This is a genomic window from Castellaniella ginsengisoli (assembly GCF_040955415.1).
Taxonomy (GTDB): Bacteria; Pseudomonadota; Gammaproteobacteria; order Burkholderiales; family Burkholderiaceae_B; genus Castellaniella; species Castellaniella ginsengisoli.
This window is the reverse complement of sequence record NZ_CP158257.1, coordinates 1,065,828-1,177,120: the sequence shown is the minus strand read 5'-3', so window position 1 is coordinate 1,177,120 and position 111,293 is coordinate 1,065,828. Positions and strand designations below refer to the sequence as shown.

General features: G+C 65.6%; 106 protein-coding genes, 4 tRNA genes and 1 pseudogene (2 of these 111 cut by a window edge). 39 read left to right on the top strand and 72 right to left on the bottom strand.

Going from position 1 to position 111,293, the window contains the following annotated elements:
* The 12 genes from rpsC to rpsL form a co-directional block, all read right to left on the bottom strand.
* Positions 1 to 161 carry the 5' portion of a 30S ribosomal protein S3 gene (gene rpsC / locus ABRZ00_RS05505; RefSeq protein WP_343834863.1) on the bottom strand. The gene continues 631 nt to the left of window position 1, outside the view, so the window shows 161 of its 792 coding nt (coding positions 1-161); its start codon is at positions 159 to 161; the stop codon falls past the left edge of the window.
* 9 nt (positions 162 to 170) lie between these two features.
* Complete coding sequence (rplV, locus tag ABRZ00_RS05500; protein WP_043678994.1) at positions 171 to 500, bottom strand: 50S ribosomal protein L22; 330 nt, start codon at positions 498 to 500, stop codon at positions 171 to 173.
* A gap of 3 nt (positions 501 to 503) precedes the next feature.
* Positions 504 to 779, bottom strand: coding sequence for a 30S ribosomal protein S19 (rpsS, locus tag ABRZ00_RS05495; RefSeq protein WP_043678997.1), 276 nt, complete (start codon positions 777 to 779; stop codon positions 504 to 506).
* 12 nt (positions 780 to 791) lie between these two features.
* Positions 792 to 1,619, bottom strand: a complete 828-nt coding sequence (gene rplB / locus ABRZ00_RS05490; RefSeq protein ID WP_343834862.1) for a 50S ribosomal protein L2 — start codon at positions 1,617 to 1,619, stop codon at positions 792 to 794.
* Entirely contained in the window at positions 1,620 to 1,916 is a 297-nt protein-coding gene (gene rplW, locus ABRZ00_RS05485) for a 50S ribosomal protein L23 (protein ID WP_343834861.1), read from the bottom strand.
* Positions 1,913 to 2,536, bottom strand: a complete 624-nt coding sequence (gene rplD / locus ABRZ00_RS05480) for a 50S ribosomal protein L4 (RefSeq protein ID WP_343834860.1) — start codon at positions 2,534 to 2,536, stop codon at positions 1,913 to 1,915. Before rplD ends, rplW begins: the two co-directional genes overlap by 4 nt.
* A gap of 2 nt (positions 2,537 to 2,538) precedes the next feature.
* Positions 2,539 to 3,228: a 50S ribosomal protein L3 gene (gene rplC, locus ABRZ00_RS05475; protein WP_343834859.1), complete on the bottom strand. Its 690-nt coding sequence runs from the start codon at positions 3,226 to 3,228 to the stop codon at positions 2,539 to 2,541.
* A gap of 264 nt (positions 3,229 to 3,492) precedes the next feature.
* Positions 3,493 to 3,804, bottom strand: coding sequence for a 30S ribosomal protein S10 (gene rpsJ / locus ABRZ00_RS05470; RefSeq protein ID WP_043679008.1), 312 nt, complete (start codon positions 3,802 to 3,804; stop codon positions 3,493 to 3,495).
* Between the two features lie 56 nt (positions 3,805 to 3,860).
* On the bottom strand, positions 3,861 to 5,051 hold the full coding sequence (tuf, locus tag ABRZ00_RS05465) for an elongation factor Tu (protein WP_368639903.1): 1,191 nt from the start codon (positions 5,049 to 5,051) through the stop codon (positions 3,861 to 3,863).
* A 63-nt stretch (positions 5,052 to 5,114) separates the two neighbouring features.
* Positions 5,115 to 7,217, bottom strand: a complete 2,103-nt coding sequence (fusA, locus tag ABRZ00_RS05460) for an elongation factor G (protein ID WP_343835956.1) — start codon at positions 7,215 to 7,217, stop codon at positions 5,115 to 5,117.
* A gap of 30 nt (positions 7,218 to 7,247) precedes the next feature.
* On the bottom strand, positions 7,248 to 7,718 hold the full coding sequence (gene rpsG / locus ABRZ00_RS05455) for a 30S ribosomal protein S7 (protein WP_269356106.1): 471 nt from the start codon (positions 7,716 to 7,718) through the stop codon (positions 7,248 to 7,250).
* A 145-nt stretch (positions 7,719 to 7,863) separates the two neighbouring features.
* Positions 7,864 to 8,238: a 30S ribosomal protein S12 gene (gene rpsL / locus ABRZ00_RS05450; protein WP_320348442.1), complete on the bottom strand. Its 375-nt coding sequence runs from the start codon at positions 8,236 to 8,238 to the stop codon at positions 7,864 to 7,866.
* A gap of 437 nt (positions 8,239 to 8,675) precedes the next feature.
* On the opposite strand from rpsL, the gene ABRZ00_RS05445 reads away from it, so the two are divergent.
* The 8 genes from ABRZ00_RS05445 (at position 8,676) to ABRZ00_RS05410 (ending at position 15,553) form a co-directional block, all read left to right on the top strand.
* Positions 8,676 to 9,563, top strand: a complete 888-nt coding sequence (locus ABRZ00_RS05445) for a 4-hydroxyphenylpyruvate dioxygenase (RefSeq protein ID WP_368642688.1) — start codon at positions 8,676 to 8,678, stop codon at positions 9,561 to 9,563.
* 149 nt (positions 9,564 to 9,712) lie between these two features.
* A complete protein-coding gene (locus tag ABRZ00_RS05440) occupies positions 9,713 to 10,606 on the top strand; it encodes a shikimate dehydrogenase (protein ID WP_368642689.1) in 894 nt (297 codons plus the stop codon).
* Between the two features lie 27 nt (positions 10,607 to 10,633).
* The gene (locus tag ABRZ00_RS05435; RefSeq protein ID WP_368642690.1) at positions 10,634 to 11,143 is read left to right on the top strand and encodes a TRAP transporter small permease; all 510 of its coding nucleotides are present in this window, start codon (positions 10,634 to 10,636) and stop codon (positions 11,141 to 11,143) included.
* Positions 11,140 to 12,417, top strand: a complete 1,278-nt coding sequence (locus tag ABRZ00_RS05430; protein WP_368642691.1) for a TRAP transporter large permease subunit — start codon at positions 11,140 to 11,142, stop codon at positions 12,415 to 12,417. Before ABRZ00_RS05435 ends, ABRZ00_RS05430 begins: the two co-directional genes overlap by 4 nt.
* A 24-nt stretch (positions 12,418 to 12,441) precedes the next feature.
* On the top strand, positions 12,442 to 13,461 hold the full coding sequence (locus ABRZ00_RS05425) for a TRAP transporter substrate-binding protein (RefSeq protein ID WP_368642692.1): 1,020 nt from the start codon (positions 12,442 to 12,444) through the stop codon (positions 13,459 to 13,461).
* Positions 13,462 to 13,530: 69 nt separating this feature from the next.
* A complete protein-coding gene (gene aroQ, locus ABRZ00_RS05420) occupies positions 13,531 to 13,980 on the top strand; it encodes a type II 3-dehydroquinate dehydratase (RefSeq protein ID WP_368642693.1) in 450 nt (149 codons plus the stop codon).
* A 47-nt stretch (positions 13,981 to 14,027) separates the two neighbouring features.
* Positions 14,028 to 14,669: a TetR family transcriptional regulator gene (locus ABRZ00_RS05415; RefSeq protein ID WP_368642694.1), complete on the top strand. Its 642-nt coding sequence runs from the start codon at positions 14,028 to 14,030 to the stop codon at positions 14,667 to 14,669.
* Between the two features lie 41 nt (positions 14,670 to 14,710).
* Positions 14,711 to 15,553, top strand: a complete 843-nt coding sequence (locus ABRZ00_RS05410; protein ID WP_368642695.1) for a sugar phosphate isomerase/epimerase family protein — start codon at positions 14,711 to 14,713, stop codon at positions 15,551 to 15,553.
* Here the strand turns inward: ABRZ00_RS05410 and ABRZ00_RS05405 are convergent.
* The 20 genes from ABRZ00_RS05405 to ABRZ00_RS05310 all read right to left on the bottom strand — a co-directional run bounded on the left by ABRZ00_RS05405 (position 15,509) and on the right by ABRZ00_RS05310 (position 36,362).
* On the bottom strand, positions 15,509 to 16,399 hold the full coding sequence (locus ABRZ00_RS05405) for a DMT family transporter (RefSeq protein ID WP_368642696.1): 891 nt from the start codon (positions 16,397 to 16,399) through the stop codon (positions 15,509 to 15,511). The genes ABRZ00_RS05410 and ABRZ00_RS05405 overlap by 45 nt on opposite strands.
* A gap of 6 nt (positions 16,400 to 16,405) precedes the next feature.
* Positions 16,406 to 17,218: a shikimate dehydrogenase gene (gene aroE, locus ABRZ00_RS05400; RefSeq protein ID WP_368642697.1), complete on the bottom strand. Its 813-nt coding sequence runs from the start codon at positions 17,216 to 17,218 to the stop codon at positions 16,406 to 16,408.
* A 127-nt stretch (positions 17,219 to 17,345) separates the two neighbouring features.
* Positions 17,346 to 21,608: a DNA-directed RNA polymerase subunit beta' gene (gene rpoC / locus ABRZ00_RS05395; RefSeq protein WP_368642698.1), complete on the bottom strand. Its 4,263-nt coding sequence runs from the start codon at positions 21,606 to 21,608 to the stop codon at positions 17,346 to 17,348.
* Positions 21,608 to 25,720, bottom strand: a complete 4,113-nt coding sequence (gene rpoB / locus ABRZ00_RS05390; RefSeq protein WP_343835962.1) for a DNA-directed RNA polymerase subunit beta — start codon at positions 25,718 to 25,720, stop codon at positions 21,608 to 21,610. Before rpoB ends, rpoC begins: the two co-directional genes overlap by 1 nt.
* A gap of 205 nt (positions 25,721 to 25,925) precedes the next feature.
* A complete protein-coding gene (gene rplL, locus ABRZ00_RS05385) occupies positions 25,926 to 26,306 on the bottom strand; it encodes a 50S ribosomal protein L7/L12 (RefSeq protein WP_343835963.1) in 381 nt (126 codons plus the stop codon).
* A gap of 75 nt (positions 26,307 to 26,381) precedes the next feature.
* Positions 26,382 to 26,906, bottom strand: coding sequence for a 50S ribosomal protein L10 (gene rplJ / locus ABRZ00_RS05380; RefSeq protein WP_343835964.1), 525 nt, complete (start codon positions 26,904 to 26,906; stop codon positions 26,382 to 26,384).
* Between the two features lie 223 nt (positions 26,907 to 27,129).
* Positions 27,130 to 27,825, bottom strand: a complete 696-nt coding sequence (gene rplA / locus ABRZ00_RS05375; protein ID WP_343835965.1) for a 50S ribosomal protein L1 — start codon at positions 27,823 to 27,825, stop codon at positions 27,130 to 27,132.
* 2 nt (positions 27,826 to 27,827) lie between these two features.
* Positions 27,828 to 28,262 carry a 50S ribosomal protein L11 gene (gene rplK / locus ABRZ00_RS05370; RefSeq protein WP_343835966.1) on the bottom strand — a complete coding sequence of 145 codons (435 nt, stop codon included), beginning with the start codon at positions 28,260 to 28,262 and terminating at the stop codon, positions 27,828 to 27,830.
* Between the two features lie 214 nt (positions 28,263 to 28,476).
* The gene (gene nusG / locus ABRZ00_RS05365; protein ID WP_343835968.1) at positions 28,477 to 29,010 is read right to left on the bottom strand and encodes a transcription termination/antitermination protein NusG; all 534 of its coding nucleotides are present in this window, start codon (positions 29,008 to 29,010) and stop codon (positions 28,477 to 28,479) included.
* A gap of 14 nt (positions 29,011 to 29,024) precedes the next feature.
* Entirely contained in the window at positions 29,025 to 29,405 is a 381-nt protein-coding gene (gene secE / locus ABRZ00_RS05360; RefSeq protein ID WP_343835969.1) for a preprotein translocase subunit SecE, read from the bottom strand.
* Between the two features lie 40 nt (positions 29,406 to 29,445).
* Positions 29,446 to 29,521: transfer RNA gene (locus ABRZ00_RS05355), tRNA-Trp, on the bottom strand.
* Between the two features lie 89 nt (positions 29,522 to 29,610).
* Complete coding sequence (tuf, locus tag ABRZ00_RS05350; protein WP_368639903.1) at positions 29,611 to 30,801, bottom strand: elongation factor Tu; 1,191 nt, start codon at positions 30,799 to 30,801, stop codon at positions 29,611 to 29,613.
* A 36-nt stretch (positions 30,802 to 30,837) separates the two neighbouring features.
* Positions 30,838 to 30,912 (bottom strand) — tRNA-Thr (locus ABRZ00_RS05345).
* A 35-nt stretch (positions 30,913 to 30,947) separates the two neighbouring features.
* Positions 30,948 to 31,021: transfer RNA gene (locus ABRZ00_RS05340), tRNA-Gly, on the bottom strand.
* Positions 31,022 to 31,070: 49 nt separating this feature from the next.
* Positions 31,071 to 31,157: transfer RNA gene (locus tag ABRZ00_RS05335), tRNA-Tyr, on the bottom strand.
* A 39-nt stretch (positions 31,158 to 31,196) separates the two neighbouring features.
* The gene (locus ABRZ00_RS05330; RefSeq protein WP_368642699.1) at positions 31,197 to 32,135 is read right to left on the bottom strand and encodes a ParB/RepB/Spo0J family partition protein; all 939 of its coding nucleotides are present in this window, start codon (positions 32,133 to 32,135) and stop codon (positions 31,197 to 31,199) included.
* Positions 32,136 to 32,172: 37 nt separating this feature from the next.
* A complete protein-coding gene (locus tag ABRZ00_RS05325; RefSeq protein ID WP_343835945.1) occupies positions 32,173 to 32,982 on the bottom strand; it encodes an AAA family ATPase in 810 nt (269 codons plus the stop codon).
* On the bottom strand, positions 32,979 to 33,656 hold the full coding sequence (gene rsmG / locus ABRZ00_RS05320; protein ID WP_368642700.1) for a 16S rRNA (guanine(527)-N(7))-methyltransferase RsmG: 678 nt from the start codon (positions 33,654 to 33,656) through the stop codon (positions 32,979 to 32,981). The genes ABRZ00_RS05325 and rsmG overlap by 4 nt, the downstream gene beginning before the upstream one ends.
* Positions 33,653 to 35,569: a tRNA uridine-5-carboxymethylaminomethyl(34) synthesis enzyme MnmG gene (gene mnmG / locus ABRZ00_RS05315; RefSeq protein WP_368644572.1), complete on the bottom strand. Its 1,917-nt coding sequence runs from the start codon at positions 35,567 to 35,569 to the stop codon at positions 33,653 to 33,655. Before mnmG ends, rsmG begins: the two co-directional genes overlap by 4 nt.
* A gap of 586 nt (positions 35,570 to 36,155) precedes the next feature.
* Complete coding sequence (locus ABRZ00_RS05310; RefSeq protein ID WP_043679103.1) at positions 36,156 to 36,362, bottom strand: cold-shock protein; 207 nt, start codon at positions 36,360 to 36,362, stop codon at positions 36,156 to 36,158.
* A gap of 262 nt (positions 36,363 to 36,624) precedes the next feature.
* On the opposite strand from ABRZ00_RS05310, the gene ABRZ00_RS05305 reads away from it, so the two are divergent.
* Positions 36,625 to 37,818, top strand: a complete 1,194-nt coding sequence (locus ABRZ00_RS05305; protein WP_368642702.1) for a methionine aminotransferase — start codon at positions 36,625 to 36,627, stop codon at positions 37,816 to 37,818.
* Between the two features lie 260 nt (positions 37,819 to 38,078).
* Here the strand turns inward: ABRZ00_RS05305 and ABRZ00_RS05300 are convergent, their stop codons facing one another.
* Positions 38,079 to 39,146 carry a metallophosphoesterase gene (locus ABRZ00_RS05300; RefSeq protein WP_368642703.1) on the bottom strand — a complete coding sequence of 356 codons (1,068 nt, stop codon included), beginning with the start codon at positions 39,144 to 39,146 and terminating at the stop codon, positions 38,079 to 38,081.
* 164 nt (positions 39,147 to 39,310) lie between these two features.
* Here ABRZ00_RS05300 and ABRZ00_RS05295 point away from each other — a divergent pair, with 164 nt between their 5' ends.
* Positions 39,311 to 39,760: a universal stress protein gene (locus tag ABRZ00_RS05295; protein WP_368642704.1), complete on the top strand. Its 450-nt coding sequence runs from the start codon at positions 39,311 to 39,313 to the stop codon at positions 39,758 to 39,760.
* An 8-nt stretch (positions 39,761 to 39,768) separates the two neighbouring features.
* On the opposite strand, the gene ABRZ00_RS05290 is transcribed toward ABRZ00_RS05295, so the two are convergent.
* The 4 genes from ABRZ00_RS05290 to dnaA form a co-directional block, all read right to left on the bottom strand.
* The gene (locus tag ABRZ00_RS05290) at positions 39,769 to 40,377 is read right to left on the bottom strand and encodes a PIN domain-containing protein (protein WP_368647858.1); all 609 of its coding nucleotides are present in this window, start codon (positions 40,375 to 40,377) and stop codon (positions 39,769 to 39,771) included.
* A gap of 125 nt (positions 40,378 to 40,502) precedes the next feature.
* Positions 40,503 to 42,956: a DNA topoisomerase (ATP-hydrolyzing) subunit B gene (gene gyrB / locus ABRZ00_RS05285; protein ID WP_368642706.1), complete on the bottom strand. Its 2,454-nt coding sequence runs from the start codon at positions 42,954 to 42,956 to the stop codon at positions 40,503 to 40,505.
* 49 nt (positions 42,957 to 43,005) lie between these two features.
* Positions 43,006 to 44,118 carry a DNA polymerase III subunit beta gene (gene dnaN / locus ABRZ00_RS05280; protein ID WP_343835954.1) on the bottom strand — a complete coding sequence of 371 codons (1,113 nt, stop codon included), beginning with the start codon at positions 44,116 to 44,118 and terminating at the stop codon, positions 43,006 to 43,008.
* Between the two features lie 4 nt (positions 44,119 to 44,122).
* Positions 44,123 to 45,538, bottom strand: a complete 1,416-nt coding sequence (gene dnaA, locus ABRZ00_RS05275) for a chromosomal replication initiator protein DnaA (RefSeq protein ID WP_368642707.1) — start codon at positions 45,536 to 45,538, stop codon at positions 44,123 to 44,125.
* Positions 45,539 to 45,796: 258 nt separating this feature from the next.
* Here dnaA and rpmH point away from each other — a divergent pair, with 258 nt between their 5' ends.
* From rpmH to rhuM, 9 genes are all read left to right on the top strand, one after another.
* Positions 45,797 to 45,931: a 50S ribosomal protein L34 gene (gene rpmH, locus ABRZ00_RS05270; RefSeq protein WP_043679136.1), complete on the top strand. Its 135-nt coding sequence runs from the start codon at positions 45,797 to 45,799 to the stop codon at positions 45,929 to 45,931.
* A gap of 50 nt (positions 45,932 to 45,981) precedes the next feature.
* Positions 45,982 to 46,338, top strand: coding sequence for a ribonuclease P protein component (locus ABRZ00_RS05265; RefSeq protein WP_368642708.1), 357 nt, complete (start codon positions 45,982 to 45,984; stop codon positions 46,336 to 46,338).
* The gene (yidD, locus tag ABRZ00_RS05260) at positions 46,335 to 46,571 is read left to right on the top strand and encodes a membrane protein insertion efficiency factor YidD (RefSeq protein ID WP_343837395.1); all 237 of its coding nucleotides are present in this window, start codon (positions 46,335 to 46,337) and stop codon (positions 46,569 to 46,571) included. Before ABRZ00_RS05265 ends, yidD begins: the two co-directional genes overlap by 4 nt.
* 91 nt (positions 46,572 to 46,662) lie before the next feature.
* The gene (gene yidC, locus ABRZ00_RS05255) at positions 46,663 to 48,333 is read left to right on the top strand and encodes a membrane protein insertase YidC (protein ID WP_368647857.1); all 1,671 of its coding nucleotides are present in this window, start codon (positions 46,663 to 46,665) and stop codon (positions 48,331 to 48,333) included.
* An 83-nt stretch (positions 48,334 to 48,416) separates the two neighbouring features.
* Positions 48,417 to 49,844, top strand: a complete 1,428-nt coding sequence (gene mnmE / locus ABRZ00_RS05250; RefSeq protein ID WP_368642710.1) for a tRNA uridine-5-carboxymethylaminomethyl(34) synthesis GTPase MnmE — start codon at positions 48,417 to 48,419, stop codon at positions 49,842 to 49,844.
* Positions 49,845 to 50,026: 182 nt separating this feature from the next.
* On the top strand, positions 50,027 to 50,359 hold the full coding sequence (locus ABRZ00_RS05245; RefSeq protein ID WP_368642711.1) for an Arm DNA-binding domain-containing protein: 333 nt from the start codon (positions 50,027 to 50,029) through the stop codon (positions 50,357 to 50,359).
* Positions 50,352 to 50,855, top strand: a complete 504-nt coding sequence (locus tag ABRZ00_RS05240) for a virulence RhuM family protein (protein WP_368642712.1) — start codon at positions 50,352 to 50,354, stop codon at positions 50,853 to 50,855. Before ABRZ00_RS05245 ends, ABRZ00_RS05240 begins: the two co-directional genes overlap by 8 nt.
* A 20-nt stretch (positions 50,856 to 50,875) precedes the next feature.
* Positions 50,876 to 52,126, top strand: coding sequence for an IS256 family transposase (locus ABRZ00_RS05235; RefSeq protein ID WP_368641258.1), 1,251 nt, complete (start codon positions 50,876 to 50,878; stop codon positions 52,124 to 52,126).
* On the top strand, positions 52,095 to 52,736 hold the full coding sequence (gene rhuM / locus ABRZ00_RS05230; RefSeq protein WP_368647856.1) for a RhuM family protein: 642 nt from the start codon (positions 52,095 to 52,097) through the stop codon (positions 52,734 to 52,736). Before ABRZ00_RS05235 ends, rhuM begins: the two co-directional genes overlap by 32 nt.
* A gap of 57 nt (positions 52,737 to 52,793) precedes the next feature.
* Here rhuM and ABRZ00_RS05225 read toward each other — a convergent pair.
* The 4 genes and pseudogenes from ABRZ00_RS05225 to ABRZ00_RS05210 all read right to left on the bottom strand — a co-directional run.
* Positions 52,794 to 52,997, bottom strand: a pseudogene (locus tag ABRZ00_RS05225) (IS3 family transposase); the annotation flags it as partial.
* A 291-nt stretch (positions 52,998 to 53,288) separates the two neighbouring features.
* Positions 53,289 to 53,585 carry an antibiotic biosynthesis monooxygenase gene (locus ABRZ00_RS05220; protein WP_368639930.1) on the bottom strand — a complete coding sequence of 99 codons (297 nt, stop codon included), beginning with the start codon at positions 53,583 to 53,585 and terminating at the stop codon, positions 53,289 to 53,291.
* 58 nt (positions 53,586 to 53,643) lie between these two features.
* A complete protein-coding gene (locus ABRZ00_RS05215; RefSeq protein ID WP_368642713.1) occupies positions 53,644 to 54,753 on the bottom strand; it encodes an NAD(P)/FAD-dependent oxidoreductase in 1,110 nt (369 codons plus the stop codon).
* A gap of 59 nt (positions 54,754 to 54,812) precedes the next feature.
* Positions 54,813 to 55,688, bottom strand: a complete 876-nt coding sequence (locus ABRZ00_RS05210; protein WP_368642714.1) for a LysR family transcriptional regulator — start codon at positions 55,686 to 55,688, stop codon at positions 54,813 to 54,815.
* Positions 55,689 to 55,820: 132 nt separating this feature from the next.
* Here ABRZ00_RS05210 and ABRZ00_RS05205 point away from each other — a divergent pair, with 132 nt between their 5' ends.
* The 3 genes from ABRZ00_RS05205 (at position 55,821) to ABRZ00_RS05195 (ending at position 58,001) form a co-directional block, all read left to right on the top strand.
* Positions 55,821 to 56,885, top strand: a complete 1,065-nt coding sequence (locus ABRZ00_RS05205) for an alkene reductase (RefSeq protein WP_368642715.1) — start codon at positions 55,821 to 55,823, stop codon at positions 56,883 to 56,885.
* A gap of 118 nt (positions 56,886 to 57,003) precedes the next feature.
* Entirely contained in the window at positions 57,004 to 57,501 is a 498-nt protein-coding gene (locus tag ABRZ00_RS05200; protein WP_368642716.1) for a MarR family winged helix-turn-helix transcriptional regulator, read from the top strand.
* Between the two features lie 74 nt (positions 57,502 to 57,575).
* A complete protein-coding gene (locus ABRZ00_RS05195) occupies positions 57,576 to 58,001 on the top strand; it encodes an organic hydroperoxide resistance protein (RefSeq protein ID WP_368642717.1) in 426 nt (141 codons plus the stop codon).
* Positions 58,002 to 58,081: 80 nt separating this feature from the next.
* On the opposite strand, the gene ABRZ00_RS05190 is transcribed toward ABRZ00_RS05195, so the two are convergent.
* Genes ABRZ00_RS05190 through ABRZ00_RS05150 form a run of 9 tightly spaced genes read right to left on the bottom strand, consistent with a single transcriptional unit; the run spans position 58,082 to position 67,343 of the window.
* Positions 58,082 to 59,251, bottom strand: coding sequence for an acetyl-CoA C-acyltransferase (locus ABRZ00_RS05190; RefSeq protein WP_368642718.1), 1,170 nt, complete (start codon positions 59,249 to 59,251; stop codon positions 58,082 to 58,084).
* 35 nt (positions 59,252 to 59,286) lie between these two features.
* The gene (locus ABRZ00_RS05185; RefSeq protein WP_368642719.1) at positions 59,287 to 60,066 is read right to left on the bottom strand and encodes an enoyl-CoA hydratase-related protein; all 780 of its coding nucleotides are present in this window, start codon (positions 60,064 to 60,066) and stop codon (positions 59,287 to 59,289) included.
* Between the two features lie 12 nt (positions 60,067 to 60,078).
* The gene (locus ABRZ00_RS05180; protein ID WP_368642720.1) at positions 60,079 to 60,684 is read right to left on the bottom strand and encodes a TetR/AcrR family transcriptional regulator; all 606 of its coding nucleotides are present in this window, start codon (positions 60,682 to 60,684) and stop codon (positions 60,079 to 60,081) included.
* Positions 60,681 to 62,498, bottom strand: coding sequence for a long-chain fatty acid--CoA ligase (locus ABRZ00_RS05175; RefSeq protein ID WP_368642721.1), 1,818 nt, complete (start codon positions 62,496 to 62,498; stop codon positions 60,681 to 60,683). Before ABRZ00_RS05175 ends, ABRZ00_RS05180 begins: the two co-directional genes overlap by 4 nt.
* Before the next feature lie 10 nt (positions 62,499 to 62,508).
* Positions 62,509 to 63,342: an ABC transporter ATP-binding protein gene (locus ABRZ00_RS05170; protein ID WP_368642722.1), complete on the bottom strand. Its 834-nt coding sequence runs from the start codon at positions 63,340 to 63,342 to the stop codon at positions 62,509 to 62,511.
* Between the two features lie 6 nt (positions 63,343 to 63,348).
* Entirely contained in the window at positions 63,349 to 64,539 is a 1,191-nt protein-coding gene (locus tag ABRZ00_RS05165) for an ABC transporter substrate-binding protein (RefSeq protein WP_368642723.1), read from the bottom strand.
* A 37-nt stretch (positions 64,540 to 64,576) separates the two neighbouring features.
* Entirely contained in the window at positions 64,577 to 65,614 is a 1,038-nt protein-coding gene (locus tag ABRZ00_RS05160) for a branched-chain amino acid ABC transporter permease (protein ID WP_368642724.1), read from the bottom strand.
* A 3-nt stretch (positions 65,615 to 65,617) separates the two neighbouring features.
* Complete coding sequence (locus tag ABRZ00_RS05155) at positions 65,618 to 66,496, bottom strand: branched-chain amino acid ABC transporter permease (RefSeq protein ID WP_343837429.1); 879 nt, start codon at positions 66,494 to 66,496, stop codon at positions 65,618 to 65,620.
* Position 66,497: 1 nt separating this feature from the next.
* Entirely contained in the window at positions 66,498 to 67,343 is an 846-nt protein-coding gene (locus tag ABRZ00_RS05150) for an ABC transporter ATP-binding protein (protein ID WP_368642725.1), read from the bottom strand.
* Between the two features lie 249 nt (positions 67,344 to 67,592).
* Between ABRZ00_RS05150 and ABRZ00_RS05145 the strand changes: the two genes are divergently transcribed.
* Positions 67,593 to 68,864 carry a nitrate/nitrite transporter gene (locus ABRZ00_RS05145; protein ID WP_368642726.1) on the top strand — a complete coding sequence of 424 codons (1,272 nt, stop codon included), beginning with the start codon at positions 67,593 to 67,595 and terminating at the stop codon, positions 68,862 to 68,864.
* A 207-nt stretch (positions 68,865 to 69,071) separates the two neighbouring features.
* On the opposite strand, the gene ABRZ00_RS05140 is transcribed toward ABRZ00_RS05145, so the two are convergent.
* Positions 69,072 to 69,356, bottom strand: coding sequence for a heavy-metal-associated domain-containing protein (locus ABRZ00_RS05140; protein WP_343837435.1), 285 nt, complete (start codon positions 69,354 to 69,356; stop codon positions 69,072 to 69,074).
* 108 nt (positions 69,357 to 69,464) lie between these two features.
* Here ABRZ00_RS05140 and dinB point away from each other — a divergent pair, with 108 nt between their 5' ends.
* Complete coding sequence (gene dinB / locus ABRZ00_RS05135) at positions 69,465 to 70,598, top strand: DNA polymerase IV (RefSeq protein ID WP_368642727.1); 1,134 nt, start codon at positions 69,465 to 69,467, stop codon at positions 70,596 to 70,598.
* Between the two features lie 37 nt (positions 70,599 to 70,635).
* On the opposite strand, the gene ABRZ00_RS05130 is transcribed toward dinB, so the two are convergent.
* Complete coding sequence (locus ABRZ00_RS05130; protein ID WP_368642728.1) at positions 70,636 to 71,508, bottom strand: MOSC domain-containing protein; 873 nt, start codon at positions 71,506 to 71,508, stop codon at positions 70,636 to 70,638.
* Between the two features lie 178 nt (positions 71,509 to 71,686).
* On the opposite strand from ABRZ00_RS05130, the gene ABRZ00_RS05125 reads away from it, so the two are divergent.
* Positions 71,687 to 72,571, top strand: coding sequence for an EamA family transporter (locus tag ABRZ00_RS05125; RefSeq protein WP_368642729.1), 885 nt, complete (start codon positions 71,687 to 71,689; stop codon positions 72,569 to 72,571).
* 58 nt (positions 72,572 to 72,629) lie between these two features.
* Positions 72,630 to 73,820 carry an acetylornithine transaminase gene (locus tag ABRZ00_RS05120; protein WP_368642730.1) on the top strand — a complete coding sequence of 397 codons (1,191 nt, stop codon included), beginning with the start codon at positions 72,630 to 72,632 and terminating at the stop codon, positions 73,818 to 73,820.
* A 1-nt stretch (position 73,821) separates the two neighbouring features.
* On the opposite strand, the gene ABRZ00_RS05115 is transcribed toward ABRZ00_RS05120, so the two are convergent.
* The 8 genes from ABRZ00_RS05115 to gcl form a co-directional block, all read right to left on the bottom strand.
* Entirely contained in the window at positions 73,822 to 74,214 is a 393-nt protein-coding gene (locus ABRZ00_RS05115; protein ID WP_368644543.1) for a hypothetical protein, read from the bottom strand.
* A gap of 162 nt (positions 74,215 to 74,376) precedes the next feature.
* Positions 74,377 to 76,551, bottom strand: coding sequence for a malate synthase G (locus tag ABRZ00_RS05110; RefSeq protein WP_368642732.1), 2,175 nt, complete (start codon positions 76,549 to 76,551; stop codon positions 74,377 to 74,379).
* Between the two features lie 183 nt (positions 76,552 to 76,734).
* Positions 76,735 to 78,153 carry a pyruvate kinase gene (gene pyk, locus ABRZ00_RS05105; protein WP_368642733.1) on the bottom strand — a complete coding sequence of 473 codons (1,419 nt, stop codon included), beginning with the start codon at positions 78,151 to 78,153 and terminating at the stop codon, positions 76,735 to 76,737.
* 2 nt (positions 78,154 to 78,155) lie between these two features.
* Positions 78,156 to 78,581: a heme-binding protein gene (locus ABRZ00_RS05100; protein WP_343837454.1), complete on the bottom strand. Its 426-nt coding sequence runs from the start codon at positions 78,579 to 78,581 to the stop codon at positions 78,156 to 78,158.
* A 29-nt stretch (positions 78,582 to 78,610) separates the two neighbouring features.
* Positions 78,611 to 79,873 (bottom strand): glycerate kinase, encoded by a 1,263-nt coding sequence (locus ABRZ00_RS05095; protein WP_368642734.1) that lies wholly within the window; start codon positions 79,871 to 79,873, stop codon positions 78,611 to 78,613.
* Between the two features lie 154 nt (positions 79,874 to 80,027).
* Positions 80,028 to 80,912 (bottom strand): 2-hydroxy-3-oxopropionate reductase, encoded by an 885-nt coding sequence (gene glxR, locus ABRZ00_RS05090; protein ID WP_368642735.1) that lies wholly within the window; start codon positions 80,910 to 80,912, stop codon positions 80,028 to 80,030.
* Positions 80,913 to 80,947: 35 nt separating this feature from the next.
* The gene (hyi, locus tag ABRZ00_RS05085) at positions 80,948 to 81,724 is read right to left on the bottom strand and encodes a hydroxypyruvate isomerase (RefSeq protein WP_368642736.1); all 777 of its coding nucleotides are present in this window, start codon (positions 81,722 to 81,724) and stop codon (positions 80,948 to 80,950) included.
* 13 nt (positions 81,725 to 81,737) lie between these two features.
* Positions 81,738 to 83,519, bottom strand: coding sequence for a glyoxylate carboligase (gene gcl / locus ABRZ00_RS05080; protein ID WP_368642737.1), 1,782 nt, complete (start codon positions 83,517 to 83,519; stop codon positions 81,738 to 81,740).
* A gap of 222 nt (positions 83,520 to 83,741) precedes the next feature.
* Between gcl and ABRZ00_RS05075 the strand changes: the two genes are divergently transcribed.
* On the top strand, positions 83,742 to 84,659 hold the full coding sequence (locus ABRZ00_RS05075; protein WP_320348041.1) for a LysR family transcriptional regulator: 918 nt from the start codon (positions 83,742 to 83,744) through the stop codon (positions 84,657 to 84,659).
* Positions 84,656 to 85,570, top strand: a complete 915-nt coding sequence (locus ABRZ00_RS05070) for a DMT family transporter (RefSeq protein WP_368642738.1) — start codon at positions 84,656 to 84,658, stop codon at positions 85,568 to 85,570. Before ABRZ00_RS05075 ends, ABRZ00_RS05070 begins: the two co-directional genes overlap by 4 nt.
* 53 nt (positions 85,571 to 85,623) lie before the next feature.
* On the opposite strand, the gene ABRZ00_RS05065 is transcribed toward ABRZ00_RS05070, so the two are convergent.
* Positions 85,624 to 86,133: an ureidoglycolate lyase gene (locus ABRZ00_RS05065; RefSeq protein WP_368642739.1), complete on the bottom strand. Its 510-nt coding sequence runs from the start codon at positions 86,131 to 86,133 to the stop codon at positions 85,624 to 85,626.
* A gap of 85 nt (positions 86,134 to 86,218) precedes the next feature.
* The gene (gene uraD, locus ABRZ00_RS05060) at positions 86,219 to 86,746 is read right to left on the bottom strand and encodes a 2-oxo-4-hydroxy-4-carboxy-5-ureidoimidazoline decarboxylase (RefSeq protein ID WP_368642780.1); all 528 of its coding nucleotides are present in this window, start codon (positions 86,744 to 86,746) and stop codon (positions 86,219 to 86,221) included.
* A gap of 137 nt (positions 86,747 to 86,883) precedes the next feature.
* Here uraD and ABRZ00_RS05055 point away from each other — a divergent pair, with 137 nt between their 5' ends.
* A complete protein-coding gene (locus ABRZ00_RS05055) occupies positions 86,884 to 87,816 on the top strand; it encodes a LysR substrate-binding domain-containing protein (protein WP_368647855.1) in 933 nt (310 codons plus the stop codon).
* Positions 87,817 to 87,886: 70 nt separating this feature from the next.
* Here the strand turns inward: ABRZ00_RS05055 and ABRZ00_RS05050 are convergent, their stop codons facing one another.
* Entirely contained in the window at positions 87,887 to 89,269 is a 1,383-nt protein-coding gene (locus ABRZ00_RS05050; RefSeq protein ID WP_368647854.1) for an NCS2 family permease, read from the bottom strand.
* A gap of 199 nt (positions 89,270 to 89,468) precedes the next feature.
* Positions 89,469 to 90,443 carry a LysR family transcriptional regulator gene (locus tag ABRZ00_RS05045; RefSeq protein ID WP_368639949.1) on the bottom strand — a complete coding sequence of 325 codons (975 nt, stop codon included), beginning with the start codon at positions 90,441 to 90,443 and terminating at the stop codon, positions 89,469 to 89,471.
* A 138-nt stretch (positions 90,444 to 90,581) separates the two neighbouring features.
* Here ABRZ00_RS05045 and xdhA point away from each other — a divergent pair, with 138 nt between their 5' ends.
* The 6 genes from xdhA (at position 90,582) to ABRZ00_RS05015 (ending at position 99,175) form a co-directional block, all read left to right on the top strand.
* The gene (gene xdhA, locus ABRZ00_RS05040; RefSeq protein WP_343837478.1) at positions 90,582 to 92,066 is read left to right on the top strand and encodes a xanthine dehydrogenase small subunit; all 1,485 of its coding nucleotides are present in this window, start codon (positions 90,582 to 90,584) and stop codon (positions 92,064 to 92,066) included.
* 10 nt (positions 92,067 to 92,076) lie between these two features.
* Entirely contained in the window at positions 92,077 to 94,452 is a 2,376-nt protein-coding gene (gene xdhB, locus ABRZ00_RS05035) for a xanthine dehydrogenase molybdopterin binding subunit (RefSeq protein ID WP_368642740.1), read from the top strand.
* A 37-nt stretch (positions 94,453 to 94,489) separates the two neighbouring features.
* A complete protein-coding gene (gene xdhC / locus ABRZ00_RS05030; RefSeq protein WP_368639952.1) occupies positions 94,490 to 95,527 on the top strand; it encodes a xanthine dehydrogenase accessory protein XdhC in 1,038 nt (345 codons plus the stop codon).
* A 96-nt stretch (positions 95,528 to 95,623) separates the two neighbouring features.
* On the top strand, positions 95,624 to 96,967 hold the full coding sequence (gene guaD, locus ABRZ00_RS05025; RefSeq protein ID WP_368639953.1) for a guanine deaminase: 1,344 nt from the start codon (positions 95,624 to 95,626) through the stop codon (positions 96,965 to 96,967).
* 153 nt (positions 96,968 to 97,120) lie between these two features.
* Positions 97,121 to 98,617, top strand: coding sequence for an AMP nucleosidase (locus ABRZ00_RS05020; RefSeq protein WP_343837486.1), 1,497 nt, complete (start codon positions 97,121 to 97,123; stop codon positions 98,615 to 98,617).
* A 9-nt stretch (positions 98,618 to 98,626) separates the two neighbouring features.
* Complete coding sequence (locus ABRZ00_RS05015; RefSeq protein WP_368642741.1) at positions 98,627 to 99,175, top strand: YaeQ family protein; 549 nt, start codon at positions 98,627 to 98,629, stop codon at positions 99,173 to 99,175.
* Position 99,176: 1 nt separating this feature from the next.
* Here the strand turns inward: ABRZ00_RS05015 and ABRZ00_RS05010 are convergent, their stop codons facing one another.
* The 5 genes from ABRZ00_RS05010 to ABRZ00_RS04990 all read right to left on the bottom strand — a co-directional run bounded on the left by ABRZ00_RS05010 (position 99,177) and on the right by ABRZ00_RS04990 (position 103,559).
* A complete protein-coding gene (locus ABRZ00_RS05010) occupies positions 99,177 to 99,926 on the bottom strand; it encodes a TSUP family transporter (protein ID WP_343837491.1) in 750 nt (249 codons plus the stop codon).
* A 125-nt stretch (positions 99,927 to 100,051) separates the two neighbouring features.
* Positions 100,052 to 101,077: a DctP family TRAP transporter solute-binding subunit gene (locus tag ABRZ00_RS05005; protein WP_368642742.1), complete on the bottom strand. Its 1,026-nt coding sequence runs from the start codon at positions 101,075 to 101,077 to the stop codon at positions 100,052 to 100,054.
* A gap of 97 nt (positions 101,078 to 101,174) precedes the next feature.
* The gene (locus tag ABRZ00_RS05000; protein WP_368642743.1) at positions 101,175 to 102,473 is read right to left on the bottom strand and encodes a TRAP transporter large permease; all 1,299 of its coding nucleotides are present in this window, start codon (positions 102,471 to 102,473) and stop codon (positions 101,175 to 101,177) included.
* Complete coding sequence (locus ABRZ00_RS04995; protein WP_368642744.1) at positions 102,470 to 103,000, bottom strand: TRAP transporter small permease; 531 nt, start codon at positions 102,998 to 103,000, stop codon at positions 102,470 to 102,472. Before ABRZ00_RS04995 ends, ABRZ00_RS05000 begins: the two co-directional genes overlap by 4 nt.
* Positions 103,001 to 103,088: 88 nt before the next feature.
* Complete coding sequence (locus ABRZ00_RS04990) at positions 103,089 to 103,559, bottom strand: SET domain-containing protein-lysine N-methyltransferase (protein ID WP_343837500.1); 471 nt, start codon at positions 103,557 to 103,559, stop codon at positions 103,089 to 103,091.
* Positions 103,560 to 103,661: 102 nt separating this feature from the next.
* On the opposite strand from ABRZ00_RS04990, the gene ilvB reads away from it, so the two are divergent.
* A complete protein-coding gene (ilvB, locus tag ABRZ00_RS04985) occupies positions 103,662 to 105,431 on the top strand; it encodes a biosynthetic-type acetolactate synthase large subunit (protein ID WP_368642745.1) in 1,770 nt (589 codons plus the stop codon).
* Here the strand turns inward: ilvB and ABRZ00_RS04980 are convergent, their stop codons facing one another.
* From ABRZ00_RS04980 to ABRZ00_RS04970, 3 genes are read right to left on the bottom strand one after another with little or no spacing between them, the layout of a single operon-like run.
* Complete coding sequence (locus ABRZ00_RS04980) at positions 105,432 to 106,190, bottom strand: SDR family oxidoreductase (protein WP_343837504.1); 759 nt, start codon at positions 106,188 to 106,190, stop codon at positions 105,432 to 105,434. It lies immediately after the preceding gene.
* Positions 106,191 to 106,204: 14 nt separating this feature from the next.
* On the bottom strand, positions 106,205 to 107,662 hold the full coding sequence (locus tag ABRZ00_RS04975) for an aldehyde dehydrogenase family protein (protein WP_368647853.1): 1,458 nt from the start codon (positions 107,660 to 107,662) through the stop codon (positions 106,205 to 106,207).
* Positions 107,663 to 107,700: 38 nt separating this feature from the next.
* Entirely contained in the window at positions 107,701 to 108,783 is a 1,083-nt protein-coding gene (locus ABRZ00_RS04970; protein ID WP_343837508.1) for a tartrate dehydrogenase, read from the bottom strand.
* Between the two features lie 265 nt (positions 108,784 to 109,048).
* Between ABRZ00_RS04970 and ABRZ00_RS04965 the strand changes: the two genes are divergently transcribed.
* The 3 genes from ABRZ00_RS04965 to ABRZ00_RS04955 form a co-directional block, all read left to right on the top strand.
* Positions 109,049 to 110,029, top strand: coding sequence for a TRAP transporter substrate-binding protein (locus ABRZ00_RS04965; protein WP_343837510.1), 981 nt, complete (start codon positions 109,049 to 109,051; stop codon positions 110,027 to 110,029).
* A 75-nt stretch (positions 110,030 to 110,104) separates the two neighbouring features.
* Entirely contained in the window at positions 110,105 to 110,593 is a 489-nt protein-coding gene (locus tag ABRZ00_RS04960; protein ID WP_343837514.1) for a TRAP transporter small permease, read from the top strand.
* Between the two features lie 10 nt (positions 110,594 to 110,603).
* Positions 110,604 to 111,293, top strand: the 5' portion of a protein-coding gene (locus ABRZ00_RS04955; protein ID WP_343837517.1) for a TRAP transporter large permease. The gene runs 588 nt beyond the window's last position; 690 of the gene's 1,278 nt are visible here — the first part of the coding sequence; it begins with the start codon at positions 110,604 to 110,606; its stop codon lies off the right edge, out of view.

Sequence of the window (111,293 nt, the reverse complement as noted above, 5' to 3'; positions counted from 1 at the left end):
CGGCCCACGGAAGCGGATTTGAGTTTCTTCTTCAGGTATTCACGCACGCGGATGTCTTCGGCGAGCATGCTGCCGTAGACCTTGTCGTTCGCGTACCAGCGAGAAGTCCAGTTGTGGTTGACCGCGAGGCGGAACCCAATCGGGTGAATTTTCTGTCCCATTGCGACTCCTTACGCCCCGACCTTGACCACGATGTGGCAGGTCTGCTTTTCGATGCGGTTGCCGCGGCCTTTGGCGCGCGCGGAAAACCGCTTCATCGATTGGGCCTTGTCGACGTAGATCGTGGTGACCTTCAGTTCGTCGATGTCGGCGCCATCATTGTGTTCGGCATTGGCGATGGCCGATTCCAGCGCCTTTTTCAGGATGCCGGCGGCCTTCTTGGGGCTGAACGTGAGGATGTTGAGGGCGTGCGCCACGGACTTCCCACGGATCAGATCCGCCACCAGGCGGGTCTTCTGCGCGGAAATATGGACGCCGCGGATGACTGCGGTAGTTTCCATGGCTTACCTCTTGGCCTTCTTGTCCGCCGCGTGCCCCTTGAAGGTGCGCGTCAGGGCGAATTCGCCGAGCTTGTGGCCGACCATGTTCTCGTTGATATACACGGGAACGTGCTGGTGGCCGTTGTGCACGGCAATCGTCAGCCCGATGAATTCGGGCAGGATGGTGGAACGGCGCGACCAGGTCTTGATCGGCTTCTTTTCTTTGCCCCCGACGGCGGCATCGACCTTCTTGATCAGATGCGCATCGACGAACGGGCCTTTCTTGATCGAACGTGACATAGTGTTCGCCCCTTATTTGCGCTTGCGGCGAGAGACAATCATATTGTCCGTCCGCTTGTTACGACGGGTCCGGTAGCCCTTGGCGGGAGTACCCCACGGGCTGACGGGTTCGCGGCCTTCGCCGGTGCGGCCTTCACCGCCGCCGTGCGGGTGATCCACCGGGTTCATGGCGACGCCACGGACCGTCGGACGCACGCCGCGCCAGCGCATTGCGCCGGCCTTGCCGATCTGGCGCAGGCTGTGATCGCCGTTGCCGACTTCGCCGATGGTGGCGCGGCAATCGATGTGAACGCGGCGGACTTCGCCGGAACGCAGGCGGACCTGAGCGTAGACACCTTCGCGGGCCAGCAGCACGGCCGACGAGCCGGCCGAGCGGGCGATCTGGGCGCCCTTGCCCGGCTGCATCTCGATGCAGTGGATGGTGGCGCCGACCGGGATGGCGCGGATGGGCAGCGTATTGCCGGCACGGATCGGCGCGTCGGCGCCGGACATGACGGTGGAGCCGACTTCCAGGCCGCGCGGAGCGATGATGTAGCGGCGCTCGCCATCGGCGTAGCACAGCAGCGCAATGTGCGCCGTCCGGTTCGGATCGTATTCCAGGCGCTCGACGCGGGCGGCGATACCGTCCTTGTTGCGGCGGAAATCGACGACGCGGTAGTGCTGCTTATGGCCGCCGCCACGATGGCGGACGGTGATGTGGCCGTTGTTGTTACGGCCGGAATGGCGCGATTGCGGTTCCAGCAGGGGGGCGTAGCCCGGGCCCTTGTGCAGCTCGGGGTGCACGACCTTGATCATGCCCCGGCGACCGGCGGACGTGGGTTTGACTTTGACCAGCGGCATTTAGTTCACCTCCGTAAAGTCGATTTCCTGCCCGGCCTTGAGCGAGACGTAGGCCTTGCGTTCGTTGCGGCGACGGCCCATGAAACGGCCGAAGCGCTTTTCCTTGCCCTTGCGATTGGCAACCTGCACGGACTCGACCTCGACCTTGAACAGCAGTTCGATGGCGGCCTTGATCTCCGGCTTGGTGGCGTCGGCGACGACGCGGAAAGCGACCTGGTTGTTCTTTTCGGCGATCATCGTGGACTTTTCGGTCACGACGGGCGCCAGGATGACTTTCATCAGACGTTCGGCATTCATCCCAGCAACTCCTCGAGTTGGGCGATCGCCGGCTTGGTGATCAGCACTTTCTTGTAGTGGACCAGGGACAGCGGATCGGCGTAGCGCGTTTCGATGACCGCCACGTGGGGCAGGTTGCGCGTCGCGAGATAGACGTTTTCGTCCAGGGCATCGGTGATGATCAGGACGGGTTCGGCAATGCCCAGATCCTTGAGCTTGGCGGCGGCCAGCTTGGTCTTCGGGGCTTCGAGGGTGAAGCTCTCAACCACGGCCAGGCGATCTTCGCGGACCAGTTGCGAGAAGATGGCGCGCAAGCCGGCGCGGTACATCTTCTTGTTGACCTTGTGGCTGAAGTTCTCGTCCGGCGAGTTCGGGAACGCGCGGCCACCCCCACGCCAGATCGGCGAGGAAGTCATCCCGGAACGGGCGCGGCCGGTGCCCTTCTGGCGCCAGGGCTTCTTGGTGGAGTGCTTGACCGTTTCGCGGTTTTTCTGGGCGCGGTTGCCCATGCGGGCATTCGCCTGGTAGGCCACGACGATCTGGTGAACCAGGGCTTCGTTGAAGTCGCGGCCGAAGATCTCATCGGCGGCGGCCACGGTGGCCGAGGATTGACCCTGATCATTCAGGAGCTTGAGTTCCATGATTAGGCTCCTTTCTTGGGCGTCGCCTTGACGGCGGGGCGCACGACGATATCGGCGTTCTTGTGGCCGGGGACGGCGCCCTTCACCAGCAGCAGGCCGCGCTCGGCGTCCACGCGCACGACATCCAGGTTCTGGACGGTGCGGGTGACATCACCCAGGTGACCGGACATTTTCTTGCCGGGGAAGATGCGGCCCGGATCCTGGGCCTGGCCGATGGAGCCCGGCACGCGGTGCGAACGCGAGTTGCCGTGCGAAGCGCGCTGGGAACCGAAGTGGTGGCGCTTGATCGTGCCCGCGAAGCCCTTGCCGATGGTGGTGCCGGTGACGTCGACCTGCTGGCCGACTTCGAACACGGACTCCACGGCGACCACGGCGCCCGCCGTGAATTCGGCGGCGCGGGCGGGATCCAGACGGAATTCCTTGAGGATGGAACCGGCTTCGACGCCGGCCTTGGCGTAATGGCCGGCTTGGGCCTTGGTGACGCGAGAGGCGCGGCGCTCGCCGTAGGCGACCTGGACCGCTGCATAGCCGTCGATTTCAGGCGTCTTGACCTGGGTGACGCGGTTGTTGGACACATCCAGCACCGTGACCGGGATGGACTCGCCTTCCTCGGTAAAGATGCGGGTCATGCCAACCTTGCGCCCCACGAGCCCGAGCCGCCAGGCGGCGGGCGTAGGTGTCGAATTCGACATTGTTTTCTCCGGGGGGTGTTTCCCCACAGTTTTAAATCCCGACTGCGATTGGCCGGGGCTGTAAATCCCGCCGTCCATGCATCTGCTACACCAAAATGGACGACGAAGCCCTTGATTCTAGCATAAAAACATCCCCAAAACCACCCCCCGGCATGCCGGCCCCGGGGGGAGCGATGCCGGGGCGAGCCGGGAATGAAAAAACCGCCCTGCCTGGAGGGCGGGGCGGTCCGGTCCGGGCGGGCCGCGCAAACGGCCCGGACGGAATTACTGCAGGGCGATCTCGACGTCCACGCCGGCCGGCAGATCCAGGCGCATCAGAGCGTCCACGGTCTTGTCGGTGGGATCGACGATGTCCATCAGGCGCTGGTGCGTGCGCATCTCGAACTGGTCGCGCGAAGTCTTGTTGACGTGCGGCGAGCGCAGCACGTCGTAGCGGCGGATGCGCGTGGGCAGCGGCACGGGACCGCGCACCACGGCGCCGGTGCGCTTGGCCGTATCGACGATCTCGGCGGCGGACTGGTCGATCAGCTTGTAGTCGAACGCCTTCAGGCGGATACGGATTTTCTGGCTTTTCATGGGAAACCCCTAAAGAACGAAAGGGGCGGGAGGCTGGCCCCCCGCCGATCCATCAATTACTTGATGATTTTGGCGACGACGCCGGCGCCCACGGTGCGCCCGCCTTCGCGGATGGCAAAGCGCAGGCCTTCTTCCATGGCGATCGGCGCAATCAGGTTCACCGTCATCGACACGTTGTCGCCCGGCAGCACCATTTCCTTGTCGGCCGGCAGCTCGATCGTGCCCGTCACGTCCGTCGTGCGGAAGTAGAACTGGGGACGATAGCCCTTGAAGAACGGCGTGTGGCGACCGCCCTCTTCCTTGGACAGAATGTACACCTCGGCCGTGAAGTTCGTGTGCGGGTGGATCGAACCGGGCTTGGCCAGCACCTGGCCGCGCTCGACTTCCTCGCGCTTGGTGCCGCGCAGCAGAATCCCCACGTTATCGCCCGCCTGGCCCTGGTCCAGCAGCTTGCGGAACATCTCCACGCCCGTGCACGTCGTCTTGACCGTGTCGTGGATGCCCACAATCTCGATTTCCTCGCCCACCTTGATGATGCCGCGCTCCACGCGGCCCGTCACCACCGTGCCCCGACCCGAGATCGAGAACACGTCTTCCACAGGCATCAGGAACGCGCCATCGACCGCGCGCTCGGGCGTCGGGATGTAGCTGTCCAGCGCCTCGGCCAGTTGCATGATCGCCTGCGCACCCAGCGGACCTTCGTCGCCGTCGAGCGCCAGCTTGGCCGAACCCTTGATGATCGGCGTGTCGTCGCCCGGAAAGTCGTACTTGGACAGCAGCTCACGCACTTCCATCTCGACCAGTTCCAGCAGTTCCTCGTCGTCGACCATGTCGCACTTGTTCAGGAACACGATGATGTAGGGCACGCCCACCTGGCGGGCCAGCAGAATGTGCTCGCGCGTCTGCGGCATCGGGCCGTCAGCGGCCGAGCACACCAGAATCGCGCCGTCCATCTGCGCCGCACCCGTGATCATGTTCTTCACATAGTCCGCGTGACCCGGGCAGTCCACGTGCGCGTAGTGACGGTTGGCCGTCTCGTATTCCACGTGCGAGGTGTTGATCGTGATCCCGCGCGCCTTCTCTTCGGGCGCATTGTCGATCTGGTCGTAGCCCTTGGCTTCGCCGCCCATCGCCTTGGCCAGCACCGTCGTGATCGCCGCCGTCAGCGTCGTCTTGCCGTGGTCAACGTGGCCGATCGTACCCACGTTCACGTGCGGTTTGGTCCGTTCAAACTTGCCTTTTGCCATGATATTTCTCGTATTTCCCAGGAAATGAAAGGTGAGCGCCCGGCCTGCCGGCCGGGCCGTGTATTACTTGCCGCGAGCGGCGATGACTTCGTCGGCGACGTTGCGCGGCGCCTCGGCGTACTGCTTGAATTCCATCGTGTAGGTGGCGCGACCCTGGGTCTGCGAACGCAGGCTGGTCGAATAACCGAACATCTCGGCCAGGGGAACCTCGGCCTTGATGATCTTGCCACCGCCCGGGATGTCGTCCATGCCCTGGACCATGCCGCGGCGGGACGACAAGTCGCCCATCACCGTGCCGGCGTAGTCTTCCGGGGTTTCGACTTCGACGTGCATCATGGGCTCGAGCAGGACCGGGTTGGCCTTGCGCATGCCGTCCTTGAACGCCATCGAAGCCGCCATGCGGAACGCGTTTTCGTTCGAGTCCACATCGTGGTACGAACCGAAGAACAGCGTGACCTTGACGTCCACGACCGGATAACCGGCCACCACGCCCGCAGGCAGGGTTTCCTGGATGCCCTTGTCCACCGCCGGGATGAACTCGCGCGGCACCACGCCGCCCTTGATGGCGTCCACGAATTCGTAGCCGCCGCCCGCCTCGAGGGGTTCGAGCTTGAGCACGACGTGACCGTATTGGCCGCGCCCGCCGGACTGCTTGACGAACTTGCCTTCGATTTCCTCGCAGGTCTTGCGGATGGTTTCGCGGTAGGCCACCTGCGGCTTGCCGACGTTGGCCTCGACACCGAATTCACGGCGCATGCGGTCGACCAGCACTTCGAGGTGCAGTTCGCCCATGCCGGAAATGATGGTCTGGCCGGACTCTTCGTCGCTGCGCACGCGGAAGGACGGATCCTCGGCGGCCAGGCGCTGCAGGGCGATGCCCATTTTTTCCTGGTCGGCCTTGGACTTGGGTTCCACGGCCTGGGAGATCACGGGCTCGGGGAATTCCATGCGCTCCAGCAGGACGTGATCGCCCACGTCGCACAGGGTTTCACCCGTGGTGACTTCCTTGAGGCCCACGACAGCGGCGATGTCGCCCGCCACCACTTCCTTGATTTCGGCGCGGTTGTTGGCGTGCATCTGCAGAATGCGGCCGATGCGTTCCTTCTTGCCCTTGATCGGGTTGTAGACGGTGTCGCCGGAAGCCAGCACGCCCGAATACACGCGGATGAAGGTCAGTTGGCCCACGAAAGGATCGGTCATCAGCTTGAACGCCAGGGCGGACAGCTTTTCCTTGTCATTGGCCTGGCGGACGATTTCATTGCCTTCGTCGTCGGTGCCCTTGACCGGGGGGATGTCCACCGGGGACGGCAGGTAGTCGATGACCGCGTCCAGCATGCGCTGCACGCCCTTGTTCTTGAAGGCGGTGCCGCACAGCATCGGCTGGATTTCGCCGGCGATCGTGCGGATGCGGATGCCGCGATCGATTTCCTGCTCGGTCAGCGAACCGGTCTCGAGGTACTTGTTCATCAGTTCCTCGTTGGCCTCGGCAGCCGATTCCATCAGCTTTTCATGCCACTCGTTGGCCTGATCGACCATATCGGCAGGGATGTCGATGTAGTCGAACTTCGTGCCCTGGGAGGCTTCGTCCCAGATGATGCCGCGCATCTTGGTCAGGTCGATGACGCCCTTGAAGTCCTCTTCGGCGCCGATCGGGATGACGATGGGCACGGGGTTGGCCTTCAGGCGCAGCCGGAGCTGGTCGTAGACCTTGAAGAAGTTCGCGCCGGTGCGGTCCATCTTGTTGACGAAGGCCAGACGGGGCACGCCGTACTTGTTGGCCTGGCGCCACACGGTTTCGGACTGCGGCTGCACGCCGCCCACGGCGCAATACACCATGCAGGCGCCGTCGAGCACGCGCATCGAGCGTTCGACTTCGATGGTGAAGTCGACGTGGCCCGGGGTGTCGATGATGTTGACGCGGTGTTCTTCGTACTGGTGCTCCATCCCGCGCCAGAAGGCCGTGGTGGCCGCCGACGTGATGGTGATGCCGCGTTCCTGTTCCTGCTCCATCCAGTCCATGGTGGCCGAGCCTTCATGGGTTTCGCCAATCTTGTGATTGACGCCGGTGTAGAACAGGATGCGCTCGGTGGTGGTGGTCTTCCCGGCGTCGATGTGCGCCGAGATGCCGATGTTGCGATAGCGCTCGATGGGAGTTTTGCGGGCCATGATGTATTTCCTGGTGATTGACCGGCTGGATTACCAGCGGAAGTGGCTGAAGGCCTTGTTGGCCTCGGCCATCTTGTGGGTGTCTTCGCGCTTCTTCATGGCGCCGCCGCGGCCTTCGGCGGCATCCATCAGCTCACCCGCAAGGCGCAGGTCCATCGATTTCTCGCCGCGCTTCTTGGCGGCTTCGCGCAGCCAGCGCATGGCCAGGGCCAGGCGGCGCACGGGGCGCACTTCAACCGGCACCTGATAGTTGGCGCCACCGACGCGGCGGGACTTGACTTCGACCACCGGCTTGATGTTGTTGATGGCGGTGTTGAAGACTTCGATGGGTTCCTTGCCCGTTTTGGCCTGGATCTGGTCCAAGGCGCCGTACACGATGCGTTCCGCCACGGCTTTCTTGCCGGACAGCATGACGACGTTCATGAACTTGGCCAGCTCGACACTGCCAAATTTGGGATCGGGGAGGATTTCACGTTTCGGTACTTCGCGACGACGAGGCATTTCGATTTCCTTGTGACGATTCAGTTGAGCCGCCTGGCGGCCACGGCTTCCATCAGGGAGAGCCACTTACGTGCCGCAACGTTCATGGCTGCGGCTGCACGGCCCGATCCAGAGCGATCGGGGTATTGCGATGAAGCGGGGAGAATTACTTCTTGGGACGCTTGGCGCCGTACTTGGAACGGGCCTGCTTGCGATCCTTGACGCCCTGCAGATCCAGGGAACCGCGGACGATGTGGTAGCGCACACCGGGAAGATCCTTCACACGGCCGCCACGCACCAGAACCACCGAGTGTTCCTGGAGGTTGTGGCCTTCGCCGCCGATGTAGGAGATGACCTCGTAGCCATTGGTCAGGCGCACTTTGGCGACCTTACGCAGGGCGGAGTTCGGCTTCTTGGGGGTGGTGGTGTAAACACGGGTGCAGACGCCGCGACGCTGGGGGCAGTTTTCCAGCGCCGGGCTCTTGCTGCTCTCGCGACTGACTTGGCGCGGCTTGCGCAGCAGTTGAGCAATGGTAGGCATGACCTTTACGCATCCTTTGTACTTGCGTACGTTTTACGTCGATATTCAGAGTGCCTGGATCTGCTTGGCCGCGCGGGGCGCGGCGGGGCATTTTCAGGCGATGTGCGCAAAATCCGCCTGAAACGAATGACGTAAAGAGCGGGTCTTGCACAAGGGCTGCTTGCCGGGGGCCGCAGGCCCCCGGATCGCTGGGGCGAAAATCAGGCACAAGACCGGCGGCGCATACCGCGACCAGATGCCATTAACCCAGCAAGCCAGGAAGTTTAGCATGATTTGTTTTGGCAGGGCAAAGAGTTATTCACTTCCGTCCCGCGCCTCGCCCGCATCCGCCCGCACCGCGTTTCATGTACACATCGAACTTGATTAACTAAACTGTTAATTCATCCTGCGTTTGTGCTATCTTCGGCTCGAGCAGGCCCATCACAGTGGAGCGAGACATGTCCGACTCAGACGAAGACACGAACCCGGCCGGGGTTCTGGGCATCGAGTTCGTCGAATACCTGTCCCGACAACCCGACACCCTGGGCGGCGCCCTTGAACAGTTGGGCTTTCGCCTCATTGCGCGGCACCGCTCGCGCGCGGTGCGACTGTATCGCCAAGGGACGATGAATATCATCGTCAATGCCGATGCCGCCACGCTGGCCGAACACCCGGCGGTCGAAAGCGACCGCATCCAGGCGGTCGCCCTGCACGTAGCCGACGCCGCCCAGGCCTACAACCACTGCCTGCGGCAAGGCGCACACCCGGTTCCCACACGCGCCGCCGCCATGGAACTGAACATTCCCGGCATCAGCGGCGTCGGCGATTCCGTTCTCTACCTGGTCGAGCGGCGGCCCGGCTTCTCGATCTACGATGTGGATTTCGACTACCTCACGCCCGACCACGACGCACCCGCCCTCGTTCCGGGACTGCACTTTTTCGGCCTGGTGCACTACATCGATCCCGGCCGGACGCCGTACTGGACCGATTTCTACGCCCGGCTGCTGGGATGCCGCGCCCTGCCGCCAGACACGCGCTTCGGCATCCTGCCCCGCGGGACCATCCTGCGCGGTCCCGGCGGCCGATTCCATCTGCAACTGGTCGAGCCCTCGGGCGATGCATTGTTCGACGTGAAATGGGACGAACAGTTCGCGCGCCTTGCTTTCGGCGTGCCGGACGTTCCATACGCCGTGCGAACGCTGGCCGCGCGCGCCGTGCCCTTCGACGATAACGAGTTCTCCCACCCCGACGCCTGTGGCGCCGTGGCGCTGGGCCTGTCCTACGACGTGAACTTCGAACTGGTCCGCAACGGCTCCGCCGCACCGGAGCCGGACCGGAGCCGCTGAGCGGCACGCCGCCGCGCGCACCCCTCTTCCCCCGGACGGGACTCCGTCCAGCCCCGGGAAAATCCCTAGAAAGATATGTTTGACGCCTCTAAGGTCGATCACTATAGTGAATTGCATGTACCAGTTAGTACATGCAACCCAGGATGGATATGCGACTGCACACTGAAACACCCGCCCTGCTGCTCGGCCTGATCGGCGAGGGCATCGGCCAATCCCTCAGCCCCGCCCTCTATGAAGGAGAGGCTGCCCAGCACGGCATTCTGTGCCTGTACCAGCGCATCGATCTGGATGAGTTGCGATTGACTTCGTCGGCCCTGCCTGAATTGTTGACGGCCGCGGAACGCTTCGGCTTCAAGGGCCTGAACATCACCCATCCTTGCAAGCAGGCCATCATCCCGCACCTGCATGCCCTGTCCGACGAGGCGCGCGCCATCGGCGCCGTCAATACGGTGGTGCTGCATGCAGGCCGACGCATCGGCCACAACACCGACCACTATGGTTTTGCCCAAAACATCCGGCAGCACATGAGCGGCGAATCCATCGGCCGCGTCGTACAACTGGGCGCCGGAGGCGCGGGCGCCGCCGTGGCCGACGCCATTTTGCGCCTGGGGGCCGGGCATCTGGCCCTGTTCGATCAGGCCCCGATGCGGGCGCAGGCCCTGGCCCGGACATTGCAGGCCCGATTTCCGCACGTTCCGGTCACGGCGGGCGGCGACTTGGCCCATGCGATGCAGGCGGCCGACGGCTTGATCAACGCCACGCCGGTCGGCATGCACAAGCACCCGGGCACCCCATTGAATCCAGACCTGCTGGAGCCCCGGCATTGGTTTGCCGAGATCATCTATTTCCCGCTGGAGACCGAACTGCTGCGCATCGCCCGGCAAAAGGGCTGCCGCACGATCGACGGCATCGGCATGGTGGTGCACCAAGCCGCCCGCGCCTTCGAGCTCTACACCGACGGCATCCCCGCCGACGCCCAACGCATGACGGCCCACGTCATGCGGATTCTGGAACACCGCGCTGCCGCCGTCACCAGCGCCTGAGCCCCTTCCCGATTCAAGGAGAGCGACTTGAACAGCTTCCTCGATGCGTTCAGCCGGTGCCTGCAGGCCCTGATCGCCGCCATGCTGATGATCATGGTGATCCTGGTGTTCGGCAATGTGGTGCTGCGCTACGGCTTGAACTCCGGCATCATCGTGTCGGAAGAAGTGTCCCGCATGCTGTTCATCTGGGTGACGTTTCTGGGCAGTGTCATCGCCCTGCGCGAAAATGCCCATCTGGGATCGAACTTCGTCGTGCGTGCGCTCGGCCCGGCCGGCCGGCGCGCCAGTCTGATTGCCGGCCGGCTGATCATGCTGGGCATCTGTTGGCTGGTGTTCTCCGGCTCGCTCGACCAAACCCGCATCAATCTTCCGGTGGCCGCCCCCATCACAGGCGTGTCGATGGGCTGGTTCTACGCCAGCGGCATCGTCTTCAGCGTTGCCGGCGCCCTGATCCTGCTCTGCGATCTGCTCACGCTGGCTACTTCGCCCATGACGACCGTGGACCGGTTCCTGGACGAAACCGGGGAACAGGCATGATCCTCACGACCTTCCTCGTCTCGCTGCTGGGCGCCATGGCCATTGGCATCCCGATCGCGTTCGCCCTGCTCGTCTCGGCCGCCGCGCTGATGTGGCACCTGGACATGTTCGACGCCCAGATCCTGGCCCAGAACCTGATCAACGGCGCCAACAGCTTCCCGCTGCTGGCGGTGCCGTTTTTCATGCTGGCCGGAGAGATCATGACCGTGGGCGGCCTGTCGCGACGGATCGTCGATTTCGCCATGGTGCTGGTGGGACACGTCCGGGGCGGCCTGGGCTACGTCACCATCATCACCGCCTGCCTGATGGCGGCGCTTTCAGGATCCGCCGTGGCCGACGCCGCCGCCATGACCGCCCTGCTGCTGCCCATGATGACAGCGGCCGGCTACGACAAGAAGCGCTCTGCGGGGCTGATCGCCTCGGCCGGAATCATCGCACCGGTGCTCCCGCCCAGCATCGGTCTGATCATCTTCGGCGTTTCGGCCAACGTCTCGATCTCCAAGCTGTTTCTGGCCGGCATCGTGCCCGGACTGCTGATGGGCGCCGCATTGTGGATCACCTGGACCTGGCTGATCCGCCGCGAAAAGCTGACGACCGCGCCCCGGAAATCCCTGCGCGAAGTCCTGCACGCCGCGCGCGAGGGCATCTGGGCGCTGGGCATGCCCGTCATCATCGTCGTGGGCCTGCGCTTCGGGGTGTTCACCCCTACCGAGGCGGCCGTGGTCGCCGCAGTGTACGCCCTGTTCGTATCCACGGTGATTTACCGCGAGATGACCTGGAAAAGCTTCTACCAGGCGTTCTACCACTCGGCCAAGGTCAGCGCCGTCATCATGCTGCTGGTGGCCGCCGCGATGGTCAGCGCCTGGCTCATCACCGTCGCCGGCCTGCCCGACCGCATGGTGGACCTGCTCGAACCGCTGATCGACGAGCCGATGCTGCTCATGATCGCGGCCATGGTCCTGGTGGTGCTGGTGGGCACGGCCATGGACATGACGCCCACCATCCTGATTCTGACCCCGGTCATGATGCCGGCCATCAAGGCCGCCGGCATCGATCCCGTTTACTTCGGCGTGCTTTTCATCCTCAACAACGCCATCGGCCTGATCACGCCCCCCGTCGGCACGGTGCTCAACACGGTCGCCGGCGTGGGACGCCTCAGCATGGACGACACCACGCGCGGTGCGCTGCCGTTCATGCTGGCCCAGCTCGCAGTGTTGTTCCTGCTGGTGCTGTTCCCCGACCTCGTTCTCGTTCCCGCCCACTGGCTTTACTGATAACACTCATCCAGGAGACAAAACATGAAACGATTCGTCCTTTCCTCCCTCACCGCCCTGAGTCTGGGCCTGGCCGCGCTGGCGCCAAGCCATGCCGCCGACATCCACGAACACACGATCAAATTCGCCTCGCAGAACAACAAGGGCCACCCCCAGGTCATCGGCATGCAGAAGTTCGCCGATCTGGTCGCGCAGAAATCCGGCAACAAGATCCGCGTGCGTCTGTTTCCGGGCGGCGTGCTGGGCGGCGACCTGGAAACCGTCTCGGCACTGCAGGGCGGCACCATTGAGGCCACGGTCCTGAACTCGGGCATCCTGCAGGCCCAGGTCAAAGACTTCGCCGCCTACGACTTTCCATTCCTGTTCAACGGCGACAAGGAAGTCGACGCCCTGGTGGACGGCCCCTTCGGGCAAGCGCTGCACCAGAAGCTGCTGGACAAGGGCTTGGTGGGCCTGGCGTATTTCGACCTGGGCTTTCGCAACATCACCAACGGCAAGCATCCGATCAACAAGCCCGAGGACATCGCCGGCCTGAAACTGCGGGTGATCCAGTCTCCCATCTACGTGGACGTATTCAAGGCGTTGGGCGCCAATCCCACGCCGCTGGCCTGGCCCGAGGTCTACAACGCACTGGAACAAGGCGCAGTCGATGGCCAGGAAAATCCGTTCACGGTGATCCTGAACGCCAAGTTCGACGAGGTACAGAAATACCTGGCCGTCACGCGCCACATCTACAATCCGCAATCCGTCATCTTCAGCAAGAAGTTCTGGGACACACTGAGCGCCGACGAGCAGAAGCTGATCCGGGAGGCCGCTGTCGAAGCCGCCGTCTATCAGCGCCAGGTCTCGCGCGATGCGGCGTCCAAAGCCCTCGAAACCTTGAAGAAACACGGCATGCAGGTCACCGAAATGTCACCTGAAGACATGGATAAAATGCGCGCCCTGGTCAAGCCTGTCGTGGAGAAGTACGCTCAGGAGGTCGGCGAAGCCTCGATCCAATCGATGTACGCCGAACTTGACAAGATCCGCCAACAAAAGCAATAAACCCGGTGGGCGGGCTGGCGCCGCTCCGGCGCCAGCCCGCCTCCCTTCCCTTCATCGACAGGACCCCCCATGAAAATTCTCGTGCTGCACGGCATCAATCTCAATATGTTCGGCCAGCGCGACCCGAAGCAATACGGCACGACGACCCTGGCGCAGATCGATGCCCGGCTGGGTGAATTGGCCGGCGAGCTGGGCGCCGAGATCGAATGTTTCCAGAGCAACTGCGAAGGTGCCCTGTGCGAACGCATCCACCGCGCCCATTCCGACGGCACGCAGGCCGTGCTGATCAACGCCGGCGCCTGGACGCACTACAGCTATGGCATCCGCGACGCGCTGGCCATCCTGACGGTGCCGATCGTCGAGGTCCATATGTCCAACATCCACGCGCGCGAGCCGTTCCGCCACACCTCGGTCATTGCCGAGGTGTGCCGGGGCCAGATCGCGGGCTTCGGCGCGGACAGCTACCTGCTGGCCCTGCGGGCGGCGGTCGCCTTGGCGCAGACGCGCCTGGACGCCTGAACCTTCGCCATGTCTTCACTGCAAACATCCGGTTTCCGCCCCCTGCCATGACACAAGCCCCGCCCGCCAATCCACGCAACAACGACGCCGCGGCCACCCGACGCAACATTCTGGAAATCGCCATCCGCGAGTTCGCCCACAAGGGCCTGGCCGGCGCACGCATCGACGAAATCGCCGAACAGACCTGTGCCAGCAAGCGGATGATCTACTACTACTTCAAGAGCAAGCAGGCGCTGTACCTGGCCGCGCTGGAAGAGTCCTACCACCGCATCCGCGAAATTGAAGGCAGCCTGAACCTCGAGAACCTGGCGCCGGACGAAGCCATGCGGACCCTGGTGGGATTTACCTTCGACTACCAGTCTCACAACCCCGACTTCGTGCGCCTGGTCATGAACGAAAACATGCACTACGGCCGCTACCTGGCCCAATCGACGACCATCAAGGATCTGAACGTCCCGGTCATCCGCAGCATCCGCGACATCTATGCGCGCGGCTGCGAAGAGGGTCTGTTCAGGCCGGGCCTGGATCCGATCGACCTGCATGCCTCCATCAGCGCGCTGTGCTTCTTCAACGTCTCGAACCGGCACACGTTCTCGCTGATCTTCCGCCGCGACGTCATGGATCCCGAGGTCTACGCCCGGCGCCGCGCCAGCGTCATCGATACGATTCTGCGCTCCATGCTGGCTTAGGGCCGGCCGCAGCAAGCCATCGTCCACACCAGAGGTCATCCATGCAACGCCGCTACTCCCTGGCCCATTTGACCTTGCTGTCCCTGGACCCGCCGGCCATGATCCAGGCGGCCGCGCAAGCCGGTTACGACGCCTGCGGACTGCGCCTGCTGCCCTTCACGCCCGGCGGCATCGCCTACGACCTGATGGGGAATCCCGACCGGCTGCGCGAAACGCTGGCGCTCATGCACGATACCGGCGTGCGTGTCGAGGACATCGAAATCATTCGGCTCGGCGCCTCGTTCGAGGTCGATGCCTGCCTGCCCTTCCTTGAGACGGGGGCACGGCTGGGCGCCCGGAACGTCCTGGTGTCCGGCGAGGACGCCGACGCCGCGCGCCTGGCGGATTCCTTTGCGCGACTCTGCGAAGCCTGCCGCCCCCACGGGTTGAGCGCGGACCTGGAATTCATGCCCTGGCTGGCCACGAACAGCCTCACGGCCGCCCGGCGGGTGGTCGAAGCCGCCGATCAGCCCAACGGCGGCGTACTGATCGATCCGCTGCATTTCTCACGCTCGGCCAGCACGCTGGACGATCTGGCGGATCTGCCCCGGCCCATGATCCACTACGCGCAGATCTGCGATGCGCCCGCCGCGATTCCCGCCTCCCTCGACGAACTGATCCAGACTTCGCGGTCCGCCCGCCTGGCCCCTGGAGAAGGAGAGATCAATCTTCAAGGAATATTCGCACGCCTGCCGCAAGACATCCCGATCAGCGTCGAAATCCCCAATGATGCGCAATGCGCCCGCCTGGGCGCACAGGCGTGGATCCGGCACTGCCTGGAGGCGGCGAGACGGTTCTTTTCAGCCCCGCCGGGCCAGCACCCAGCGCCGCAGCAGCGGCCCTGAGGTCAGCATCAGGCCGCCCCCCGCGATGATCAGCATCCCCAGCCAGGTCATGGCATCCGGTACCGTCGAAAAAGCCAGCCAGCCCAACAACGTGGCCCAGAATATCTGGGTGTAGCCGTAGGGCCCCAGCGTGGCGGCCGGCGCGTGCAGCAGGGCGTGGGTCATGATCAGGTGCCCCAGCGCGGCCACGGCGCCCAGGCCGGCCACCAGCAAGAGGTCGGCCCAGGCCATGGGCGTCCAGGCCATGGCGCCCCAGGGCGTCAGGACCAGCGCGCCGATCAGGCCGGTATACAGATTGCTGGTGGCGGGATGCTCGGAACTGCGCGAGGAACGCGTGACGAGTTGGTAGCACGCGTTGCAAATGGCGGACCCCACGGGAAACAGCACCGCCCAGGTCAGCAGCCCGCCGCCGGGCCGGACGATGATGAGCACCCCCGCGAAGCCGCAGGCCACGGCGATCCAATCCAGCCGGCGGGCCTTCTCCTTCAGCAACAGGCCCGAGAGCACCGTGATGAGCACCGGCGCCATGAAGACGATGGCGGTCGTCTCGGCCAGGGGCAGCCGTGCCAGGCCGTTGATCACCATCACACTGCCGCAGCACAGGCACAGCCCGCGAAACAACTGGATGCCGTAACGATGGGCGTGGAACAGGCTGCGCCCCATGCCCGGCAGAAAGATCAGGCCGACGGCCAGGGCCTGGGCCATGTACCGCATCCAGACGATCTGGTTCACGGGGTAGCCGGCCGTCAGATATTTGGTGCCCGCATCCAGCACGGAAAAGAACAGGCTGGCCACGCACATGAGCAGGGGTCCCAGCCAGACCCGTGCGGGGCGATTCGCATCCATGGGGCATCAGGCCAGTTTCAACTGCTCCAGGACGGGGCGTACATCGGGCAGCACGCCGCGCCAGATGCGGTAGGATTCGGCGGCCTGGCCCACCAGCATGCCCAGGCCGTCGACCGTGCGCGCGGCACCGCGTTCGCGGGCCTGGCGCATGAAGGGGGTGTCCTCGCCATAGGCCAGATCGTAGGCCAGGCCACCGGCCGCCACGCGGTAGTCCACGGCGGGCGCCGCCCCGTCGTTCAGGCCGGCCGAGGTCGCATGAATGACCACGTCGTATTCGCGGCCGCCGGCGGCATCCAGCGGCCCGGCCAGGATGGGCCCCTGCGCCGCCAGTGCCTCGGCCAGGGCCTGGGCGCGGGCGACCGTGCGGTTGACCACCAGGACGCCGGAGGGCTGCGCCCGCAGCAGCGGCAGCAGAATGCCGCGCGTCGCACCGCCTGCACCGATCACCAGCACCCGGCGTCCGGCCAGGCGCACGCCCAGCCGGTCCTGGATGTCGCCGACCAGTCCGACGCCGTCCGTGTTGTCGCCCAGGATGCCCTCGGAATCGAATTTCAGCGTGTTGACGGCCCCGGCCGCACGCGCGCGTTCGGTCAGGGTATCCGCCAGTGCGGCGGCCTCCAGCTTGAACGGCGCGGTGACGTTCATGCCGCGACCCCCGGCGGCGATGAAGCTGAGGACGGTTTCACGAAAGGCATCCGGTGCGGCCAGAATGGCCTCGTAGCGCAGATCGTGGCCGAACTGGCGCGCAAAGGCCGTATGCAGCAGCGGCGATCTGGATTGGGCGATGGGGTTGCCGATGACGGCGTAGCGGTCGGTCATATGATGTCCAGGCAAGACACTCGACTATAGAACAGGCGGAGAAAAAAAACCCGCCCTGCCTTGCGGCAGAGCGGGAGCTGGAAACGCATGACGCGAGGCGGGCGGCGTGTACCCCCCGCCGCCGCGATCAGTCCTGCGCCGGCGCCTCGCCGTCGGCCGAAACGTCGGCGTCCGGATCGGCGGCTTCGGAACCCGCATGCGCCATCTCGTTCGGTTCCCCGAACGGGTTGGCCAGCTCGCGGGCGGCGGCGCGCTCGGCCGCCTCGAAGATTTCCTTGTCGTGGCGGGCGATGTGATAGGACATGCCCGTCCCGGCGGGAATCAAGCGGCCGACGATGACGTTTTCCTTCAGGCCGCGCAGTTCGTCGCGCTTGCCCATGATGGCGGCCTCGGTGAGCACGCGGGTGGTTTCCTGGAAGGACGCCGCCGAGATGAACGAATCGGTCGACAGGGACGCCTTGGTGATCCCCAGCAGCACGTTGTCGTACGTGGCCGGGATCTTGCCTTCGGCTTCCATGCGGTCGTTCTCGTTCAGCAGCTCGGAGCGTTCGACCTGCTCGCCGGTGATGAAGCTGGTATCGCCGGAATTGCTGATGTTCACGCGGCGCAGCATCTGGCGCACGATCACTTCGATGTGCTTGTCGTTGATCTTCACGCCCTGCAGGCGGTAGACGTCCTGGACTTCGTTGACGATGTAGGAGGCCAGCGGCTCGATGCCCTGCAGGCGCAGGATATCGTGCGGGTCGGCCGGACCGTCGACGATCAGTTCGCCCTTGTTGACCACCTGGCCGTCGTGCACCAGCACCTGCTTTTCCTTGGAGATCAGGAACTCGTGGCTGACGCCGTCCATGTCGGTGATGACCAGGCGCTGCTTGCCCTTGGTGTCCTTGCCGAAGGAGACCGTGCCGGTGACTTCGGCCAGCATGCCGGCGTCCTTGGGCGAACGGGCCTCGAACAGCTCGGCCACGCGCGGCAGACCGCCGGTGATGTCGCGGGTCTTCTGGGATTCTTGAGGAATCCGGGCAAGGAAGTCGCCCACGCCCACGGCCTGGCCGTCGCGCACGGTGATCAGCGCGCCCACGGGCAGCGAGATCGCCACGGCGTGGTCGGTGCCGGCCACCTTGATTTCCTGGCCCTGCTCGTCGAGCAGCAGGATCTGCGGACGCGCAGCCGCGCCCTTGGTGCCGCGCGTCTTGGGCGTGATCACGACCAGCGTGGACAGGCCGGTGATCTCGTCGACCTGGCGCGCCACCGTGACGCCTTCCTCGATGTTGGCGAAACGGATCGTGCCGGAGTATTCGGACACGATGGGGCGCGTCAGCGGATCCCAGGTCGCCAGCTTGGCGCCGGCCTTGACGGCGTCGCCGTCGCCCACGGCGATGGTCGCGCCGTAGGGCACCTTGTGGCGTTCGCGCTCGCGGCGGTTGTCGTCATAAATGACGATCTCGCCGGAGCGGGACACGGCGATGCGGTCGCCCTTGGCATTGGTCAGGTAGCGCAGGCCGATGGCAAAGCCCACCGTGCCGGCGGACTTGGTCTCGACCGAGCTGGCCATGGCCGAACGAGAGGCCGCACCGCCGATGTGGAACGTCCGCATCGTGAGCTGCGTACCGGGTTCGCCGATGGACTGGGCCGCGATGACGCCGACGGCCTCGCCCTTGCTGACCAGCGAGCCGCGGCCAAGATCGCGGCCGTAGCAGTGCGCGCACAGGCCGTGGCGGGTTTCGCAGGTGAGCGGGGTGCGGATCTTGACCTCATCGACGCCCACTTCATCGAGCAATTCAACCAGGTTCTCGTCCAGCAGGGTGCCGGCCGGGATCACGGTTTCCTGAGTGTCGGGGTTGACGACGTCGGCGGCCGCCACGCGGCCCAGCACGCGGTCGCGCAGCGGTTCGATGACTTCGCCGCCCTCGACCATGGCCTTCATGACATAGCCGTGGGAAGTGCCGCAATCGTCCTCGGTGATCACCAGATCCTGGGTCACGTCCACCAGACGGCGGGTCAGGTAGCCCGAGTTGGCGGTCTTCAGGGCGGTGTCGGCCAGACCCTTGCGCGCGCCGTGCGTCGAGATGAAGTACTGCAGCACGTTCAGGCCTTCACGGAAGTTCGCCGTGATGGGGGTCTCGATGATGGAGCCGTCCGGCTTGGCCATCAGGCCGCGCATCCCCGCCAACTGGCGGATCTGGGCGGCGGAGCCCCGGGCGCCGGAGTCGGCCATCATGTAGATGGAGTTGAACGATTCCTGGCGGACTTCCTTGCCGTGGCGGTCGAGGACCGGCTCGGTGGACAACTGCTCCATCATGGCCTTGCCGACGCGATCGCCGGCCTTGCCCCAGATATCCACCACGTTGTTGTAGCGTTCCTGGGAGGTGACCAGGCCGGAGGAGTACTGCTTGTCGATTTCCTTGACCTCCTTGGAGGCCTGGGCCAGGATTTCGTTCTTGACGTCGGGCACGATCATGTCGCCCATGGCGATCGAGACGCCGCCGCGCGTGGCCAGGCGGAAGCCCGACTGCATCAGCTTGTCGGCGAAGATCACCGTGGCGCGCAGGCCGCAGCGGCGGTACGACATATTGATCAGGCGCGAGATTTCCTTTTTCTTCAACGCCTTGTTCAACACCGAGAAAGGCAGGCCATGGGGCAGGATCTCGGACAGCAGCGCGCGGCCCACCGTGGTCTGGAAGCGGCTGGTGACCGCCTTCCATTCGCCGTTCTCGTCCTTGACGTATTCGGGCAGGCGGGTGGTGATGCGCGTCTGTAGCTCGACCTCGTGGTTGTCGTAGGCGCGCTGGACCTCGGCCAGGTCGGCCAGGAACATGCCCTCGCCCTTGCCGTTGATGCGCTCACGCGTGGCGTAGTACAGACCCAGCACGATATCCTGGGACGGCACGATGGCGGGTTCGCCGTTGGCCGGGAACAGGACGTTGTTGGAGGCCAGCATCAGGGTGCGGGCTTCCAACTGGGCCTCGAGCGACAGCGGCACGTGCACGGCCATCTGGTCGCCGTCGAAGTCGGCGTTGAAGGCCGCGCAGACCAGGGGGTGCAACTGGATGGCCTTGCCCTCGATCAATTGCGGCTCGAAGGCCTGGATGCCCAGGCGGTGCAGCGTGGGGGCGCGGTTGAGCATCACCGGGTGTTCGCGGATCACCTCTTCGAGGATGTCCCAGACCACCGGCTCCTGGCTCTCGACCAGCTTCTTGGCCGCCTTGATGGTGGTCGCCAGGCCCATCATTTCGAGACGGTTGAAGATGAAGGGCTTGAACAGTTCCAGCGCCATCAGCTTGGGCAGGCCGCATTGGTGCAGACGCAACTGCGGACCGACCACGATGACGGAGCGGCCCGAGTAGTCGACGCGCTTGCCCAGCAGGTTCTGGCGGAAGCGGCCGCTCTTGCCCTTGATCATGTCGGCCAGGGACTTGAGCTGGCGCTTGTTGGCGCCCGTCATGGCCTTGCCGCGGCGGCCGTTGTCCAGCAGCGAATCGACGGCTTCCTGGAGCATGCGCTTTTCGTTGCGCAGAATGATGTCCGGGGCCTTCAGTTCGAGCAGGCGCTTGAGGCGGTTGTTGCGGTTGATGACGCGGCGGTACAGGTCGTTCAGGTCGGACGTGGCGAAGCGCCCGCCGTCCAGCGGCACCAGCGGACGCAGATCCGGCGGCAGCACCGGCAGCACTTCCATGATCATCCAGTCGGGCTTGATGCCGGACTTCTGGAAGCCTTCCAGAACCTTCAGGCGCTTGGAGATCTTCTTGATCTTGGCGTCGGAGCCGGTGGCCTTCAGTTCGCCGCGCAGTTTTTCGACCTCGGCGTCGATGTCGATGTTGCGCAGCAACTCGCGCACGGCCTCCGCGCCCATCAGGGCGTGGAAATCGTCGCCGTATTCCTCGGTCTTGGCCAGGTAGTCGTCATCGGACATGATCTGGCCGCGCTTGAGCGGCGTCATGCCCGGTTCGATCACGCACCAGGCTTCGAAGTAGAGCACGCGCTCGATGTCGCGCAGCGTCATGTCGAGCACCATGCCCAGGCGCGAAGGCAGGGACTTCAGGAACCAGATGTGCGCCACCGGGCTGGCCAGCTCGATGTGGCCCATGCGCTCGCGGCGCACCTTGGCCACCGTGACTTCGACGCCGCATTTCTCGCAGATGACGCCGCGGTGCTTCAGGCGCTTGTACTTGCCGCACAAGCACTCGTAGTCCTTGATCGGGCCGAAGATCTTGGCGCAGAACAGGCCGTCGCGCTCGGGCTTGAACGTGCGGTAGTTGATCGTCTCGGGCTTGCGGACCTCGCCAAAGGACCACGAGCGGATCTTTTCGGGCGAGGCAATGCCGATGCGGATGGCGTCGAACTGCTCGTCCTGGGAGACTTGCTTGAAGAGATCGAGTAGCGCTTTCATTATTTACGCTCCAGATCCATGTCCAGGGACAGGGATCGAATTTCCTTGACCAGCACGTTGAAGGACTCGGGCATGCCCGCGTCGATCACGTGATCGCCCTTGACGATGTTCTCGTAGACCTTGGTCCGGCCGGCGATATCGTCGGACTTCACCGTCAGCATTTCCTGCAGGGTATAGGATGCGCCGTAGGCTTCCAGCGCCCAGACTTCCATTTCCCCGAAACGCTGGCCGCCGAACTGGGCCTTGCCGCCCAACGGCTGCTGGGTCACCAGGGAGTACGGGCCGGTGGAGCGCGCATGCATCTTGTCGTCCACCAAGTGGTGCAGTTTCAGGAAGTGCATGTAGCCCACGGTCACGGGACGCTCGAACTGCTCGCCAGTGCGGCCGTCGGTCAGCCAGGCCTGGGTGCGGCCGCTGGTGAGCTTCAGGCGCTCGGCGACTTCATCCGGGTAGGCGATTTCCAGCATGCGGGTAATGTCTTCCTCGGCCGCGCCGTCGAACACCGGCGTGGCCAGGGGCACCCCGCCGCGCAGGTTGTTGGCCAGCGTGAGCACTTCATCGTCGGTCAACTGGTCGAGTTTCACCGAGCCGCCGCACGCGTTGTAGATGGTCTCCAGCGTCTTGCGCACGGCCTTGACCTGCACGCCGCGCTCCTGGTCGAGCATGTCGGCGACACGCTGGCCCAGGCCCTTGGCGGCCCAGCCCAGGTGGACTTCCAGCACCTGCCCGATGTTCATCCGCGAAGGCACGCCCAGCGGGTTGAGCACGATGTCCACAGGGGTGCCGTCGGCCATGTGCGGCATGTCCTCGACCGGCGTGATCCGCGAGACCACGCCCTTGTTGCCGTGGCGGCCGGCCATCTTGTCGCCCGGCTGCAGGCGGCGTTTGACGGCCAGGTAGACCTTGATCATCTTGAGCACGCCCGGGGGCAGCTCGTCGCCCTGCGTGAGCTTCTTGCGCTTTTCCTCGAAGGCCAGGTCGAACTGGTGGCGTTTCTGCTCAAGCGCGTCCTTGACCTGCTCGAGCGTGACGGCGGCGTCCTCGTCGGCCAGGCGGATGTCGAACCACTGCCAGCGGTCCAGGTCGTCGAGGTATTCGGCCGTCAGGGCGGTGTTCTTGGCCAGCTTGCGCGGGCCGCCGTTGGCGGTCTTGCCGATCAGGGTCTTGCGCAGGCGGTCGAACGCGTCGTTCTCGACGATGCGCAACTGGTCGTTCAGATCCTGGCGATAGCGGCGCAGTTCATCGTCGATGATGGACTGGGCGCGCTTGTCGCGCTCGATGCCTTCGCGGGTGAAGACCTGCACGTCGATGACCGTGCCGACCATGCCGGAAGGCACGCGCAGCGAGGTGTCCTTCACATCGGAGGCCTTCTCGCCGAAGATGGCGCGCAGCAGCTTTTCTTCCGGGGTCAGTTGGGTCTCGCCCTTGGGCGTGACCTTGCCGACCAGCACGTCGTCGGCGCGCACTTCGGCGCCGATGTGCACGATCCCGGAGTCATCCAGGCGGTTGAGCTGGATTTCGGCCAGGTTGGAGATGTCGCGCGTGATTTCCTCGGGCCCGAGCTTGGTGTCGCGGGCCACGACGGTGAGTTCTTCGATGTGGATCGACGTATAGCGGTCGTCGGCGACGACGCGCTCGGAGATCAGCACCGAATCCTCGAAGTTGTAGCCGTTCCAGGGCATGAACGCGATGAGCATGTTCTGCCCCAGCGCGAGTTCGCCCAGGTCGCTGGAGGCGCCGTCGGCCAACACGTCGCCGCGCGCCACCAGATCGCCCCGCGACACGATGGGCCGCTGGTTGATGTTGGTGTTCTGGTTGGAACGGGTGTACTTCTTCAGGCTGTAGATGTCGACGCCGACCTCGCCGGCGACGTTCTCATCGTCGTTCACGCGGATCACGATACGCTCGGCATCGATGAAATCCACGATCCCGCCGCGCACGGCCTGCACGGTCGTGCCCGAGTCAACCGCGACGGTGCGCTCGATGCCGGTGCCGACCAGCGGCTTTTCGGGCCGCAGGCAGGGCACGGCCTGGCGCTGCATGTTGGCGCCCATCAACGCGCGGTTGGCGTCGTCGTGCTCCAGGAAGGGAATCAGCGAGGCGGCGACCGAGACGATCTGCGACGGCGCGACGTCCATATAGTGCACGTTGGCCGGAGCGGTCAACATGGTTTCGCCGGCTTCGCGGCAGGCGACCAGGTCGTCGGTGAAACGGCCTTCCTCGTCCAGCACCGCGTTGGCCTGGGCGATGACGTACTTGTTTTCCTCGATGGCCGACAGGTATTCGATCTGGTCGGACACCTTGCCGTCGATGATCTTGCGATAGGGCGTTTCCAGAAAGCCGTACTCGTTCAGGCGCGCATACAGGGCCAGCGAATTGATCAGGCCGATGTTCGGGCCTTCCGGCGTTTCGATCGGGCAGACGCGGCCGTAGTGGGTCGGGTGCACGTCGCGGACTTCGAAGCCCGCGCGTTCGCGCGTCAGGCCACCCGGCCCCAGGGCGGAAACGCGACGCTTGTGCGTGATCTCCGACAGCGGGTTGGTCTGGTCCATGAACTGGGACAACTGGCTGGAGCCGAAGAATTCCTTGATCGCGGCCGAGATCGGCTTGGAATTGATCAGGTCGTGCGGCATCAGGTTTTCGGTCTCGGCCTGGCCCAGGCGTTCCTTGACGGCGCGCTCGACGCGCACCAGGCCGGCGCGGAACTGGTTCTCGGCCAGTTCGCCCACGCAGCGCACGCGGCGATTGCCCAGGTGATCGATGTCGTCGATCTGGCCGCGGCCGTTGCGCAATTCGACCAGCAGCTTGATGGTGTCGAGGATGTCCTCGTCGGTCAGGGTCAGCGGGCCCGTATTGCCGGTATCACGGCCCAGGCGGCTGTTGACCTTCATCCGGCCCACGCGCGACAGGTCGTAGGTTTCCTCGGAATAGAACAGGCGCTGGAACAGGGCTTCGACGGCCTCTTCGGTGGGCGGCTCGCCGGGGCGCATCATGCGGTAGATGGCCACGCGCGCGGCCATCTGGTCGGCGGTGTCGTCGGTGCGCAGGGTCTGGGAAATATAGGCGCCTTCGTTCAGCTCATTGATGTAGAGCGTCTCGATGTCGCGGATCCCCGCCGCACGGAATTCGGCCAGCAGGGATTCGGTGATCTCGTCGTTGGCCTGCGCCAGGACTTCGCCGGTATCCGGATTGACGACGTTCTTGGCCAGGACGCGGCCCAGCAGGAAGTCCTCGGGCACCGAGATGTGATCGACCTTGGCGGCGGTCAGGTCGCGCAGATGCTTGGCATTGATGCGCTTGTCCTTCTCGACGATGACGTTGCCCTTCTTGTCGGCGATGTCGAAGCGGGCGACTTCGCCTTTCCAGCGGTCGGGCACGAATTCGAGCATGCCGCCTTCCTGGTGGAGGGCGATGTGATCGAAGCTGGAGAAATAGGCCAGGATGGCCTCGGGCGTCATGCCGATCGCCTTCAGCAGGATCGTCACCGGCATCTTGCGGCGGCGGTCGATGCGGAAGAACAGGATGTCCTTGGGATCGAACTCGAAGTCCAGCCACGAGCCGCGGTAGGGAATCACGCGCGCGGAGAACAGCAGCTTGCCCGAACTGTGGGTCTTGCCGCGGTCGTGTTCGAAGAACACGCCAGGCGAACGGTGCAACTGGGACACGATGACCCGCTCGGTGCCGTTGATGACGAAGGAACCGGTGTCGGTCATGAGCGGCATCTCGCCCATGTAGACTTCCTGTTCCTTGACTTCCTTGACGGTGGGCTTGCTGACCTCGCGGTCCATCAGCACCAGGCGCACCTTGGCGCGCAGCGGCGACGCATAGGTCAGGCCGCGCTGCTGGCATTCCTTGACGTCGAACACGGGGGTGCCCAGCACGTAGCTGACGAATTCCAGCCGCGCCATCTGATTATGGCTGACGATTGGAAATATCGAATTGAAGGCCGCCTGCAGTCCTTCCTCCTTGCGTTTGGACGGGGTGACGTCCGATTGCAGGAAGGTTCTGAACGATTGCAGTTGCGTCGCCAGCAGGTAAGGAACGTCCTGGACGTCCTCGCGCTTGGCGAAGCTTTTGCGTATGCGCTTCTTTTCGGTGTACGAATAAGGCATGAGCACTCCGACTCGAGGGTTGCTTAGGCCGTCAACCACGGCCATGGTTTACGACTCCGGAAAACCCGGCTCGGCGTGATGCGACATGGCATCGAACGCGGGTTTTCTGGAAACGCAAAAGCCCGGGAGGCTTTGGAAAGCGCAGAACAGGCCTGAAACAGGTGTCTGGCGCTTCCCCGGGCATCCCGGGCGCGGCGATAAGGTCTTACTTGAGTTCGACCTTGGCGCCGGCTTCTTCCAGCTTCTTCTTCGCGTCTTCGGCGGTCGCCTTGTCCGCGCCTTCCTTGACGGGCTTCGGAGCGCCGTCGACCAGGTCCTTGGCTTCCTTCAGGCCCAGACCGGTGATTTCACGCACGGCCTTGATGACGTTGACCTTGTTGGCGCCGACTTCGGCCAGGACGACCGTGAACTCGGACTGCTCTTCAGCGGCGGCGGCAGCGCCACCGGCGGCCGGGGCGGCGGCCACGGCGACAGCGGCCGCAGCGGCGGACACGCCGAACTTCTCTTCCATTTCTTTGATCAGCTCGGACAGTTCGAGCACGCTCATGGCGGCGATCGCGTCCAGGATTTCAGCTTTAGTTGCCATTTTTAGAACTCCAGATAATTGAATAAGCCAGGTTTGGTTGTCGCTTCCAGCAACGAAGGGATGCCGGCAGGCCGCTTACGCGGCTTGCTTCTGGTCGCGAACGGCCGCCAGGCCGCGCACGAACTTCGTGGGCACTTCGTTGAGCGTACGCACAAACTGAGCGATGGGCGCCTGCATGGTGCCCAGCAGCTTCGACAGCAATTCTTCGCGGGACGGCATGGTGGCCAAGGCCTTCACGCCATCCTGGCTCAGCAGGCTGTTGGGCAGGGCCCCGCCTGTGATGACCAGCTTGTCATTGCTTTTCGCGAAATCGGACAGGACCTTGGCGGCCGCCACCGGGTCGGCGCTGATCCCATAGATCAGCGGACCGGTGAGCTGGGCGGACAATCCCTCGAAAGGGGTGCCGGCCAGCGCGCGACGCACCAGCGTGTTTTTCAACACGCGCAGGTACACGCCCGATTCACGCGCAGTTTTGCGCAATACGGTTGCGGAGGCGACGTCCAGACCACGGTACTCAGCGATGATGACCGATTGGGCGCGGCTGATTTCAGCAGCGACTTCTTCGATGACCACAGCCTTTTCTTGACGATTGAGACTCATGGTTGAACACTCCATCTAACGACGCCGGGGAATCCCCCGGCATCAACCGAATGCGGCGCACCTGGTCGAGTTCATGAATGAATTCTTCCTGGGCGCCGTCTACGCTGGATCCGGCGGTACGGCCCGGTATTAAGCGTCACGCCGAGGCGATCGGCTCCAGCGGTCTTTGACAGCGGCGCCCGGCCTTGCGGCCGGGCACAGCCCAAAGTTCTGTTGGCTGGCCTTACGCGGCCAGCGAGGCCACTTCGACGCGCGCGCCACCACCCATGGTGGAGGACACGGCGACCTTGCGCAGATAAACACCCTTGGCCGCGGCGGGGCGGGCCTTGTTCAGGGCGTCGATCAACGCAGCCAGATTGGTTTGCAGTTTCTCGACATCGAAAGACGCGCGGCCGATCGTGGCATGGATGATCCCCGCCTTGTCGGTGCGATACTGCACCTGGCCGGCCTTCGCGTTCTTGACGGCGGTGGCGACATCGGGCGTCACGGTGCCGACCTTGGGGTTCGGCATCAGGCCGCGGGGCCCCAGGACCTGACCCAGGGCGCCGACGATACGCATCGTGTCGGGCGAGGCGATGACGACGTCGAAATCGATGTTGCCGGCCTTGATGCTGGCGGCCAGGTCATCCATGCCGACGATATCGGCGCCGGCGGCCTTGGCGGCCTCGGCCTTTTCGCCCTGGGCGAAAACAGCGACGCGCATGGTCTTGCCGGTGCCGGCGGGCAGCACCACGGAGCCGCGGACCAGTTGGTCGGACTTCTTGGGGTCGATGCCCAATTGCACGGCAACGTCGATGGACTCATCGAACTTGGCGGTGGCGGTTTCCTTGACCAGCGCAATGGCCTCGGCCACCGGATACAGCTTGGTGCGATCAATCTTGGCCGCGATGGCGGCGACGCGTTTGCTCAACTTGGCCATGATCAGACGACTCCTTCCACGTCGATGCCCATGCTGCGGGCGCTACCGGCGATCGTCCGCACGGCGGCGTCCAGGTCGGCGGCCGTCAGGTCGGGCTGCTTGGTCTTGGCGATTTCCTCGGCCTGGGCGCGCGTCAGCGTGCCGACCTTGGCCGAGTTGGGCGTTGCGGAACCCTTCTGGACGCCGGAAGCCTTCTTGATCAGGATCGTGGCCGGCGGAGTCTTCATGATGAACGTGAAGCTCTTGTCGGCGAAAGCGGTGATCACCACGGGGATCGGCAGACCGGGCTCCATGCCCTGGGTCTTGGCGTTGAACGCCTTGCAGAATTCCATGATGTTCAGACCGCGCTGACCCAGCGCCGGACCGATCGGGGGAGAGGGGTTGGCCTTACCAGCTGGCACTTGCAGCTTGATGAAGCCGACGATTTTCTTCGCCATGCGATGCTCCTGTCGGGTACATGCGCCCACCCTCGAAAGGGCCGGCTCCCCGGGTTAATAAACGCCCCCACGCCGCGTCTTCGGTTTGCGTCCACCTGGCAGCTTGCATGCTGCCCGGATTTGTCAGGCCCGGGACAGTCCGCAGGGACGATCCCGAGTCTGGTTCATTTCCCCGAGGGGACGCTTGACCGTAGCGCGACCTGGCGGTAAAAAATCAGACCTTTTCGACCTGACTGAAATCAAGCTCGACCGGGGTGGCGCGACCGAAGATCGTGACCGACACGCGGACTTTGCTTTTCTCGTAGTTGACTTCCTCGACGCTGCCGTTGAAGTCCGCGAACGGGCCTTCCTTGACGCGGATGGTTTCGCCAATTTCGAAGAGAACCTTGGGACGCGGTTTTTCCACGCCTTCTTCCATCTGGGAAAGAATCTTTTCGACTTCCTTTTCGGAGATCGGGGCCGGACGATTGCCGGAGCCGCCGAGGAAGCCCGTGACGCGATTGGTGCTCTTGACCAGGTGCCAGGTTTCGTCGGTGAGATCCATCTCGACCAGGACATAGCCCGGGAAAATGCGACGCTCGGAAATCGACTTGCGACCGTCCTTGATTTCGACGACTTCCTCGGAGGGCACGAGAATGCGGCTGAACGAATCCTGCAGCCCGGCACGCTCGATGCGTTCGACCAGGGCCTTATGGACGCTTTTTTCCATGCCCGAATAGACATGGACGACGTACCAGCGCTTGCTCATGCGGTTTTCGTTCCTTAGTTCCAGCCCAGCAGCAGGCCGTAAATGACCCAGCCCAGCAGCTTGTCGGCGAGCCAGAGCAAAGCGCCGATGGCCAGCACGAAGGCGAACACGATCGCCGTCATGCGCGTGGTTTCCTGGCGCGTGGGCCAGATGACGCGACGCGCCTCGTTGTACGATTCGCGGCCGAAGGCGAAAGTGCGCCGGCCGGTGTCGCTGAACCAGACGATGACCGCGGCCAGGATCAGGCCCGCGATGAAAGCGCCCACGCGCACATAGCCGGGCGAATCCACAAGGGCCGAATACGCCACGATACCCGCAACGATCACGAGCACGGCCAGACCGAGCTTGATACGTTCGGCGGCACGGCTGACGGTTTCTACGTTCTGGTGAGACATATACGGGTGTTCGACGCCGCTGCTGCGGCAATGAGATCGGTGGCAGGGGCAGAAGGAATCGAACCCTCAACCTTCGGTTTTGGAGACCGACGCTCTGCCAATTGAGCTATACCCCTAAACCTCGAAAAACGGCGGTGCTGCCGCACCCCGTTTTTTTGAAAAAAAGAGGTGGGCGGCTAGGCCAGCCCACCATTGTACTACAAAATTACTTGATGATTTTGGCGACGACGCCGGCGCCCACGGTGCGGCCGCCTTCGCGGATGGCAAAGCGCAGGCCCTCTTCCATGGCGATCGGCGCAATCAGGTTCACCGTCATCGACACGTTGTCGCCCGGCAGCACCATTTCCTTGTCGGCCGGCAGCTCGATCGTGCCCGTCACGTCCGTCGTGCGGAAGTAAAACTGGGGACGATAGCCCTTGAAGAACGGCGTGTGGCGGCCGCCCTCTTCCTTGGACAGAATGTACACCTCGGCCGTGAAGTTCGTGTGCGGGTGGATCGAACCGGGCTTGGCCAGCACCTGGCCGCGCTCGACTTCCTCGCGCTTGGTGCCGCGCAGCAGAATCCCCACGTTATCGCCCGCCTGGCCCTGGTCCAGCAGCTTGCGGAACATCTCCACGCCCGTGCACGTCGTCTTGACCGTGTCGTGGATGCCCACAATCTCGATTTCCTCGCCCACCTTGATGATGCCGCGCTCCACGCGGCCCGTCACCACCGTGCCCCGGCCCGAGATCGAGAACACGTCTTCCACAGGCATCAGGAACGCGCCATCGACCGCGCGCTCGGGCGTCGGGATGTAGCTATCCAGCGCCTCGGCCAGTTGCATGATCGCCTGCGCGCCCAGCGGACCTTCGTCGCCGTCGAGCGCCAGCTTGGCCGAACCCTTGATGATCGGCGTGTCGTCGCCCGGAAAGTCGTACTTGGACAGCAGCTCGCGCACTTCCATCTCGACCAGTTCCAGCAGCTCCTCGTCGTCGACCATGTCGCACTTGTTCAGGAACACGATGATGTAGGGCACGCCCACCTGGCGGGCCAGCAGAATGTGCTCGCGCGTCTGCGGCATCGGGCCGTCAGCGGCCGAGCACACCAGAATCGCGCCGTCCATCTGCGCCGCACCCGTGATCATGTTCTTCACATAGTCCGCGTGACCCGGGCAGTCCACATGCGCGTAGTGACGGTTGGCCGTCTCGTATTCCACGTGCGAGGTGTTGATCGTGATCCCGCGCGCCTTCTCTTCGGGCGCATTGTCGATCTGGTCGTAGCCCTTGGCTTCGCCGCCCATCGCCTTGGCCAGCACCGTCGTGATCGCCGCCGTCAGCGTCGTCTTGCCGTGGTCAACGTGGCCGATCGTACCCACGTTCACGTGCGGTTTGGTCCGTTCAAACTTGCCTTTTGCCATGGCTGACTCCTGACTATGGAATGATCCAAGATAGTGTGGTGCCCATGATGCGGATCGAACGCATGACCTCTCCCTTACCAAGGGAGTGCTCTACCACTGAGCCACATGGGCAATATTCATTTCGACATCCGTCGAACCGGACCCGCTGGAGCGGGTGAAGGGAATCGAACCCTCGTCGTAAGCTTGGAAGGCTTCTGCTCTACCATTGAGCTACACCCGCGATTCGGATCCCTGCGACGCCCCTCGATTGAGCATGAGGCGTCTCGCTATGGTGGTGGGGGTTGGATTCGAACCAACGTAGGCGCAAGGCCAACAGATTTACAGTCTGCCCCCTTTAACCACTCGGGCACCCCACCGAAGCGAATCCCGAATTATGAAGATATAGAAAACTCTTGTCAAGCGACGGCGTCGCGGTCCGCCAGAACGGAGCCCAGGCCCTGGCGCTCCAGCAGCGCATCCAGGTGATTCCAGTCGGAAAACTCGATGACCAGTTGCCCGCCCTTGCGCGCGCCGGTCCGGATCTTCACTTGGGTCGCCAGATGATCGGACAAGGCTTTTTCCAGCCGGTCCAGATCACCCGAACGGACGCCATCCGCCTTGCGGGCCGCGCGGCCGGCCGGCGTGGAGAGGGTTTCGTCAGCTTCGCGCAGGGCGCGCGAGACGCGCTTTTCGGTTTCACGCACGGACAGCCGCCGGGCCACGACTTCATGGGCCAGAAGAATCTGCCGCGCGGCATCGGTCGCCAGCAAGGCGCGGGCATGGCCCATGTCGATATCGCCGGCCAGCAGCATGGTCTGCACCGGTTCGGCCAGGTTCAGCAGACGCAGCAGATTGGTGGTGGCCGAGCGCGAGCGGCCGATGGCCGTGGCGGCCTGCTCATGAGTGAGACCGAACTCGTCCAGCAGGCGGCGCACGCCGTGGGCTTCCTCGAGCGGGTTGAGGTCTTCGCGCTGGATGTTCTCGATCAGCGCCATGGCGGCAGCGTTCTCGTCGGCCACCTGGCGCACCAGCACGGGAACCGTATCCAGGCCGGCGAGACGCGCAGCGCGAAAACGCCGCTCGCCGGCGATGATTTCGTACTGTCCGGCCTCGCCTTCCAGAGGCCGCACCAGGATGGGTTGCATGATGCCCTGGGCACGGATGGATTCGGCCAGATCGTTCAGCGCGCCTTCGTCCATGCGGGTGCGCGGCTGGTAGCGGCCCGCGCGCAAAACGTCGAGCGGCAACTGATTGGGCGCATCGTCCTTCTGGCGGCCTACCGCATCCAACGCACCGTTGTCGGCGCCCAGCAAAGCGTCCAGACCGCGTCCAAGTCCTTTTTTTCGAGTGGCCATCGTCTGTTTTTCCTATGGGTGATGCCAGCCGGGCCGCTCAGGCGGCGCGCCGGCGAATCTGGCCGCCGACACGGCGGATGAGTTCCTCGCCGAAGGCAAGGTAGGCGCGCGCGCCCCGGGACGACTTGTCGTAGACCACGCCGGGCTGGCCATGGCTGGGCGCCTCGGCCAGGCGCACGTTGCGCGGCACGACGGTCTTGAAGACTTTGTCTCCGAAATGCGATTCCAGTTGGGCGGAGACTTGCTGCTGGAGCGTCATGCGCGTATCGAACATGACACGCAGCAGGCCGATCAGCTCCAGATCCGGATTCAAGTTGCGGTAGACCCGTTTGATGGTGTTGACCAGATCGGACAGGCCTTCCAGCGCGAAGTATTCGCACTGCATGGGGATGATCACGCCATGGGCGCCCGCCAAACCATTGAGCGTCAGCAGAGACAAGGTCGGGGGACAGTCGATGAGGATGAAGTCGTAATCCCCGGAGACCTTGGACAGGGCCCGCTTGAGCTGCATTTCACGATCATCCATCTGCACCAGGTCGATCTCGGCGCCGGACAATTCCCGATTTGAAGGCAGCACGTCGTAGCCGCCGCTCTCGGAACGGATCCGGGCGCCGGCCACGTCGGCCTCGCCGATCAGTACCTGATACAAATTGATGGAGGCCGCATTCTTGTCGACGCCACTGCCCATGGTGGCATTGCCCTGCGGATCCAGGTCGACCAGCAGCACGCGCTGGCCGTGCAGGGCCAACGCGGCCGCCAGATTGATGGCCGTGGTGGTCTTGCCCACGCCGCCCTTCTGATTGGCGATACAGAATACGCGGGCGGATTTCGGACGATCAACAGTCATGAGGTTCCTTCGGGACCGGTTTCGAGTTCCAGCAGACAGCGGTGCGCGTCCATCTCGGGCACGCTCAGTTCAACGGCATGTTTCACGAACCAGCCAGTCTCTGTTTCCAGGGCGGCCCGTTCCGCCACGGGATCCTGACCCTTCATGGCCATCATCGCGCCGCCGGGCGCGCGATGATGCGCGGCGACGCGCACGAAATCTGTCAGCGAAGCGAACGCGCGCGAAATCACCAGATCGGCCTGCAGGCTGTCCATGGATTCGATGCGGCCATGTTCCGCGCGCACGTTCTTGAGCCCCAGAATGCCGGCCGCCTGCCGGATGAAAGCGGTTTTCTTGCCGACGGCATCCACGCAGACGACGAACCAACCTGGCTGGCAGATGGCCAGAATGATACCCGGTAAACCGGCGCCCGACCCCATGTCCGCGACCCGCAGATCACGGTCCGGCCAGCGGTCGCGCAGCACAGGCACGATGGCCAGGCTGTCGAACACATGCTGCACCAGCATTTTTTCGGGATCCCGGATGGCTGTCAGGTTGTAGGCCTTGTTCCAGCGTTGCAACTGCTGCAGATAGCCCAGCAGCGCGGGGATGCAGGCATGGTCCGATTGCATTCCCAAGGCATCCAGGGCCTTTTCCAGGCGCGTTTCGAAGTGCGGATGGTACAGGCCGGTCATGCCGCCCGCCGTCCGCGCGCATGCCGCTTCAGGTGGACCAGCAGCAGGGACACGGCTGCCGGCGTGATGCCGGAAATCCGCGCCGCCTGCCCGATGGTGAGGGGGCGCGAGGCTTCGAGTCGCTGCCGGACTTCATTCGACAGACCCGCTACGCCGGCGTAGTCAAAATCATCCGGAATTTCCTGATCCGCCTGGGCTTTCTGGCGTTCTATCTCGTCGCGCTGACGATCCACGTAGCCGGCGTATTTGACCTGGATGCCAACCTGTTCGGCTTGCACGGGATCACCCAGCCCCGGACCGGCCAGCAATACGCCTTGCGTATCTTGTAGAGCCATCAGGGCGTCGTATTCGACATCGGGGCGCCGCAGCAGATCCAGCAGGCTGGGATGGCGGTCAGGCCGCTGCAAGGCCAGGCGTTCGCGGGCATGGGCATCCAGCACGGCGGGATTGACACGGGTCTCGCTCAAGCGCTGGATTTCAGCCTCCACCGCATCGCGCTTGCGGCTGAAGGCGTCCCAACGCGCATCGTCCACCAGGCCCAATGTCCGCCCGATTTCCGTGAGCCGCAGATCAGCATTGTCTTCGCGCAGGCTGAGACGATATTCCGCGCGGGACGTAAACATTCTGTAAGGTTCGGTAACGCCTTTTGTTACAAGATCATCCACCAACACGCCCAAATACGCTTGGCTTCGATCCAGCGTCCAAGGCGCTCGTTCCATGGCGTGCAAGGCAGCATTCGCACCCGCCAGCAAGCCTTGGGCGGCTGCTTCTTCGTAGCCTGTCGTGCCATTGATCTGCCCTGCAAAAAACAATCCGCGGATTGACCGGGTTTCGAGCCAGGCATGCAGGTGCCGAGGATCAAAATAGTCATACTCGATCGCATAACCTGGCCGCATGATGCGGGCATTTTCCAGACCAGGCAGGCTGCGTACCAAAGCGAACTGAATATCGAACGGCAGACTGGTTGAAATCCCATTGGGATAGATTTCGCGGGAAGACGCCCCTTCTGGCTCCAGAAAGACTTGATGGCTGGTCTTGTCGGCAAATCGGTGAATCTTATCTTCGATCGAAGGACAATACCGGGGCCCGACTCCCTCGATCACACCTTGATCGCTATACATCGGCGAGCGATCCAGACCCGAGCGCACAATTTCGTGCGAACGCTCATTGGTATGGGTAATCCAACACGGCACTTGCTCCGGGTGCATATCGGCCCGGCCAAGGAATGAAAATACCGGCACTGGGTCTGTATCCCCAGCTTGGATCTCTGTCTTGGAAAAATCAATTGTGTTGGCGTCGAGACGTGGCGGCGTCCCTGTTTTCAAACGTCCTTGAGGCAGCTTCAATTCTTTGAGTCGCTGGCCCAGACTGGTCGCTGGTGGATCCCCCGCCCGCCCAGCCGCATAGTGCGACAAACCAACGTGCATGAGACCATTCAGAAACGTGCCCGCCGTCAGGACTACCGCTCGGGCCCGAAACTCAAGACCAATCTGAGTCCGCGCCCCGACGACCCGATCTCCTTCCAGAATCAGATCATCTACGGCTTGCTGAAAAATCATCAGATTTTTCTGTCCCTGCAAAATCATCCGCATGGCGCGCCGGTATAAAGACCGATCGGCTTGTGCACGCGTGGCCCGCACAGCGGGCCCCTTTGAACGATTCAGTATCCGGAATTGAATCCCCGCCTGATCCGTTGCCCAAGCCATGGCCCCGCCCAGAGCATCAACCTCTTTCACCAGATGCCCCTTACCAATCCCACCAATCGAGGGATTGCAGGACATCTGGCCCAAGGTGTCCATATTATGGGTCAACAACAGCGTGGACGCACCCATACGGGCAGATGCCAATGCGGCTTCCGCCCCGGCATGACCACCACCGATCACGAGGACATCGAATTCTTCTGAGTAATTCATAGGGATAAACAGGAAGGTTCCTGGAATTATACTTCGCGAACCCCTGAGAAAAATGTTCCACGTGAAACAGAGTCTATGTGTTTCACGTGGAACATAACCAGACCCCAACGAGTATCTGCCTCGGAAGTTTCATCCGCTTGGCTAAGGGAAACCATCCTATCAAAACGAAACCAACTCAACACATCGTCAGAGAGCGGAGCAAGCTAAAGCCTTTCCACAGCGGACACAACAAAATCAGTTAGTTCAAACCTTAGCCAAGCTGATCGGAAGGACCTCTCGTTGATTCATCAACCAATCGTTCGAGAGATTTTCAGAGATTATCTTCCGAATTGATAACCAGTCGATTGATCGAGACGTCAATTTCTACGGGCGAAACACACCTTCAATCAAATGATTCGTTTCATCGAATTCGTCCTGGATGTTCCACGTGAAACACATTAAGTTTATGAAAAACAATATGTGGATAAAACTGTGGACAAACCCTGAACAACAAGGGTACAAGTTTTCAAGTCTCAGAATTTTCAGATCAATACCCGGGCATAAAAAAGGCACTCCGAAGAGTGCCTTTCAGAAAACCAAACGCTGATTACAGCGGGCGGATTTCAGCAGCCTGGGGGCCCTTGGGGCCATCCTTGACTTCGTACTGCACGGCTTGGCCTTCGTTCAGGCTGCGGTAGCCGCGACCTTCAATGGCGGAGAAGTGCGCAAACACGTCGGTGCCACCGGCATCCGGCGTGATGAAGCCGAAGCCTTTCTCAGCGTTGAACCATTTGACTTTGCCCGTTTGAGCCATGATCTGAAACGTCCTAAATGAATGAAAGAAAACAATGAATCAAGAACGCTGAAACGAAACAGATCGTGCCGGAGTAGCTCAGAGCAACAGGGCATGCCGTGTGCGAGACGTGCGTACTGCTAGATTGCATTGCAACAGGGAGCATAACTACGCAATATGAAAAGTCAAATCATAGTTTTCCCTTAGGCGCGATTGTATCCGCAACTGAACGCGCCGTGCTCAAAAACGAATCCTAAAACCAACAGAAATCAAACAAACTCCTATGTCAAAACCTCTGCCTTCAAAACTGCCTCACGTTGGAACAACCATCTTTACTGAAATGAGTGCCTTAGCGCAGCAATGCCAAGCCATCAACCTGGGACAAGGATTTCCGGACTACCCGCCGCCCGATGCCTTGATCCAAGCAGTGAGCGATGCCATGAGGCAAGGGCACAACCAATACGCCCCTATGGCAGGAATGCCGGTGTTGCGGGAGGCCATCGCATCCAAGGTTCAGACGCAACACGGGCAGGTCTATGAAAGCCGTTCGGAAATCACTGTGACAGCGGGCGCCACGGAAGCTTTGATGAGCAGCTTCCTGGCTCTGGCTCATCCAGGGGATGAAATTCTGCTGATCGACCCTGCCTACGATCTGTACGCCCCATCGATCCGCTTGGCGGGGGCCAGCGCAGTGCGCATACCCATGCAGGCACCTGAAACAAACCGTCCCGCGTTCCGACTGGATTGGAATCGTGTCGAAAACGCCATTACGTCAAAGACACGGATGTTGGTTTTGAACTTCCCGCACAACCCGACCGGACTGACACTCAAGCCTGAGGATCTGGACGCTCTGGAAACGATACTTTCAAAACACCCCATTTTGCTGCTATCGGACGAAGCCTATGAGCACATTGTCTTCGACGGGCAGGCCCACTTGAGCCCCGTAACCCGTCCTTCATTGGCAGATCGCACGATTCTGATCTCTTCGTTCGGAAAAACATTTCATGCCACTGGATGGAAAGTGGGGTATTGCTGCGCGCCCGCGGACATTACGGCGGAAATCCGGAAGGTCCATCAGTTCACCGTCTTTTCGGTGAGTACGCCCATGCAGGCCGGCATCGCCCGGCATCTGCGCGAGTCCGACACTCTTTCTGAATTATCCGGGTTCTATCAGAAAAAACGGGATCGTTTGGTTTCCGGACTGCAGAAAACCGTGTTGCGACCGCTGTATTGCGAAGGCACGTTTTTCTTGCTGGTGGACACGCAGGCACTCGGGCCAGGCCTGGAGAAAGAACTGGCGGTCCGCCTGACACGCGATGTGGGTGTAGCCAGTATTCCTGTGTCTGCTTTTTATGCGGAGCCTGGCAACCCGAAGTCGAATCACGGCTTGTTGCGCTTATGTTTTGCAAAACTGGATGCCACCCTGGACCAGGCGTTGGAACGATTGCATTCCATCCGCTCCGGTCTGGCTGGCTGAGTTCTTTATGTTTTACTTCTTTCTTTTATATAAAACTGGTAAGGATAATGGGTGCCTGTGGATAACTCGGATAACTCAGTAATACTATTTAAATCAATGAGTTATGGTGCTTTCTCTTGTGCAGGTCCTTGTGCGTGGCTCAGGCATGCTTTGGGGATGGTTTCGGGACTCCGGCAAAGAGGCGGGCTTATGAACAGCTTGTCAGCAGGATGGGCACACCACGGCGGCTCTAGACTTATCCACAGGCGGGGTTCGGGGAATCAGGCGACACCGGCCGTATCGAGTGTCGGAATCCGGGCACCGTCGTCGAATACCAGAATGCGTTCGGGCCATAGCATGGCGGCCAGCCGGTAACGGTTTTCGGCGTTTTTTTCCGGGAATTTGCGGGTTCGCCAGCGTGCACCGACCGAATAGTCGATGCAGAATGCCTGCCGATGCCGCCCGTGCCAGGCAACAGGGGCAACCCCTTCGAAGAGTCTTCCGTAGCGCCAGGATGTGCTCGGCTTCGGAGGTTCGAACAGACGCCAGTAGTGGCCGATCAACACGGGAGTCGGGTCGTCGTCCTGGTCCCACCAGGCCGTGCGATCGGAGTAGCGCCAGCGATTGCCCGAGAAGAAAGGTTGCGGGCTGCGGGCCTCGATGCCGGAGGTCAATCGCTTGATAGGGTTCAGCCGTTGTTCGAGCGATTCGTAATCCGCCACGGCATCCAGGTAGGGCGGAGGATCATTGGGATCTTCGAGCTGCTTTCCCCAGCGGTCGAGTTCGCCGCGGTAGCGGGCATGCAGATCATCGGTCTTGGCCGCCTGAATCAGGTTCAATTCCTGTTCGCGGATCAGTTCCAGGATGTTGCCCAGCGGGAAACCGGCAATGGTCTGGATGGAAGCGGGGTCCCAGGCAGCATGCACGATGCGCAACCCGGGCATGCGGATCGCCAGGGGCAGGCTGCACAAGAAGTCGCGGATTTCAGGCCGTTCACGAGCGGATGCGCGGGAAAACGGGGCATAAAAGGGAGTGTCCGAGCTTTCCCGGCTGTCGAAGAACCAGCCGGATCCGTCCTTGGCATCGTTGGCCAGCAGGTTGATTTCATGGTTGCCCAGGATGGCGAGTGCGCGGCCTTGTTCTACGAGTTCCCGCACCCGCCGGATGACGCCGACGCTGTCGGGCCCCCGGTCACACAGGTCGCCGATGAACACCATCAGACGGTCTCGCGTTTCCGGATTTTTCTGGAGGTGGTCCAGCAAGGCGTCGAGCGCCTGGCTTTCTCCGTGGATATCGCCGATGACGGTGAGGGGTTGTTCGTCCAGGGTGTGGAGCAGGGTCGGGTTCATCGTCCTATTGTCCTTCGGGAAAGGAATCAGGACAATGGATGATGATTGTTTGCGTCAGTTCAAGGTTTTTTCCGGTCCGTCCGTGTGCCGGGCCCTGGCATGCGGTAGAGTTGCATCGAGGCGTACAAGCGTCCGCGTTCTCGTTCTGAATCACAGGAGCTCATATGGCGAAGGATATTGTGCTGGCGACGGATGGTTCCGCGTACAGCCTTCAGGCTGCCCGCTATATTGCAGAGTCCGGGCTGCTTCCCGAGGGCGGGGTCGTGCGGATCCTGCATGTGGCGGCCAGCCTGCCGGCCCAGGTGGGCCGATTCGTGGATGCCTTGTCGATTCAGGGCTGGTACAAGGAGGAATCCGCCAAGGTTCTGGAACCGACGGCCGAGATTCTTCAGAAGGCGGGCATACCGCACGAAACCGAATCCAGGGTGGGTTTTGCGCCTCAGGAAATCACCCGCTATGCGGAAGAGGTCGATGCGCACATGATTGTGATGGGCGCGCACGGACGGGGCGTGCTGCTGGACGCCGTGATCGGGTCGGTGGCCGGACGGGTGCTGGCCTTGACGCAGCGGCCGGTGTTGCTGATCCAGCATCCCGAAGACGTTTCAGGCGGGTAATCCGGTTTTCACTCGGGCGTTGTGACGGGCGCTTTGCTCAACAGACGTTCGAGGCGATGCAACCGCTCGCGTTGCAAGGTATCGGCCAGTGGTTCGGGAGCGCGGCCCAGCACGACAGAGTCGACGGCCACAGCCTGCACAGCGGCTTGCAGACGCGATGATCCCGCTCGCCACCAGTCGGCCAGCAATTGGTCGGGGGAATGCACATCCAGCCCCTGGCGCCGCAGTTCGGATCGGTTGAAATCCTTCAGATTCCAGGTCATCACCCGCACGGCGGGGGGACGCTGCAGGCCGCAGCGCGCCCGCCGCGCCAGGCCGGCCGCAATCACGTGGAAGTCTTTCGGATCGCTGTAGCGCAATCCGATTTCGTAGGGGGTGGTGTTGGTCTCCATTGCGCTGGGAAAGCGCTGGTTCATGGCATCCCATTGCGCCACCAGCTTTTCAGGCGGAATCTGCCACAAGCGTGCCGCGTTGCGGCGCCATTCCCCGCCGATGCGTTCGGTCCAGATCGGCTGGAATACGCCCAGGTCGGCCACGCGCAGCAGCAGTTGACGCTGCAGCGTGGACATCAACACGCAGGCATCCAGGACGACGAAGGGACGGTCGGGGTGGAACATGGGGCGCCGCAAGGAGGAGGATACTGTATTCCGTAAAAATGACCGCTGATCAGGCGGTCATTTTCTAGGGGAAGCGACGGGCCAACTTTCCGTGAAACTTGGCCGTTTTTCAGGAATCGACAGGATCACACGTCGATATTGCCGGCCTGCAAGGCGTGGGTCTCGATGAAGGCGCGGCGCGGTTCGACGTTGTCACCCATCAGGGTGACGAAGATTTCGTCGGCGGCGATGGCGTCTTCGATCTGCACGCGCAGCAGGCGGCGCGCGGCCGGGTTCATGGTGGTTTCCCAGAGTTGCTCCGGATTCATTTCACCCAGGCCCTTGTAGCGCTGCTTGCTGATGCCGCGTTCGGCTTCGGTGCGCAGCCACTGCATGACTTCACGGAAATCGGCAACGGGTTTTTCCTTGAGCTTGTCGCCCGAGCCCCGGCGCACGACGGCGCCTTCTCCCAAGAGCCCGAGGAAAGTCTTGGCGGTGCGGGACAGGATGGCGTAGTCGCCGCCACGGACGAAGTGACGGTCGAATAGACTGACGCGCAGGTTGCCGAAGTGCGGGCGGATGACGGCCAGGCGCCAGGCTTCCTCGATGTCGTCGTATTGGGCCTCGACGTGCACGCCGTGCGGATCGGCCGGATCGTGCAAGGCCTGTTCCAGAGAGGCGGCGCTGGCCCGCGCAGCGTTTTCGTCGATCAGGCTGATCTGTACGCCTTCGGCCATGGCGGAAAGGGCTTCGGCATCCAGTGTGCGCGACAAGCGGGCGATGACCGAGTCGGCGGTGACGTACTGGCGGGCCAGGTCCATCAGGGCCTCTTCGGTGATCGGCGCGGCGCCGGCGCGGGGAACGAGTTCGGTATCCTTGAGCGCCAGTTGCAGCATGAACTGGGCCTCCTCGGCGTCGTCCTTCAGGTAGCGCTCTTCACGGCCGACCTTGACCTTGTAGAGTGGCGGCTGGGCGATGTAGACGTAACCGTGCTCGATCAGCGCCGGCATCTGGCGGTAAAGCAGGGTCAGCAGCAGCGTGCGGATGTGGGCGCCGTCCACGTCCGCGTCGGTCATGATGATGATGCGGTGGTAGCGCAGCTTGTCGATGTTGAAATCCGGCCCGATGCTGGTGCCCAGGGCCGTGATCAGGGTGGTGATCTGCTCGCTGGCCAGCAGCCGGTCGAAGCGGGCCTTTTCGACGTTCAGGACCTTGCCGCGCAATGGCAGGATGGCCTGGAACTTGCGGTCGCGGCCCTGCTTGGCCGAGCCGCCCGCCGAGTCGCCCTCGACGATGTAGAGTTCGCACAAGGCAGGGTCTTTTTCCTGGCAGTCGGCCAGTTTACCGGGCAGGCCGGCGCCTTCCAGGACGCTTTTGCGGCGGGTCATCTCGCGGGCCTTGCGGGCGGCCTCGCGGGCGCGCGCGGCTTCGACGATCTTGGCGCACAGCGCGCGGGCGTCGTTGGGGTTTTCGAGCAGCCAGGTCTCCAGGGTGCGGCCAACGGCTTCCTCGACGGCCGGGCGGACTTCGCTGGAAACGAGCTTGTCCTTGGTCTGGCTGCTGAATTTGGGTTCGGGCACCTTGACCGACAGCACGCAGGCCAGGCCTTCGCGCATGTCGTCGCCCGAGGTGTCGACCTTGGCTTTCTTGGCCAGTTCGTTGTCGGCGATGTATTTGTTCAGCACCCGGGTCATGGCGGCGCGCAGGCCGGTCAGGTGAGTGCCGCCGTCGCGCTGCGGGATGTTGTTGGTGAAGCACAGAACGGTTTCAGCGTAGCTGTCGTTCCATTGCATGGCGACCTCGACGCCCACGCGCACGCCGCCGGCCTCGGATTCCGTGCTGACGGCAAAAATGTTGTCGTGCAAGGCGGTCTTGGCGCGGTTGATGTATTGCACGAAACCCTTGACCCCGCCGAGGAAGGCCAGGTTCTCGTCCTGGCCGGTGCGTTCGTCCACCAGGCGGATCTTCACGCCGTTGTTCAGGAAGGACAGCTCGCGCAGCCGGCGCGCCAGGATTTCGTAGGTGTAGTCGATGTTGTTGAAGATTTCGGAGTCGGCCAGGTACTGGACCCGGGTGCCGGTGCGCTCGGTCGCGCCGGTGACGGCCAGCGGTTCGACGCGTTCGCCGCGCCGGAATTCCATCTGGTGTTCCTGGCCGTTGCGCCAGATCGTCAGGCGCAGCCATTCGGAGAGGGCATTGACGCAGGAGACGCCCACGCCGTGCAGGCCGCCGGAGACCTTGTAGGAGTTCTGGTCGAATTTCCCGCCCGCATGCAGCTCGGTCATGACGATTTCCGCCGCGCTGCGGTGATGCTCGTCGTCCTTGTGGATCGCGGTGGGGATGCCGCGGCCGTTATCCATGACGGAAATGCTGTTGTCCGCGTGGATGGTCACGACGATGTCGTCGCAATAGCCCGCCAGGGCCTCGTCGATGGCGTTGTCCACGACCTCGAAGACCATGTGGTGCAGGCCGGTGCCGTCGGACGTGTCGCCGATGTACATGCCCGGGCGCTTGCGCACGGCTTCCAGGCCCTTGAGCATCTTGATCGAATCGGCGCCGTAACCGGCGGCCGGAGAATTCTGAGGGGTGAGGTCTGACATGAAAATCCTGTGGTTGAGTCCGTCGGCCGGGCGCAGGCCCGAAGGCTGTTCAGATGCGCATCGGCATGACGACGTACTTGAATTCCTCGTCGTTGGGCAAGGTAATCAGCACGGAAGCGTTGGCGTCGGGCTGGACGGACCAGCGCACGGTGTCGGTCTTGATGTTGGTCAGCACATCGAGCAGGTAGCTGACGTTGAAGGCGACGTCCAGCGGTTCCTGGGCGTAATCGACTTCGAGCTCTTCGCGGGCCTCTTCTTGCTCGGCGTTCGAGGAAGACAGGCGCAGCAGGTTGTCTCCCAGTTGCAGGCGCACGCCCTTGAGCTTGTCGGTCGTCAGGATGGCGGTGCGTTGCAGGGACGCCTGGAGATGATCGCGGGCGATGTCGAAGTGCCGGGTATAGCCGGAGGGGATGACGCGGCGATAGTCGGGGAACTTGCCCTCGACGAGCTTGGAGACGACCTCGATATCGTCGAAGCGGAAGCGGATCTGGCCGGCGGCGACGTCGATCCGCACGGCGGCCTGCTCGTCGTCGGACAGCAGGCGCTGCATTTCGTGGATGGTCTTGCGCGGGATGATCACGTCCAGGGTGGATGCCTGGTCTTCGACCGCGATGCCGCTGTGGGCCAGGCGGTGGCCGTCGGTGGCCACGGCCCGCACGCACCCGGGCTCGAGCACCAGCAGCAGGCCGTTCAGGTAATAGCGGATGTCCTGCTGGGCCATGGCGAAGTGGACCTGGTTGAACAGGCTCTTCAGCGCTTTCTGGGGCATGGAGAAGGACGCCGCCCATTGGTCGGACTGAGTGACCGTGGGGTAGTCGGCCGCGTCCAGGGTCTGCAGCGCGAAACGGCTGCGGCCGGCCTGGACGGTGAGCTTGGATTCATCCAGGGACAGCCGGACGTCGCCCGACTCGGGCAGGGCGCGCAGGATGTCGAGCAGCTTGCGGGCGGCGACCGTGGTGGCCTGCGCCTCGTCGCCCACGCCGAAATCCGCGCGGGTGGTGATCTGGACTTCCAGGTCGTTGGCGAGGAATTCGAGCTGGCTGCCTTGTTTGCGGATCAGCACGTTGGCCAGGATCGGCAGCGTATTGCGCCGCTCGACGATCCCCACCACCATCGTCAGGGGCTTGAGCACGGCATCGCGGGTCGCTTGAATGAGTTGCATCTTCTTATCCTTTGAGGGTTTGCTCGAGTACGTGGAGTGCGTGATTCAGCTCGGTCTGCTTGGCGCGCAGGTCAGTGATCTTGCGCACCGCGTGCAGCACGGTGGTGTGATCGCGTCCGCCGAACAGGTCGCCGATTTCCGGCAGGCTCTTCTGGGTCAGTTCCTTGGCCAGATACATGGCAATCTGCCGGGGCAGGGCGATGCTTGCGGGCCGACGCTTGGAATACATGTCGGCGACCTTGATTTTATAGAAATCGGCCACGGTCTTTTGGATGTTCTCCACCGTGATCTGGCTGTTGGACACCGATAGCAGGTCTTTCAGGGCTTCTTTGCAGACTTCGACGGTGAGTACGTCGCGGCCATGGAAATTGGCGTAGGCTGACACCTTGCGCAAGGCGCCCTCGAGTTCGCGCACGTTGCTGCGCAGGTGCTTGGCGATGAAGAAGGCGACTTCCTCGGGCATGACGATGCGTTCGGCCTGGGCCTTGCGCAGCAGGATGGCCACGCGCATCTCGAGCTCGGGCGGCTCGATGGCCACGGTCAGGCCCCAGTCGAAGCGCGAGATCAGGCGGTTGTCGATGTTCGACAGTTCTTTTGGGTAGGTGTCCGAGGTGATGATGATCTGCTTGCGCTGGGCCACCATGGCCTCGAACGCGTAGAAGAACTCTTCCTGGGTACGGTTCTTGCCGGCGAAGAACTGGATGTCGTCGATCAGCAGCAAGTCCAGCGAGTGGTAATAGCGCTTGAAGTCGTCGAAGGCCCGGCGGTGATAGGCCTTGACCACGTCGGAGATGTATTGGTCGGCGTGGACGTAGCGGACCCGGGTGCTGGCGCCGCTGGCGAGCAGGGCGTTGCCGATGGCGTGGATCAGGTGGGTCTTGCCCAGGCCGACGCCGCCGTACAGGAACAGCGGGTTGTAGGATACGCCGGGATTCTCGGCGACCTGCATGGCGGCTGCGCGGGCCAGTTGGTTGGCTTTGCCGATGACGAAGTTGTCGAAGGTCAGATCCCGGTTGAGGCGGGAGTGATCCTGGATGGATTCGTCGGTGGCGGCCTGAACGGGGGCCGGCTGGGCGGCCGCGGCGGGCGCCGCCGCGGCGACGGCGTCGGCCGCCCGAACCGGGGCGGCCGGCTGCGCGGACCGGGCGGCGGGGGCGGGCGTCGTCCGGCCGGCCGGGGCCGACAGCTCGAACTGTACTTGCACCGCCTGGGAATACCAGTCGGAGGCCATGGATTCCAGGCGGGTGGAGAAATTCTTGCGGACCCAATCGAGCTTGAAGCGGTTGGGCGCACCGATTCTCAGGACCGCGAGTTCCTCGTCGTAGTCGAGAGGCACCAGGGGCCGGATCCAGGCATTGATCTGTTGTGGGGGGAGTTCCTGTTCCAGCCTCTGGACGCAGGTCTGCCAGAATTCATTCATAGGGGTCATCGTGCTAAACCTCGATTCTACCCTTTCCCGATCGAAGTTATCCACAGCCTGGCGGGGCCGGGGCTCCCCGGCGAGGGCCGGAATGCCTACAAGTGATTGACACGAGGCCGTAAATTTGCTGAAATACAGGGCTTTTCTATGCCGTAGGCAAATTGCGCCTGCCGGTTATTTCCCGGGATGCGGTCCCGGGCCCATTCCGGGTTGTTTATCCCAAGCGGGCCATTTGCCCCGAGCTCTTTTGGATCCACCATGAAACGCACTTTCCAGCCTTCCGTTACCCGTCGCAAGCGCACCCATGGGTTTCGCGTGCGCATGAAGACCCGTGCCGGCCGCGCTGTCCTGAGCGCCCGCCGCGCCAAGGGCCGCAAGCGCCTGGCCGTCTGATTGGCCCTTCGGGGCCCGGCGCGTCTGGCGCGGCCCCCGAAATGATCGCCATGCCTACCGCTTTTCCTCCGGCGGCCCGGCTGCATCGCCCCTCGGAATACGCGGCTGCCCTCAAGGGGCGGCGTATCGCCCGAGGGGCTTTGTTCGTTGTGTCCGGGCCGCGCGAACCGGCGGCCGGCCCAGCCCGGCTGGGCCTGGTGGTGCCCAAGCGCCATGCGCCCCTGGCGGTGACCCGCAATGCCATCAAGCGCGTCCTGCGGGAAGCCTTCCGCTTGCGCCGGGGCGCGCTGCCCGACGGAGACTTGGTCTTTCGCCTGGTGAACCGCCCGCCCGCCCTCAGCCTGACCGCGCTGAAACGCCAGGTCCGGACCGAGGCCGACGCGCTTCTCGCACGGATCGCACCATGATGCGCGCGCTGTTCATCGCCCCGATCCGCTTCTACCGTTATTTTCTCAGCCCCTGGGTGGGGCAGCAGTGCCGCTTCACCCCGACGTGCTCGGCCTATGCGATCGAGGCCATCGAAACCCACGGGGTAGTGCGGGGATTGTGGCTGGGCACGCGGCGCATCGCCCGCTGCCATCCAGGCTGCCCGGGCGGACACGATCCGGTCCCGCCCGTGCGCGGCGCGAGTCATCCGTGATCCCGGTTGGCGGGGCCTTAGGGCCATCGTCAGGATTGCTACGTTAAACTGATGGGCTTTTGCCCCGTACCCATACGAAAAACAGGCGCCAATGGACATTCGACGCACCATCCTCTGGATGATCTTCTCTTTCGCACTGCTGCTGCTGTGGAACAACTGGCAGGTTTACCAGGGCCAGCCGTCGCTGTTTTCCCTGACGCCGCCCGCCGCGGAGCCGTCCAATCCCGGGGCGCCCGCCGCCGGACAGCCCGCCGGCGTGCCGACGGCGGCGGCCCAGCCCGGCACACCGGCGACGGTGCCGGGGGCATCCGCCGAGCCCGAAGGGCGCAAGGTCCATCTCAAGACCGACGCCTACGATCTGACGTTCGACACCACCGGCGCCCAACTGGTGCAGGCCCAGTTGCTGAAATACAAATCCCTGGATGGCGACGACGGCCCGATGTTCCTGCTGAACGACCAGCCGGGCGACACGTACGTCGCCCAGACCGGCGTGGTGGGCGCGCCGCAGGGCAGCGGGTATCCGACGCACCTGACGCCGTTCTCTCTGGTGACGCCGGAACCCGTGGTCAAGGGCGATACCCTGGAGATCGCCTTCGAGGCGACAGCCGGGCAGGTGCGGGTGGTCAAGACCTTCATCGTGCCGCGCGACGGCTATGACATCCGCGTACGCCACGACATCACCAACCTGGGCGACCAGCCGATCGATCCCTCGCTGTACCTCCAGTTGACGCGCGACGGCAACGACCCCCCGAACACCTCGGGCTTCTACAGCACCTTCACGGGCGCGGCGGTGTATTCGTCGGAAGAGAAATTCCAGAAGGTCCATTTCGACGACATCGCCAAGGGCAAGGGCGGCTACATCCAGCAGGCCGACAACGGCTGGATCGGCATCGTGCAGCATTATTTCGCCACCGCCTGGGTGCCGCCCCAGGGCACGGTGCGCACCAACCAGGCGCTGGCACTGGCCAATAACCTGTATGCCATCCGCACCATCGAGCCGGTCGGCACCATCGCCCCGGGCGCCCAGCGTTCGGTCGAGGCCGATCTGTGGGTGGGCCCGCAGGACCAGGAGGCCATGAGCGAGGTGGCCCCCGGCCTGGAACTGGTGGTGGACTACGGCTGGGTGACCATCATCGCCAAGCCCATGTTCCACTTCATGACCTGGCTGCACGCGCTGCTGGGCAACTGGGGCTGGACCATCGTGGTGCTGACGCTGCTGATCAAGCTGGTGTTCTACCCGCTGTCGGCCGCCAGCTACCGCTCGATGGCCAAGATGAAGCTGGTCACCCCGCGCATGCAGCACCTGAAGGAAAAATTCGGCGACGACAAGGCCAAGCTGAACGCCGCCATGATGGAGATGTACCGCACCGAGAAGATCAATCCGCTGGGCGGCTGCCTGCCGATGCTGGTGCAGATCCCGGTGTTCATCGCGCTGTACTGGGTGCTGCTGGGCAGCGTGGAAATGCGCGGAGCGCCCTGGATCCTGTGGATCCACGACCTGTCGGTGCGCGACCCCTGGTTCATCCTGCCGGCCATCATGATGGCGACCATGTTCCTGCAGATCAAGCTGAATCCGACGCCGCCGGATCCGACCCAGGCGAAGATCATGATGATCATGCCGCTGGTGTTCGGCGGGATGATGTTCCTGTTCCCGGCCGGCCTGGTGCTGTACTGGTGCGTGAACAACATCGTGTCCATCATCCAGCAGCGCGTCATCATGCTGCGGCTGGACCGCGAGAAGGCGGCCTCGGCGTCGAGCTGATGTAGACTGACTCCGCCTGCGCAACGGTGCTCCTCGGGGCACCGTTTTGCTTTTGTGAACCCGACAGCCGTTCCTGGTGACGCATGACCGCCTTTTCCACCGACCCCATCATTGCCATCGCCACGGCCCCCGGCCGGGGCGGGATCGGCGTGATCCGCGTGTCAGGCCCGGACCTGGGTGCCTGGGCCGAGAGGCTCTGCGCTCAGCCCCTGCGTCCCCGGCATGCCCATTACCTGCCGTTTCGCGACCGCCACGGCGAGACCCTGGACGAAGGCCTGGCGCTGTTCTTTCCCGGGCCGCATTCCTACACGGGAGAGGATGTGCTGGAATTGCAGGGCCACGGCGGCCCCGCCGTGCTGCGGCGCGTGCTGGAGGACTGTCTGGCGAGAGGCGCGGACATCGGCCTGCGCCTGGCGCAACCGGGCGAGTTCACGCAGCGCGCGTTCCTGAACGACCGTCTGGACCTGGCCCAGGCCGAGGCCGTGGCCGACCTGATCGAAGCCAGTTCCACAGCGGCGGCGCGCAGCGCCATGGCGTCCCTGTCGGGCGCGTTTTCCGCCGAGGTCGATGCGCTGAGCGAGCGTATTGTGCAACTGCGCATGCTGGTCGAAGCGACCCTGGATTTTCCGGAAGAAGAAATCGACTTTCTGGAAAAATACCAGGCCGCCGAGCGGCTGGGCGGGGTGACGGCGGCGCTGGATGGCGTTTTGCGCACCGCCCGCCAGGGCCTGGTGCTGAGGGAAGGGCTGCACGTGGTGCTGGCGGGCCAACCCAACGTGGGCAAGTCCAGCCTGCTGAATGCGCTGGCGGGCGAGGACATCGCCATCGTCACCCCGATTGCCGGCACCACGCGCGACCGCGTGGTGCAGCAGATCCACATCGAGGGCATCCCCCTGCACATCGTGGATACGGCCGGCCTGCGCGAGACCGAGGACACGGTCGAGCGCATCGGCATCGAACGTAGCTGGGCCGAGATTGCCCGCGCCCAGGTGATCCTGCACCTGCAGGATGCCCGGCACCCGGACGATCCGCTGGACGCGGACATTGTGCGGCGGCTGCCGGCGGGGGTGCCGGTGCTGCGGGTGTGGAACAAGGTGGATTTGCTGGGCGGCGTGGTGCCGGGCGAGGCTGGGCGGCATGCAGGCTGCACAGCGACGGCTGGCGCATCAAGCCCCGTCGTGGGGAAGGCGGCAAACGATGCCCCTTTGCTGATTTCCGCCCACACCGGCGCGGGCCTGGATGCGCTGCGCGACCGGTTGCTGGCCATCGCTGGCTGGACACCGGGGGCGGAGTCCCCCTGGCTGGCGCGCGAACGGCATGTGCGGGCGCTGGAGGCGGCGCGCGAACACCTGCGGGCCGCCGCCGGTCATGCGGCGCACAGCGATCAGGTGCTGGATCTGTTCGCCGAGGAATTGCGCCTGGCGCACGAGGCGCTGTGCGGGATCACGGGGCAGTTCACCAGCGATGATCTGCTGGGGGAGATTTTTTCCAGCTTCTGCATCGGGAAGTGAGGTGGGGTCCAGGGACGTTCATTGAAGTCTGCTCGCGTGCCTGAAACCCGCATAAATAATGAGTTTTTGTCTACTGGTTGATTCAGTGATACAGTCAAAGCCGTCGCTATTAGGGTCCATATATGGGTCCAATTTCACCGAATAGCCTGACTCTTGACTTTCATGGACCCAAAGGAGGGTCCATGTCTCTCACAGATACCGCGCTCAAGGCGCTCAAGCCCAAGGATGCCTCGTACATCGTCAGCGACGACCGCGGGTTGTACATTGAAGTGCTGCCGAGTGGCAGCATCGTCTGGCGTTATCGCTATCGGCTGGATGGCAAGCGCGAGAAGCTCACTCTGGGCAAGTACCCGGCCCTCACCCTGAAGAACGCGCGCCTGAAGCGGGATGAAGCGGCACATCTGGTAGCGCTGGGCCAGTCTCCTGCACAGAAAAAGCAACAGGAGAAAGTAGCTGGCGCAGAAGACGCCACCGTGGCCGACGTACAGACCCGTGGAGATACTTGGTATGAGTAACAAAAAATTGATCCGCAACAGCACCGCCGAGTTTCTGATCTTCACTGGCCAGGCCGGCGAACAGAGCATCGAAGCCCGCTATGAGGACGAAACCCTGTGGCTGTCGCAGAAGCTGATGGCTGAGCTGTTCGGGGTGGATGTGCGCACCGTCAGCGAACACCTGAAGAACATCTTTGTCAGCCAGGAACTGACCGCGGAGGCAGTTATCCGGAAATTCCGGATAACTGCCAGTGACGGCAAGAACTACCAGACCCAGTTCTACAACCTCGACGCCATCATCTCCGTCGGCTACCGGGTCAACTCCCTACGCGCAACGCAGTTCCGCCAGTGGGCGACCGGCGTCCTGCGTGAGTTCGCCATCAAGGGCTATGTGCTGGATCGTCTGCGCATGGAAAACGGCAGTTTCCTGGGTGAGGACTACTTCGAGCGGCTGCTGGCTGAAATCCGCGAGATCCGCCTCAGCGGGCCTGTCATTAATTTCGTGTTTGAGGCATAACATGACGCCAAGGAGTGTCTATGCCACGCAAACCAAGAACCCAGCCAGCCGCGCTGCCGACCATTGCTCCAGAGTTGCTGGAGTCGTTCGGTCACGGTCCGATGACGGCCGAAGCCATCAATGCCGCATCGCTGGCCTTCAAGAAGGCGCTGATCGAACGCGCCCTGGCCGGTGAGATGAACCATCACCTGGGCTATCCGGCCGGGGCAGCCAAGCCGGCAGCGGTCAGCAACCAGCGCAATGGCAAGGGCGCCAAGACCGTGCTGACCGAGGACGGCCCGATCCGCATCGAAGTGCCACGCGACCGCGATGGTAGCTTCGCCCCGCTGCTGATCCCCAAGCACGAACGCCGCTTCACGGGCTTTGACGACAAGATCGTCGCCATGTATGCCCGGGGGATGACGGTGCGCGAGATCCAGGGCTTTCTGCTGGAGCAGTACGCTACTGAGGTCTCACCAGACTTCATCAGCTCAGTCACCGATGAGGTGATGGCGGAGGTCACCGCCTGGCAAGCCAGGCCGCTCGAACCGATGTACCCGGTGGTGTTCTTCGATGCCCTGCGGGTCAAGATCCGCGAGGATGCGGTCGTGCGCAACAAGGCCGTCTACCTGGCCCTGGCGGTGCTGCCCGACGGCACCCGTGACATCCTGGGGCTGTGGATCGAAGGCACCGAAGGGGCCAAGTTCTGGATGAAGGTTTTCAACGATCTGAAGACTCGAGGCGTGTGCGACATCCTGATCGCCGTCACCGACGGCCTCAAAGGCATGCCCGAAGCGCTGGCAGCCGTCTTTCCAGCCACCACGCTACAAACCTGCATCGTTCACCTGATCCGCAACAGCCTGGACTATGCGAGCTGGAAGGACCGTAAGGCGCTGGCTGCCGCCATCCGACCGATCTATACCGCCGTCAGCGCCGAAGCTGCTCAGGCCGAACTTGAGGCCTTTGCAGACGGTCCCTGGGGGCAGAAATTCCCGACCGTCAGCGCGGCATGGCGCAATGCGTGGGACCGGGTGATTCCGTTTTTTGCCTTCCCGCCGGCCGTGCGCCGTGTGATCTACACCACCAACGCCATCGAGAACATCAATTCGCAACTGCGCAAGATCATCAAGACTCGGGGGCATTTCCCCAGCGATGATGCCGCCGCTAAACTGATCTGGCTGGCGCTGCGCAATATCACGGCAAAATGGAGCCGATCCGCGCATGACTGGAAGCAGGCCATGAACCAGTTCGCGATCCTCTATGAGGATCGATTCAGCCGTCTTTCCGTGTAGTGCTCAACCCGCTTCAAACACGGAATTTCTGACAACCCCGCCTCACGAGCGCCGCTTCTACCAGAAGATCACCGACATCTATGCTACCAGCGTGGACTACAACAAGGACGCACCGACCACCAAGGCCTTCTTCGCCAAAGTACAGAACAAACTGCACTACGCTATCCACGGCCATACTGCTGCAGAGTTGATCCGCAAGCGGGCCGATAGCAGCAAGCCACATATGGGGCTGACTTCCTGGGCGAACGCACCCGAAGGAAAGATTCTGAAAACCGACGTAGCCGTGGCCAAGAACTACCTGACCAAGGACGAGTTGGATTCGTTGGGCCGTATCGTCAACGCCTATCTGGAACTGGCCGAGGATCGTGCTCGCCGCAAGATTCCCATGAGCATGGAAGACTGGTCCAAGCGGCTGGACGCCTTCCTCGAATTTGATGAACGGGAAGTGCTACAGAACAGCGGCAAGATTTCTGCGAAACTTGCCCAGACGCATGCGGAAAGCGAATTTGAGAAATACAGAATTGTGCAGGATCGCCTGTTTGAAAGTGACTTCGACAAAGCAGTGAAAAAACTGGCAGCCGGTGAGCCGAACACCAGAGATGACGGATAGGTGTCAGCGTCGGTGTAATACTGACCCACCGGGGGCGCGGACATTTTGTTGGACTGATTATGCTGCAATTCCCAGGTGCTGACGGTACTCCACAGGGCTCATGCCGCCAAGCGAGAGCTTGATCCGATGCTGGTTATACCAGCGGATATAAGCATCGAGCGCCTGCATGAATTCCCCAATCGTCGCTTTAGTCCAGTCGCGGTGGTAGTACATCTCGGTTTTCAGTCGTCCGAAGAAGCCCTCGCAGGCTGCGTTATCCGGCTAACCCTTGCTCCGAAACTCTATCAGCCGCTGTCTACTTGACGGGGGAGCTTACGCACGTCCATCAAGAGACACGTATCGGTTTTGGGTCCAAGAATAGGTCCAAGTAGCTCAACGTCATCTTTAAATATTATTTAAAATCAGAAAGATACGACTCAATAAATCCTTCTGCATCGGGAAGTGAGATGAGGGCCAGGGACGTTGCTGCACGCGCAAAGCGGGTCTTCGGACCGGGGCGTTGGTGGTCTTTCCCTTTTTGGGTAGGGCCGTCGTCCCTTGATTGCCATTCCCTTATCCTTCCACCACCACCTCCGAATGCACCACCTCCGGCGCCTTTTCAAAGAACCCCCCGACCAGGCCGCGCCAGGCCTGGAAATCTGCCGACTGGCGGAAGTGGACCATGTGATCGTCCAGGGTTTCCCAGTACACCATCAGCACGTATTGCCCGGGCTGTTCGATGATGTGGTGCAGTTCGACGCGCTTGCAGCCCCGGGCGCGGTGAAAGAGCGGCAGCGCCTGGCGCACGCCGGCCTCGAAGTCGGCTTGGGTGCCGGGTTTCACGGTGATATGGGCCATCTCGCGGATCATGTCGGGTTCCTGTGAAGAAGGTGGGGGATATTGCCATGATTATGCACCGTGCCGCGCATCATGCCAGCCGTTGCGTGACCTCGTCGGCGATGGCCAGGCAGGCGGTCAACCCGGGGGATTCGATGCCGTACAGGTTGACCAGGCCGGGGACGCCATGCGCCCGGACGTCCTGGATGAGGAAGTCGGCGTCCTGGCCCGCGGGCACGATCAGCTTGGGGCGGATGCCGGCATAGTCGGGGTGCAGGGCGCCGTCGCGCAGGCCGGGCCAGTAGCGGCGGATCGCGGCGTAGAAGCCGTCGGCGCGGGCGGGATCCACGCGATAGTCGATGCCGTCGATCCATTCGACGTCGGGGCCGAAACGGGCTTGTCCGCCCAGGTCCAGAGTCAGGTGCACGCCCAGGCCGCCGGGCTCCGGGACGGGATAGATCAGGCGGGAAAACGGGGCCTTGCCCGACAATGCGTAGTAATTGCCCTTGGCGTAGCGGCCGGCGGGGATGCTGCCGGGCGGCAGGCCGTCGAGCGCGGCCGCGACGGCCTGGGCGTGCAGGCCGGCGCAGTTGACGACGCGGCGGGCGATGAGTTCCATGGGTTCGTCGCCGCCGATGCGCAGCAGGATGCCGCCGCCGTTTTTCAAGACCCGGCCGGACAGGGCGGGGGATCGCAGGGCCAGCAGGCCGCCGGCGGCTTCGAGATCGCCCTGCAGGGCGAGCATCAGGTTGTGGCTGTCGATGATGCCGGTGGAGGGCGATTCCAGCGCGGCCACGCAGCGTAGCGCGGGTTCCCGCGCCTGCGCCTGGGCGGCGTCCAGTTGGCGCAGGTCGCGCACGCCGTTGGCGTGAGCTGCGGCGGCGATGCGCCGCAGGGCGTCGATCTGGGCGTCGTCGGTGGCGACGATGAGCTTGCCGCAGCGCCGGTGGGCGATGCCATGAGAGGAGCAATAGTCGTACAGGGCCTGGCGGCCCTGGACGCACAGCCGGGCCTTGAGCGAGCCGCGCGGGTAGTAGAGGCCGGCGTGAATGACTTCGCTGTTGCGTGCGCTGGTGGCGGTGCCGATGGCCGCCTCGGCTTCGAGCGTCAGGGTTTCCAGGCCGGTCCGGGCGCAGGCGCGCGCCACGGCCAGCCCGACGACGCCGGCGCCGATGACGACGCAGTCGATGTGATCGGTCATGGTGGTGTTCTCCCGGATGGATGGGGCAGTGTATCGTTGCCTTCCCGGGGACGGCGGGCCTACAGCCACCGGTCCGGGAACTGTTCGCAGAGGAAATCGATGAAGGCGGTGACGCGGGAACTGGTCAGCCGCCGGGAGCTGTGCAGCGCCCAGAGTTCGACCGGGCGGTCCGGTACGATGCCCCAGATTTTCAAGCCCTCGGTCGCGGGGCCGGGCCGCGTCATGGATTGGGGCAGCAGCGCCGCGCCCGCGCCGGCGCGCACGGCATCGCGGACCATGAGCAGGGAAGACAGAACGAGGCGCGGCGCGGGCGTGACGGTGCGGGTGGTCTTGCCGTGCTGGAAGGTCCAGGGGGTTCCGCCGGAGGCGTTGGCCAGGACGACGGCGGGGATTTCGGGGGGGGTGGCGGCGCGGCGCGGCAGCCGCAAGCCGGCCGGTGCGGTCAGCAGCATGCGGTCGCGGGCGAAGCAGCGCCCCACGAGCAGCGAGTCGGCGGGCGGATTGACCCGGATAGCGACGTCGAAACCGTCTTCGACCAGATCGACGCGCCGGTCCTCCGCGCGTATCTCGAGCGTGATGCCGGGGTACCGGCGGGTGAACTCGGCGGCCAGCGGGGCGAGCAGCGTATGGGAGAACAGGACGGGCGCGCTGACCCGCACGGTGCCGCGAGGTTGCCGGCCGCCGCTGTGAATGGATTCGACGGCGTCGGCCAGATCGCTGAGCAATCCATGCGTGCGCGCATGCAGGGCGGCGCCTTCTTCGGTGAGCCGGAGCGTGCGCGCGCCGCGTTCGATGAGGCGCACCCCCTTCCGGTGTTCCAGTTCCATGATCCGGCGCGACAGCGTGGCCTTGGCGCATCCGCTGGCGCGGCTGGCCTTGCCGTAGCCGCCATGCGTAGCGACCAGGTCGAATGCCTTCAGGGCCGTGAGATCCATAAGTGTTCCATGTATGAGACGATCTGTATGGATTTTATGCCTTCTTCCCCGTATCTGGAACGATCTATAGTGGCGCCGTAGGCCAGGGATGCGTCCATGGTTCGATGATTGTTGACGTGGGGAGTTTCTGAAATGACGACATTGTGGGATCCGGTCCGGCTGGGCCATCGGGTGCTGGGCAACCGCCTGGTTCAGGCGCCGATGACGCGCAGCCGCGCGCAAGACGATGGCACGCCGGGTGAATGGGCGCCTGTGTACTATGCGCAGCGGGCATCGATGGGCCTGCTGATCACGGAAGGCACACAACCCTCTGCCGATGGCCAGGGCTATGCGAATACCCCGGGCCTGCACGAGGCCGCGCATGTGGCCGGATGGCGTCGGGTGGTGGAGGCGGTGCATGCGGCGGGCGGACGGGTGTTCATCCAGTTGATGCATGCCGGCCGGATGTCCCATCCGGACAATACGCTTCATCACCGGCAGGCCCTGGCGCCATCGGCGGTTGCGGCGAATGTCCGGATACCCACGGCCTCGGGCATGAGGGATGTGCCGGTACCGCGCGCCATGACGTCGGCCGACATCGTGCGGACGATCGAAGATTTCGCCGCTGCCGCTGAACGGGCGGTGGAGGCCGGAGCGGACGGGGTCGAGCTCCACGGCGCCAACGGTTATCTGGTCCAGCAGTTTCTGGCCCCCAATGCCAATGTGCGCACGGACGCCTACGGCGGGTCCATCGAGAATCGCGCGCGGTTCGCCTTCGAGGTGGCGGCGGCGGTGGCGGACCGGATCGGGGCCGCCCGCACGGGGCTGCGCCTGTCGCCCGGCAGTGCGCTGGGCGGTATCGATGAAGGTCCGGAGCGCGCGGATCTGTATCATCACCTGGTGACGCAACTGGCGCCGCTGGAGTTGGCCTACCTGCATGTGGTTCAAGGACGGGACGAGGCCTTGCTGCGGGAAATTCGCCGCTTGTGGCCGGGCGTGCTGATCGTCAACCGGCCGGGGCGCGACCGGCAGTCCCTGTCTGCCGATCTGGATGCGGGCTTGGCGGACATGGTATCGGTGGGCCGGATGGCGTTGTCCAATCCCGATCTGCCGACGCGCATCCGGGAAGATCTGCCCTTGAACGAACCGGATCCCGCCACTTTCTACGGCGGCGGGGAAGCAGGCTACACGGACTATCCCGTTTTCCAGCCTGCGTGACGGGAGACGGGCGGAAGCGGTGTGCCGGCCCGGCCGCCGGCGCCTGCAAGCGCATGGTGCCAGAATAGGCTGATGATATAGCTTGCTATTAAATAGCATGCTATATAAAATGGGTCTCATGAATGCCCTCCTTCCCCTTGCCGCCGACAAGCCGCCCGTCCAATTGGCGCTGGATGCGCAGTTGTGCTTTGCGTTGTATTCGGCGCAACTGGCGATGGGCAAGATCTACCGAAAGCACCTGGCCGGCCTGGGCCTGACCTATCCGCAGTACCTGGTGATGTTGGTTCTGTGGGAAGCCGACGGATCGACGGTCACGGCGTTGGGCGAGCGCCTGTATCTGGATTCGGCCACGCTCACGCCGTTGCTCAAGCGCTTGCAGGCGATGGGCCTGCTGCATCGGGATCGCTCGGACGAAGACCAGCGCCAGGTACGAGTGACGCTGACGCAGACTGGGCGCGAACTCTGGCGCCGCGCCGGCGGCATCCCCGAGGGCGTGCTGTGCGCCACGGGCTGTACGCCCGACCATGCCCGGGTGTTGAAGGCCGAGCTGGAAGAACTGCGCGCACACTTGTTGGCCGCGTCCGCCGCTCTGGAAAATCCTACGGCGCCGGACTGACCGGCCCGTTTACGGGACGCCGCCGATCGTGGTGCCGGCGGTGTTCCTGGCATCGCACCACAAGGAGTTCAAGCATGACAGTCGAAAACGTTCTCTACACGGCCCACGCTTCGGCCACCGGCGGTCGCGAAGGCAGTGCCAAGTCGTCCGACGGCCGCCTGGCCATCAAGCTGTCCACGCCGAAGGAACTGGGCGGCGCCGGCGGCGACGGCACCAACCCCGAGCAACTGTTCGCGGCGGGCTATTCCGCATGCTTTCTGGGCGCGTTGAAGCTGGTGGCCGGCAAGGAAGGCGTGAAGCTGCCCGACGCCACCGAAATCGGGGGGTCCGTGGGCATCGGCCCCATCCCCACCGGTTTCGGCATTGCCGTGGAACTGAAGATCTCCGCGCCCGGCGTGGATCGGGCCACGCTGGAAGGCCTGGTGCAGAAGGCGCACGTCGTGTGCCCGTATTCCAACGCCACGCGCAACAACATCGACGTCAAACTGACGGTGGCGTAAGCCCGTGCGTTCGGGGCGGGCCGCGCCGCAACCGGCTGCAATCCGCAGTCCGCCCGGAACGGCTCATCCGCGAACGCGCCTCACAGCCGCTCGATGATCGTGGCGGTCGCCATCCCGTGGCCGATGCACATCAGTTGCAGGCCGAGCGCGCCGCCCGTGGCTTCCAGGCCGCACAGCATCTTGCCCATCAGACCGGCGCCGGTGGCGCCCAGCGGGTGGCCGTGCGCAATGGCGCCGCCCCAGGGGTTGGCCTTCTCCAGGCCTTCGGGAAACGCCCGGCCCCAGGCCAGTACCACGCTGGCGAAAGCTTCATTGATTTCGATCCAGTCCAGGTCGCGGATGGACAGCCCGCTGCGCCGCAAGGCCTCGTGGGTGGCCGGGATCACGCCGTCGAGTTGCATGACCGGATCCGAGCCGATGGCCACGCGGGCGCGGAAGCGCGCCCGGGGGCGCAGACCGTCGCGCAAAGCCTGCTCGTGGCCTCCGACCAGCACCAAGGCCGCGCCATCGGCGATCTGGCTGGCATTGGCGGCGGTGATCCGGCCTTCGCCGACCGGGCGGAACACGGGCGCCATGGCCGCCATACGCGCCGGGTCGGTCGCGGGGCGGATGCCTTCGTCGCGAGCCAGGTCGATGGGGCGGCCGTCGGCGTCCTCGCCCGGCCAGGGCAGCAGTTCCGCATGGCGGCCCTCCTGTGCGGCGGCCCAGGCGCGCGCGTGGCTGGCGCGAGCATAGTCGTCCAGCGCCTGGCGGTCCAGATTCCAGTGCTCGGCGATCCGTTCGGCGCTTTCCACCTGGTGGATCAGCGGGTGGCGCGCCAGCAGGTCGGGATTCAGGCGGTCGAACCCGGCAAAGTCCGCGCGGCCCAAGGTCAGGTCGGTAAACATGGGCACGCGCGACATGCTTTCGACCCCGCCGGCCAGGATGTAGTGCGCATCGCCGGCCGCCACGGCCTGGGCGGCGAAGTGCACGGCCTGCTGGCTGGAGCCGCACATGCGGTTGAGCGTGACGCCCGGAACGTGTTCGCCCAGGCCCGACAGCAGGGCGGCCTGGCGGGCGATGTTGGCGCCCTGCTCGCCCGCCTGGCTGACGCAGCCGACGATCAGATCGTCGATGCGCGCGGCGGGCTGGCGTTGCAGCATCCGATCGACCAGAGTGGCCAGCAGGGCGTCGGGACGGATGTTGCGCAAGGCGCCCAGGCGGCGCCCGAAAGGGCTGCGGATGGCATCGATGAGGACAGCTTCTGGCATGGGGGATTCCTGGGTGCGGATATTGGGGCCGGTCTTCAGCGGCCGATGAAGACCGGGGGCCGTTTTTCGAGGAAGGCATCGAGGCCTTCGCGGAAGTCCTGGGTGCCGGCGCCCGCCAGAAAGGCGGCGCGTTCGGCATCGAGCTGGCCCTCCAGGCTGCGGGAAAGAGAGGCCCGCAGCAGCGCTTTGGTGCGGCCCAGGGCATCGGTGGGGCCATCGGCCAACTGCCGCAGCAAGGCCACGGCCTGCGTCTGCAGCTCGGCGGCCGGCACGACGCGGTTGACGATGGAGAGCTGCAGGGCCTGCCGGGCATCCAGGGGTTCGCACAGCAGCGCCAGTTCCATGGCCTTGCGCAGGCCCACGATGCGCGGCAGGTGCCAGGTGGCCGAGGCATCCGGGCTGGCGCCGATGCGTGCATAGGCCAGTGTGAAGCGGCTGTCGTCCGCGGCAATGGCCAGATCGGCGGCCAGCAGGATGCTCAGGCCCGCTCCGGCCACGGCGCCGTGGACGCAGGCCAGCACGGGGACCGGCAGCCGGGCCAGGGCCGACAGGGCGGCGTGCAGGGGATCAATGAGCGCCGGGCCGATGGCCTGCGGTGCTGCCCGGATGGCGCTTACGTCGCCGCCCGCCATGAAGGCGCGCCCCGCGCCGCGCAGCATCACGGCGCGGATCCGGGGGTTTGCGGCGATCCGGGCGATGGCATCCCCGAAAGCATGGGCGCCGGCGCTGTCGATGGCGTTCAGGGTCTGGGGGCGGTCGAAAGTAATGAAGGCGCACGCGCTCTCGATGTCGAGCCGGATGGAGGAAGTGGGCATGGTCGTCGAACCTCAGGAGTCGGGCTGCAGATCCGGAAGTGCGGCCTGCCGGAGCTGCTGGATGAAGGCTTCCGGCGCCAGGCGGCCATCGGGCCGGTACCAGCGGACCGTCGAATTGAGGCCGGCCAGCAGGTATTTGCGCAGGATGACCGGGTCTCCCCGGGCCAGGCCGTGGGCGACCGCGTCGTCGATGACCTGATGCCATAGTTGTTCGTAGGCTTCGCTGAGCGTGCGGATCGGTTCGCGCGCTTCGGGCGACAGGCTGCGCCATTCGTAGATCATGGCGTGCATTGCGTCGCCGCCCACCCCGCTGATGATGCTGTGCATGTGCAGGCGCAGCATGCCCTCCAGGCGCGCGGCGGGGTCGTGGTTGCGGGCCAGCAGGGCGCGGGCTTCGTCGATGACCGACTGGATGCCGTTGGCCATGACGGCGACCAGGATCTCTTCCTTGCTGCGGAAGTGGTGGAACAGGCTGCCCGACTTCAGGCCGACCGCATCGGCCAGTTCGCGCACGGTGGTGCGTTCATATCCGTGCCGGTGGAACAGACGCCCGGCCGTCAGGATGATCCGGGTGCGGGTATCCGCATCGGGGGGGAGGGTTTCAAGGGCGGATTTCATGCGTACAGGGCCTCGATCTGCTCGGCGTAAAGACGGTAGATGCTGGCGCGCCGGACTTTCATGGTGGCGGTGACTTCGCCGTCGTCGTGGTCGAGTTCCTTGGTCAGCAGGTGGAAGCGCTTGATCCGGGCGACGGAAGCCAGGTCGGCGTTGGCGCGGTCGATCTCCGCCTGGATCAGCTCCAGGACCGCCGGGTGCTCGGCCAGGGAACGGAAGTGCGTGAAGGCGTGGCCCCGGGTTTCCGCCCACTTGGAGACGGTATCAAATTCGATCTGGATCAGCGCCGTCACGTACTTGCGCCCGTCGGCGATGACGATGCATTCCTTCACGTAGGGGCTGGACTTGGCGGCGTTCTCGATTTCCGTGGGCGTCAGGTTCTTGCCGCCGGATGTGATCATGATGTCCTTGAGGCGGTCCAGGATGCGCAGCGCGCCGTTTTCCTCGGCCGCCACGTCCCCGGTGAGCAGCCAGCCGTCCCGTAGGGCGGCGCGCGACTGCCCCGGATCCTTGTAATAACCCTCGAAGACCATATCGCCGCGGATCAGCAGTTCGCCGGCCTCGCCGAGGCGGTGTTCCACGCCCAGGATCGGTTCGCCGACGGTGCCGGGCACGATCCGGTCGGGGTGCTGGCCCAGGATCATGCCGGTGCTTTCGGTCAGGCCGTAGACTTCCACCAGCGGGATGCCCAGGATGCGGAAATAGTGCAGGATATTGCGGGGGATGGGTGCGGCGCCGGTCAGGGCGATGCGCGCCTGACGCAGTCCGATGAAATTGCGCAGGGCGCGCAAGATCAGCAGGGACCAGAAGGCGTGGATGCAGCGCTGCCGCAGGGTGCGCTGACGCGCCGAGCGCCAGGCGAAGGGCGTGCAGGCCCGCAGGGCATGCCGGTACAGTGCGCGCGCCCAGGGGCGGGCCTCCAGCATCTTGATGGTGATGGAGGCGTGCAGTTTTTCCCAGATGCGCGGCACGCCCAGGAACAGGGTCGGCGCGACTTCGCGCAGGTCTTCCTGGACGGTGCGCAGGGATTCGCCGAAATTGATCTGGGCGCCGGTATAGATCGGCACGAACGTGGTCAGCATCTGCTCGGCCACGTGGCACAGCGGCAGGTACGACAGGTGCCGCTCGTCGGCGCCCAGGCCCAGCCGGTCGATGATGCCGGGCGCCACGGCGCGCATGTTGCGGTACGAGATCATGGCGCCCTTGGGCTTGCCTGTGGAGCCGGAGGTGTAGATCATCAGGCCGATGTCGTCCAGCCGCTGCCGGGCGAGCGCGGCCTCGATGCGGCCCGGTCCGGCTGCGAACCGGCGCGCGCCCTCGGCCTCGAGTTCGGCATAGGTCGCGATCAGCGCGCGGTCCTCGGGACCGAAATTGCGCAGGCCCTTGGTTTCGATGACCACGATGCGCTTCAGGCCGGGCAGTTGCGCCCGGCATTCCAGAACCTTGTCGGCCTGCTCCTGGTCTTCGCAGATGACCACGGACACGTCGGCGTGGCGCAGGACGTAGCCGATTTCGGCGGCGGGGCTGGTGGGATACAGGCCCACGGCCACGGCGCCGATGACGCCGGCGCCCATCTGGCCGAGCACCCATTCGATGCGGTTCTCCGACAGGATGCCCACGTGCCCGCCGGCGGGCAGGCCGAGCGCTTCCAGGCCCAGCCCGACGTGGCAGGACCGCTCCCAGTACCGGCGCCAGGAGCAGGGCTGCCAGATGCCGAAGTCCTTTTGCCGGATGGCGATGCGGTCCGGAATGCGGGCCGCCTGTTCGCGCAGCATCTGCGGCAGAGTGAGGGCGGGGAGTTCCAGGGGCGTGGTCATGGGCGGCTCATCAGGAAAGCCAGCGCTTTCTGCGCTTGTAGTGCTTGAGGTCGCGGAAGCTGCGGGTTTCGCCGGCGCCGCCCACGCCCAGGTAGAACTCCCGCACGTCAGGATTGCCGGCCAGGGGCTCGGCCGGGCCGTCGATCACGACTTTGCCGGATTCCATGATGTAGGCGTAGTCGGCGACCGCCAGGGCGACCGAGGCGTTCTGCTCGACCAGCAGCATGGCCGTGCCCTGCTCCGCGTTGATGCGCGCGATGATGGTGAAGATGTCCTCGACCAGCATGGGCGACAAGCCCAGCGAGGGTTCGTCCAGCAGCATCAGGGCGGGGCGGGCGAGCAGCGCCCGGCCGATGGCCAGCATCTGCTGTTCGCCGCCCGACAGGTAGCCTGCCAGGCTGCGGCGGCGTTCGTGCAGGCGCGGGAAATACGCGTAGACCAGGTCGAATTCCGGCCGGGCGGCGCGCCGCCCGGACAAGGCGTAGGTGGCGGCCACCAGATTTTCCTCGACGCTCAGGTCTTCGAAGACGCGGCGGCCTTCCATGACGTGGCTGATGCCGGCGTGCACCAGGGCCTGGGGCGGCAAGGCGGCGGTGTCCTGCTGCGCGAATGTGATCCGCCCCTTGACGAGGGCGCCGTCCTCCAGCTCGAGCAGGCGGGAAACCGCCTTGAGGGTCGTGGTCTTGCCCGCGCCGTTGCTGCCCAGAAGCGCGACCACCCGCCCGGCCGGCACGGCCAGGGACAGGCCCCGCAGCACCTGGACCGCCTTGTTGTAGACCACCTCGATGTTCTGGATGTCGAGGAGAGGGGCGGTATCGGCGGGAGGAGAGGCGTGCGGGGCCATGGCGGTTCAGTCCAGGACGATCCAGTCCGAGGCCGGGACCATTTTCTGCTGGCTGACGTCGGCGCGGTAGATGCGGCCGTAAGGCAGGGAGTTGCCCTTGACGCTGATCGGCACGCCGATGATGCCGCCCGTGTCGAAGTTCTGGATGGATTCCAGGCTGGCCTTCAGGTTGGCGGTCGTCAGGGGTTTGCCGTCGGCCAGCGTGCGCTTGGCGGCTTCGGTCAGCAGCATGGCCGACAGGAAGCCCTGCATGTAGGCGGTGCTCTGGTACTCTGGCCGGAGTGCGCGGATTTTCTGCAGCATCGGGGCATCGGGCGCATCGTCGTAGTAGTAGCGGAACGGCATGACGCCCATGAAGCCGTCGGCGTTCTCGCCCATCTTCATGACGGTGGAGTTGTCCATGGTCCAGAAGGTGCCCATGTACTTGGTCTTCAGGCCCATCTGGCGGCCTTGCGAGACGAACTCGGGGATGGGCGCCAGCACGTAGCCGTGGAAGATGGTGTAGTCGGGATTGGCGCGGCGCAGCTTGAGCACTTCCGTCGAGACGTCCACGCTGCCCGGCGGCGTCATGATGGTGGCGGCCACCGTCAGCCCCAGCGCCTGGGCGGCGGCGCTGGATTTCTCGATCGGATCGCGGCCGAATTCCGTGTCCGAGTAGACGAAGGCAACCTTGGCGCCGGGCTTTTCCTGGGCGATGTAGCGCAGCAGGATGCCGAACATTTCCGTGTAGTCCGGGCCGACCAGGAACTGGGCGGGGAAGGCCTTGGGATCGTTGATTTCCGAGGCGAAGGACGCGCCCGTCATCAGGATGTTGCCCAGGCGGTTGAGCTCCGGGTTGATGGTCTTGGAAAAGCCGGTCGAATCGCCGTAGTAGAGGTGGACCTCGTTCTGGCTGGTGATTTTCTTGAAGGCGGCCACGGACACGTCCACCTTGTAGGCCGTGTCCTCGGGGACGTAGCGGACTTTGTGGCCCTCGATGCCGCCGGCCTCGTTGAGCATCTTCACATAGTCGCCGATGCCCGCGTGGATGCCCACGCCGGCGAAGGCGAAGACGCCGCTCATGGGGATGGAGCCGCCGATGACGATGTCCGGTTTGTCCTGGGCGTGCGCGGCCGTGCCCAGGGCGAGCCCGGCGGCCAGGGAGATCGGCAGGGCCAGTGTGCGGGCCAGCCGTGCGAGAGGGGAACCGTGTTTCATGCTGCCTCCTGGTGTCGTGAAGAAAGGACCGGTGCGGCTAGGTCCGAAAGGGCCACAGATGAAAGAAACGGCGCACGCGCCGCCAGATCTCGGCCAGGCCCTGCGGCTCGAAAATCAGGAAAAAGATGATCAGCCCGCCGAAGACGATGGTGCGCACCGGCGAGACGTAGCGCAGGGTGTCGCCTTCGATCGGCAGCCAGGTCACGGCGATGCGCAGGATTTCCGGCACCATCGTCATGAACAGGGCGCCCAGGATCCCGCCCAGGATGGACCCCATGCCGCCGACGATGATGGCGGCCAGGAAGAAGATGGACAGGATCAGGGGAAAACTTTCGGGCGTGATGACGCGGAAGAAATAGGCCCACAGGCCCCCTGCCACGCCGGCGTAGAAAGAGGACAGGCCGAAGGACATGAGCTTGTAGCGCAGCAGCGGGATGCCCAGCACCTCGGCGGAGATGTCCCGGTCGCGGATGGCGATGAAGGCCCGGCCGGTGCGCGTGCGAAACAGGTTGGCCGCGCCCAGCACCATCAGGCAGGTGAGCGGCACGATGAGCCAGTAGATCCGGAACGAGGTGTCCAGGGTTTGCCCGATCAGGGTGGGCGGCGGGATGGTCAGGCCGCCCGGGCCGCCGGTGTAGTCGAAGTTGGAGAATAGGAATTGCGTGATGAAGGTGGCGGCGATGGTGACGATGGCCAGGTACAGGCCTTTGACTCGCAACGAGGGGATGCCGACGACCACGCCGCCGGCCATGGCCACGGTGCCGGCCAGGACGAGGTTCAGGAGCGCGGGGGTGCCGAGGTCCCGTTCGAGGATGGCGACGGTATAGGCGCCCAGCCCCATGAATGCCGCCTGACCCAGGCTGACCAGGCCGGTGTAGCCGGTGAGAATGTTCAGGCCGGTGGCGCTGGCCGTGTGGATGGCGACCAGGCACGCCAGGTACAGCCAGTAGTCGTTGGCCAGGAAGGGAAAGACGGCCAGGGCGGCCAGCAGGACGGCCAGCCAGGCGCGCTGCGTGTTCGTGTCGAACAGGGCCTCGTCTGCACGGTAGCTTTCGCGGGCGGTGCCGATGCGCATGGTTCAGAGCCTCTCGATGTCGCGGGTGCCGAACAGGCCGTAGGGGCGCAGCATCAGCACGACGGTCAGGATCAGGAATGTGACCAGCAGCTTGTATTCGCCGCCCAGGAAGGCGCCGGTCCAGGCTTCCAGTACGCCGATCAGCAGGCCGGCCAGGAGGGCGCCCAGGATGCTGTCCAGGCCGCCGACGATGACGGCGACCAGCACGCCCAGGCCGAAGAGGCCCATGGACGAGGACAGGCCGCCGATGGCGCCCACCATGATGCCGGCGATGGCGGCCAGGGCGGCGCCGGCCATCCAGGCCAGCGAGAAGACGCGCGGGACGTTGATGCCCATCGCGTAGGCGGCGCCCTGATCCGAAGCCGTCGCCCGCAGGGCGATGCCGCCGCGCCAGCGATGGAAAAGGGGGGCGCTGGCCGCCACCAGCGCCAGGGCCGCCAGGAAGCCGTAGAACACTTTGGACGAGACGAAGGCCTCGCCGATGAAGACCGGCTCCTGCGGCAGGAATTCGGGCAGGCGGCGCTGGTCGGCCGTCCAGATGAGTTCCACCAGCCCCACCAGCACGGAGCCCAGCCCGATGGTGATCATGAAGGCGGAAATGGGGGACTCGCCCAGCATGGGCCGGATGGCGACGCGCTCGATCAGTCCGCCGATCAGGGCGCTGGCGGCAATGGCCAGGAGGGCGGCCAACCAGATCGGCCATTGCAGTTGCGCGGAGAAAGCAAAGAACAGGTAGGCGCCCAGCATCAGCATTTCGCCGATGGCCAGGTTGACGACGCGGGTGGCTTTGTAGACGATGACGAAGGCCAGCCCCGCCAGGGCGTACAGGGCGCCGGCGCCGAGACCGGCCAGGGTGACTTCGAACAGGAACAGCGCATCCATGTCAGGCCTCCCCGGCCGGCGCCAGGCGGGGCGCCGCATCCGCGCGCAGGCGGCGGCGCAGGCCGGTGATGTCGCCCGCGCCCAGATAGGCCTGGATCACCTGCGGGTCGGCCTGGACCTGGCCCGGGTCGCCGCTGGCGATGACATGGCCGAAATTGAGCACCACGACGTGATCCGACAGATCCATCACCAGCCCCATGTCGTGTTCGACCATCAGGACGGTCACGTCCCACTCCGCCCGGACGTCCAGGATGAAGCGGGCCATGTCTTCGGTTTCTTCGCGGTTCATGCCGGCCACCGGCTCGTCGAGCAGAAGCAGCCGTGGTTGCATGGCCAGGGCGCGCGCCATTTCGACCCGTTTCTGCAGCCCGTAGGGCAGCGAGGCCACGGGCGCGTGACGGATATGGTCGATTTCCAGGAAATCGATGATGCGGGTCTCGATATCGGCGCGCAGCGCCATTTCCTCGCGGCGGGCGGCCCCCAGGTACCACATGTTCTGGAGAAGATTGGTGCGCAGGTGGCAGTGCCGGCCCAGCTTGATGTTGTCCAGCACCGACATGCCGCGAAACAGGGCGATGTTCTGGAAGCTGCGCGCCAGGCCCAGTTTGGCGCGCTCGGGGGCCGGCAGGCGCGTGATGTCCCGGCCCTGGAAGCGGATGCGGCCCTGCTGTGGGCGATAGAAGCCCGAAATGGTGTTGAACAGCGAAGTCTTGCCGGCGCCGTTCGGGCCGATGAGGGTCGTGATGGAGCCGGGCGGGACCTCGAAGCCGACGTCGTTGAGGGCCGTGATGCCGCCGAACGACAGCGTCAGGTGCTCTACCTGCAGGATCGGACTGTCTTGTGCCACCGCGCGTCTCCTCCTCGTGGGGACCGGAAACTTCTGATGCCAAAAACCGAGCAAGCGCTTGGTAGAACCATGAACGATCCTCGAAATCCAGGCAAGTCGGTGCTTACCCTGAGAGGCGCCCTGCGCAGGCGAAGCGCCCGGCTGCCGGGGGCGCTCCGCGTGCCTGCCGGCTGACCTAGGTCATATGGCCGCACGCGGCATGTGGGTATGATTTCCGCAGGGGCGCCTGCCCCGCAAAGGGAGATCGCCATGTCATCGAATGCCGCGCCGCAACCGGCGCCCGCCTCGCGCCAAGCCCTGTCCGTGCTGTTCTCCAGCACGTTTGCCTTCACCGTCTGCTTTGCGGTCTGGACCATGTTTTCGGTCCTGGGCGTGCCGCTGAAGACCGAACTCAGCCTGAACGAAACCCAGTTCGGCCTGCTGATCGCCACGCCGGTGCTGACCGGCTCCCTGGTCCGCGTGCCGTTGGGCATGCTGACCGATCGCTTCGGCGGCCGGCCGGTGTTCGCGCTGGTGCTGCTGGTCTGCGTACCGCCCCTGTACCTGATGGCGCATGCAACCAGCTATGCGCAATTCCTGGTCCTGGCCTTGTTCGTGGGCCTGGCCGGCGGGACGTTTTCGGTCGGCACGCCTTACGTGGCGCGCTGGTTCGCGCCGGAACGCCGGGGCTTCGCGATGGGGGTCTTCGGTGCGGGCAATTCCGGGTCCGCCCTGAACATGTTCGTAGCGCCGCTGGTCATCGGCGCGTTTGGCTGGACGATGCTGCCCCGGGCCTATGCGGCCCTGATGCTGGGGACCGCCGTGTTGTTCTGGCTGTTCAGCCATTCCGATCCGTCGCACCGGATGTCGTCCGGCACGGGGCTGCGCCAGCAGTTGAGCGTGCTGAAGGATCCGCGCGTCTGGCGCTATTGCCAGTACTACTCGGTGGTGTTCGGCGGCTATGTGGCCCTGGCCCTGTGGATCACCAAATACTATGTGTCGGAATACGGTTTCGACCTGACGCTGGCGGCTTTCCTGGCGATGGTGTTCTCACTGCCCGGCGGTGTGCTGCGCGCCCTGGGCGGCTGGTTTTCCGACCGTTTCGGCGCCTATGTGGTGACGTGGTGGGTGATGTGGGTCTGCTGGGTGTGTTTTTTCCTGCTGTCCTACCCGCAGACGCAAATGACGATCCAGACCCTGCAAGGGCCGGTGTCGCTGCATATCGGCTTGAACTCCACCGTGTTCACGATCCTGCTGTTCGTGGTCGGGGTGGCGATGGCCATCGGCAAGGCGTCGGTGTTCAAGTTCATCAGCGACGATTATTCGGACAACATCGGCGCCGTGTCCGGGGTGGTGGGCCTGGCCGGCGGCCTGGGCGGGTTCATCCTGCCGATCCTGTTCGGGGCGCTGCTGGACATCACCGGGATCTATTCCAGCGCCTTCATGCTGCTGTACGGCACGGTGTGCGTGTCGCTGGTGTTCATGCACTATTCGTACCGGGGCACGCCCCGTGCGGGCACGGAACTGACCGGGACGATTTGAGGGCGGCTTGCAGGGCGCTCGGATGATTCCAGCGGTGGAGCGTTTCCGGTTGAGGAAGCCCTTTCCCACCTCGCGGCTTGCACGCCGCTCGGATTCGACAGGCATGGGATAGCCCGCGGTTGTGATCGCTCTCCACCTCGCGCCTTGCAAGGCGCTCGGATGATTCCAGCGGTGGACAGCCCGCAGGGGCTGTCCAGCCGTCTGGAATCATCCCCCGCATCCGCCGCAGCAGTTGCCGTCTTCGCCGTGGACGGGCTTGAGGGCTTCGTAGCCGGCGTCCTGGACGGCGACTTGCAGGCGCTGGACGGAGACCTGGGCGGTGTCGAAAGTGACGGTGGCCTTTTCGTCGGCCAGGGAGACCGTGACCTCGGAGACGCCGGGGACGGCGGCCAGGGCCCGGTCCACGGTATCGGCGCAGGATGGGCCGCGCAGGCCGACCAGGCGCAGGGTGGCTGTTTTCTGGGAAGAACGTTTCAGGGTTGCTGCTTCCATGGGGTCCTCGCGAGCGGGGAAAGCCCTTGATGAGGGCGGGGTTATAGATTCATTTGAAATACATCTTCAAGGACGGCTAGTATAGCAGGGACTCTGCTTGTTCGTGCCATGTCCGCCGCCGCTCCCGCCCGCCGTATCGCACATCTGGATATGGACGCGTTCTACGCGTCCGTGGAGTTGCTGCGTCATCCGGGCCTGCGCGGCCGGCCGGTGGTGATCGGCGGGCACGGGCCGCCGCCCGCCGAAGGCGGGTACGCCCTGCTGCGGGATTATGTCGGCCGGGGGGTGATCACGACGGCGACCTACGAGGCTCGCGCACTGGGCGTGCATTCGGCCATGGGCATGATGAAGGCCGCGCGCCTGGCGCCCGAGGCCGTGATGCTGCCGGTGGATTTTCCGGCCTACCGCCACTATTCGCGGCTGTTCAAGGCCGCCGTGGCGGCCATCGCGCCCTGCATCGAGGATCGCGGCATCGACGAGATCTACATCGATCTGACCGGGTTGCCGCAAGAGTCCGGCACGCTGGCCCGCCTGCTGAAACAGGCCGTGCGCGATGCGACGGGGCTGAGCTGTTCGATCGGCATTTCACCGAACAAGCTGTTGTCGAAGATCGCCTCGGATCTGGACAAGCCCGACGGCATCACGCTGATCGGCCCGGGCGATCTGGAGCGGCGCATCTGGCCCTTGCCGGTGTCCAAGGTCAACGGCATCGGCCCTAAGGCCACACGCAAGCTTCAGGCCCTGGGTATCGAGACCGTAGGCGGGCTGGCGCAGGCCGCGCCGGCGTTGCTGCAGCAGCATTTCGGGCTGGGAACGGCCCAATGGCTGCTGGACGTGGCGCATGGCATCGACGAGCGTCCGGTGGTGACGCAGTCCGAGCCCAAGTCGCTCAGCCGGGAGACGACCTTCGAGCGGGATCTGCACGTGCGCCGCGATCGGCCGCTGCTGTCGCGGATTTTTCTGGAGCTGTGCGAGCGCCTCGCCGGAGACCTGGCCCGCAAGGGCGTGCGCGGCTCGACGGTGGGCATCAAGCTGCGTTTCGATAATTTCCAGGTGGTCACCCGCGATCTGACGCTGGACGCGGCAGTCGGGGATGCCCGGGCCATCCACCGCGCCGCCGGGCAATGCCTGAAGCGGGTGCCCCTGGAGCGGCGCTTGCGGCTGCTGGGCGTGCGGGTCAGCAAGCTCGAGCCCGTCGGCGCCGAGGACCGGCCGCATCCGGTGCAACTGGATCTGTACTGATGGGCGGATGCTGCAATGCGCAGGCGCCCCGGCCGGCTCAGAAATCGTATTCGGGTTCGATGGCGTCGCCTACCTGGAGCCAGGTCTCGCCGTCCGGCAGTGTGGCGATGGCGTTCATGCCGAACAGCACGCCCTGCTCGAACTGCCGGTGCCGCGCCAGGGTGCGGCCCGGCTCCGCCGCCGTCGCGCCGGTGGCCGGGTCTACATTGGGGATGGGGCAGCGGGCGCAGGCCTTGACGAAGGCAAAGCCGGCGCGGCCCGTGCGGAATCCCGCCAGGTGGTCTTCATCGTAGGGCTCCAGGCCCTGGAGCACGATGTTGGGGCGGAAGCGGATCATGTCCACCGGCGCGGCGCCTTGGCCGGCCAACTGGCCGTTGAGCTCTTCCAGCGAATGCCGATTGGTCACCAGGAAGGGAAAACCGTCGGCAAACGCGAAGGCATGGCGGTCCACGGGCAGGAAGGATTGCGGCCAGTCGGGATGGGTCTGGATCCAGCGGCTGACGTGCGGCACGCTCGCCAGGCGGCGGGCCTGGGGGTGCAGGTGCAGCAACCGGCAGGGCGTGCCGATGAAGGCGCTCAGCCATGCGGCGGCTTCATCGCCCTGGTCGGCGCCCAGGGTGGGCGTGCCCCAGATGACGACCGGTACGGTTTCGGCGTGCGCGGAAGGGGTGGGTGCGAAGCAGTCGGCCTGGCCGGGAGCCCGCAGCCACAGGCCGTCGGCCGTGGGTTCGGGGCGGATCAGCACCATGCGGGGATGCTGGCGCTGGGTCATGAAAACGCCTCGGCCGTCCACGATGACCCAGTGCCGGTCGAATGCCAGGCCGGCTTCGGTGATGCGGGCGCGTTCGTGGGCGATGCCGGCGCAGGACTTGACGGGGTAGCTGTACAGGCTGTGGATGGCCAGGCGCATGGAACTCTGCCGATGTCGGGGAGGAAGAAGGACATTCTAAAGCGCGAAGCGCCGGCGCATGGCGTCATGGCGTCCCCGGTTGCCCATGCCGGCCGAAAATACCGTAGCATGCAATGTTCGCGGGATTTGCGCGCGCCCTGACGCGGTCTCCGACATGCGCGTCGAAGCAGGAGACTCCATGCCCTTGAAAGACATCCTGGCCGCCCTGACCGTCATCGTGGTGTGGGGCGCCAATTTCGTCGTCATCAAGATCGGCGTGGACGAAGTCCCGCCGATGCTGCTGGGCGCGCTGCGCTTCCTGTTCGTGGCCTTCCCGGCCGTGTTCTTCATTCCCCGCCCCGCCGTCCACTGGCGCTACGTCGTCGGCTATGGGGCAACCATCTGCCTGGGCCAGTTCGTCTTCCTGTTTCTGGCCATCTATCTGGGCATGCCCGCCGGTCTGGCGTCCCTGGTGCTGCAGGCGCAGGCCTTCTTCACGGTGGCGATCGCCGCGCTGGTGCTGCGCGAGGCGGTCCGTCCGCATCACATGCTGGGAATCGGCCTGGCGGCCGCCGGGCTGGTGCTGCTGGACCTGGGTGCGGGGGGCGAGACGGCGGTGCCGCTGGCGGGCTTTCTGCTGACCCTGGCGGCGGCGTTCAGTTGGGCCTCGGGCAATGTGGTGCTGAAATGCGCAGGCCCGGTGCGCATGCTGCCGATGGTGGTATGGGGCGCCTTGCTGCCGCCCGTCCCGTTTCTGCTGCTGTCGCTCGTTTTCGAGGGGCCGGACCGCATCGTCGATACGCTTGCGCATCTCAGTTGGCGCGCCGTGGGCGCGGTGGCGTATCTTTCCGGGGTGGCGACCTTGATCGGCTATGTGCTGTGGGGGCGTCTGCTGGCGCGCCATCCGGTCGCCCGTGTCGCACCGCTCAGCCTGCTGATCCCGGTGGTGGGGCTGCTCTGCGCCGATTGGTTCCTGGGCGAGCGGCTGGGCCTGTGGCAGTGGCTGGGCGGGCTCGTGGTGCTGGTCGGTCTGGCGGTGAATCTGTTTGGCGCCAGGCTCTGGAAAACCCCGCGTCCGTCTTAGAATATCGGTTTGCGCGGCGCCGTGCCGCCGGGACTACGTTTTTCAGGAATTCGCACACATGTCGATCGATCGCGCCGGGCTGAACGCCCTGATGGAAATCACTTCGCGTCCGGAGCTGGTGTTCGTCCGGGGCCAGGGCTCCTGGCTGGAGGACCACACCGGCAAGCGGTATCTGGATTTCATCCAGGGCTGGGCCGTGAACTGCCTGGGCCATAATCCCCAGGCCATGATCGACGCGCTGGACCGCCAGTCGCGCCTGCTGATCAATCCGTCGCCCGCCTTCTACAACCAGCCGTCCATCGACCTTGCCCGCCGCATCGTGGAGTCTTCCTGCTTCGATCGCGTGTTCTTCGCCAACAGCGGGGCCGAGGCCAATGAGGGCGCGATCAAGCTCGCCCGCAAATGGGGCCAGTTGCATCGCAAGGGCGCCTACAAGATCATCACGTTCGATCATAGTTTCCACGGCCGCACCCTGGCCACCATGTCGGCTTCCGGCAAGGCGGGCTGGGACACGAAATTCGCGCCGCAGGTCGATGGTTTTCCCAAGGCCGACCTGAACGACCTGGATTCGGTGCGCGCGCTGATCGACGATCGGACGGTCGCCGTGATGCTGGAGCCCGTCCAGGGCGAGGCCGGCGTGATCCCGGCGACGCGCGAATTCCTGCAGAGCCTGCGCGCCCTGACCCGCGAGCATGGCCTGCTGCTGATCGTGGACGAAGTCCAGACCGGCATGGCCCGCACGGGGCGGATGTATGCCTATCAGCACGCCGGCATCGAACCCGACATCATGACGCTGGGCAAGGGCATCGGCGGCGGCGTGCCGCTGGCGGCGCTGTGCGCGCGCGAACCCGTCTGCTGCTTTGAGCACGGCGACCAGGGCGGCACCTATAACGGCAATCCGCTGATGACGGCGGTGGGCGCGGCGATCTTCGACGTGCTGGCGGCCCCGGGCTTCCTGGACGAGGTCAACGCCCGGGCGCAGCAACTGTCGGCCGGCCTGACGGCGCTGTCGGACAAATGGAGCATGCGCGGCGAACGCGGCCTGGGCCTGCTGCGGGCATTGATCATGGACCGCGACGACGGCCCGGCGCTGGTCCAGGCGGCGCGCGAACGCGCGCCGGAGGGCCTGTTGCTGAATGCGCCGCGCGGCAATCTGCTGCGCTTCATGCCGGCCCTGAACGTGACCGCCGGGGAAATCGACACCCTGCTGGCCTGGCTGGATGAATTGCTGGCCCAGGTGCGCCGCTGATTCAGGGTTGGGCGGCGTGCCAGGCGTTGTTGAGGAGACCATCGCCCGTCTTGTCGCCGGGCTTGGCGTCTTTGGCCCAGTAGTACAGCGGACGGCCCTTGTAGGCCCATTGCTTGCCGCCGTCGTCGCGGGTCACCAGGCTCCAGTCGCCGGTGGCGGCGGCCTCGCCGGACGCCATCAGCGGCGGCCAGTTGGCGGCGCAGCCGCCGTTGCACACGCTCTTGCCTGAGCCTGCGGCATCCTTGTCGAAGACATAGAGCGTCATCTGGTTGGGGCCGACCAGCACTCCGTTCATGGCGGTGGCTGGCTCCTGGGCCCGGGCCGCGGGCGACGCCAGGATGCAGGCGGCCAGCAGCACCGGGCCGAGGATGGAAAAGGAAGCGAGACGAGTCATGGCAGTTCTCCTTGCCTGATTTGGCCCGCGGTAACGATCCGGCCGCGCGGCAATTCCATTGAACTCCATATTTTTGTCCGAAGCGATCCCCGCATTGAAAAAAAACCGCCGCGACCGTGACCGGTCCGGCGGTTTTCAGGGCGGGGCGAAAGCGCCCGCGGATCAGGCCCTGGCGGCCAGTTCGGCCTTCTTCACCTGGCGCCAGTGGTGCAGCAGCGGCTCGGTGTAGCCGTTGGGCTGCTCCAGGCCCTTGAAGATCAGGTCGCTGGCGGCCTTGAAGGCGCAGGACGTGTCGAAGTGGCCGTCCATGGGCTCGTAGGCGTCGTCGCCGGCGTTTTGCTTGTCCACCACGGCGGCCATGCGGCGCAGGGTCTCCTCGACCTGCGCGCGGGTGACGACGCCGTGTAGCAGCCAGTTGGCGATGTGCTGGCTGGAGATGCGCAGCGTGGCGCGGTCCTCCATCAGGCCCACGTCGTGAATGTCGGGCACCTTGGAGCAGCCCACGCCCTGGTCGATCCAGCGCACCACGTAGCCCAGGATGCCCTGGCAGTTGTTGTCCAGCTCCTGCTGGATCTGCTTGGGCGTCCAGGTGGGCGCGGCGGTGACCGGCACGGTCAGGATGCGGTCGGTGTAGTCCTCGTGGTGGTTTTCCAGGGACTTCTGCACCTCGACCACGTCGACCTGGTGGTAGTGCAGGGCGTGCAGGGTGGCGGCGGTGGGCGAAGGCACCCAGGCGGTGTTGCCGCCGGCCTTCACGTGGTTGATCTTCTGCTCCAGCATGGCGGCCATCAGGTCGGGCATGGCCCACATGCCCTTGCCGATCTGGGCGTGGCCGCGCAGGCCGCATTCCAGGCCGGTCTGCACGTTGTTCAGCTCGTAGGCCTGGATCCAGGGCTGGGCCTTCATGTCGCCCTTGCGCACCATGACGCCGGCGCGCATCGAGGTGTGCAGCTCGTCGCCGGTGCGGTCCAGGAAGCCGGTGTTGATGAAGGCCACGCGCGCGGCGGCGGCGGCGATGCAGGCCTTGAGATTGACGCTGGTGCGGCGCTCCTCGTCCATGATGCCCATCTTGATGGTGTGGGGCGCCAGGCCCAGGAGCTGCTCGACGCGGTCGAATACCTCGCTGGCGAAGGCGACTTCGTCGGGGCCGTGCATCTTGGGCTTGACGATGTAGATCGAGCCGGTGCGGGAGTTCTTGCGCGACTTCAGATCGTGGATGGCGATCAGCGAAGTGCAGACGGCGTCCAGGATGCCCTCGGGCACCTCGCGGCCCTCGCGGTCCAGGATGGCCGGGTTGGTCATCAGGTGGCCGACGTTGCGCACGAACATCAGCGAGCGGCCGTGCAAGGTCGCGGCCGAACCGTCGCGGGCGGTGTATTCGCGGTCCGGATTCAGGCGGCGGGTGAGAGTCTTGCCGCCCTTGACCAAGTCCTCGGCCAGATCGCCCTTCATCAAGCCCAGCCAGTTGCGATAGGCCAGGACTTTGTCGTCGGCATCCACGGCGGCGACGGAGTCCTCGCAATCCATGATGGTGGTGAGGGCGGCTTCGACGACCACGTCCTTGATGTGGGCGGCGTCGGTCTTGCCGATGGGGTGCCCGGCGTCGAACTGGATCTCGATGTGCAGGCCGTGGCGGCGCAAGACCAGCGCCTGCGGGGCGGCGGCGTCGCCGCGATGGCCCAGGAAGGCGCCGGCATCGGCCAGCGTGGTGGCCGTGCCGTCTTTCAGCGTGACGCGCAGATTGCCCTGGATGACGGCATAGGCGGTGGCGTCGGCGTGCGAGCCCTGGGCCAGGGGGAAGCTGTCGTCCAGGAAGCGGCGGGCGAAGGCGATGACGCGCGCGCCGCGCACCGGGTTGTAGCCCCCGGTGCGCTCGGCGCCGTCCGTCTCGGGGATCGCGTCGGTGCCGTACAGAGCGTCGTACAGGCTGCCCCAGCGGGCATTGGCGGCGTTCAGCGCGTAGCGGGCGTTCATCACCGGCACGACCAGTTGGGGACCGGCCTGGGCGGTGATCTCGACATCGACGTTCGCGGTGGTGACGGCGACCTGGGCGGGCGCGTCTTTCAGGTAGCCGATCTCCTTGAGGAAGGCGCGGTAGGCGGCCGGGTCGGCGATGGGGCCGGGATGCTGGGCGTACCAGTCGTCCAGGGCGGCCTGGAGGCGGTCGCGTTCGGCCAGCAGTGCGCGGTTCTTGGGCGCGAGATCATGAATGATCGCCGAGAGGCCTTCCCAGAAGGCGGCCGGCTGTACGTCCGTACCCGGCAGGGCTTCCTGTTCGATGAAGCGGTGCAGGGAGGCGGCGATCTGGAGTCCATGGCTGGAGATGCGATCGGTCATGATGGTCCTTGGATGAGCTGGAAATCGATCCTTTGATTATAGGCAGTCTTCTATAAGAGTTAAAGTTGCGCCCATGACCGGCGGCGACCCGCCATGCGCATGCAAGTGATTGCCGTGCAAAAGAAAACGCCCGCTTCCGGGGAAGCGGGCGGGCTATATGCCGGTCCGGATAGTGCTTATTTTTCAGGACACCTGGGCAATGTGCAGCAGGTTCGTGCTGCCGCTGTGTCCGAAAGGCAGGCCGGCGATCACGATGAGGGTGTCGCCCGCTTCGGCCAGCCCGGCCTGGCGCGCGGCGGCCGTGGCGCGCTCGATCATTTCGCTGGATTCGCGCAGTTGCTCCGGGAAATGAACGGGACGCACGCCCCAGGCCAGGGCCAGGCGGCGGGCGGTTTCAGGTTGCGGCGTGAGGGCCAGGATCGGCGTGGCGGGGCGTTCGCGGCTGGCGCGCAGGGCGCTGAAGCCCGAGGCCGTGTAGGCCACAGTCGCGGCAGGTTCCAGCAGGCCGGCGACGCGGCGCAAGGCGCAGCAGATGGCGTCCGGGATGTTGGCCTCGGCCGGGCTGTGGGTGGCGTCCAGGTTGGCGCGCCAGGAAGGGTCGGCCTCCACTTCGCGGATGATGTGTTCCATGATGGTGACCGCTTCGACCGGGTACTGGCCGGATGCCGATTCGGCTGACAGCATGACGGCGTCGGCCCCGCTGTAGACGGCGGTGGCGACGTCGGAGGCTTCCGCGCGGGTGGGGACGGGCGCGGTGATCATGGATTCCAGCATCTGCGTGGCGACGACCACCGGCTTGCCCGCGGCGCGCGCCCGGCGCACGATCCGCTGCTGCAGCACCGGCACGCGTTGCGGGGGCAGTTCCACGCCCAGGTCGCCGCGCGCCACCATGAGGCCGTCGGCCTGCGCCACGATGGCCTCCAGGTGTTCGATGGCGGCGGGCTTTTCCAGCTTCGCCATGATCCAGGCGCGGTTGCCGATCAGGCCGCGCGCCTCGACGATGTCCTCGGGACGCTGCACGAAGGACAGGGCGACCCAGTCCACGCCCAGCGACAGGCCGAATTCCAGATCGGCGCGGTCCTTGGGCGTCAGCGGGGAGATCGGCAGGATGACGCCGGGCACGTTCACGCCCTTGCGGTCGGACAGCGGGCCGCCCACCAGCACGGTGGTCTCGGCGAAATCCGGGCCGTGGCGGTCCACGCGCACGCGCAGCTTGCCGTCGTCCAGCAGCAGGTCGGTGCCGTCTTCCAGCGCGGCGAAGATTTCCGGGTGCGGCAGATTGGCGCGGGCCGCATCGCCTTCGGCGGAATCCAGATCCAGGCGAAAGGGCTGGCCGGCCTTCAGGACGGTCTTGCCTCCCGCAATCCGGCCCACGCGCAGTTTCGGTCCCTGCAGGTCCATCAGGATGCCGATGGGGCGGCCCAGTTCCTGCTCGACCTGGCGGATGATGCGGTGACGCTCGGCGTGGTCTTCGTGCGTACCGTGACTGAAGTTCAGGCGGAACACATTGGCGCCGGCCAGGGCCAGGGCGCGGATCTGTTCGGGCGTGGAGCTGGCGGGCCCCAGGGTAGCCAGGATGCGGGCGCGGCGGTCGGGGGTCATGGCTAGGCTCCTGCGTAGAGATGATTGGCGCCGTCCAGGGCGGCCACGCCGGCGCGGGCCACCTGGGCGTCCTGCCCGGCCTGCACGCCGGACACGCCGACCGCGCCGATGATGTGGCCGTCGAAATAAATGGGTTCGCCGCCCTCCAGGGGTACGACGGGCATGGACAGGGCGGCGATGCGCCCCTGGTTGACCATGTCTTCGTAGACTTTGCTGGGCTTGCCGCTGAGGATGCAGGCGCGGGCCTTCTCCGGGGCCACCTGGGCGCTCATGAGGGGGGCGCCGTCCATGCGTTGCAGCCACAGGGCGTGGCCGCCTGCGTCGCAGATGGCGATGCTGACGTTCCAGCCGCTCTGGCGGGCTTCGGACTCGGCGGCGGCGGCCATGCGGCGCGCGTCTTCCTGGCTCAGGACTCGGATGGTCTTCATGGTGTGTCTCCTGGGGGGCGCCGCCGGGTTCAGAGGACCAGGACGGCGCGGAAATCGTTGACGTTGGTCAGGGTGGGGCCGGTGATGAGGGAATCGCCCAGGCGCTCGAAGAAGCCGTGGCCGTTATTGTCGTCCAGGTGGGTGCGCGGCGGCATGCCGGCCGCCCAGGCGCGCGCCAGGGTGTCGGGGCCGATGAGGGCGCCGGCGATCTCCTCCTGGCCGTCCACGCCGTCGGTATCGCCGGCCAGGGCGTGGACGCCTTCGGCGCCGTCCAAGGTGATGGCCATGGAAAGCAGGCATTCGACGTTGCGCCCGCCCCGGCCCTGGCCGCGTACGGTGACGGTGGTCTCGCCGCCCGAGAGCAGCACGCAGGGCGCGGGGACGGGCTGGCCGTGGGCGCGCACCTGCAGGGCGATGCCGCCCAGGACCTTGCCGACGTCGCGGGCCTCGCCCTCGATGCGGTCCCCCAGCAGCAGCGGCGCGACGCCGGCGTCCCGGGCTACGGCGGCGGCGGCCTCCAGCGCCCTCTGGGGGGTGGCCACCAGATGGGTTTCGACGCGCGCCAGCCGGGCGTCGCCCGGTTTGAGGGTTTCGCCTTCGCCGGATTCCAGCAGGCGGCGGGCGCCGGCCGGCAGGTCGATGCCGTAGCGGCGCACGATGTCCAGCGCGTCGGCGCAGGTGGTCGGATCGGGCACGGTCGGGCCCGAGGCGATGTCGCCGGGCTGGTCGCCCGGGACGTCGGAGATCAGCAGGTTGACGACGCGGGCCGGCGCGCAGGCCGCCGCGAGCCGGCCGCCCTTGATGCCCGAGAGGTGGCGGCGCACGCAGTTCATTTCGGATATCGTCGCGCCGGATTTCAGCAGAGCGCGGCTGATGGCCTGCTTGTCGGCCAGCGTGACGCCTGCGCCGGGGACGGGCAGCAGAGAGGATCCCCCGCCCGAGATCAGGCAGATCACCAGGTCGTCGGCCGTCAGGCCGGACACGCGCTCGAACAGCCGCCGGGCGGCCGTCTCGCCCGCCTCGTCGGGTACCGGATGGGCGGCTTCGACGATCTCGATGCGTTCGCAGGGCACGGCGTAGCCGTAGCGGGTGACGACCAGGCCTTCGAGCGGGCCGGCCCAATGCCGTTCGAGGGCCTGGGCCATGGCGGCCGAAGCCTTGCCTGCGCCGATGACGAGGGTGCGCCCTTTGGGCCTTTGCGGCAGGAAGGCGGGGATGCAGTGCTCGGGCTGGGCGGCGCGCACGGCCGCCTGGAACATGCGGGTGAGAAGTTCGCGGGGCGAGAGGTTCATGATGCGTCCATCCCGAAGGTGGGGGCGGTGGATGGGCCCGTGCCGGACGGATCCGGGCCGCTTGCAAGCCGGTGGGGCGGCGCCGCACGGTGTGCGCCCTGCCCGGCGGACCGCTGGCCGGTCCGCCGGGCAGGGCGTGGCGCGCAGCCTGCGCTTACTGGCCGATTTCGTGGTTCGCCATGATTTCCAGCGCGCGCACCATGCCGGAGTGATCCCAGCCGGCGCCGCCGTGGGCCACGCAGGCGTTGAACAGCTCCTGGGCCAGGGCCGTGCTGGGCAGGGACATCCCCAACTGGCGGGCGGTGGTCAGGGCCAGGTTCAGGTCCTTCTGGTGCAGATTGATGCGGAAGCCCGGGTCGAAAGTGCGCTTGACCATGCGCTCGCCGTGCACTTCCAGGATGCGCGAGCTGGCGAAGCCGCCCATCAGCGCCTGGCGGACCTTGGCCGGATCGGCGCCCGCCTTGGAGGCCAGCAGCAGGGCTTCGCCCACGGCCTCGATGGTCAGCGCGACGATGATCTGGTTGGCGACCTTGGTGGTCTGGCCGTCGCCGTTGCCGCCCACCAGCGTGATGTTCTTGCCCATCAGCTCGAAGATCGGCTTGCATTGGTCGAACGCGGCCTGGTTGCCGCCGATCATGATGGTCAGGCTGGCGGCCTTGGCGCCGACTTCGCCGCCGGAGACCGGCGCGTCCAGATATTCGCAGCCCAGCGCGTTGATCTTCTTGGCGAATTCCTTGGTGGCGACGGGCGAGATCGAACTCATGTCGATGACGATCTTGCCCTTGCTCAGGCCGGCGGCCACGCCGTGCTCGCCGAACAGCACGGCTTCGACGTCGGGGGTGTCAGGGACCATGATGATGATGATGTCGGACGCCTGGGCGACTTCCGTCGCGTTGGCGAGCGCTTTGGCGCCCGCGTCCAGCAGGCTCTGGGGCGTCTTGCCGACAGTGTAGGTGGCCAGGGTGTGGCCGCCCTGGATGAGGTTGGCGGCCATGGGGGTGCCCATGATGCCCAGACCGATGAAACCGATGTTGGCCATGTCAGTTCTCCTTGTTGATGGGTGTGTCGTGCGGATCAGGCCAGCGCCTGGATCCAGCCCAGGCCGTCCTCGGTGCGGGCGGCCGGTTTGTATTCGCAGCCGATCCAGCCGTCGTAGCCGGCGGCGTCGATGTGGCGGAACAGCCAGCGGTAATTGATCTCGCCGGTGCCGGGCTCGTTGCGCCCGGGATTGTCGGCAAGCTGGATGTGGCCGATGGAGCCGAGGTGCTTGCTGATCGTATTGCCCAGCTCGCCTTCCATGCGCTGCGCGTGGTAGATGTCGTATTGCACGCGCAGGTTGTCGGAGCCGACTTCGGCGATGATGGCCAGCGCCTGGTCGGTGCGCGACAGGAAGAAGCCCGGGATGTCGAAGGTGTTGATGGGCTCGATCACCAGGCGGATGCCGGCCTTCTTCAGTTCGGCGGCCGCGTAGCGCAGATTGTCCACGAAGGTCCGGTGCGCGGCAGCCGCGTCCACGCCTGCCGGCACCTTGCCCGCCAGGCAGTTGAGCTGCGGGCAGCCCAGGGCCTGGGCGTATTCGATGGCGCGGGCGACGCCCTGCTTGAATTCTTCGACGCGGTCGGGGTGGCAGGCGATGCCGCGCTCGCCGGCGTCCCAGTCGCCGGCCGGCAGATTGTGCAGCACCTGGACCAGGCCGTTGTCCTTCAGGCGCCGGGCCAGGTCCTGCTTGTCGTAGGCGTAGGGGAACAGGTACTCGACCCCCTTGAAGCCGGCTTTCGCGGCGGCCTGGAAGCGGTCCAGAAAGTCGATCTCGGTGAACAGCATCGACAGATTGGCGGCGAATTTAGGCATGTCGTGTAGCTCCTTAGTCCAGCAGGGTGATGGCGGTGGGGGCGTCCTCGCCGCGCTCGGCCAGTTCCTCGAACTCGTTGACCGCGTCGATGTCGTTGCCCATGGAGATGTTGGTGACGCGCTCCAGGATGAATTCGACCACGACGGGCACGCGGAATTCCTGGATCCAGGCGCGGGCCTGGGCGATCGCGGGCTGGATGTCCTCGACCTTTTTCACGCGGATCGCCTTGCAGCCCAGGCCCTCGGCGACCTTGACGTGGTCCACGCCGTAGCCCTCGGTTTCCGGCGCATTGATGTTGTCGAAGGCCAATTGCACGCAGTAGTCCATGTCGAAGCCGCGCTGCGACTGGCGGATCAGCCCCAGGTAGGCATTATTGACCACAATATGGATGTAGGGCAGATTGAACTGCGCGCCCACGGCCAGTTCCTCGATCATGAACTGGAAGTCGTAATCGCCGGACAGCGCCACGATTTCGTCGCCCGTGTCCGCGGCCACCACACCCAGCGCGGCGGGTACCGTCCAGCCCAGGGGGCCGGCCTGGCCGGCGTTGATCCAGTGGCGCGGGCCATAGACGTGCAGCATCTGCGCGGCGGCGATCTGCGACAGGCCGATGGTGGTGACGTAGCGGACATCGCGGCCGAAGGCCTTGTTCATTTCCTCGTAGACGCGCTGCGGCTTGAGGGGCGACTGGTCGAAGTGGGTCTTGCGCTGCATGGACTTCTCGCCCTTGCGCGCGCGGCATTCCCCCGCCCAGGCGCTGCGGTCGCGAAGCTGGCCGGCGGCCTTCAGGCGCTTGGCTTCCTCGATCATCAGGCGCAGGGCCGCGCCGGCGTCCGAGGCGATGCCGTAGTCGGGGCCGAAGACCTTGCCGATCTGGGTGGGATCGACGTCGATATGCACGAAGGTGCGGCCTTTGGTATAGACCGGGGTCGAACCCGTGTGGCGGTTGGCCCAGCGGTTGCCGATGCCCATCACGAAGTCCGAGGCCAGCAGGCTGGCGTTGCCGTAGCGATGCGCGGTCTGCAGGCCGACCATGCCCGCCATCAGCGGGTGATCGTCGGGGATCACGCCCCAGCCCATCAGCGTGGGGATGACCGGCACGCCGGTCAGTTCGGCGAATTCCTGCAGCAGATCCGCAGCGTCGGCGCTGAAGATACCGCCGCCGGCGACCAGCAGCGGGCGCTCGGACGCGTTCAGCATGGCCACGGCGCGGGCGGCCTGGGCCGGCGTGGCGGTGGGTTTGTAGACGGACAGCGGTTCGTAGGTATCGATGTCGAATTCGATCTCGGCCATCTGCACGTCGAAGGGCAGGTCCACCAGGACCGGGCCGGGGCGGCCGGAACGCATGATGTGGAAGGCCTGCTGCAGGATGCGCGGCACCAGCTCGGGCTCGCGCGCCATCACGGCCCACTTGGTGACCGGCTTGGCGATGGTTTCGATGTCGACGGCCTGGAAGCTTTCCTTGTGCAGTTGCGCGCGCGGCGCCTGGCCGGTGATGCACAAGATGGGGATGGAGTCGCCGGAGGCCGAGTACAGGCCGGTGATCATGTCCGTGCCGGCGGGCCCGGAGGTGCCCAGGCAGACGCCGATGTTGCCGGGATGGGCGCGGGTGTAGCCCTCGGCCATGTGCGAGGCGCCCTCGACGTGGCGGGCCAGCACGTGCTTGAAGCTGCCGTTCTTGCGCAGGGCGGAATACAAGGGATTGATGGCGGCGCCGGGCACGCCGAACAGCGTGGTGACGCCTTCTTTCTGCAAGACCGCGGCGGCGGCGTCGACTGCTCTCATTCTGGCCATGATTTCTCCTGGATCGGTCGGATGGACATTCGGTGACGGGACCAGAATAAAGAATTCGCCCGGGTGCAGGAATCCCAGTCACTCTCTGTTCTGTCGATACTATTGGTATCGAATGAGATGGGCTTGAGGTAGAATTTCCTGAGCCAGGGATCGGGGGACCGCATCCGGATTCTTCTTGTGCCGCCTTGCCTTGAGGATGTTTTCAGTCTGCGGAGGAGTGCCTTGAGTCGTTACACCGAGATACGCAGTTTTGTATTGATTGCCGATCAAGGCAGCTTCGCCGCCGCCGCGCTGGTCGAGGGCGTGACGCCGGTCGTCATGGGGCGGCGCCTGACGGCGCTGGAAAAGCGCCTGGGCGTGCAACTGATGCACCGGTCGACGCGCGGCCTGGTGTTGACCGACCTGGGCGAACGCTATCTGGAGCATTGCCAGCAATTGATCCAGGATTTCGACGCCGCCGATGCCAGCATCATGTCCCGGCGCCGTTCGCTGACCGGCCACCTGGTGGTGTCGGCGCCGGCCTCGTTCGGGCGGCTGCATGTCGCGCCGCACGCGCTGGCGTTTCGCGAGCGTTATCCGGACCTGGCCCTGTCCTTCAATTTCACCGACAGTGTGGTGGATCTGGTGCGCGAGGGCTACGACATGGCGATCCGCATCGGCGAGGTCACCGATCCGAACTACGTGGCGGTGCGCCTGTATCCGAACCGCCGCGTGGTGTGCGGCACGCCGGCCTATTTCGAGTCGTACGGCGTGCCGCGCGTGCCCGAGGATCTGGCGCGGCACAATTGCCTGGCCTTCAATCTGCAGGGGGGGCAGCATCGCGGCTGGACCTTCGTGCGCGACGGCAAGCCGTTTGCCGTGCGGGTGCGCGGCGACCTGGCCTGCAATGACGGCGAGTTGCTGTACCGCTGGGTGCGCCAGGGGTTGGGCATCGGCTGGCGGTCCACCTGGGAAATCCAGCGCGAGCTCAAGCGCGGCGAACTGGTGACGGTGCTCGACGAGTTCGCCCTGCCCGCCTACGACATCCAGGCCGTCTATCCGCAACAGCGCTATCTGCCCGCCAAGGTGCGCTATTTCATCGACGATCTGAGAAACCATTATCATGAACCCGGCTACTGGGAAGGACTGAACGCATCTTGAACACTGAAGAAAATCCGCCGCAAGGCGCCGGAAATCGCCGCAATGAGCGGCTCGCGCTGATGGCGCTGGCCGGCATGGCGCTGGTCTGGGGCTACAACTGGGTCGTCATGAAGAAGGTGCTGGCGCATGTCGGGCCTTTCGACTTTTCCGCATTGCGCACGCTGCTGGGCGCGGCGGCGCTGCTGGTGGTGCTCAAAGCGTTGCGGCGCCCCATGCTCATCCGGGCCTGGCCCCGCGTGGTGCTGCTGGGCGTGCTGCAGACCGGGGTGTTCTCGGCCTTGATCCAGATCGCGCTGCTGCAAGGCGGTGCGGGCAAGACTTCGATCCTGGTGTACACGATGCCGTTCTGGGTCATCCCGCTGGCCTGGGCGGCCTTCGGCGAGAGGATCCGCGGGCTGCAGTGGCTGGCCCTGGCGCTGGCGGCGGCCGGCCTGCTGCTGATCCTGGAACCCTGGCACCGGCATGCCGGCATTGCCAGCGAGGCGTTGGCGCTTGCCGCCGGCCTGTGCTGGGCGTTGGCGACGTTGGTGGCGAAATGGATCAAGCGCGACTATCCGATGGATGCGTTGCCGCTGACGGCATGGCAGATGCTGTTCGGGGCCCTCGCCTTGTGCCTGGCCGCCTGGGTGGTGCCCGAACGGCCGATCGAGCCGGTGTCCTACTTCTACGGGGCGCTGGCTTATAACGCCTTGCTGGCGACGGCCCTGGCCTGGTTCCTGTGGCTGTTCGCATTGCAGCACCTGTCGGCCGGCATGGCGGGGCTGTCGTCGCTGGGCGTGCCGGTGGTCGGTGTGCTGGCCGGCTGGCTGGAGCTGGGCGAAGTGCCCGGCGGGCTGGAGCTCGCGGGGATGATCCTGATCGGCGTGGCCCTGGCGGTGATCAGCCTGCGGCCGATGGGCGGGCGGAAATAGCGGCTGGCGTTCCCGGGCGCGGCCGGATCCGTCCGCGCCCGGTCGGGCCGGGTTCAGCCCAGCGCGGGGATGATGCTGGGTGCGTCCATTTGAACGATGTCGCAGTTCTCGCCCGGGCCGGCGCGGTCGATGATCAGAAAATCGGAAACGGCTTCCAGGCCCAGCAGCGGATGGTGCCAGACGCCGCGCGCGTAATTCACCCCCTGGTCTCCCCGGCACAGGAACACGCGCAGGTCATCGACCGAAGGCCGGGAGGCGGGCTGCGCAACCACCACGAGATAGGGGCGGCCGGATAGCGGAATGAAGGCCTGGCTGGCCTTGGGGTGGCGCTCCATCATGGTGATGGTGAACGGCAGCGTGCGCGGCAGGCCGCGGAAGATCGAGACGATGGCGCGGCCGTCTTCGCCCGGATCGATATGCGCCAGGTCGTGGTAGCGCTCGGTGTTGCCTTCGTTGATGGTGAAATGCCGGGCCGCGTCGTCCGCCTGGATGACGTCGCCGAACGGCGCGAAGGCTTCCCGTGTGAGGGGCTCGATGGTCAGGGAGGTGATCGTGGTGGTCATGGGGAAGCTCCGTGGAAAGCCCGGCGCGACGCCGGGGTCGGGCGGTGCCGGGTGCGGGGCCGGCCGGCGGCTCCGGTGAGGCGGCTCAGGCGGCGAAACGGGCGTCGAGGCGGAAGCGCGCGATCTGCCCGATCTGGTCCAGGCACGTGGCGAATTCGGCGTCTCTTTCATTGTGCAGCCGTTGTTCGATGGCGTCCATGATCTGGTAGCGGCTGCGCCCCTTGACGGCGATCACGAAGGGAAAGCCGAACCGCTCGCGATAGGCGGCGTTCAGGCCGCGCAGGCGCTGCAGCTCTTCGGCGCTGCATTGGTCCAGTCCGGCGCCGCGCTGCTCGCTGGTCGAGTCGCTGGTCAGGGTGCCCTCGGCGGCCTCCTTGCCGGCGAGTTCCGGGTGGGCCGTGATGAGGGCGAGCTGTTCGGCCGGATCCGCCTCGTGCACCACGCGCATCATGGCCTGGTGCAGCGCGTCCACATCGGCGAAGGGCCGGGCGGCCCAGGCGCGAGCCGGGATCCAGGGGGAGTGTTCGAAGATCGCCCCGAGTTCCCGGGAAAACTCGGCTTGGGGCAGAGAGGACAGTTCGTGCAAGGTCATGGCTGGGTGGGATGAGTGCATCATGATGGAAAGTCTACGGTGTATCGCGCGCCAAATGAAGGGCGCGACGCGGTATAAGTGGTATATGCTGTGCCGCATTCCTGGGGACGGACGGTTGCCCGAAGGCCCGCGTCCCCGCACGAACGGAGAACCCCAAGATGTCGACTCGACGCGGTAGCGAGACGCTGGATACGTATCTGCTGAAGGTCTTCAGCATCCTCATGGCCGAGCGCAGCGTATCGCGCACGGCCCTGAAGCTGAACCAGTCCCAGCCCGCCATCAGCGTGGCGCTGAAGAACCTGCGCCAGGTCCTGCAGGATCCGCTGCTGGTGCGTGAGAAAGGCGGCATGGTGCCGACCGACCGGGCGTTGGCCATCCTGGAGCACGCGCGCACGGCGCTGGCCTCGATCGACGCCATGCTGGAGGCGGGCGGGGCCTTCGACCCCGACAGCAGCCGCCAGGTCTTTCGGATCGGGTCGCCCGATTATCTTGCGCCGGCCTTCGCAGCGGCGGTGGTGACGCGCTTTCGCCGCGAGGCGCCGCATGCCCGCCTGGTGCTGCATTCCCTGGGCCCCGATTTCGATTTCGAGCATTCGTTGGCCGAAGGCGAACTGGACGTGGTGATCGGCAACTGGCCCGAACCGCCCGATCGCATGCACCTGTCGGTGCTGCTCGAAGACGAGATCGTATGCATGGTGGCGGCCGACCACCCGCTGGCGCGGCGCGGCATGACGCTGGAAGACTATCGGCGCGCGCCGCACGTGGTGCCGACCCCCTATTCCATCACGCAGCGCGGCATGATCGACACGGTGCTGACCTCGCTGCGCATCCAGCGCGTGGAATGCGTCGAAGCCCAGTCCTTCATGCTGGCCCCCTACCTGCTGCCGGGCACGGACCTGGTGTTCACCACCACGCGGCATTTCGCCCGCTACTACACGGAACTGCTGCCGCTGGCGATCCTGGAGTCGCCGATCGAGTTTCCGACGATGCGGTTCTATCAGTTGTGGCATGCACGCAATCACCATGCGCCCTCCCATCAATGGCTGCGGCACCTGCTCGGCGACTGCGGCAGGGGATTCGGCCGGACATAGGACAGTCCACTGCGGACTGTCCTATGCCTGCCGAATCGGAGCCGCTTGCAAGCGGCGAGGTGGGGGGCTGCTAGATGGCCCAGCCGCCCAGGTAGAACACGGCCAGCGCGATGGCGATGGCCAGGGTGCCGATGTTCAGCTTGCGCCATTCGCCCGCGAACACGCGGCCGATCACCAGGGTGCAGAAGCCCAGCATGATGCCGGTGACGATGTTGCAGGTCAGCACGATGAACACCGCGCACACCATGCCGGCCATGGTGTCGACCGTGTCGTCCAGGTGCAGCTTGCGTACGCCGCCCAGCATCAGCAGGCCCACGTACATCAGGGCCGGGGCGGTGGCGTAGGCCGGCACCAGGGTCGCCAGCGGCGACAGGAAGATCAGCGCCAGGAACCCCAGGCCGACGATGGTGGCGGTCAGGCCGGTCTTGCCGCCGGCCGCCGTGCCGGCCGCCGATTCGATGTAGGCCGCCGCCGGGGCGCCGCCCAGGCCGGCCGACACGATGGAACTTACGGAATCCGCCGTCAGGGCGCGGCCGCCGTTGATGATCTGGCCGTTTTCGTCGAGCTGGCCGGCCTGGCCGGCCACGGCGCGGATGGTGCCGGTGGCGTCGAACACGGCGGTCATGACCAGGGCGAGGACGCTGGGGATGACCAGCGCATTGAGCGCGCCGCCGATGTCCATCGCGCCGATCAGCGAGTGCTCGCCGCCGAACGACGGCAGGGCGAACAGGCCATTGAAGGTCACGGCGGGATCCCAGATCAGGCCGATGGCCGACAGCACCAGGATCACCAGCAGGATCCCTCCGGGTACGCGCCGACGCTCCAGGCCGAAGATGGCGGCCAGACCCACGACCGACAGCAGGGCCGGCATGGCATTGATGGCGCCCAGCGCCACCGGCAGGCCCGGGCCGGGGTTCTTCACCACCAGGCCGACTTCATTGGCGGCGATCAGCAGCAGGAACAGGCCGATGCCGATGCCGGTGCCGTGCGCGATGCCGGCCGGCAGGTTGCGCAGGATCCAACTGCGTACGCCGGTGGCGGAAATCCCCGTGAAGATCACGCCCATCAGGAAGATCGCGCCCAGGGCGACGGCGGGCGACAGGCCCTGGCCCAGGACCAGATCGAAGGCGGTGAAGGCCGTCAGCGAGATCGCGCAGCCGACGGCGATCGGCAGGTTGGCCCACAAGCCCATCAGCAGCGAGCCGAAGGCGCTGGTCAGACAGACGGCGATGAAGACCGACGAGGTGTCGAAGCCCGCCTTGCCCAGCATTGCGGGGACGACGAAGACGGAATAGACCATCGCCAGGAAGGTCGTCAGCCCGGCCAGTGTTTCCTGACGCGCGTTGGTGCCGCGCGCCGACAACTGGAAGTGCCGTTCGAGCCAGTGCGTGGGGGATGCGGGGGGCGCGGAGGCGCCAAGTCCCGCCGGCAAAGCATGTTCCTGCTCTCTCATGAGCGGTGTCTCCTGAATGGTTGGCGCCTTCTTGTGTCGCGGACGCTTGAGGGAGGGCCTGTTCGCGCGGATCGAGGGGGTCGATCCATGCGGACAGGTCCTGAAACCATTCTAGGGACGTGATTTCGCGCTGTGTGCGCGTCGGCCTGATGACGATTATCAAGCCCGGATGATGTCGTCTACGTGCGTTCCCGCGGCATCAGGGTTTGTCTGAATGCGGTGTGGACGCGCTCTGGCGGCCGTCGTCCAGGCTGGCCTGCAGCATGGCGGCGACCTTGGCGATGCACTGGCGCAGCCAGACGACTTCCGCGGCGCCGTGGCAGCGACGGTGCCACAGCAGGTAGAAGCGCATGGGGGGAAAAGGCAGGGGCGAAGGCAGAATGGAGATGGGCAGATAGCGCGCGTAATGCTGGGCGAATTGCCGGCCGGTGGTGAAGATCAGGTCGGTGCGCAGCAGCATGCCGGCCACTTGGCCGAAATAAGGAATCGTCATCTGGATGTTGCGCCGCAGGCCTTGCGAGGCCAGGTGGCCGTCGATGAAGCTCTGGCGTTCGGTGACGTGTGGAAAGGGCGCCAGATGCGGCAGCTCGAGATAGTGCTTGAGCGTGAGTTCGCGATGGGCGGCCGGATTCTGGCTGCCGATCATGCAGACGACTTCGTCGTCGAACAGGCGCGCCATGTGCATCTGCGGCGGCGGTTCGAGCCAGTTGCCGATGACGACGTCCAGGCCGCCGTCCTCCAGGCCGCCTGCGTAGTCGTAGTCGGCATTGATCGGATGTACGATGAACTTGGCGTGCGGCGCCTCGCGGCGCAGGATCTCGGCGATGTTCGGCAGGAACATGGCATCCAGGTAGTCCGGCGCCCCCAGGTGGAATTCGCGCGTGGACCGGGCCGGATCGAAAGCCTCCGGCGGCTGGGTGATGCGTTCGATCGCGCTCAGGGCGTCGTTGGCATGGGCCAGCAATTCCAGGCCGCGGCCGGTGGGCACCATGCCGGTCTTGCCGCGCACCAGGATCGGGTCGCCGGTGATGTCGCGCAGTCGGCGCAGGGAATTGCTCAGGGCCGGCTGCGACAGCCCCAGCTTGATGGCGGCGCGCGAGACGCTGCGTTCGGTCAGCAGGATCTGCAGGATGCGCAGCAGATGCGTGTCCAGAGGTTCGCGAGTTCGTTGCATCAGCCTATTATTCACGGGCGCGCCCCGCCCGTCCACCGGATGCCGGCATGATAGTCCCCATCATCCCGGGCGAATGGCTGGGGCGGTTGCGCGGTGATATCGTGGACGCAATACCTGTTCAATGAAAAGAGGGATGCGATGGAGACCGATGTCATTCGTTTTCACTATCGTGGCCAGACCCACGAAGTTTCCGGTCAGCCCACGACCCGCACCGTGCTGCAGTACCTGCGCGAGGATCTGGGCTGCATGGGCACCAAGGAAGGCTGCGCCGAGGGCGATTGCGGCGCCTGTACCGTCATGGTGGCCGAGCCCGACGGCCAGGGCGGCGTGGCCATGCGGGCGGTGAACGCCTGCATCCAGTTCCTGCCCACGCTCGATGGCAAGGCGCTGTACACGGTCGAAGACCTGCGCCAGGAAGACGGCACGCTGCATCCTGTGCAGCAGGCCATGGTCGATTGCCACGGCTCCCAGTGCGGCTTCTGCACGCCGGGCTTCGTCATGTCCCTGTGGGGCATGTACCTGGCGCATGACCCTCAGGATCCGGCGCCCACGCGGACCGAAATCGACGACGTGCTGTCGGGCAATCTGTGCCGCTGCACCGGCTATCAGCCCATCGTGCGCGCCGCCGGCGAAATGTTCGGCTATCCGGCCGCGTCCTTCGACCGGGCGGCCCTGGCCGGCATCCTGGCGGCGCTGCAGCGCGACGGCGTGTTCACTTATACGCATGACGGCCATACCTTCCATGCGCCGCGCACCCTCGACCAACTGGCGCAACTGCGCATGGACTACCCGGACGCCCGCATCCTGGCGGGCAGCACCGACGTGGGCCTGTGGGTGACCAAGCAGTTCCGTGATCTGCCGCACCTGATCTACATCGGCCAGGTGGCCGAACTGCGCGACATCCATCTGGAAGGCGACGACTTGCTCATCGGCGCGGGCGCACTGCTGAACGATGCCTTCGACACCCTGGTCGGGCACCTTCCCGAACTGGCCGAGATGCGCCAGCGCTTCGCGTCCTTCCCGATCCGCAATGCGGGCACCTTGGGCGGCAATGTGGCCAACGGATCTCCGATCGGCGACTCCATGCCGGGCCTGATCGCTCTGGGTTCGAGCATCATCCTGCGCCGGGGCGACCGGGTGCGCGAGATGCCGCTCGAGGACTACTACCTGGGCTACCAGAAGAACGCCTCCGAATCCGGTGAGTTCGTGCAGGGGCTGCGCGTGCCGGTGCGGGTCGAAGGCCGCCAGTTCCGCCATTACAAATTGTCCAAGCGGTTCGATCAGGATATCTCGGCCGTGTGCGCCGCCTTTGCCGTGGTTCTGGACGAGTCCGGCGTGGCGCGCTCCGTGCGCACCGGTTTCGGCGGGGTCGCGGCCACGCCCAGCCGGGCACGCGCCGCAGAAGCCGTTCTGCAGGGCCAGCCCTGGGACGAGGCGCGCATCCGCGCCGCGATGGACGCCCTGGACCAGGACTTCAAGCCCCTGACCGACATGCGCGCCAGCAGCGAATACCGGCGGTTGGCCTCGCGCAACCTGCTGTATCGCTTTTACCTGGAAACCGCCCCTGGGGCGCCGCTGGCGACGCATCAGGTCAGTACGGCCGTCCTGGCCGACATCGCTTGAGGAGGCCGTCATGAACATGCGCATCAACGTACCGGCCGAACTGGACCGGCTGGCCGTCGCCAACGACCGCATCCCCCGCCCCGTCGAGGGCGAGCCGGCCGCCGGCGCCGCCAGTCCGCACGAATCCGCCGTGCTGCACGTCACCGGCGAAGCTGTTTATACCGACGACATCCCCGAATTGCGCGGCACCGTCTATGCCGCGCTGGGCCAGTCGGCCAAGGCGCATGCCCGCGTGCGCGGCATGGATCTGGACGCCGTGCGCCGCGCCCCCGGCGTGATCGCCGTGCTGACGGCCCGCGACATTCCCGGCGAGAACAACTGCGGCCCGGTGGTCCACGACGATCCCCTGCTGGCCGAAGAACGGGTCCAGTACGTCGGCCAGCCGATGTTCATGGTGGTGGCGCGTTCGGTGGACGAGGCCCGCCGCGCCGCGCGCCTGGGCCAGATCGACTACGAAGATCTGCCCCACTTGCTGACACCGGTGCAGGCCAAGCAGGCGGATTCCCGCACCTTGCCCGACATGCGCATGGTCCAGGGAGACGTCCAGGCCGCGCTGGCCGCGGCGCCGCGCCGCCTCAAGGGCACGTTCGACTGCGGCGGCCAGGAGCAGTTCTACCTGGAGGGCCAGATCGCCTACGCGATCCCGCGCGAAAAGGACGGCATGCTGGTCTGGTGCTCCACGCAGCACCCGACGGAAATGCAGGCCGTGGTCGGCCACGCGCTGGGCTGGCACGCCCACCAGGTCCAGATCGAATGCCGGCGCATGGGCGGCGGTTTCGGCGGCAAAGAGTCCCAGTCGGCGATCTTCGCCTGCCTGGCCTCGGTGGCCGCGCACCGTCTGCAGCGGCCGGTCAAGCTGCGGGTCGATCGCGACGACGACATGATGATCACCGGCAAGCGCCACGGCTTTCATTACGATTACGAAGTCGGCTACGACGACGAAGGCCGGATCCTGGGCATGCGCCTGGACATGACGCTGCATTCCGGCTTTTCCGCCGACCTGTCCGAGGCGGTCGCCAGCCGCGCCGTCTGCCACTTCGACAATGCCTATTACATCCCGGCGTCCGATGTGCGCGCCATGTGCGGCAAGACCCACACCCAGTCGAATACGGCCTTCCGCGGTTTTGGCGGCCCCCAAGGCGCCTTGCTGACCGAAGTCGTGATCGAACGCATCGCCCGCGACCTGGGCCGCGATCCGCTGGATGTGCGCCAGACCAACTTCTACGGCATCGAGACGCGCAACACCACGCCCTATGGCCAGGTGGTCGAGGGCAATCTGATCGAGCCGCTGGTCGCCGAGCTGGTCGCCAGTTCCGACTACCGGGCGCGCCGCCAGGCGGTCAACGAGTTCAATGCCTCCAGCCCCGTCCTGAAAAAAGGTCTGGCGCTGACGCCGGTGAAATTCGGCATTTCCTTCAACGTGCCGGCCTTCAACCAGGCGGGCGCGCTGGTGCACATCTACCGCGACGGTTCCGTGCTGGTGAACCACGGCGGCACGGAAATGGGCCAGGGCCTGAACACCAAGGTCGCCCAGATCGTGGCCAATACCCTGGGGCTGGACCTGGACTGCGTGCGCGTCACGGCCACCGATACCCACAAGGTCGCCAATACCTCCGCCACGGCGGCCTCCACGGGCACCGACCTGAACGGCAAGGCGGCCGAAGACGCTGCGCTGCAGCTACGCGCGCGCCTGGCCGATTTCGCGGCCCGCAAGTACGGAGGCAAGCCGGAAGATGTGGTCTTCGCCTGGCGCCAGGTCAACGTCAACGGCCGCAACATCCCGTTCGGCCAACTGGCCGACGAGGCCTATTGGGACCGCGTGCAATTGTGGTCCGACGGCTTCTACGCCACGCCGGGCATCGTCTGGGACAAGGCCACCATGCAAGGCCGGCCGTTCTACTACTTCGCCTTCGGGGCGGCGGTGTCCGAGGTCGTGGTCGATACGCTGACCGGGGAATGGAAGCTGCTGCGCGGCGACATCCTGCACGACGTCGGGGCGTCGATCAATCCGGCCATCGATCTGGGCCAGGTCGAAGGCGGCTACATCCAGGGCATGGGCTGGCTGACCACCGAGGAACTCTGGTGGCGCGAGGACGGCCGGCTGATGACGCATGCGCCGTCCACCTACAAGATCCCGGCCATCAGCGACTGCCCGCGCGACTTCCGCGTGCGCCTGTTCCGGACGCAGAACCTGAAGGACACCGTGCACCGCTCCAAGGCGGTGGGCGAGCCGCCGTTGCTGCACGGCATCAGCGTTTTCAATGCCATCTGCGACGCGGTCGCCGCCGCGGGCGACGGGCGGACTTCGCCCGACTTGCGGGCGCCGGCGACGCCTGAAGCCATCCTCAAGGCGGTCGAGGGCCTGCGCGCGCACGGCGCGGCCTAGGCCCGCCCGGGACATCAAGGACAGGAGGCGCGAAGACATGAACGGCTGGATCGATCAGGCCCTGTGGTGCCTGGATCGTCGTCAGGCGACCGTGTTGATCACGGTTGCCTGGATCCAGGGCTCGGCCCCGCGCGAAGCGGGGGCGAAGATGCTCGTGTCCGCCAGCCACCAGTGGCTGACCATCGGCGGCGGCCATCTGGAGTGGAAGGCCGCCCAGTTCGCCCGGGCGCGCCTGAGCGCCGGCGAGGGGGCGGATCGCTGGATCGAAGCCCTGCCCCTGGGGCCGGCGCTGGGCCAGTGCTGCGGCGGCATGGTGCACCTGCTGTTCGAGCGCCTGCGGGAGTCTGATCGCGGCTGGCTGGAAGCTCTGCGCGCCGGGCAGCAGTCGCCGGCCGGTTGTGTGCGGGAGGTCGGCCTGGGAGAGACGGGCGTCGCGCCGTGGGTGCGCGTCTGGGTGCCTGACGAAACGGACGCCGACTTCCACGAACACAGTGCGCAGCCCGACCGGCTGCTGCGGCCCGATCCTGTCCGGGGCTGCCTGACGCTGCGCGAGACCGTCCGGCCCGATCCGCTGCATGTGGTGATCTTCGGCGCGGGCCACGTGGGCCAGGCCCTGGTGCACATCCTGGGTACCCTGCCTTGCCGGGTGACCTGGGTGGACGCGCGCGACGAGCTGTTTCCGGACGCGGTGCCCGCGAACGTGATGATCGAGGCGACCGACACGCCCGAGGCCGTGATCGACGAGGCGCCGCCCGATAGCTGCTTCCTGGTCATGACCCACGATCATGCGCTCGACCAGCGGCTGTGCGAGCAACTGCTGCGGCGTGACGACGTGGCGTATTTCGGCCTGATCGGTTCGCAGACCAAGCGGCGCAAGTTCGAGCACCGCTTCCGTGCGCGCGGCATCGCGCCCGAACGGGTGGCGCGCATCGTCTGTCCGATCGGCGAGCCCGGCATCGAAGGCAAGCAGCCCGCCGTGATCGCCGTCGCGGTCGCCGCCCAGCTACTGCGTCTGCGCGCGGCGCGGTCGCGGCAGGTGGCCGCGCCGGTCCGCGCCGCCGAGGCAGCCCACTGAGACGCAAGCCCGTATTTCCATCCAATACAACACGCCGGGCCCCGGCCTCGCACCGGAGGCGGACCGCGGCCCGCGCCTCTCGAACCAGGAGACCCCATGACACGCACGAATCCGTCCATGCCCGCCGGGCCGAATGCCTCCGGCCTGCAGGCCTACCGCGCCCAGTTGCTGTATTTCCGCGATACGCCCAAAGCCGAAGACGAGGCGTGCGAATGGATCCGTGACGGCCTGCTGGTCGTGCGCGACGGCCGCATCGAGCAATGCGGCGAATACGACCGGCTGATCAAAGAGCTGCCGCCCGGCACGGCGGTCAAAGACTGGCGCGGCCGCCTGATTACGCCGGGCTTCATCGACACCCATATCCACTATCCGCAGACGGACATGATCGCCTCGCCGGCGCCGGGCCTGCTGCCGTGGCTGGAAACCTATACCTTTCCGACCGAACGGCGCTTCGAGAATCCGGAGTACGCCCACGACGTGGCGCGTTTCTTTCTGGATGAACTGTTGCGTTGCGGCACCACCACCGCGCTGGTGTATTGCACCGTGCATCCGGGTTCGGCCCAGGCCTTCTTCGAGGAAAGCCACGCACGCAATCTGCGCATGGTGGCGGGCAAGGTCATGATGGATCGCAACTGCCCCGAATACCTGCGCGACACGGCCGAATCCGGCGCCCGCGACAGCGAGGACCTCATCGGGCGCTGGCATGGCACGGGACGCCAGATGTATGCCCTGACGCCGCGCTTCGCGCCGACCTCCACGCCCGAGCAGCTCGGCTTGTGCGGCGAACTGGCCAAGCGTTACCAGGACGTCTTCATCCAGTCGCATGTGTCCGAGAACCGCGACGAGGTGAAATGGGTCATGAGCCTGTTCCCCGGCTATCGCAGCTACCTGGACATCTACGACCAGTACGGCCTGTTGCGGCCCCGTTCCGTCTACGGGCACTGCGTCTGGCTGGACGACGACGACCGCCGCCGGATGCGCGATGCCGGCGCGGTCGCCGCCCACTGCCCCACGTCCAACCAGTTCCTTGGCAGCGGCCTGTTCGATTTCGCGGCCGCCAAGAGTTTCGGCATGCCGGTGGCCCTGGCCACCGACGTGGGCGGCGGCTCGTCTTTTTCCATGCTGCTGACGATGAACGAAGCGCACAAGGTGGCGCGTCTGTCGGGCCATTACCTGACGGCGCGGCGCATGTTCTGGCAGGCGACGCAGGGCGCGGCCAAGCATCTGGGCCTGACCGGCCGGATCGGCACGCTGGAGCCCGGCGCCGAGGCCGACTTCATCGTCCTGGACCCCAAGGCGACGCCGCTGCTCGAGCGCCGCAGCGCCCTGGCCGACTCGCTGGAGGAGCTGCTGTTCGCCTTGGCGATGCTGGGCGACGACCGCGCCATCGCCGCGACCTATGCGGCGGGGCGGGAGGTGCACCGGCGGGAGGAGGGGTAAAGGGCCCCCACGCTGCGCAGCCTGCGGCTGCTTGCTGCCCCAAGGGGGTGCTTTTTGCCTTGGGACGGCCCAGCGGCAAAAAGGGGCCTCCACGCTGCGCAGTCTGCGGCTGGGCGTGTCCGGCTGTCATCAAGACCTGCCATAATCGGGTGCATGGAAAAATTCATCGATATCGCGCGCCCGACCCGGATGCCGCAACTGATTCCGTTCTCCAGCTACGAGGACGCCGATGCGGCGGTGGACCGGTTGCTGGAGATCTACCAGCGCAACACCGCCTTCATTCGCGACGCTTTCCGTGAATATTGCGCCAATGGTCTGGAGACCGGCCAGCGGGTGCGCGCCTGCTATCCGGCGATCCGCATCCGGGTGAGTTCCTATCGGGAAATCGACAGCCGCCTGTCCTACGGCCATCTGGTCGAGCCGGGCGTCTACATGACCACGGTGACGCAGCCCGGCCTGTTCCAGGGCTACCTGCGCGAGCAGGTGCGCCTGCTGCTGCGCAATCACGGCGTGCCGGTGGAGATCGGCGAGTCGGACATGCCGATTCCCCTGCACTTCTCCTTCCCGGAAGGCGAGTACGTCGAGGGTGAGTATTCCGAGACGCCCGGCCACACCCTGCGCGACCATTTCGACGTGCCCGACCTGGCCGTGACCGATGACGCCATCGTCAACGGCACCTGGAGCGGCCGCGCCAACCAGGCCCGGCCCCTGGCGCCGTTCACCGCGCCGCGCATCGATTATTCCCTGCACCGGCTGCAGCACTATACGGCCACGTCCCCGGTGCATTTCCAGGACTTCGTGCTGTTCACCAACTACCAGTTCTACGTGGATGGTTTCGTCCAGTGGGCGCGGGAGACCCTGGCTTCCGGCGTGGGCGGCTATACGGAACTGGTCGAGCCGGGCAACCGCATCGTCACGCGAGACACGCTGGACGCCCCCCGCGAAGGGCCATTGCCGTTGCCGCAGATGCCGTCCTTCCATCTCAAGCGGCCGGGGCATACCGGCATCACCCTGATCAATATCGGCGTGGGCCCTTCCAATGCCAAGACCATTACCGACCACGTCGCGGTGCTGCGGCCGTCGGCCTGGCTGATGCTGGGCCATTGCGCCGGGCTGCGCACCACCCAGCGGCTGGGCGACTACGTGCTGGCCCACGGCTATGTGCGCGAGGATCACGTGCTGGACGACGATCTTCCCCTGTGGGTGCCGGTGCCGCCGCTGGCCGAGGTCCAGGTCGCCCTGGAGCAGGCCGTGGCCGATGTGTCCGGCCTGGAGGGCTGGGAGCTGAAGCGGATCATGCGCACCGGCACCGTGGCCACCATCGACAACCGCAACTGGGAACTGCGCGACCAGCAAGAGCCGGTGCAGCGCCTGTCGCAGTCGCGCGCCATCGCCCTGGACATGGAATCGGCCACCATCGCGGCCAACGGCTTCCGTTTCCGCGTGCCCTACGGCACGCTGCTGTGCGTGTCCGACAAGCCTCTGCACGGCGAACTCAAGCTGCCGGGCATGGCCACCGCCTTCTACCGCACCCAGGTCAACCAGCACTTGCATATCGGCATCCGGGCCCTGGAACACCTGCGCGAGATGCCCGGCGAGCGCCTGCACTCGCGTAAACTGCGCAGCTTCATCGAAACCGCTTTCAAGTAAAAAAACATCATGGCCCTGCGCGCCACCGTCTACAAGGCGGAACTCCACGTCGCGGACAACGACCGCGCCTATTACGGCAGCCATGCCGTCACCGCCGCCCGGCATCCGTCCGAGACCGACGAACGCCTGATGGTGCGGCTGCTGGCCTACGCCCTGTGGGCCGAGGCCGACGAACGGCTGGCCTTCACCCGGGGCCTGAGCGACACGGACGAGCCGGACCTCTGGAACCTGGACCTGACCGGCGCGATCACGCAGTGGATCGAGGTCGGCCTGCCCGACGAGCGCCGCCTGCTGAAGGCGTGCGGGCGGGCCGGTCAGGTGATCGTGCTGGCCTATGGGCGCGGCGCGGACCTCTGGTGGTCGGGGGTGCGGAACAAAGTCGCCCGCGCCGTCAATCTGCAGGTCTGGATTTTGGATGCCGAAGCCACGCGCGCCCTGGCGGCGCTGGCCGAGCGCAACATGAGCTTGAGCGTGAATGTCACCGATCGCACGGCCTGGGTGTCGTGCGCGCGCGGCGATGTGAGCCTGGAGTTGCGCTGCCTGCGCGAGGCGGGCTGATTTATTCCAGCAGCATTTTCACCGACACGATCACCGCCATGGACACCATCAGCACGCGGATCAGCCGGTGACCGCGCGTGACGGCCAGGCGCGCGCCCAGAGTGCCGCCCAGCCACTGGCCCGCCAGCATGGGCAGGCCGAAGGCCCAGACGATGTGGCCGCTGGCCGCGAAAAACAGAACGGAAGCCAGGTTGCTGCACAGGTTCAGCAGCTTGGCGTGCGCCGTGGCCTTGACCAGGTTGAAGCCCAGCAGCGTGACGCAGGAGATCGCCAGGAAGGTGCCTGTGCCCGGGCCGAAGAAACCGTCGTAGAAGCCGATCAACGGCGCCAGGGTGGCCGCGTACAGGGCCGGTGTGATGCGCTGGGTGCGGTCCTCGGCGCCGACGCGCGGCGACAGCAGGAAATACAGCGCGAAACCGATCAGCAGGAAGGGAATCACCTGGCGCAGCACGCCGCTGTCGATGCGCGTCAGGGCGAAGCCGCCCGCCAGCGCGCCCAGAAAGGTGGTCAGCATCATCCGGCGGCTGCGCTTCAGGTCGATCTGGCGCATGCGCAAGAAGTGCAGCGTGGCGGCGGCCGATCCGGCGATGCCGCCGATCTTGTTGGTGGCGATGGCTGCCCCCGGCGGCAGACCCGCCGCCAGCAGCGCCGGGATGGTGATCAGCCCGCCGCCGCCGGCAATGGCGTCGACGATGCCCGCCAGGAATGCGACAAGAAACAGCAGGGCGGCGACGTCGAGGGTGATTTCCATGGGGTGCCGGAAGGCGGAAGCATGCCGGCATCATACGCCGCCTCGCGGCACGTCTGCGGTGCAGTGCAGACGTGCCGCGGGGGACGCCGCACGCGCAGGCGGCATGCGGCGCCGTGCGGCCGGACTCAGCGCTGGGCGATGTCCGCCTGCGCCTGCCTCACCAGATCGGCGCCGATCTGCTTGGCCCATTTGTCGAACACCGGCCGGGTGACCTGGGCGAAGGCGTCGATCTGTTCGGGCGAGAGCACCGTGACCGTCACGCCGTGGCCTTCGATTTCCTTGAGCAGGGAATCGTCGGTGTTGGTCACGCCTTTGCGGGCGATGATGATTTCCTGGCGGCCCGCCTCGATGGCGGCTTCGCGCACGATTTTCTGATCGGCCGGCGTCCAGGAGTTCCAGACATCCTGGTTGACCACGAAGATCAGCGGATCGGCCACGTAGTTCCACAGGCTGAGGTATTTCTGGCCGACGTCATAGAGCTTGGCACCGGCGTAGATGGACAGCGGGTTTTCCTGGCCGTCGACGGCGCCGCTGGCCAGTGCGGGCTGGGCGTCGGCCCAGCTCATCTGGGTCGGGTTGGCGCCCAGGGCGGTGTAGATGTCGATGTACAGCGGCGAGCCGACCACGCGCAGCTTCATGCCTCTGACGTCCTCGGGCGTCTTGACCTCGCGCGCGGAATTGGACAACTGGCGGTAGCCGTTCTCGCCCCAGGCCAGCGGCACCACGCCCTTCTTGGACAGGATGTCGAACAGTTGCGCGCCGACCTTGCCCTGGGTCAGGGCGTCGATGGCGGGATAGTCGGGCATCAGGAAGGGCAGGGAAAACAGGTTCAGTTCCTTGACCTGCGGGGACCAGTTGATGGTCGAGCCGATGGCCATGTCGATCACGCCCTGGCGGATGGCGGTGAATTCGCGCGTCTGGTCGCCCTGGACCAGAGAGGTGCCCGGGTAGACCTTGATGTTGATGCGGCCGTTGGTGCGCTCGCGCACCAGGTCGGACCAGATCACCGCCCCCTGGCCCCAGGGGAAGTTGGTGCCCACCACGATGGACAGCTTGTATTCGGACTTGTAGTCGGCCGCCTGGGCCGGCAGGGTGGCGGCCAGGGCCGTGAAGGCCAGGGCGGCGGCGCCGATGAATCGCTTGAAATGCATGTCAGTCTCCTCTTTGGAAAATCCTGGGTGTTTCTGGCCGGGTGCCCGAAGCGGGCATCGGCGCGCCGGCGGGCCGTGCCGCCCGCTCGAACGGAAATCAGTATCCCAGATAATGCGGCAGCCAGAGCGCGATCTGGGGAAAAATCACCACCAGCACCAGCGTGCAGAGCATGCCGGCCACCAGCCACAGCACCCAGGGCACCGTGCTTTCCATCGGGATGCGGGCGATCTTGCTGGAAACCATCAGGTTCACGGCCACCGGCGGCGTGAACTGGCCCACGGCGACCATCAGCGTCAGCAGTACGCCCAGCCAAACCAGATCCCAGCCGAAGGCCTGGGCGACCGGCAGGATCAGCGGGACGAAGATCAGAAAGATCGAGATGCCGTCCAGGAACATGCCCGCGACGATCAGCAGCAGGATCAGCAGCGCCAGCACGCTGTATGGCCCCAGGCCCGAATGCACGATGGCGTTCGTGATGGGGTCGATGATCGACAGGGTGGACAGCGACCAGGCGAAAATCCCGGCCAGCGTGACGATCAGCAGGATGACGGCGGATAGTTCGCCGGCTTCGCGCAGGATGGGGAACAGGTCGCGCACGCGCAGGGTGCGGTGTACGAACAGGCCGATCAGCAGGCCATAGAACACAGCGACCACGGCGGCCTCGGTGGGCGTGAAATAGCCCATGCGCATGCCGCCCAGGATGATGACGGGCGCGGCCAGGCCCGGGATCGCCTCGAACAGGCTGCGCCAGAAGGGCGGCCTGGGTTCGGCGCGGGCGGCCGCCCCCATCTTGTGGCGGCGCGCCAGCCAGACGGCCGGGATGATGAGCCCGATGCCGGCCAGGATGCCCGGAAACATGCCCGCCGCGAACAGCGCCGGCACCGAGGCCTGCGGCACCAGGACGGAGTAGACGATCATGGCGATCGAGGGCGGGATCAGGATGTCGGTGGCGGCGCCCGCCGCCACGACGCTGGCCGAGTAGGCGCGCGGGTAGCCGGCGCGGTTCATGGCGCCGATCATGATGGCGCCCACGGCGGCGGCGCAGGCCGGGCCGGAGCCGGAAATCCCGCCCAGGAACATGGCGACGGTGATGGCGACCACGGCCAGCATGCCGGGGCCGTTGCCGGTGATGGACTGGGCCAGGCGCACCAGCTTGGCGGCGACCCCGGAGCGGTCGAAGATCGAGCCGACCAGCACGAACATGGGAATGGCCAGCAGGGGATACTTGGCCAGGCCGGCATAGAAGCTCTGCGAGACCGCCATCAGGCCGAACCAATGGGTTTCCGGGTTGGCCAGGGCGATGGCCAGCGTGCCCGCCGCCCCCAGAGCGATGCCCACGGGCACGCCGATGACCATCAGGACGACGAACAGGCCGAACAGCAGGGTCGGGATCATGTCCGCTCCCAGGCGCGCCGCAGGATGCCGGCCAGGCGCAGGGTGATGACGGCCGACAGCACTGGCAGCCACATGGAATACCACCAGGTGGGCACGCCGATCGCCGGGGATGTGTCGCCCCAGTTGTATTCGTCCAGGGCCATGCGGCCCAGCAGGATCGTCAGGCCGGCGAAGAACAGCAGCGAGACGGTGCCGCCGATGAGGGCGAAACGCCGCTGCCGCGCGGGACTGCCGCCGTCGGCCAGCAGTTCGATGCGGATGTGCAGCAGACGGACGAAGGCCGAGGAGCTCGCGCTCAAGGTGAGCACGATCAGCAGGAAGATGGAGATTTCCTCGGTCCAGGCGAAGGACTCGTCGGTGAGGTAGCGCACGATCACATTGGCCAGGGTGATGCAGGCCAGGGCGGCCAGGGTCAGCACGGTCAGCCAGTCTTCGAATCGCAGGGAGACGCGCACCGGGGGATCGGGCGGGGGCGCGGTGTCGGGCAGGTCTTGGTCATCAGGGTCGGCGGCGTGGGCGTCGGGCATGGATCGTGTGCAGCGGGTGGCGGGCCGTAGGGCGACACTGAATCCTACTGCGAAATGCCCCGCTTGCCAGTCCGGGCAATCCCCCGATTCAAGTGCCGTCCGCCAGGGCCAGCATCGTGCCCCGGCACGCGGATGCGCCGCAGCGGCAGCGGTAATGGCGTTTGAGCGTGCGGGTGAGCGGCTCGTCGATCACCAGGCCGTAGTCGTAGAGCAGTTCTTCTCCCGCCGGGATGTCCCGCAGCGCGTAGATCGCCACGCGGGTGCCGGCTTCGTTTTCGCGCGCCTCGCAGTTGGGCGCGCAGCCGTGATTGATCCAGCGGGCGTCGTTGCCGCGTTGGCCGCCGTCGATCACCCGGCCGCTGCTGAGCGCGAAATAGAAGGTGTGGTAGGGGTCGTCAGGGTTGACCGGCCAGCGGGCGTCGGCCTGTTCGGCCGACAGGCGGCGGCCCGCGTAGTCCAGGATCCGGGTTTCGGCGGGGATGTCGCGCGCGGCGAATACGCCTGTGCCGTGCAGGGCCGAGACGCGCACGGCGTGCCAGGGCGGGCGGGAGGAAGCCATGGGGCTGAATCGAAAAGGGATAAACTGAAACATTATCCTTGGGATGCTTCGCTCACGTCCACCCGCCGCGGCATGCCCATTCCTTGTCCAGGTAGAACGCCCGTGAATGCCCCAACCGCCGCCCATGCCGCCGTATCCGTCCCCGCCGCCGACCGCAACGGGGCCGAGGTCCTGCTGGATACCTTGATCGCGCTTGGGGTGGATACGGTGTTCGGCTATCCGGGCGGGGCGGTGCTGCCGCTGTACGACGCCCTGTATGCCGAGCCGCGCATCCGGCATATTCTGGTGCGCCATGAGCAGGCGGCCATGCATGCCGCCGAAGGCTATGCGCGCTCCACGGGCAGGCCCGGCGTGGTGTTCGTCACCTCCGGCCCAGGTATGGCGAACACCACGACCGGGCTGCTCGACGCGCTCTGCGATTCGATCCCGGTGCTGTGCATCAGCGGCCAAGTGGCGACCGGCGCCATCGGCACCGACGCCTTCCAGGAATGCGATGCGGTCGGCATCTCGCGTCCGGTCACCAAATGGAACGCCCAGGTGCGCCGTTCCGAGGACATCGCCGACCTGGCGGCCAAGGCCCTGCGCCTGACGCGCGCCGGCCGCCCCGGGCCGGTGCTGCTGGACTTTCCCAAGGATCTGCAGATCGCCCGCGTGCCGCCCGGACATGCCGTGGCGGCCCCGGAGCCCGAGGCCGCCGCCGGGCCGCTCGCGCCCGCGACCGAGGCGGCGCTCAAGCGCGCCGCCGCCCTGATCGCCCGCGCCCGCCGCCCGGTGTTCTATGGCGGCGGCGGGCTGATCAATTCGGGCCTCGATGCCTGCCACGCCTTCCGCAGCCTGGTGCAGGCGGCCGGGGCGCCCTGCACGCTGACGTTGATGGGCCTGGGTGCCTATCCGGCCGGCGATGCGCAGTTCCTGGGCATGCTCGGCATGCACGGCACCCTGCAGGCCAATCTGGCGATGCACCATGCGGATCTGATCATTTGCGTGGGCGCGCGCTTCGACGACCGCATCACGGGCCGGCTGTCGGATTTCTGTCCGCATGCCGACAAGATTCACCTGGATATCGACCCGGCCTCGATCGACAAGGTCGTGCGCGCCGATGTGGCGCTGGTGGGTGATTGCTATCCGCTGCTGCGCGCCCTGCAAAAAGAGCTGGGTCAGCATCCGCAGGAGGCCGGGCGCCTGGACGAATGGTGGCAGCGCATCGCTGTCTGGCAGGCGCGCGACTGCCTGCAGTTCCAGCCCTCGGCCGATGCCATTTTGCCTCAGGACCTGATGCGGCGCATCGACCGGCTGCTGGCCGGCCGCGATGCCATCGTGGCCACGGACGTGGGCCAGCACCAGATGTGGGCCGCCCAGTACATCGGCATCGGCCGCCCCAACCGCTGGCTGACCTCCGGCGGCGCGGGCACCATGGGCTACGGGCTGCCCGCCGCCATCGGCGCGCAGATCGCGCATCCGGACAAACCGGTGATCTGCGTCAGCGGCGATGCCTCCGTGCTGATGAACATCCAGGAACTGGCCACGGCCGCCCAGCACCGCGCGCCGGTCAAGCTGATCCTGTGCAACAACGGCCACATGGGCATGGTGCGCCAATGGCAGGAATTGATCCACGAGGGCCGCTACAGCCACAGCTACAACGCTTCGATCCCGGATTTCGTGGCGCTGGCGGGCGCCTTCGGCTGGGGCGCGGCGCGCGTCGAGCACCCGCGCGACCTGGATGCGGCGCTGGATGCCTGCATGGCGCATGACGGGCCGTATTTCCTGGATGTGGCGGTGGTGCCGCTGCAGAACTGCTTTCCGATGATGCCGGCCGGCTACGGGCACCAGCAGGTGATGCTGTCCGAAGACACCTGGTATGTGGAAGAGTGATCAGACGCACCGGCCGCCGTCGACCTCCAGGCAGGCGCCGGTGATGAAGGAGGCTTCGTCCGAGGCCAGGTAGAGGCAGGCGTGGGCGACGTCGTCCGGGGTCGAGAATCGTCCCAGCGGGATGCCGGCGGTGAACTTCGCGCGGTTTTCAGGCGTGTCCGGCATGCCCATGAATTCCGTCAGCAGGCCGGTGGCGCCCACCACGGGATTGACGCAATTGACGCGGATCCGGTCGGGGCCCAGTTCCGCTGCCATCGAGCGGCTGGTGGTGACCACGGCGCCCTTGGTGCCGTTGTACCAGGTCAGGCCGGGACGCGGCCGGATGGCGGCCGTGGAAGCGATGTTCACGAACACGCCGCCGCCTTGCTGGCGGAAGTGCGGCACGAAAGCCTGGGCGCTGAGATAGATGCTTTTGACGTTGATGGCGTAGATGCGGTCAAACTCGGCCTCGGTGACTTCGAGCATGGGCCGGTTGCGGTGCGTGGCGCCGGCGTTGTTGACCACGATGTCCAGCCCTCCGAAATGCGCCAGGGCCTGCGCCAACAGCCCGCGCATGCTGGCGGCGTCGGCGACGTCGACATGCGCGAATTCGGCCCGTCCGCCGGCCGCCCGGATCTGTTCGGCGGTTTCGCGGCCGTGCGCATCGTGGATGTCGGCCACGATCACCCGGGCGCCCTCGCGGGCGAAGACCGAGGCGATGCCCCGGCCGAATCCGGAGCCGGCCCCGGTGACGATGGCGGTCTTGTCGCGCAGACGCATGGTGTCTGTCTCCTTCAGGTGTCGTGGCCGTAGCGGATCGCCACGGTCTTCAGGGCGGTGAACCCCAGCAGGGCCTCGAAGCCTTTTTCGCGGCCATGGCCGCTGGACTTGACCCCGCCGAAGGGCAGTTCGACGCCGCCGCCGGCGCCGTAGTTGTTGATGAAGACCTGGCCGCAGCGCAGGTGGCGCGCCATGCACAATTGACGCGCCCCGTCCCGTGTCCAGACCCCGGCCACCAGGCCGTAGTCGGTGCCGTTGGCCAGGGCCAGGGCGTGCGCTTCGTCGCGGAAAGCCTGCGTGACCAGGACCGGCCCGAAGATTTCCTCCCGGACCAGGGCGCTGTCCGGGGGCACATGGCGAAACAGCACGGGTTCCTGGTAGAAGCCGCCCGGCGGCGCATCGTCCAGGATGCGGCCCCGGGCGGCCTCGGCCAGGCCCTCGCCGCGGGCGATGTCGAGCATCTGGCGCACCCGTTCATATTGCCGTCGGCTGACCAGCGGCCCCAGATCGGCATCCGACGAGGGCGGCCCGGCCCGCAGCACGCGGAAGCGCCCGGCGACGCGCTCGACGAAGGCGTCGTGGAGGCTTTCGTGGACCAGCAGCCGGCTGCCCGCCGAGCAGGTCTGGCCGCTGTTCTGGACAATGGCGTTGACGACCGCCGGCAGGGCGGCGTCCAGGTCGGCGTCTTCGAACACGATCTGCGGCGATTTTCCGCCCAGTTCGAGCACCACGGGGCAGTGGTGCCGCGCGGCGGCGGCGGCGACCTGCTGGCCGGTGGCGGTGGAGCCGGTGAAAGAGAGGTGCCGGATGCCCGGATGGGCGCAGAGGGCCGCGCCGGCCTCTTGTCCGTAGCCGGTGACGATGTTCAGGGCGCCGGGCGGGAAGCCCGCGCGGGCGGCCAGATCGGCCAGGTACAGGGCGGACAGGCTGGCGTCCTCGGCCGGCTTGACCACGCAGGCATTGCCGGCCGCCAGGGAGGCGCCGACGCTGCGGCCGAAAATCTGGACGGGATAGTTCCAGGGGATGATGTGGCCGGTGACGCCGTGCGGTTCGCGCACCGTCATCACCAGGGTGCCGGTGTCGTAGGGCAGGGTCTCGCCATGCAGCTTGTCGCAGGCGCCGGCATAGTATTCGAAGTAGCGCGCCAGGGCCGTGACGTCGTTGCGGGCGGTGCGCAGCGTCTTGCCGGTGTCGCGCGCTTCGATGCCGGCCAGTTCGTCGGCGTGCTCCTGCACGGCGCGGCCCCAGGCCGCCAGCAGGCGTCCCCGGTCCCGGGCGCAGGTCATGGCCCAGGGGCCGTCGAACGATTCCCCCATGGCCGCCTGGGCGGCCCGGACAGCCTGATCGATGTCGGCCGGCGAGCCTCGGGCGATGCGGTCGTATTCCCGCCCGTCGGACGGATCGATCACCGGAATGGTCTGTCCGTCGGCCGCGGCGACCCGGGTGTTGGCGATGAAATGGTGGGCGGGCATGGCGGGCTCCTGGCGGGTGACGGTGCGGTGGATGGCGCTCAGCGGGTGCGGGCGACATGCCCGGCGATGGCCCGGCCCATGTCGGCGGTGCGCGCGGACCCGCCCATGTCGGGTGTGCGGGGGCCCTCGGACAACACGGTTTCGATGCCCTGCAGAATCGCATCGGCGGCCTGTTGCCAGGCGGGATCGCCCTGGCCGAGGTGCTCGAGCATCAGGGCGGCCGACCAGATCTGCCCGACCGGATTGGCGATGCCCTGGCCGGCGATGTCCGGGGCCGAGCCATGCACGGGCTCGAACAGAGACGGATGACGGCGGTCCGGATTCAGGTTGGCCGAAGGGGCGATGCCGATGGTGCCGGTGCAGGCCGGCCCGAGATCGGACAGGATGTCGCCGAACAGGTTCGAGGCCACGATCACGTCGAAGCGGTCGGGGTGCTGCACCAGGTGGGCGCAGAGAATGTCGATGTGGAATTTATCGCAGGCCACGCCGGGATATTCCTGGCTGATGGCGGCGACGCGTTCGTCCCAGAAGGGCATGGTGATGGAAATGCCGTTGGACTTCGTGGCCGCCGTCAGGTGCCGGGCCGGCCGGCGGGCGGCCAGCTCGAAGGCGTAGCGCAGCACCCGGTCGGTGCCGAAGCGGCTGAACACCGATTCCTGGAGGGCGATTTCCCGGTCGGTGCCGGCGAACAGGCGGCCGCCTGCGTTGGAGTACTCGCCCTCGGTATTCTCGCGCACCACCAGAAAATCGATGTCGCCGGGGCGCCGTCCGGCCAGCGGGCAGGGTACGCCGGGCATCAGCCGGGCCGGCCGCAGATTGACGTATTGGTCGAATTCGCGGCGGATGGCGATGATGGATTCCCAGATGGCGATGTGGTCCGGGACCTGATCGGGCGCGCCCACGGCCCCGAACAGGATGGCGTCGTGCCCGCCGATGCGGTCCTTCCAGTCGGCCGGCATCATGCGGCCTTCTCGCAGGTAGTGGCCGCAGCCCCAGTCGAATGATTCGAAATCCAGCGCCAGCCCGAACCGGGCGGCGGCGGCCTCCAGGACCCGCAATCCTTCGGGCATGACTTCCGTGCCGATGCCGTCGCCGGGGATGACTGCGATTTTTCTTGCCATGACCGTGTTCCTGATCGTGTGCCGATGGCGGATTCCCGCCGGCGGGCCTGTCCGGAACTCTAGCGTTTTTCTGGCCCGCGCGGTAGCGGATTCTCCGCGATAACCCGCTGCCGCGCACGGTTTCCATTGCGACCCTGCGGGACTTCATGTTAGAACACCAGGGCCTTGATGCTTTGCGCGGGGCGCGGCTCCGACCGTTCGGGGGCGCGCCCGGAGCCCAGGCGCGGGCCGCATGATACCTATATCGGATTCGGGAGACGACACCATGTTCCAAGGTAAGCACTTTGCACGATGGCTCGCGGCTGCGGCCCTGGCCGGCATGACGGCGTCGGCGCCGGCGCTGGCCCAGACCACGCTGAAAATGGCCTACGCGCTGTCCGAAAACTCGCACTACGGCGCAGGCGCCGCCGCGTTCGTCAAGACCCTGGAGGGCAGCCTGCCGGACTTCAAGATCCAGCAATTCCCGAACAGCGCGCTGGGCGGCGAACGCGAGGTGATCGAGGGCCTGCAACTGGGCACCATCGATCTGGCCATCGTCTCCACGGGCGCCACGCTGAACTTCGTGCCCGAAACGGGGGTGTTCGACATCCCCTTCCTGTTCCGCGACCTGGCGCACGCGCGCAAGGTGCTGGACGGCAAGATCGGCCAGGACATGCTGGCCGAATTCCCCAAGCGCGGCCTGGTGGCCCTGGCCTGGGGCGAGCAGGGTTTCCGGCACCTGACCAACAATGTGCGCGCGGTGAGCGAGCCCGCCGACATCAAGGGCCTGAAGATCCGCACGACCGAAAACCCGATCCACATCGCCGCTTTCCGCGAGCTGGGTGTGCTGGCCACCCCCATGGCCTGGCCGGAAGTGGCCACCGCCTTGCAGCAAGGCACCATCGACGGCCAGGAAAACCCGCTTTCGGTGATCGTGTCCGTCAAGATGTGGCAGTTGCAGAAGTACCTGTCGCTGACGGCGCACGTCTACGGCCCGGCCCTGGTCCTGATGTCGCCTTCCGTCTATGACGGCCTGTCCGACGACGGCAAGGCCAAGTTCAAGGCGGCCGCCGTCGCCAGCGCCCAGGCCATGCGCGATTATGTGGATCAGGTCGAAAAGGATGGCCTCGAAACCCTGAAATCCAACGGCATGCAGGTCAACACGGTAAACCACGCCGCCTTCGTCCAGGCGGTCCAGCCGGTCTACCCGCAGTACTACAAGCAGTTCGGCCAGGCGCTGGTCGAATCCATCCGTGATACCCAGTAGGGTCATGCGCGCGCCGGGCCGCCCCAAGCGCGCATTCCCCCTCGGGGGGACGGCGCGCAGCGCCAAGGGGGGATCATGCGCGTGCTCGGCCTGATCGACCGGGGCCTGTCCCGGCTGGTGTCCTGGGTTGCCCAGGGCTTGCTGTGGTCCGCCGTCGCGGCGGGTTTCTATCAGGTTCTGGCGCGCTTCATCCTCGAATCTCCCTCGGCCTGGTCCGAAGCCTGGACGCGGGCCTCGATCATCTGGGCGGTGATGCTGGGGGTGGCCCTGGCCTTTCGCCAGGGCGCCATGCTCAGCGTGGATCTGCTGCACAACCTGCTTGCTCCGCGCCGGGCGCGGATGCTTGAGCACGTCGTCCTGCTGATCGTCGTGGGTTTCCTGGGCTTTCTGCTCTGGATCGGGATCGAGATGACCTGGCGGGTCCGTTTCCAGACGATGCCCAGCCTGGGCGCGTCGATCTCCTGGGTGTACCTGGCGATTCCCGTCGGGGCGGCCTTGTCGCTGTTCGCCACGCTGGCCTATTGGGCCGAAGGCCCGCGGCGCGTCCACATCGAAACCGTCTAGGACCCGCATCATGTCGCAGTTGATGCTCATTTCCATGCTGCTGTGCTTCGGCCTGACCGTGCCGGTGGCCGTGTCGATCGGCCTGGCCACCATGGCCGGGGTCGGTTTCGACGGTCATATGACGTGGCTGGTGATCGCACAGCAGCTCTACGCCGCCCTGGACAAGTACCCGCTGGTCGCCGTGCCGTTCTTCATCCTGGCCGGCAATCTGATGGAGGCGGGCGGCATCTCCGAGCGCATGGTCGAGTTCGCCAAGAGCGTGGTGGGCGGCGTGCAGGGCGGGCTGGCCTGCAGTTGCGTGCTGACCTGCATGATCTTCGCGGCGGTGGCGGGGTCCAGCGTCGCCACGACCTTCGCGGTGGGGGCGATCCTGATTCCCGCCATGGCCAGGCACGGCTATCCGGTCCCCTTCGCGGCCTCGCTGCAGGCTTCGGCGGCCGAGCTGGGGGTCATCATCCCGCCGTCCATCCCCATGATCCTGTTCGCGGTGTCCACCGACACCTCGGTGGGCGAGGTCTTCATCGCCGGCATCGGGCCGGGCCTGTTGATCGTCGTCGCGCTGATGGCCTATGTATGGCTGTACGCGCGCCGCAACGGCCTGGGCAAGCGCGATGGCGAAGGCCGCCTGCCGGTCTGGGCCGCCTTCAAGAAGGCCTGGTGGGCGCTGCTGATGCCGGTCATCATCCTGGGCGGCATCTAC

Excerpts from the sequence above, each read along its gene's own strand:
- ABRZ00_RS05305 (WP_368642702.1), top strand. The coding sequence starts at position 36,625 with ATGTCAAAACCTCTGCCTTCAAAACTGCCTCACGTTGGAACAACCATC.
- ABRZ00_RS05310 (WP_043679103.1), bottom strand. The coding sequence starts at position 36,362 with ATGGCTCAAACGGGCAAAGTCAAATGGTTCAACGCTGAGAAAGGCTTC.
- ABRZ00_RS04975 (WP_368647853.1), bottom strand. The coding sequence starts at position 107,662 with ATGCCCGCCCACCATTTCATCGCCAACACCCGGGTCGCCGCGGCCGAC.
- ABRZ00_RS05440 (WP_368642689.1), top strand. The coding sequence starts at position 9,713 with ATGCGACTGCACACTGAAACACCCGCCCTGCTGCTCGGCCTGATCGGC.
- hyi (WP_368642736.1), bottom strand. The coding sequence starts at position 81,724 with ATGCCTAAATTCGCCGCCAATCTGTCGATGCTGTTCACCGAGATCGAC.
- ABRZ00_RS05155 (WP_343837429.1), bottom strand. The coding sequence starts at position 66,496 with ATGGATGCGCTGTTCCTGTTCGAAGTCACCCTGGCCGGTCTCGGCGCC.
- ABRZ00_RS05115 (WP_368644543.1), bottom strand. The coding sequence starts at position 74,214 with ATGACTCGTCTCGCTTCCTTTTCCATCCTCGGCCCGGTGCTGCTGGCC.
- rhuM (WP_368647856.1), top strand. The coding sequence starts at position 52,095 with ATGAGGATCGATTCAGCCGTCTTTCCGTGTAGTGCTCAACCCGCTTCA.
- ABRZ00_RS05220 (WP_368639930.1), bottom strand. The coding sequence starts at position 53,585 with ATGATCCGCGAGATGGCCCATATCACCGTGAAACCCGGCACCCAAGCC.
- ABRZ00_RS05045 (WP_368639949.1), bottom strand. The coding sequence starts at position 90,443 with ATGCAACGAACTCGCGAACCTCTGGACACGCATCTGCTGCGCATCCTG.
- ABRZ00_RS05410 (WP_368642695.1), top strand. The coding sequence starts at position 14,711 with ATGCAACGCCGCTACTCCCTGGCCCATTTGACCTTGCTGTCCCTGGAC.
- rplV (WP_043678994.1), bottom strand. The coding sequence starts at position 500 with ATGGAAACTACCGCAGTCATCCGCGGCGTCCATATTTCCGCGCAGAAG.
- ABRZ00_RS05100 (WP_343837454.1), bottom strand. The coding sequence starts at position 78,581 with ATGAAGACCATCCGAGTCCTGAGCCAGGAAGACGCGCGCCGCATGGCC.
- rplW (WP_343834861.1), bottom strand. The coding sequence starts at position 1,916 with ATGAATGCCGAACGTCTGATGAAAGTCATCCTGGCGCCCGTCGTGACC.
- ABRZ00_RS05290 (WP_368647858.1), bottom strand. The coding sequence starts at position 40,377 with ATGTTCCACCCCGACCGTCCCTTCGTCGTCCTGGATGCCTGCGTGTTG.
- xdhB (WP_368642740.1), top strand. The coding sequence starts at position 92,077 with ATGAACATGCGCATCAACGTACCGGCCGAACTGGACCGGCTGGCCGTC.
- guaD (WP_368639953.1), top strand. The coding sequence starts at position 95,624 with ATGACACGCACGAATCCGTCCATGCCCGCCGGGCCGAATGCCTCCGGC.
- ABRZ00_RS05445 (WP_368642688.1), top strand. The coding sequence starts at position 8,676 with ATGTCCGACTCAGACGAAGACACGAACCCGGCCGGGGTTCTGGGCATC.
- dinB (WP_368642727.1), top strand. The coding sequence starts at position 69,465 with ATGTCCGCCGCCGCTCCCGCCCGCCGTATCGCACATCTGGATATGGAC.
- gyrB (WP_368642706.1), bottom strand. The coding sequence starts at position 42,956 with ATGTCAGACCTCACCCCTCAGAATTCTCCGGCCGCCGGTTACGGCGCC.
- ABRZ00_RS05145 (WP_368642726.1), top strand. The coding sequence starts at position 67,593 with ATGTCATCGAATGCCGCGCCGCAACCGGCGCCCGCCTCGCGCCAAGCC.
- glxR (WP_368642735.1), bottom strand. The coding sequence starts at position 80,912 with ATGGCCAACATCGGTTTCATCGGTCTGGGCATCATGGGCACCCCCATG.
- ABRZ00_RS04995 (WP_368642744.1), bottom strand. The coding sequence starts at position 103,000 with ATGCCCGACGCCCACGCCGCCGACCCTGATGACCAAGACCTGCCCGAC.
- ABRZ00_RS05330 (WP_368642699.1), bottom strand. The coding sequence starts at position 32,135 with ATGGCCACTCGAAAAAAAGGACTTGGACGCGGTCTGGACGCTTTGCTG.
- ABRZ00_RS05170 (WP_368642722.1), bottom strand. The coding sequence starts at position 63,342 with ATGGCCCCGCACGCCTCTCCTCCCGCCGATACCGCCCCTCTCCTCGAC.
- ABRZ00_RS05200 (WP_368642716.1), top strand. The coding sequence starts at position 57,004 with ATGAATGCCCTCCTTCCCCTTGCCGCCGACAAGCCGCCCGTCCAATTG.
- rplK (WP_343835966.1), bottom strand. The coding sequence starts at position 28,262 with ATGGCGAAGAAAATCGTCGGCTTCATCAAGCTGCAAGTGCCAGCTGGT.
- ABRZ00_RS05205 (WP_368642715.1), top strand. The coding sequence starts at position 55,821 with ATGACGACATTGTGGGATCCGGTCCGGCTGGGCCATCGGGTGCTGGGC.
- ABRZ00_RS05210 (WP_368642714.1), bottom strand. The coding sequence starts at position 55,688 with ATGGATCTCACGGCCCTGAAGGCATTCGACCTGGTCGCTACGCATGGC.
- rplA (WP_343835965.1), bottom strand. The coding sequence starts at position 27,825 with ATGGCCAAGTTGAGCAAACGCGTCGCCGCCATCGCGGCCAAGATTGAT.
- dnaN (WP_343835954.1), bottom strand. The coding sequence starts at position 44,118 with ATGCAACTCATTCAAGCGACCCGCGATGCCGTGCTCAAGCCCCTGACG.
- ABRZ00_RS05140 (WP_343837435.1), bottom strand. The coding sequence starts at position 69,356 with ATGGAAGCAGCAACCCTGAAACGTTCTTCCCAGAAAACAGCCACCCTG.
- ABRZ00_RS05050 (WP_368647854.1), bottom strand. The coding sequence starts at position 89,269 with ATGAGAGAGCAGGAACATGCTTTGCCGGCGGGACTTGGCGCCTCCGCG.
- ABRZ00_RS04960 (WP_343837514.1), top strand. The coding sequence starts at position 110,105 with ATGCGCGTGCTCGGCCTGATCGACCGGGGCCTGTCCCGGCTGGTGTCC.
- ABRZ00_RS05110 (WP_368642732.1), bottom strand. The coding sequence starts at position 76,551 with ATGACCGATCGCATCTCCAGCCATGGACTCCAGATCGCCGCCTCCCTG.
- ABRZ00_RS05095 (WP_368642734.1), bottom strand. The coding sequence starts at position 79,873 with ATGAACCTCTCGCCCCGCGAACTTCTCACCCGCATGTTCCAGGCGGCC.
- ABRZ00_RS05240 (WP_368642712.1), top strand. The coding sequence starts at position 50,352 with ATGAGTAACAAAAAATTGATCCGCAACAGCACCGCCGAGTTTCTGATC.
- aroQ (WP_368642693.1), top strand. The coding sequence starts at position 13,531 with ATGAAAATTCTCGTGCTGCACGGCATCAATCTCAATATGTTCGGCCAG.
- ABRZ00_RS05010 (WP_343837491.1), bottom strand. The coding sequence starts at position 99,926 with ATGGAAATCACCCTCGACGTCGCCGCCCTGCTGTTTCTTGTCGCATTC.
- ABRZ00_RS05180 (WP_368642720.1), bottom strand. The coding sequence starts at position 60,684 with ATGAAATCCGCCCTTGAAACCCTCCCCCCCGATGCGGATACCCGCACC.
- rpoB (WP_343835962.1), bottom strand. The coding sequence starts at position 25,720 with ATGCCTTATTCGTACACCGAAAAGAAGCGCATACGCAAAAGCTTCGCC.
- rpsS (WP_043678997.1), bottom strand. The coding sequence starts at position 779 with ATGTCACGTTCGATCAAGAAAGGCCCGTTCGTCGATGCGCATCTGATC.
- ABRZ00_RS05055 (WP_368647855.1), top strand. The coding sequence starts at position 86,884 with ATGTCGACTCGACGCGGTAGCGAGACGCTGGATACGTATCTGCTGAAG.
- uraD (WP_368642780.1), bottom strand. The coding sequence starts at position 86,746 with ATGCACTCATCCCACCCAGCCATGACCTTGCACGAACTGTCCTCTCTG.
- rplC (WP_343834859.1), bottom strand. The coding sequence starts at position 3,228 with ATGTCGAATTCGACACCTACGCCCGCCGCCTGGCGGCTCGGGCTCGTG.
- xdhA (WP_343837478.1), top strand. The coding sequence starts at position 90,582 with ATGGAGACCGATGTCATTCGTTTTCACTATCGTGGCCAGACCCACGAA.
- mnmG (WP_368644572.1), bottom strand. The coding sequence starts at position 35,569 with ATGAATTACTCAGAAGAATTCGATGTCCTCGTGATCGGTGGTGGTCAT.
- ABRZ00_RS05015 (WP_368642741.1), top strand. The coding sequence starts at position 98,627 with ATGGCCCTGCGCGCCACCGTCTACAAGGCGGAACTCCACGTCGCGGAC.
- rplD (WP_343834860.1), bottom strand. The coding sequence starts at position 2,536 with ATGGAACTCAAGCTCCTGAATGATCAGGGTCAATCCTCGGCCACCGTG.
- rpsG (WP_269356106.1), bottom strand. The coding sequence starts at position 7,718 with ATGCCTCGTCGTCGCGAAGTACCGAAACGTGAAATCCTCCCCGATCCC.
- ABRZ00_RS05130 (WP_368642728.1), bottom strand. The coding sequence starts at position 71,508 with ATGCGCCTGGCCATCCACAGCCTGTACAGCTACCCCGTCAAGTCCTGC.
- ABRZ00_RS05195 (WP_368642717.1), top strand. The coding sequence starts at position 57,576 with ATGACAGTCGAAAACGTTCTCTACACGGCCCACGCTTCGGCCACCGGC.
- ABRZ00_RS05190 (WP_368642718.1), bottom strand. The coding sequence starts at position 59,251 with ATGCCAGAAGCTGTCCTCATCGATGCCATCCGCAGCCCTTTCGGGCGC.
- gcl (WP_368642737.1), bottom strand. The coding sequence starts at position 83,519 with ATGGCCAGAATGAGAGCAGTCGACGCCGCCGCCGCGGTCTTGCAGAAA.
- rpmH (WP_043679136.1), top strand. The coding sequence starts at position 45,797 with ATGAAACGCACTTTCCAGCCTTCCGTTACCCGTCGCAAGCGCACCCAT.
- ABRZ00_RS05120 (WP_368642730.1), top strand. The coding sequence starts at position 72,630 with ATGTCGATCGATCGCGCCGGGCTGAACGCCCTGATGGAAATCACTTCG.
- rplJ (WP_343835964.1), bottom strand. The coding sequence starts at position 26,906 with ATGAGTCTCAATCGTCAAGAAAAGGCTGTGGTCATCGAAGAAGTCGCT.
- ABRZ00_RS05245 (WP_368642711.1), top strand. The coding sequence starts at position 50,027 with ATGTCTCTCACAGATACCGCGCTCAAGGCGCTCAAGCCCAAGGATGCC.
- ABRZ00_RS04980 (WP_343837504.1), bottom strand. The coding sequence starts at position 106,190 with ATGCGTCTGCGCGACAAGACCGCCATCGTCACCGGGGCCGGCTCCGGA.
- ABRZ00_RS05160 (WP_368642724.1), bottom strand. The coding sequence starts at position 65,614 with ATGCGCATCGGCACCGCCCGCGAAAGCTACCGTGCAGACGAGGCCCTG.
- ABRZ00_RS05265 (WP_368642708.1), top strand. The coding sequence starts at position 45,982 with ATGCCTACCGCTTTTCCTCCGGCGGCCCGGCTGCATCGCCCCTCGGAA.
- ABRZ00_RS05325 (WP_343835945.1), bottom strand. The coding sequence starts at position 32,982 with ATGACTGTTGATCGTCCGAAATCCGCCCGCGTATTCTGTATCGCCAAT.
- ABRZ00_RS04970 (WP_343837508.1), bottom strand. The coding sequence starts at position 108,783 with ATGGCAAGAAAAATCGCAGTCATCCCCGGCGACGGCATCGGCACGGAA.
- fusA (WP_343835956.1), bottom strand. The coding sequence starts at position 7,217 with ATGGCCCGCAAAACTCCCATCGAGCGCTATCGCAACATCGGCATCTCG.
- ABRZ00_RS05415 (WP_368642694.1), top strand. The coding sequence starts at position 14,028 with ATGACACAAGCCCCGCCCGCCAATCCACGCAACAACGACGCCGCGGCC.
- ABRZ00_RS05185 (WP_368642719.1), bottom strand. The coding sequence starts at position 60,066 with ATGCCCACTTCCTCCATCCGGCTCGACATCGAGAGCGCGTGCGCCTTC.
- ABRZ00_RS05295 (WP_368642704.1), top strand. The coding sequence starts at position 39,311 with ATGGCGAAGGATATTGTGCTGGCGACGGATGGTTCCGCGTACAGCCTT.
- ABRZ00_RS05020 (WP_343837486.1), top strand. The coding sequence starts at position 97,121 with ATGGAAAAATTCATCGATATCGCGCGCCCGACCCGGATGCCGCAACTG.
- ABRZ00_RS04965 (WP_343837510.1), top strand. The coding sequence starts at position 109,049 with ATGTTCCAAGGTAAGCACTTTGCACGATGGCTCGCGGCTGCGGCCCTG.
- tuf (WP_368639903.1), bottom strand. The coding sequence starts at position 5,051 with ATGGCAAAAGGCAAGTTTGAACGGACCAAACCGCACGTGAACGTGGGT.
- tuf (WP_368639903.1), bottom strand. The coding sequence starts at position 30,801 with ATGGCAAAAGGCAAGTTTGAACGGACCAAACCGCACGTGAACGTGGGT.
- rpsL (WP_320348442.1), bottom strand. The coding sequence starts at position 8,238 with ATGCCTACCATTGCTCAACTGCTGCGCAAGCCGCGCCAAGTCAGTCGC.
- pyk (WP_368642733.1), bottom strand. The coding sequence starts at position 78,153 with ATGACCCCCGACCGCCGCGCCCGCATCCTGGCTACCCTGGGGCCCGCC.
- secE (WP_343835969.1), bottom strand. The coding sequence starts at position 29,405 with ATGTCTCACCAGAACGTAGAAACCGTCAGCCGTGCCGCCGAACGTATC.
- ABRZ00_RS05165 (WP_368642723.1), bottom strand. The coding sequence starts at position 64,539 with ATGAAACACGGTTCCCCTCTCGCACGGCTGGCCCGCACACTGGCCCTG.
- rpsJ (WP_043679008.1), bottom strand. The coding sequence starts at position 3,804 with ATGAAAAGCCAGAAAATCCGTATCCGCCTGAAGGCGTTCGACTACAAG.
- nusG (WP_343835968.1), bottom strand. The coding sequence starts at position 29,010 with ATGAGCAAGCGCTGGTACGTCGTCCATGTCTATTCGGGCATGGAAAAA.
- xdhC (WP_368639952.1), top strand. The coding sequence starts at position 94,490 with ATGAACGGCTGGATCGATCAGGCCCTGTGGTGCCTGGATCGTCGTCAG.
- mnmE (WP_368642710.1), top strand. The coding sequence starts at position 48,417 with ATGACCGCCTTTTCCACCGACCCCATCATTGCCATCGCCACGGCCCCC.
- ABRZ00_RS05065 (WP_368642739.1), bottom strand. The coding sequence starts at position 86,133 with ATGACCACCACGATCACCTCCCTGACCATCGAGCCCCTCACACGGGAA.
- ABRZ00_RS05300 (WP_368642703.1), bottom strand. The coding sequence starts at position 39,146 with ATGAACCCGACCCTGCTCCACACCCTGGACGAACAACCCCTCACCGTC.
- rplL (WP_343835963.1), bottom strand. The coding sequence starts at position 26,306 with ATGGCAACTAAAGCTGAAATCCTGGACGCGATCGCCGCCATGAGCGTG.
- rsmG (WP_368642700.1), bottom strand. The coding sequence starts at position 33,656 with ATGACCGGCCTGTACCATCCGCACTTCGAAACGCGCCTGGAAAAGGCC.
- ABRZ00_RS05235 (WP_368641258.1), top strand. The coding sequence starts at position 50,876 with ATGCCACGCAAACCAAGAACCCAGCCAGCCGCGCTGCCGACCATTGCT.
- yidC (WP_368647857.1), top strand. The coding sequence starts at position 46,663 with ATGGACATTCGACGCACCATCCTCTGGATGATCTTCTCTTTCGCACTG.
- ABRZ00_RS05405 (WP_368642696.1), bottom strand. The coding sequence starts at position 16,399 with ATGGATGCGAATCGCCCCGCACGGGTCTGGCTGGGACCCCTGCTCATG.
- yidD (WP_343837395.1), top strand. The coding sequence starts at position 46,335 with ATGATGCGCGCGCTGTTCATCGCCCCGATCCGCTTCTACCGTTATTTT.
- ABRZ00_RS04990 (WP_343837500.1), bottom strand. The coding sequence starts at position 103,559 with ATGGCTTCCTCCCGCCCGCCCTGGCACGCCGTGCGCGTCTCGGCCCTG.
- ABRZ00_RS05215 (WP_368642713.1), bottom strand. The coding sequence starts at position 54,753 with ATGACCGATCACATCGACTGCGTCGTCATCGGCGCCGGCGTCGTCGGG.
- dnaA (WP_368642707.1), bottom strand. The coding sequence starts at position 45,538 with ATGAATGAATTCTGGCAGACCTGCGTCCAGAGGCTGGAACAGGAACTC.
- ABRZ00_RS05125 (WP_368642729.1), top strand. The coding sequence starts at position 71,687 with ATGCCCTTGAAAGACATCCTGGCCGCCCTGACCGTCATCGTGGTGTGG.
- rplB (WP_343834862.1), bottom strand. The coding sequence starts at position 1,619 with ATGCCGCTGGTCAAAGTCAAACCCACGTCCGCCGGTCGCCGGGGCATG.
- rpoC (WP_368642698.1), bottom strand. The coding sequence starts at position 21,608 with ATGAAAGCGCTACTCGATCTCTTCAAGCAAGTCTCCCAGGACGAGCAG.
- ABRZ00_RS05430 (WP_368642691.1), top strand. The coding sequence starts at position 11,140 with ATGATCCTCACGACCTTCCTCGTCTCGCTGCTGGGCGCCATGGCCATT.
- aroE (WP_368642697.1), bottom strand. The coding sequence starts at position 17,218 with ATGACCGACCGCTACGCCGTCATCGGCAACCCCATCGCCCAATCCAGA.
- ABRZ00_RS05005 (WP_368642742.1), bottom strand. The coding sequence starts at position 101,077 with ATGCATTTCAAGCGATTCATCGGCGCCGCCGCCCTGGCCTTCACGGCC.
- ABRZ00_RS05000 (WP_368642743.1), bottom strand. The coding sequence starts at position 102,473 with ATGATCCCGACCCTGCTGTTCGGCCTGTTCGTCGTCCTGATGGTCATC.
- ABRZ00_RS05425 (WP_368642692.1), top strand. The coding sequence starts at position 12,442 with ATGAAACGATTCGTCCTTTCCTCCCTCACCGCCCTGAGTCTGGGCCTG.
- ABRZ00_RS05175 (WP_368642721.1), bottom strand. The coding sequence starts at position 62,498 with ATGACCACGCCCCTGGAACTCCCCGCCCTCACTCTGCCGCAGATGCTG.